General features: G+C 59.1%; 101 protein-coding genes, 1 tRNA gene and 2 pseudogenes (2 of these 104 only partly in view). 38 read left to right on the top strand and 66 right to left on the bottom strand.

Annotation, left to right across the window (positions count from 1 at the left end):
* The 9 genes from SANT_RS22945 to SANT_RS10965 form a co-directional block, all read right to left on the bottom strand.
* Positions 1-1,874, bottom strand: the start of a protein-coding gene (locus SANT_RS22945; protein WP_025422330.1) for a hypothetical protein. Its footprint begins 2,161 nt before the window's first position; only the first 1,874 of its 4,035 coding nucleotides appear in the window; its start codon is at positions 1,872-1,874; its stop codon lies beyond the left edge, outside the window.
* A gap of 1,300 nt (positions 1,875-3,174) precedes the next feature.
* The gene (yjiA, locus tag SANT_RS10930) at positions 3,175-4,140 is read right to left on the bottom strand and encodes a GTPase (protein WP_025422331.1); all 966 of its coding nucleotides are present in this window, start codon (positions 4,138-4,140) and stop codon (positions 3,175-3,177) included.
* A 16-nt stretch (positions 4,141-4,156) separates the two neighbouring features.
* Entirely contained in the window at positions 4,157-4,360 is a 204-nt protein-coding gene (locus SANT_RS10935; RefSeq protein ID WP_025422332.1) for a YbdD/YjiX family protein, read from the bottom strand.
* 96 nt (positions 4,361-4,456) lie between these two features.
* Positions 4,457-6,607 (bottom strand): carbon starvation CstA family protein, encoded by a 2,151-nt coding sequence (locus SANT_RS10940; RefSeq protein WP_025422333.1) that lies wholly within the window; start codon positions 6,605-6,607, stop codon positions 4,457-4,459.
* Between the two features lie 216 nt (positions 6,608-6,823).
* On the bottom strand, positions 6,824-7,549 hold the full coding sequence (btsR, locus tag SANT_RS10945) for a two-component system response regulator BtsR (protein WP_025422334.1): 726 nt from the start codon (positions 7,547-7,549) through the stop codon (positions 6,824-6,826).
* Entirely contained in the window at positions 7,549-9,234 is a 1,686-nt protein-coding gene (locus tag SANT_RS10950) for a sensor histidine kinase (protein ID WP_025422335.1), read from the bottom strand. Before SANT_RS10950 ends, btsR begins: the two co-directional genes overlap by 1 nt.
* A 712-nt stretch (positions 9,235-9,946) precedes the next feature.
* The gene (locus SANT_RS10955; protein WP_025422336.1) at positions 9,947-10,678 is read right to left on the bottom strand and encodes an SDR family NAD(P)-dependent oxidoreductase; all 732 of its coding nucleotides are present in this window, start codon (positions 10,676-10,678) and stop codon (positions 9,947-9,949) included.
* A gap of 591 nt (positions 10,679-11,269) precedes the next feature.
* Positions 11,270-12,730: an NAD-dependent succinate-semialdehyde dehydrogenase gene (locus tag SANT_RS10960; RefSeq protein WP_025422337.1), complete on the bottom strand. Its 1,461-nt coding sequence runs from the start codon at positions 12,728-12,730 to the stop codon at positions 11,270-11,272.
* Between the two features lie 17 nt (positions 12,731-12,747).
* On the bottom strand, positions 12,748-14,025 hold the full coding sequence (locus SANT_RS10965) for a 4-aminobutyrate--2-oxoglutarate transaminase (protein ID WP_025422338.1): 1,278 nt from the start codon (positions 14,023-14,025) through the stop codon (positions 12,748-12,750).
* Positions 14,026-14,154: 129 nt separating this feature from the next.
* Between SANT_RS10965 and SANT_RS10970 the strand changes: the two genes are divergently transcribed.
* A complete protein-coding gene (locus SANT_RS10970; RefSeq protein WP_025422339.1) occupies positions 14,155-15,678 on the top strand; it encodes a PLP-dependent aminotransferase family protein in 1,524 nt (507 codons plus the stop codon).
* A gap of 160 nt (positions 15,679-15,838) precedes the next feature.
* Here SANT_RS10970 and SANT_RS10975 read toward each other — a convergent pair whose 3' ends face one another.
* Both SANT_RS10975 and SANT_RS10980 read right to left on the bottom strand, forming a co-directional pair.
* Positions 15,839-16,087 (bottom strand): GlsB/YeaQ/YmgE family stress response membrane protein, encoded by a 249-nt coding sequence (locus SANT_RS10975; RefSeq protein WP_025422340.1) that lies wholly within the window; start codon positions 16,085-16,087, stop codon positions 15,839-15,841.
* A 3-nt stretch (positions 16,088-16,090) separates the two neighbouring features.
* Complete coding sequence (locus tag SANT_RS10980; RefSeq protein ID WP_025422341.1) at positions 16,091-16,297, bottom strand: DUF883 family protein; 207 nt, start codon at positions 16,295-16,297, stop codon at positions 16,091-16,093.
* A 303-nt stretch (positions 16,298-16,600) separates the two neighbouring features.
* On the opposite strand from SANT_RS10980, the gene SANT_RS10985 reads away from it, so the two are divergent.
* Complete coding sequence (locus SANT_RS10985) at positions 16,601-17,419, top strand: deaminated glutathione amidase (protein WP_025422342.1); 819 nt, start codon at positions 16,601-16,603, stop codon at positions 17,417-17,419.
* On the opposite strand, the gene SANT_RS10990 is transcribed toward SANT_RS10985, so the two are convergent.
* A complete protein-coding gene (locus tag SANT_RS10990) occupies positions 17,405-18,085 on the bottom strand; it encodes a metallophosphoesterase (protein WP_025422343.1) in 681 nt (226 codons plus the stop codon). The genes SANT_RS10985 and SANT_RS10990 overlap by 15 nt on opposite strands.
* A 243-nt stretch (positions 18,086-18,328) precedes the next feature.
* Here SANT_RS10990 and SANT_RS10995 point away from each other — a divergent pair, with 243 nt between their 5' ends.
* Entirely contained in the window at positions 18,329-19,198 is an 870-nt protein-coding gene (locus tag SANT_RS10995; protein ID WP_025422344.1) for a DMT family transporter, read from the top strand.
* Positions 19,199-19,403: 205 nt separating this feature from the next.
* Here the strand turns inward: SANT_RS10995 and hutU are convergent, their stop codons facing one another.
* The 4 genes from hutU to SANT_RS11015 all read right to left on the bottom strand — a co-directional run bounded on the left by hutU (position 19,404) and on the right by SANT_RS11015 (position 25,127).
* A complete protein-coding gene (gene hutU, locus SANT_RS11000) occupies positions 19,404-21,089 on the bottom strand; it encodes a urocanate hydratase (protein WP_025422345.1) in 1,686 nt (561 codons plus the stop codon).
* A gap of 16 nt (positions 21,090-21,105) precedes the next feature.
* Entirely contained in the window at positions 21,106-22,662 is a 1,557-nt protein-coding gene (gene hutH / locus SANT_RS11005; protein ID WP_025422346.1) for a histidine ammonia-lyase, read from the bottom strand.
* A gap of 495 nt (positions 22,663-23,157) precedes the next feature.
* Positions 23,158-23,757 (bottom strand): HutD family protein, encoded by a 600-nt coding sequence (locus SANT_RS11010; protein ID WP_025422347.1) that lies wholly within the window; start codon positions 23,755-23,757, stop codon positions 23,158-23,160.
* A complete protein-coding gene (locus SANT_RS11015) occupies positions 23,754-25,127 on the bottom strand; it encodes a formimidoylglutamate deiminase (protein WP_025422348.1) in 1,374 nt (457 codons plus the stop codon). Before SANT_RS11015 ends, SANT_RS11010 begins: the two co-directional genes overlap by 4 nt.
* 141 nt (positions 25,128-25,268) lie before the next feature.
* Here SANT_RS11015 and hutC point away from each other — a divergent pair, with 141 nt between their 5' ends.
* From hutC to SANT_RS11070, 12 genes and pseudogenes are all read left to right on the top strand, one after another.
* The gene (gene hutC / locus SANT_RS11020; RefSeq protein WP_025422349.1) at positions 25,269-26,018 is read left to right on the top strand and encodes a histidine utilization repressor; all 750 of its coding nucleotides are present in this window, start codon (positions 25,269-25,271) and stop codon (positions 26,016-26,018) included.
* A 43-nt stretch (positions 26,019-26,061) separates the two neighbouring features.
* Positions 26,062-27,279 carry an imidazolonepropionase gene (gene hutI / locus SANT_RS11025; RefSeq protein WP_025422350.1) on the top strand — a complete coding sequence of 406 codons (1,218 nt, stop codon included), beginning with the start codon at positions 26,062-26,064 and terminating at the stop codon, positions 27,277-27,279.
* A 40-nt stretch (positions 27,280-27,319) separates the two neighbouring features.
* Entirely contained in the window at positions 27,320-28,120 is an 801-nt protein-coding gene (gene hutG / locus SANT_RS11030; RefSeq protein WP_025422351.1) for an N-formylglutamate deformylase, read from the top strand.
* A gap of 109 nt (positions 28,121-28,229) precedes the next feature.
* Positions 28,230-28,305: transfer RNA gene (locus SANT_RS11035), tRNA-Asn, on the top strand.
* Positions 28,306-28,477: 172 nt separating this feature from the next.
* Positions 28,478-28,966: pseudogene (locus SANT_RS11040) on the top strand (DinB family protein).
* 277 nt (positions 28,967-29,243) lie between these two features.
* Positions 29,244-29,990, top strand: a complete 747-nt coding sequence (locus tag SANT_RS11045) for a GntR family transcriptional regulator (protein WP_025422352.1) — start codon at positions 29,244-29,246, stop codon at positions 29,988-29,990.
* A gap of 13 nt (positions 29,991-30,003) precedes the next feature.
* Entirely contained in the window at positions 30,004-30,477 is a 474-nt protein-coding gene (locus SANT_RS11050) for a PTS sugar transporter subunit IIA (protein WP_025422353.1), read from the top strand.
* Complete coding sequence (locus SANT_RS23350) at positions 30,474-30,761, top strand: PTS sugar transporter subunit IIB (protein ID WP_071882019.1); 288 nt, start codon at positions 30,474-30,476, stop codon at positions 30,759-30,761. The genes SANT_RS11050 and SANT_RS23350 overlap by 4 nt, the downstream gene beginning before the upstream one ends.
* A gap of 76 nt (positions 30,762-30,837) precedes the next feature.
* A complete protein-coding gene (locus SANT_RS11055) occupies positions 30,838-32,196 on the top strand; it encodes a PTS galactitol transporter subunit IIC (protein WP_025422354.1) in 1,359 nt (452 codons plus the stop codon).
* A complete protein-coding gene (locus SANT_RS11060; RefSeq protein ID WP_038668491.1) occupies positions 32,189-33,664 on the top strand; it encodes an FGGY-family carbohydrate kinase in 1,476 nt (491 codons plus the stop codon). The genes SANT_RS11055 and SANT_RS11060 overlap by 8 nt, the downstream gene beginning before the upstream one ends.
* A 68-nt stretch (positions 33,665-33,732) precedes the next feature.
* Positions 33,733-34,605 carry a class II aldolase gene (locus SANT_RS11065; RefSeq protein WP_025422355.1) on the top strand — a complete coding sequence of 291 codons (873 nt, stop codon included), beginning with the start codon at positions 33,733-33,735 and terminating at the stop codon, positions 34,603-34,605.
* On the top strand, positions 34,602-34,871 hold the full coding sequence (locus SANT_RS11070; RefSeq protein ID WP_025422356.1) for an HPr family phosphocarrier protein: 270 nt from the start codon (positions 34,602-34,604) through the stop codon (positions 34,869-34,871). The genes SANT_RS11065 and SANT_RS11070 overlap by 4 nt, the downstream gene beginning before the upstream one ends.
* A gap of 299 nt (positions 34,872-35,170) precedes the next feature.
* On the opposite strand, the gene SANT_RS11075 is transcribed toward SANT_RS11070, so the two are convergent.
* Positions 35,171-35,815 carry a DUF2268 domain-containing putative Zn-dependent protease gene (locus tag SANT_RS11075; RefSeq protein WP_025422357.1) on the bottom strand — a complete coding sequence of 215 codons (645 nt, stop codon included), beginning with the start codon at positions 35,813-35,815 and terminating at the stop codon, positions 35,171-35,173.
* Positions 35,816-35,962: 147 nt separating this feature from the next.
* The gene (locus SANT_RS11080) at positions 35,963-36,580 is read right to left on the bottom strand and encodes a TetR/AcrR family transcriptional regulator (protein WP_025422358.1); all 618 of its coding nucleotides are present in this window, start codon (positions 36,578-36,580) and stop codon (positions 35,963-35,965) included.
* 222 nt (positions 36,581-36,802) lie between these two features.
* On the opposite strand from SANT_RS11080, the gene SANT_RS11085 reads away from it, so the two are divergent.
* A complete protein-coding gene (locus SANT_RS11085; RefSeq protein WP_025422359.1) occupies positions 36,803-38,041 on the top strand; it encodes a Tm-1-like ATP-binding domain-containing protein in 1,239 nt (412 codons plus the stop codon).
* A complete protein-coding gene (locus SANT_RS11090; protein WP_025422360.1) occupies positions 38,031-38,861 on the top strand; it encodes a phosphoenolpyruvate hydrolase family protein in 831 nt (276 codons plus the stop codon). The genes SANT_RS11085 and SANT_RS11090 overlap by 11 nt, the downstream gene beginning before the upstream one ends.
* Positions 38,862-39,048: 187 nt before the next feature.
* Here SANT_RS11090 and SANT_RS11095 read toward each other — a convergent pair whose 3' ends face one another.
* Positions 39,049-39,342, bottom strand: coding sequence for a hypothetical protein (locus SANT_RS11095; RefSeq protein ID WP_025422361.1), 294 nt, complete (start codon positions 39,340-39,342; stop codon positions 39,049-39,051).
* 164 nt (positions 39,343-39,506) lie between these two features.
* Between SANT_RS11095 and SANT_RS11100 the strand changes: the two genes are divergently transcribed.
* Together SANT_RS11100 and SANT_RS11105 are read left to right on the top strand one after the other, a co-directional pair.
* Positions 39,507-40,229 carry a response regulator transcription factor gene (locus SANT_RS11100; RefSeq protein ID WP_025422362.1) on the top strand — a complete coding sequence of 241 codons (723 nt, stop codon included), beginning with the start codon at positions 39,507-39,509 and terminating at the stop codon, positions 40,227-40,229.
* A gap of 10 nt (positions 40,230-40,239) precedes the next feature.
* Entirely contained in the window at positions 40,240-41,745 is a 1,506-nt protein-coding gene (locus SANT_RS11105) for a sensor histidine kinase (RefSeq protein ID WP_025422363.1), read from the top strand.
* Positions 41,746-41,768: 23 nt separating this feature from the next.
* Here the strand turns inward: SANT_RS11105 and msrA are convergent, their stop codons facing one another.
* The 15 genes from msrA to SANT_RS11180 form a co-directional block, all read right to left on the bottom strand.
* Positions 41,769-42,488 (bottom strand): peptide-methionine (S)-S-oxide reductase MsrA, encoded by a 720-nt coding sequence (msrA, locus tag SANT_RS11110; protein WP_025422364.1) that lies wholly within the window; start codon positions 42,486-42,488, stop codon positions 41,769-41,771.
* Between the two features lie 13 nt (positions 42,489-42,501).
* Positions 42,502-44,250, bottom strand: a complete 1,749-nt coding sequence (locus SANT_RS11115) for a cytochrome c biogenesis protein DipZ (RefSeq protein ID WP_025422365.1) — start codon at positions 44,248-44,250, stop codon at positions 42,502-42,504.
* 33 nt (positions 44,251-44,283) lie between these two features.
* Positions 44,284-44,805 carry a peptide-methionine (R)-S-oxide reductase MsrB gene (gene msrB / locus SANT_RS11120; protein WP_237234608.1) on the bottom strand — a complete coding sequence of 174 codons (522 nt, stop codon included), beginning with the start codon at positions 44,803-44,805 and terminating at the stop codon, positions 44,284-44,286.
* A gap of 128 nt (positions 44,806-44,933) precedes the next feature.
* Positions 44,934-45,680, bottom strand: a complete 747-nt coding sequence (locus tag SANT_RS11125) for a GntR family transcriptional regulator (protein WP_025422367.1) — start codon at positions 45,678-45,680, stop codon at positions 44,934-44,936.
* Positions 45,681-45,693: 13 nt separating this feature from the next.
* Entirely contained in the window at positions 45,694-46,434 is a 741-nt protein-coding gene (locus SANT_RS11130) for a sugar isomerase domain-containing protein (protein WP_025422368.1), read from the bottom strand.
* Between the two features lie 17 nt (positions 46,435-46,451).
* A complete protein-coding gene (locus SANT_RS11135) occupies positions 46,452-47,762 on the bottom strand; it encodes a PTS ascorbate transporter subunit IIC (RefSeq protein WP_025422369.1) in 1,311 nt (436 codons plus the stop codon).
* Complete coding sequence (locus SANT_RS11140) at positions 47,759-48,043, bottom strand: PTS sugar transporter subunit IIB (protein WP_025422370.1); 285 nt, start codon at positions 48,041-48,043, stop codon at positions 47,759-47,761. Before SANT_RS11140 ends, SANT_RS11135 begins: the two co-directional genes overlap by 4 nt.
* A gap of 50 nt (positions 48,044-48,093) precedes the next feature.
* Positions 48,094-48,525, bottom strand: coding sequence for a PTS sugar transporter subunit IIA (locus SANT_RS11145; RefSeq protein WP_025422371.1), 432 nt, complete (start codon positions 48,523-48,525; stop codon positions 48,094-48,096).
* The gene (locus SANT_RS11150; RefSeq protein ID WP_025422372.1) at positions 48,512-49,255 is read right to left on the bottom strand and encodes a creatininase family protein; all 744 of its coding nucleotides are present in this window, start codon (positions 49,253-49,255) and stop codon (positions 48,512-48,514) included. The genes SANT_RS11145 and SANT_RS11150 overlap by 14 nt, the downstream gene beginning before the upstream one ends.
* 10 nt (positions 49,256-49,265) lie before the next feature.
* Positions 49,266-50,303, bottom strand: coding sequence for a phosphotriesterase family protein (locus SANT_RS11155; protein WP_237234609.1), 1,038 nt, complete (start codon positions 50,301-50,303; stop codon positions 49,266-49,268).
* Positions 50,304-50,796: 493 nt separating this feature from the next.
* The gene (locus tag SANT_RS11160; protein ID WP_025422374.1) at positions 50,797-51,966 is read right to left on the bottom strand and encodes an alpha-hydroxy acid oxidase; all 1,170 of its coding nucleotides are present in this window, start codon (positions 51,964-51,966) and stop codon (positions 50,797-50,799) included.
* An 84-nt stretch (positions 51,967-52,050) separates the two neighbouring features.
* Entirely contained in the window at positions 52,051-53,301 is a 1,251-nt protein-coding gene (locus tag SANT_RS11165; protein WP_025422375.1) for a flavin-containing monooxygenase, read from the bottom strand.
* 126 nt (positions 53,302-53,427) lie between these two features.
* Entirely contained in the window at positions 53,428-54,246 is an 819-nt protein-coding gene (locus SANT_RS11170; protein WP_025422376.1) for an ABC transporter permease, read from the bottom strand.
* 1 nt (position 54,247) lies between these two features.
* The gene (locus tag SANT_RS11175) at positions 54,248-55,102 is read right to left on the bottom strand and encodes an ABC transporter permease (RefSeq protein WP_025422377.1); all 855 of its coding nucleotides are present in this window, start codon (positions 55,100-55,102) and stop codon (positions 54,248-54,250) included.
* Positions 55,103-55,173: 71 nt separating this feature from the next.
* Positions 55,174-56,205, bottom strand: coding sequence for an ABC transporter substrate-binding protein (locus tag SANT_RS11180; RefSeq protein ID WP_025422378.1), 1,032 nt, complete (start codon positions 56,203-56,205; stop codon positions 55,174-55,176).
* A gap of 365 nt (positions 56,206-56,570) precedes the next feature.
* On the opposite strand from SANT_RS11180, the gene SANT_RS11185 reads away from it, so the two are divergent.
* Positions 56,571-57,533 carry a LysR family transcriptional regulator gene (locus SANT_RS11185; protein ID WP_025422379.1) on the top strand — a complete coding sequence of 321 codons (963 nt, stop codon included), beginning with the start codon at positions 56,571-56,573 and terminating at the stop codon, positions 57,531-57,533.
* A 36-nt stretch (positions 57,534-57,569) separates the two neighbouring features.
* On the opposite strand, the gene SANT_RS11190 is transcribed toward SANT_RS11185, so the two are convergent.
* The 8 genes from SANT_RS11190 to SANT_RS11225 all read right to left on the bottom strand — a co-directional run bounded on the left by SANT_RS11190 (position 57,570) and on the right by SANT_RS11225 (position 64,158).
* Positions 57,570-58,499: a 2-hydroxyacid dehydrogenase gene (locus tag SANT_RS11190; RefSeq protein ID WP_071882020.1), complete on the bottom strand. Its 930-nt coding sequence runs from the start codon at positions 58,497-58,499 to the stop codon at positions 57,570-57,572.
* Entirely contained in the window at positions 58,496-58,945 is a 450-nt protein-coding gene (locus SANT_RS11195) for a type II 3-dehydroquinate dehydratase (protein ID WP_025422381.1), read from the bottom strand. The genes SANT_RS11190 and SANT_RS11195 overlap by 4 nt, the downstream gene beginning before the upstream one ends.
* Before the next feature lie 12 nt (positions 58,946-58,957).
* Positions 58,958-59,572 (bottom strand): glutathione S-transferase, encoded by a 615-nt coding sequence (locus SANT_RS11200; RefSeq protein ID WP_025422382.1) that lies wholly within the window; start codon positions 59,570-59,572, stop codon positions 58,958-58,960.
* On the bottom strand, positions 59,569-60,579 hold the full coding sequence (locus tag SANT_RS11205) for an NAD(P)H-quinone oxidoreductase (RefSeq protein WP_025422383.1): 1,011 nt from the start codon (positions 60,577-60,579) through the stop codon (positions 59,569-59,571). The genes SANT_RS11200 and SANT_RS11205 overlap by 4 nt, the downstream gene beginning before the upstream one ends.
* A gap of 6 nt (positions 60,580-60,585) precedes the next feature.
* The gene (locus SANT_RS11210; RefSeq protein ID WP_025422384.1) at positions 60,586-61,734 is read right to left on the bottom strand and encodes an ABC transporter ATP-binding protein; all 1,149 of its coding nucleotides are present in this window, start codon (positions 61,732-61,734) and stop codon (positions 60,586-60,588) included.
* A gap of 142 nt (positions 61,735-61,876) precedes the next feature.
* Entirely contained in the window at positions 61,877-63,028 is a 1,152-nt protein-coding gene (gene argE, locus SANT_RS11215) for an acetylornithine deacetylase (protein WP_025422385.1), read from the bottom strand.
* A 16-nt stretch (positions 63,029-63,044) separates the two neighbouring features.
* Positions 63,045-63,719, bottom strand: a complete 675-nt coding sequence (locus SANT_RS11220) for a DUF1028 domain-containing protein (RefSeq protein ID WP_025422386.1) — start codon at positions 63,717-63,719, stop codon at positions 63,045-63,047.
* 13 nt (positions 63,720-63,732) lie between these two features.
* Positions 63,733-64,158, bottom strand: coding sequence for a RidA family protein (locus tag SANT_RS11225; protein ID WP_025422387.1), 426 nt, complete (start codon positions 64,156-64,158; stop codon positions 63,733-63,735).
* 645 nt (positions 64,159-64,803) lie between these two features.
* Here SANT_RS11225 and SANT_RS11230 point away from each other — a divergent pair.
* From SANT_RS11230 to SANT_RS11250, 5 genes are all read left to right on the top strand, one after another.
* Positions 64,804-65,610 carry a transporter substrate-binding domain-containing protein gene (locus SANT_RS11230; RefSeq protein WP_025422388.1) on the top strand — a complete coding sequence of 269 codons (807 nt, stop codon included), beginning with the start codon at positions 64,804-64,806 and terminating at the stop codon, positions 65,608-65,610.
* A gap of 17 nt (positions 65,611-65,627) precedes the next feature.
* Entirely contained in the window at positions 65,628-66,335 is a 708-nt protein-coding gene (locus SANT_RS11235; RefSeq protein WP_025422389.1) for an ABC transporter permease, read from the top strand.
* Between the two features lie 156 nt (positions 66,336-66,491).
* A complete protein-coding gene (locus SANT_RS11240; protein ID WP_025422390.1) occupies positions 66,492-67,253 on the top strand; it encodes an aspartate/glutamate racemase family protein in 762 nt (253 codons plus the stop codon).
* 4 nt (positions 67,254-67,257) lie between these two features.
* Positions 67,258-67,953 carry an ABC transporter permease subunit gene (locus tag SANT_RS11245; RefSeq protein ID WP_025422391.1) on the top strand — a complete coding sequence of 232 codons (696 nt, stop codon included), beginning with the start codon at positions 67,258-67,260 and terminating at the stop codon, positions 67,951-67,953.
* Positions 67,950-68,720 (top strand): amino acid ABC transporter ATP-binding protein, encoded by a 771-nt coding sequence (locus tag SANT_RS11250; protein ID WP_025422392.1) that lies wholly within the window; start codon positions 67,950-67,952, stop codon positions 68,718-68,720. The genes SANT_RS11245 and SANT_RS11250 overlap by 4 nt, the downstream gene beginning before the upstream one ends.
* A 76-nt stretch (positions 68,721-68,796) precedes the next feature.
* Here the strand turns inward: SANT_RS11250 and SANT_RS11255 are convergent, their stop codons facing one another.
* Genes SANT_RS11255 through SANT_RS11290 form a run of 8 tightly spaced genes read right to left on the bottom strand, consistent with a single transcriptional unit; the run spans position 68,797 to position 77,870 of the window.
* Complete coding sequence (locus SANT_RS11255) at positions 68,797-69,906, bottom strand: ABC transporter ATP-binding protein (protein ID WP_025422393.1); 1,110 nt, start codon at positions 69,904-69,906, stop codon at positions 68,797-68,799.
* Positions 69,907-69,919: 13 nt separating this feature from the next.
* Positions 69,920-71,059, bottom strand: coding sequence for an N-methyl-L-tryptophan oxidase (gene solA / locus SANT_RS11260; RefSeq protein ID WP_038668496.1), 1,140 nt, complete (start codon positions 71,057-71,059; stop codon positions 69,920-69,922).
* 12 nt (positions 71,060-71,071) lie between these two features.
* Positions 71,072-72,154: an aldo/keto reductase gene (locus tag SANT_RS11265; protein WP_025422395.1), complete on the bottom strand. Its 1,083-nt coding sequence runs from the start codon at positions 72,152-72,154 to the stop codon at positions 71,072-71,074.
* A gap of 25 nt (positions 72,155-72,179) precedes the next feature.
* Complete coding sequence (locus SANT_RS11270; protein ID WP_081730451.1) at positions 72,180-73,070, bottom strand: carbohydrate ABC transporter permease; 891 nt, start codon at positions 73,068-73,070, stop codon at positions 72,180-72,182.
* Positions 73,025-73,936 (bottom strand): carbohydrate ABC transporter permease, encoded by a 912-nt coding sequence (locus SANT_RS11275; RefSeq protein ID WP_025422397.1) that lies wholly within the window; start codon positions 73,934-73,936, stop codon positions 73,025-73,027. The genes SANT_RS11270 and SANT_RS11275 overlap by 46 nt, the downstream gene beginning before the upstream one ends.
* On the bottom strand, positions 73,933-75,237 hold the full coding sequence (locus SANT_RS11280; RefSeq protein ID WP_025422398.1) for an extracellular solute-binding protein: 1,305 nt from the start codon (positions 75,235-75,237) through the stop codon (positions 73,933-73,935). The genes SANT_RS11275 and SANT_RS11280 overlap by 4 nt, the downstream gene beginning before the upstream one ends.
* A 33-nt stretch (positions 75,238-75,270) precedes the next feature.
* Entirely contained in the window at positions 75,271-76,656 is a 1,386-nt protein-coding gene (locus tag SANT_RS11285) for an NtaA/DmoA family FMN-dependent monooxygenase (RefSeq protein WP_025422399.1), read from the bottom strand.
* Positions 76,653-77,870 carry an acyl-CoA dehydrogenase family protein gene (locus SANT_RS11290; RefSeq protein WP_081730452.1) on the bottom strand — a complete coding sequence of 406 codons (1,218 nt, stop codon included), beginning with the start codon at positions 77,868-77,870 and terminating at the stop codon, positions 76,653-76,655. The genes SANT_RS11285 and SANT_RS11290 overlap by 4 nt, the downstream gene beginning before the upstream one ends.
* 1,218 nt (positions 77,871-79,088) lie before the next feature.
* Here SANT_RS11290 and SANT_RS11295 point away from each other — a divergent pair.
* Together SANT_RS11295 and SANT_RS11300 are read left to right on the top strand one after the other, a co-directional pair.
* Positions 79,089-80,420 (top strand): MFS transporter, encoded by a 1,332-nt coding sequence (locus SANT_RS11295; RefSeq protein ID WP_025422401.1) that lies wholly within the window; start codon positions 79,089-79,091, stop codon positions 80,418-80,420.
* Positions 80,421-80,447: 27 nt separating this feature from the next.
* On the top strand, positions 80,448-81,968 hold the full coding sequence (locus SANT_RS11300; RefSeq protein ID WP_025422402.1) for a sulfatase: 1,521 nt from the start codon (positions 80,448-80,450) through the stop codon (positions 81,966-81,968).
* A 211-nt stretch (positions 81,969-82,179) separates the two neighbouring features.
* Here SANT_RS11300 and SANT_RS11305 read toward each other — a convergent pair whose 3' ends face one another.
* From SANT_RS11305 to SANT_RS11325, 5 genes are all read right to left on the bottom strand, one after another.
* Complete coding sequence (locus SANT_RS11305; protein ID WP_025422403.1) at positions 82,180-82,947, bottom strand: ElyC/SanA/YdcF family protein; 768 nt, start codon at positions 82,945-82,947, stop codon at positions 82,180-82,182.
* Positions 82,948-83,140: 193 nt separating this feature from the next.
* Positions 83,141-84,034 (bottom strand): oxidoreductase, encoded by an 894-nt coding sequence (locus tag SANT_RS11310; RefSeq protein ID WP_200867244.1) that lies wholly within the window; start codon positions 84,032-84,034, stop codon positions 83,141-83,143.
* A 241-nt stretch (positions 84,035-84,275) separates the two neighbouring features.
* Positions 84,276-85,103: an EamA family transporter gene (locus SANT_RS11315; protein WP_025422405.1), complete on the bottom strand. Its 828-nt coding sequence runs from the start codon at positions 85,101-85,103 to the stop codon at positions 84,276-84,278.
* A gap of 75 nt (positions 85,104-85,178) precedes the next feature.
* Entirely contained in the window at positions 85,179-86,084 is a 906-nt protein-coding gene (gcvA, locus tag SANT_RS11320) for a transcriptional regulator GcvA (protein ID WP_025422406.1), read from the bottom strand.
* A 224-nt stretch (positions 86,085-86,308) separates the two neighbouring features.
* Complete coding sequence (locus SANT_RS11325) at positions 86,309-87,376, bottom strand: LacI family DNA-binding transcriptional regulator (RefSeq protein WP_025422407.1); 1,068 nt, start codon at positions 87,374-87,376, stop codon at positions 86,309-86,311.
* Between the two features lie 214 nt (positions 87,377-87,590).
* Between SANT_RS11325 and SANT_RS11330 the strand changes: the two genes are divergently transcribed.
* From SANT_RS11330 to SANT_RS22950, 4 genes are read left to right on the top strand one after another with little or no spacing between them, the layout of a single operon-like run.
* Entirely contained in the window at positions 87,591-88,490 is a 900-nt protein-coding gene (locus tag SANT_RS11330) for a CoA transferase subunit A (protein WP_025422408.1), read from the top strand.
* Positions 88,487-89,314, top strand: a complete 828-nt coding sequence (locus tag SANT_RS11335) for a hypothetical protein (RefSeq protein WP_025422409.1) — start codon at positions 88,487-88,489, stop codon at positions 89,312-89,314. Before SANT_RS11330 ends, SANT_RS11335 begins: the two co-directional genes overlap by 4 nt.
* Positions 89,315-89,318: 4 nt before the next feature.
* Positions 89,319-90,218, top strand: a complete 900-nt coding sequence (locus SANT_RS11340) for a CoA transferase subunit A (protein WP_025422410.1) — start codon at positions 89,319-89,321, stop codon at positions 90,216-90,218.
* Complete coding sequence (locus SANT_RS22950; RefSeq protein ID WP_025422411.1) at positions 90,215-91,033, top strand: CoA-transferase subunit beta; 819 nt, start codon at positions 90,215-90,217, stop codon at positions 91,031-91,033. Before SANT_RS11340 ends, SANT_RS22950 begins: the two co-directional genes overlap by 4 nt.
* Positions 91,034-91,045: 12 nt before the next feature.
* Here SANT_RS22950 and SANT_RS11350 read toward each other — a convergent pair whose 3' ends face one another.
* The 7 genes from SANT_RS11350 to SANT_RS11380 all read right to left on the bottom strand — a co-directional run bounded on the left by SANT_RS11350 (position 91,046) and on the right by SANT_RS11380 (position 99,217).
* Positions 91,046-92,098 (bottom strand): LacI family DNA-binding transcriptional regulator, encoded by a 1,053-nt coding sequence (locus tag SANT_RS11350; RefSeq protein ID WP_025422412.1) that lies wholly within the window; start codon positions 92,096-92,098, stop codon positions 91,046-91,048.
* A gap of 136 nt (positions 92,099-92,234) precedes the next feature.
* Positions 92,235-93,605, bottom strand: coding sequence for an MFS transporter (locus SANT_RS11355; RefSeq protein ID WP_025422413.1), 1,371 nt, complete (start codon positions 93,603-93,605; stop codon positions 92,235-92,237).
* Between the two features lie 124 nt (positions 93,606-93,729).
* On the bottom strand, positions 93,730-94,659 hold the full coding sequence (locus SANT_RS11360; protein WP_025422414.1) for a MaoC family dehydratase: 930 nt from the start codon (positions 94,657-94,659) through the stop codon (positions 93,730-93,732).
* Between the two features lie 12 nt (positions 94,660-94,671).
* Positions 94,672-95,838, bottom strand: coding sequence for a CaiB/BaiF CoA transferase family protein (locus tag SANT_RS11365; protein WP_025422415.1), 1,167 nt, complete (start codon positions 95,836-95,838; stop codon positions 94,672-94,674).
* Positions 95,838-96,467: a DAK2 domain-containing protein gene (locus SANT_RS11370; protein ID WP_025422416.1), complete on the bottom strand. Its 630-nt coding sequence runs from the start codon at positions 96,465-96,467 to the stop codon at positions 95,838-95,840. The genes SANT_RS11365 and SANT_RS11370 overlap by 1 nt, the downstream gene beginning before the upstream one ends.
* Positions 96,464-97,468: a dihydroxyacetone kinase subunit DhaK gene (locus SANT_RS11375; protein WP_025422417.1), complete on the bottom strand. Its 1,005-nt coding sequence runs from the start codon at positions 97,466-97,468 to the stop codon at positions 96,464-96,466. The genes SANT_RS11370 and SANT_RS11375 overlap by 4 nt, the downstream gene beginning before the upstream one ends.
* A 21-nt stretch (positions 97,469-97,489) precedes the next feature.
* Positions 97,490-99,217 (bottom strand): acetolactate synthase catalytic subunit, encoded by a 1,728-nt coding sequence (locus tag SANT_RS11380; protein WP_025422418.1) that lies wholly within the window; start codon positions 99,215-99,217, stop codon positions 97,490-97,492.
* A 704-nt stretch (positions 99,218-99,921) separates the two neighbouring features.
* Here SANT_RS11380 and SANT_RS11385 point away from each other — a divergent pair.
* Together SANT_RS11385 and SANT_RS11390 are read left to right on the top strand one after the other, a co-directional pair.
* The gene (locus SANT_RS11385; protein WP_025422419.1) at positions 99,922-103,383 is read left to right on the top strand and encodes a hypothetical protein; all 3,462 of its coding nucleotides are present in this window, start codon (positions 99,922-99,924) and stop codon (positions 103,381-103,383) included.
* A gap of 467 nt (positions 103,384-103,850) precedes the next feature.
* Positions 103,851-104,162, top strand: a complete 312-nt coding sequence (locus tag SANT_RS11390; protein WP_025422420.1) for a PTS sugar transporter subunit IIB — start codon at positions 103,851-103,853, stop codon at positions 104,160-104,162.
* Here the strand turns inward: SANT_RS11390 and SANT_RS24120 are convergent.
* The 3 genes from SANT_RS24120 to SANT_RS11400 are packed head-to-tail and all read right to left on the bottom strand — an operon-like array spanning position 104,046 to position 105,584.
* The gene (locus SANT_RS24120) at positions 104,046-104,453 is read right to left on the bottom strand and encodes a DUF488 family protein (RefSeq protein ID WP_148296276.1); all 408 of its coding nucleotides are present in this window, start codon (positions 104,451-104,453) and stop codon (positions 104,046-104,048) included. The genes SANT_RS11390 and SANT_RS24120 overlap by 117 nt on opposite strands.
* 28 nt (positions 104,454-104,481) lie before the next feature.
* Positions 104,482-105,243, bottom strand: coding sequence for an SAM-dependent methyltransferase (locus SANT_RS11395; RefSeq protein ID WP_025422421.1), 762 nt, complete (start codon positions 105,241-105,243; stop codon positions 104,482-104,484).
* Positions 105,240-105,584: a cupin domain-containing protein gene (locus SANT_RS11400; protein ID WP_025422422.1), complete on the bottom strand. Its 345-nt coding sequence runs from the start codon at positions 105,582-105,584 to the stop codon at positions 105,240-105,242. Before SANT_RS11400 ends, SANT_RS11395 begins: the two co-directional genes overlap by 4 nt.
* Positions 105,585-105,722: 138 nt before the next feature.
* Between SANT_RS11400 and SANT_RS11405 the strand changes: the two genes are divergently transcribed.
* Complete coding sequence (locus SANT_RS11405) at positions 105,723-106,424, top strand: Crp/Fnr family transcriptional regulator (RefSeq protein WP_025422423.1); 702 nt, start codon at positions 105,723-105,725, stop codon at positions 106,422-106,424.
* Positions 106,425-106,470: 46 nt separating this feature from the next.
* On the opposite strand, the gene SANT_RS11410 is transcribed toward SANT_RS11405, so the two are convergent.
* Positions 106,471-111,372: an ATP-dependent helicase gene (locus SANT_RS11410; RefSeq protein ID WP_025422424.1), complete on the bottom strand. Its 4,902-nt coding sequence runs from the start codon at positions 111,370-111,372 to the stop codon at positions 106,471-106,473.
* Between the two features lie 326 nt (positions 111,373-111,698).
* On the opposite strand from SANT_RS11410, the gene SANT_RS11415 reads away from it, so the two are divergent.
* The 4 genes and pseudogenes from SANT_RS11415 to SANT_RS11430 all read left to right on the top strand — a co-directional run.
* Entirely contained in the window at positions 111,699-112,571 is an 873-nt protein-coding gene (locus SANT_RS11415; protein WP_025422425.1) for a carbohydrate ABC transporter permease, read from the top strand.
* Positions 112,561-113,448: a carbohydrate ABC transporter permease gene (locus SANT_RS11420; protein ID WP_025422426.1), complete on the top strand. Its 888-nt coding sequence runs from the start codon at positions 112,561-112,563 to the stop codon at positions 113,446-113,448. Before SANT_RS11415 ends, SANT_RS11420 begins: the two co-directional genes overlap by 11 nt.
* 9 nt (positions 113,449-113,457) lie before the next feature.
* On the top strand, positions 113,458-114,285 hold the full coding sequence (locus SANT_RS11425) for a phosphodiesterase (RefSeq protein WP_025422427.1): 828 nt from the start codon (positions 113,458-113,460) through the stop codon (positions 114,283-114,285).
* 2 nt (positions 114,286-114,287) lie between these two features.
* Positions 114,288-115,343: pseudogene (locus SANT_RS11430) on the top strand (ABC transporter ATP-binding protein); its annotated part runs 18 nt beyond the window's last position; the annotation flags it as partial.

Raw genomic sequence — 115,343 nt, forward strand, 5'->3', positions numbered from 1 at the left:
TGCTTGAGCGTCTCACGGTCTAACGCGCCGTAGGCGGTATCGGCGGCATACAGAGAAGCGAAAATTTCATTTCGGTGTTTTTTTTGTAAAAAATCTATCAACCCCGGCACCGTTGGATCACCGGCCGGTTTTATGAGTCGACTGCGATCGCCGGGCGTGTTGATATTTAGCACTAATTGCTCTCGGCGCCGCATCTCGTCAAAGAATACGTAGTCGGTGTGAAAATCAAAAAGATCGTAATCCAAGTAGGACGCAATATCGTAATCGAGACGAATGATGTCGTAGTGATCCTGTTGGAATTTAAGCGCATAGATATGCTTGAAGTGATCCATTTTCTGCGCGCAGGCGCTGTCACAGACCGCTAACAGCTCAACGGATTTTTTCAACGTGGCAAAAGGGAGCCCCCCGCTAACGGCCTTGGCGGGTAAAGTAATAGGAGGATAGGCGTGGCGGCTCTGATAGTCGCCTAATTCACTGACAAAGGGCTCCAATACATGAATTTCCGCCTGGTCGGAACAAAGCTGCTGGGCATCATAACCGGTTAGCCGCGACAGAGTATCGAAAAGTAACAGGCTGTCGATAGCACTAAAATGTTCAGCCACCTCCGCGGCGCGTTTCATTTTATTATCGTTAGCGCTCTCATCAGCGAGGTTAAGCGGCCTTTGTTCGTCGACGCGTGGCCTAACGTCAGCGAATGAGGCGCCCCATTGCCCCCCCGGCCGCGCCACAACGTTACCCTCCTGCTCCCACTGCCGCATAGCGCGCGCGTTCCGCGGCGCCTGCCTGGGCACCCTCGCCGCTGTAGGCGCCGTACGCGGCAGGCAGTCGACCACCGATTGTGCATAGCGGCGTAACAGCGCGCTGGCGCTGTACAATTCTGCCGCGCGCGTTCGCCAGAATGCCTTAAACAGGACCACCGCCTCCAGTTTATAGTCGATATTCTGGGCTTGCTGCGCGTTTAACGGCGCCGGTTTGGTGTGCTTCGCGGCAAAAAACAGCGCCGGCAGGCCGAGATACCCCAGCAATTGCGGCTCAAGGGTTTCATTCACCAGGACATTTAATAACGCTTCGCCGGTCTGCGAAAGCGCCTGGCGCGTCGGCGGCAGGTCCGCGTTTTTCTGCTGATAAACGTACAGCGAGCCCGCAAACAGCGTAGCGAACTCTTCATGCCCCACGGGCACATCGCCGAACCCCAGCATGGCGGCATAATACACGATCGGCAGCTCATCTTTGATACATTGCCGCCAAAGCATATCGACCGCGCTTTTCTCCGCCGGCGGTAAACCATGCCATGCGCCCCCGTCGACTTTCGCCAGCGCATCGAGAGATAATAGAGAATCCAGGCTGTTGATGGTGAAAGTCTCATGATTCATCGCGGTCAGAAACGCATCGAGCAGATAGATATCAAGCGCGACCCCCAGCAAGTGAGTAAAAAGACGCTGCCTATGGAGGGGATCCGCGTAGTACTCAAACAGGTCGGCGAGGCGCGCTCTTGGCGTGAATTCTTCCTTATCCCGACCGGGTTGGCCACCCGGGTCAATATCAGGATCGCGCGAAGGCCGCGCGTCGCCCTCCAGGAGGAAAAGCGCCATCAGCCGGTTATGTGGCGTCATCACTTCTTCCCCCCCTGGCGGTTCGGCACCGCCCGCGATGCCGGCGACGTCGCCGCGCCGCGGCGTTAATTCAATGCTTGTTGCCGCCGCCATCGGGATCGGCGCGCTATCGTCCTGACGCCGCGTCATGGCTAAGACCGCGGGGTTGACGCTGGAAAGCTGCGCGACAAGCGACGGGGTTAAGGGCCCTATGGCGGTCTCCGCCGCCAGCGCGACGTGCCCGTGACTCTCTCCATTGGCTGTACAGCGGGCCGTATCCATGGTGAAATTCCTTTTCGTTGTCGCGCCTGGCCGGTGCGGTTTCACTAAATGGCATTCCCAATTGGTGCGTTCTTTGGCTACTGCAACGTCGGTTAAGCTTATTATTGCCCTCTGCGAAACACGCCATGCCTAAACCTATCGTGGTGCCCACGCCTGCGGTGTAATGGGTGCAGCAAAGCCCAGCCCGCGGCGTGATGAAGCGATTATCGTGCCGTTCACGGAGTGATGGAATATTACCGCGCCGATCATGCCCGCATAATGATGAAAATAGTATCGCGCCATTCACACCCGCGGGACGATGAACATAATATCGCCCCGTTCATGCCCGCATGATGATGAAGCTATTATCGTGCCGTTCACCCCCGCGGGACGATGAAGATAATATCGCCCCGTTCATGCCCGCATAATGATGGAAATAATATCGCGCCGTTCACCCCCGCGGGACGATGAAGATAATATCGCCCCGTTCATGCCCGCATAATGATGAAAATCGTATCGCGCCGTTCACCCCCGCGGGACGATGAAGATAATATCGCCCCGTTCATGCCCGCATAATGATGAAAATCGTATCGCGCCGTTCACCCCCGCGGGACGATGAGTTTATTAGCACGCCGTTCATGCCCGCGGGGTGATGAAGCTATTATCGCGCCGGTCATGCTCATATAAAGATGAAAATAGTATCGCGGCGTTCACCCCCGCGGAACGATGAGTATATTATCTCGCCGTTCACTTTGCCGCATGAGGAATTATTATCATCCCACCTAATCCCACGGCGTAAAATAACCCCGCACGCCTTAACTTATGCAAGAAATAATGAGGCAGCACGAATAATCAATACGCATTAACAGCATCAGTGAATTATATTATCTCCATCCTCTACGGCGATACATTAAAAAGTCATTACGGTCGCAAACCTCAGACGAATTAACATTATTATAGGGCTATCGACATTCATAATAATAGCACGACCCTGCTAGCGGCTTGCCGTAGTCAAACAAATCAAAAAGCCTTTGTCAAGAATAGCCCCCCTTTGTCATGATTAAACACTTTCGTCCTGGATCCCAATTGAATGTGATGGTGCAGCCGGGAAGTATAATGAGATAATAAATCGCCAGATGTCTGTCACCGTCAGCCATACCGCAGGGCAGTTGTCGCAGGCGGAAATGTGGCATACCGCGCTCCGGCCTATGGGTCGTGATGGGGGCATAGACCAGCGGCACGCGGGGCCGCCGGTTAGCAACCCGGAGGCGAGCGGTCTGGCTCACGCTGCCCGCGGCCGGGTAAGCGCGAACGCAGCGGTTCAGGCGGGCTGTAACGTACTAAACGCGGCGCGAATCTCCCCTTCCGGCAAGCCTTCGCCGATAAAGACCATGACGCCGGTCCGAGGCTCCTCTTCCCGCCAACAGCGGTCCCAATCGGCGCTATACAGTCGCTGCACCCCTTGAAACAGCAGCCGTCGCGCCTCGCCCTCCACGGCCAAAATACCTTTATAGCGCAGTAGCCGGTCGGCATATTGCTCCAGCAGCCGCTCCATGACGGCGGATAATGCGTCGAACGCCGGCGGCGCGGTCAGGGTAATGACCACGGAGCTAACGCCGGGCGCCGGTAACGGCCGGGGCCAAAAGCGGGGCCGGGCGACCGGCAGGCGATCGTTGAGCATGAACCCCTCAAGGGTGAACAGCTCGCGCACGTCAGTTTGCCCCTGTATGACCACCGACACCGGCGCACGGGCATTTATCCGCTGCAGCCGCGCGATCAGGTGTTCGCTGTTGCCGGCCACATCGGTCTTGGTCAGCAGCAGCCGATCGGCGAACCCGACCTGCGTCTGCGCCAGCAAATAGGTGTCCAACTGCTGCTCGGCGTGTACCGCGTCCACCAGGGTAATAACGCCATCCAGCCTGAAACGCTCCGCCTGTAGCGGGTCGGCGAAGAAGGTCTGAATTATCGGTCCCGGATCCGCCATGCCGGTACATTCGATAATTACCCGGTCGAAGGCCAATGTGCCGGCATCCAGGCCTTGCAGCAACGCGCGTAACGCCTCGGCCAGTTCGTTAGCGCTGGTGCAGCAAATACAGCCATTGCTAAGCGTGGTCACCCGCGTGGCGCTCTCTTCCAGCAAACGGTCATCGATAGCCACCGCGCCGAACTCGTTTTCAATCACGGCAATCTGTTCGCCGTGCGGGGCGGTGAGGATGTGACGTAGCAGCGTGGTTTTCCCCGCGCCGAGGAAGCCCGTCAAGATGGTGGCGGGAATAGGATGATTCATGGAACGCTCCTGTCGTTTAGCAGCAGCGGAAGCCGCCCTTGCCGTTTCCGCCATAACGGGCTTCTTGACGTTCCCGGAAGAACTCTTCATAGGTCATTGCCGGCGTATCGGGATGCTGCGTGCGCATGTGTTCGACATAATGATCATAGTCCGGGACGCCGACCAGCATTCTGGCGGCCTGCCCCAGGTATTTCCCCGCCTGGCCTAACTGTCCAAACATCGGCTGCCTCCTGATAATACCCGCCGGCATCGTGGCAGCACGACGCCGGCGGGGAGTGGGTTCGCTCGGGCGCGCGCGGCGCCGGGCAACGCGAGGTTAATGTCCGCCGGAGAGCTTCACGCCGCCCTCGGGCACCGGGATGAAGGTGGTTTCTTTGTCGCTGCGCTGCGGGCTTTGGCGCGCCCGTAGCGTCGTTTTAATGCCGTAAATGATGATACTGTAAACCACCACCAAGAACAGGATGCTGAGACCGGCATTGGTATAATTATTCACCACGATATGGTGCATATTGTCTATCTGCGCCGCGCTGAGGGTGGCGCCCTGCTCGCTGATACGACGGTTATATTCGCGCGCCAGGTACAAAAACCCTTCCAACTGCGGATTTTGGCTGAACAGCTTCAAGCCAAGCGCCCAGGTAGTGCAGATAAGCAGCCAGACCGCCGGCAGCAGCGTCACCCAAATATAGCGGGTGCGTTTCATCTTGATAAGCACCACCGTACCCAGCACCAGCGCCACCGCGGCCAACATTTGGTTGGAGATGCCGAACAGCGGCCAAAGGCTTTTCACCCCGCCGAGCGGATCCACCACGCCCTGGTAGAGCAGATAGCCCCAAAGCCCCACGCAGCCGGCGGTGCCAACGATCCCCGCCGGCAGCGAGTCAGTCTTTTTCAAAAACGGCACGAAATTGCCCAGTAAATCCTGCAGCATAAAGCGCCCCGAGCGGGTACCGGCATCCAACGCGGTGAGGATAAACAGCGCCTCAAACAGGATGCCGAAATGGTACCAGAAGCCCATATCCGCCCCCGGTACGATTTGATGGAACACATGCGCAATCCCTACCGCCAGGGTTGGTGCGCCGCCGGCACGATTAAGCACGGAAGGTTCGCCGATATCTTTCGCGGTTTGCAGGATCTGTTCCGGCGAAATCACAAAACCCCAGCCGCTAACCGTCGCCGCCGCCTGGGCGGTCACCTGCTGGAGCGAGGCCATGATCATCGGCGCGTCGGCGGTGCCGAGACGGTGCAGATCGGGCATCGTAATGCCGAGGGCCACCGGCGGGGTATTCATGGCGAAATACAGCCCCGGTTCAATAATCGACGCCGCCACCAGCGCCATGATGGCGACAAACGACTCCATCAACATGGCGCCGTAGCCGATGAAGCGCGCGTCATTTTCATTGGCTAACAGCTTGGGCGTCGTGCCGGAGGCGATGAGCGCATGGAAACCGGACACCGCGCCGCAGGCGATGGTAATGAACAAGAAGGGAAACAGCGTGCCTTTCCATACCGGCCCAGTGCCGTCGATAAACGGCGTGGTGGCCGGCATTTTCAGATCCGGGTTCAGCACCACAATCCCCAGCGCCAGACCAACAATGACGCCGATTTTCAAAAAGGTGGCCAGGTAATCCCGCGGCGCCAGTATCAGCCACACCGGCAACAGCGCCGAGATAAACGCGTAGCCGATAAGGGCATAAGTGATAGTGGTATCTTTAAAGGTCAGCGCCGGTCCCCAATAGGGGTCCTGGGCAATCACGCCGCCAAACCAGATGGACAGCAGCAGCAGCACAATACCAATGACCGACACTTCCCCCACCCGCCCGGGGCGGATGAAGCGCATATAAATCCCCATCAGCAAGGCAATGGGCACGGTGGAACAGACGGTGAACACTCCCCATGGGCTTTCCGCCAGGGCTTTCACCACAATCAGCGCCAGCACCGCCAGTATAATTATCATGATAAGGAAACAGCCGAACAGCGCGATAGTTCCCGGCACGCGGCCCATTTCCTCCTTGACGATTTCCCCGAGCGAAACGCCGTTGCGGCGGGTTGACAGGAACAGCACGATGAAGTCCTGCACCGCGCCGGCCAGCACTACCCCCGCCAGCAGCCACAGCGTACCGGGCAGATAGCCCATCTGCGCCGCAAGTACCGGCCCGACCAGCGGCCCCGCGCCGGCTATCGCGGCGAAGTGATGGCCGAACAGCACATTGCGGTGGGTGGGCACGTAATTTAGGCCGTCATTGTTGACCACCGCCGGCGTGGCGCGGGCGGGATCGAGACGCATGACGTTTTTGGCGATATACAGACTGTAGTAGCGATAGGCAACCAGATAGACCGCCACCGACGACACCACAATCCACAGCGCGCTGACGTGTTCTCCCCGGCGCAGCGCAATAACACCCAGGCAGCAGGCACCGATAAAGCCGATGATGAGCCAGGGCAGATGTTTCAAAACAGAGTGCTTCATAGCGTAAGGTACTCGTTATAAGTATGGCAGTGACGTTACTTTATTTGGCAATCGGGTGACAGAAGCAGGGAAATTAAATGAACGGTCATATAGCGAAATAAGCGGTCATATTTTCAGGTGAAAGGATCCAGATGCGGGGTTGACAAGTAGGAACTACGGGAACATGTAAAGGGTACCAAACGGCACTCGCCGGCGCGCGCGACGCCGGCCAAGGCGTTAGACTTTCAGACCCAACTGCTGCTTGAGGGTTTTCAAATAGCGCCGGCTGACCGGCAGCGCATGGCCATTGCTGAGCTGCAGCTCAGCCTGTCCGCACTCCTCCAGGCGAATCTCGCGCAGGTGCGCCATATTTACCAGAAACTGGCGATGGCAGCGCACCAGCGGCGTACGGCGCTCCAGCGTTTTCAACGTCAATTCGGTAAAACATTCGGCGCCCTGCTCGCCGGTAACGTACACGCCGCTTTGCCGGGAGCTGGCAAACATCACCTCGGTGGTTTTCAAAAGATAGATGCGGCTGTGGCCGGTGCAGGGAATATAGGCCAGCTCCTGACAGGCCTCGGTCAGCGACGCGAGATTCTGCCCGGGGCGCGGGCGACTGAGGTTGCGCAGCGTCTTCGCCAGCCGCTGGGCGTCAATCGGCTTAAGCAGATAGTCGAACGCCTGCTCCTCAAAGGCCCGCACCGCATATTCATCGTACGCCGTGACAAAGACGATGTACGGCATACTGTCCGGGTCGATCATCGCGACCATTTCCAAACCGCTGATGCGCGGCATTTGAATATCCAAAAACACCACATCGGGGCGCAGGCGATGGATGGCGCCGATGGCTTCCACCGCGTTGGCGCACTCTCCCACCACCTCGAGGCGCTCATCCTGCGCCAATAAACAGCGTAGATTCTCCCGCGCCAGCGGTTCGTCGTCGACAATGAGCACAGTTAACATCAAACGGAGTCCTCTCTAGCCAAAGAAAGCGTAATCCGGGTATAGCGGTCCGGTTGACACTCGACGCTGACGCCGCTGCCCACGCCGTAGCGGCCCTGTAGCCGCTTGTCGACCAATTGCATCCCCAGACCATGGCTGACACAATTTGCCGGGAACAGCCCGGCATTGTCCTCAATGCAAATAAGCAGCCGCGGCCCCTCACAGCGGGCGCTTAGGGTAATCACGCCGGGTCCCAGCAGCTGCGACGTGCCGTGTTTGATCGCGTTTTCCACAATCGGCTGTAGCGAGAACGCCGGCAGCGACAGCGATAATAGCGGTTCCGGTACCGCAATGTGTACCTGCAGGCGCTGCTGAAAACGGGCTTTCTCGATTTGCAGATAAGCGTCAATATGCTCGATTTCATCCGCCAATGTGACGATTTCCGCCGAGCGTTTCAGATTTTTGCGAAAAAAGGTGGACAGGTACTGCACCAGCCGGGCGGCCTGATCGCTGTCGTGGCGGATTACCGCCACCAAGGTATTGAGGGCGTTAAACAGAAAATGGGGATTGACCTGCGCATGTAGCAGCTTGATTTCGGACTGCGTCAACAGCAATTTATGCCGCTCGTACTGGCCGGCCAGAATCTGCGCCGAAAGCAGGCTGGCGATCCCCTCCCCCAGCGTACGGTTGATCGAGCTGAACAGGCGGTTTTTTGCCTCATACAGCTTGATGGTGCCGATCACTTCCTGGTTTTCACCGCGCAGCGGGATGACCAGCGTGGAGCCGAGCTTGCAGCCGCGGTGTAGCGAACATTGATACGGCACCGCGTTGCCGTCGGCGTACACCACTTCATTATGATCAATGGCCCAGCGCGAGTGACGCGAGGCGATGGGCGTTCCCGGCAAATGATGATCGTCACCGATGCCGATAAACGCCAGCAGGCGCTGCCTGTCGGTAATCGCCACCGCGCCGATATCCAGCGTTTGGTAGATGACCTGCGCCACCCGCCGGCTGTTTTCCTGGTTGAACCCCTGGCGCAGGATCCCCTCGGTACAGGCGGCAATCTTCAGCGCGCGGGCGGAAAACGCCGAGGTGTATTTCTCGAACATTGCGCGCCGGTCGAGCAGAATGCGCATAAACATCGCCGCGCCGATGGCATTGGTGACAATCATGGGCGCGGCGATACTTTTCACTAGCTGTAGCGCTTCAGCTAACGGACGCGCCAGCAGCAGAATAATCGCCATTTGCAACACCTCGGCCAGCAGCGTCACGCCGGCGACGGTAAGCGGATGAAACAACCGGTCCAGCCGGCCGCGGCGAACCAGCAGCCGATGGGCCAGCCCGCCGAGAAGACCTTCGACAATGGTGGACACCATGCAGCTAAACGCCGTCATGCCTCCCATGGAATAGCGGTGCAAACCGCCGGTGAAGCCCACCAGCCCGCCGACCACCGGCCCGCCCAACAGGCCACCCAATACGGCGCCAATCGCGCGGGTATTGGCGATAGAGTCCTGGATATGCAAACCAAAATAGGTGCCCATAATGCAGAACATGGAGAACATGACATAGCACAAAAGCTTGTGTGGCAAGCGCACCGTGACGTGCATCAAAGGGATGAACAGCGGCGTTTTGCTTAACAGATAGGCGATAACCAGATAAACGCACATCTGTTGCAGCAGCAGTAAAACCAACTTAAATTCGTACATGATTCCAACCCGGGCAGGACGACACAGCGCGCGGCGTGACAGGCGCGTTAGCTTACGCAATATTTGCGGGTAATAGTTTGACCTATTTCACTGATTTGCCCCTTCGGCTGACACGGAGACGATGGCGCGTACCGATAACGGCGCCTGGCCTCATTGAGGCTCGGCTGTGCAGGCGCCAGGCCTGGCGGCGCGTGAACCTTAAGCTGGAAAGTGACAATGAAATTTCTTTTTTCTTACACATCATAGCGGCAATCACTGATTAAACGCCGGGTAAACATTAGCGGCCCGGCGCCGGCCGGTTTCAGCGCCGGCGACCGGAGGGGAAAAAGCGCCGGCGACCGGGACCGAGAAAGCGCCGCCGAACGGCGTGGAAATCGCGCTCGGTGGCATCCCGGGACAGGCGTGCGAACACCGGCAGAGGGTGAGCCACATCCGGGCAAAGGATGACCAGCAACGCCGGCCGCGCGGGAAAATCGATTGCGTAAGGGCTGCCGGGCGCGCGCAGCCTCAGCGATAGCGCTGGATCGCTTCGGCCAATCGCAGTGAGTTCGAGCGGATGCCGTGGGGCAAAGCGATAGACAAAACAGCCCGGCGCACCAACGCCGATCGAAAAAAAACCGACCCAGCGGGAGGCTCACCGCGCGAGAAAAGTGTTAGCGCACGCGACCCATACCGTCAAGGAATCTAGCGCGAACGCTATCTGAGCGGGGGCTCAGACATGCTGTCCGCCGTTGACCTGGATTTCGGCGCCGTTAACGTAAGACGCGCCCTGCGTGCTCAGGAAGTAGATCAACGAAGCCACCTCTTCCGGTCGGCCCAGCCGCTGCAAGGGCACCTGCCGCTCGATGATTTCCTGCGTACCGGGGGACAAAATGGCGGTATCAATCTCCCCCGGCGCGATAGCGTTAACCCGGATCCCGTGATGGCCAAAATCGAACGCCATCTCGCGCGTTAGCGCCGACAGGGCCGCTTTTGAGGTGGCGTAGGCGACGCCGGCGAACGGGTGCACCCGAGATCCGGCGATGGAGGTGACGTTGATAATGCTCCCCGCCGCCGCTCGCAGCTCGTCGAACAGCCCCTGGGCCAGCAGCGCGGTGGCAAACAGATTAACATTAAACACCCGCACCCAGGTGGCATAGTCGGTATTCAACACGCCGAGACGGCCGCCGTCCGCCGTTTTCGGCGAAATACCGGCATTGTTGACCAGCGCATCCAACCGGCCGCCCAGCTTTTCTTTAATCCCCGGCAGCGCCGCGGCAACGCCGTCGATATCCTCCAAATCGAGATGAATATGGTTAAGCATCTTTTCCGCCCAGGGGCACTCTTCCACCCAACTCTGGCGCGAAGCGGTAAAAATGCGCCAGCCGGCCGCGTGAAAATGCTTGACCGTCGCATGGCCAATCCCGCGGCTCGCCCCGGTCAATAACAGCGTTTTCCTCTCCATCTTGTTCTCCTTCACTGATAGGGTAGCTCCAAAAGGTGCGACAAAAATGGCGGGTAGACAACCCTTTTGCGGTTTTATTTCCCGCGCTGCGCGGTACTGCCCCTGAGGGGCAACGCGTGTTTGACCGGCCCGGGCGCATATTGCCCCCGTCGACTCAGCGCTAAGCGCAGGCGCGTCGCGATAGTAACGGGCGAAGAGCAATACGCGATAGCCGGGCAACCCGCAGCGGAAAAAGAGAGTGAGGGGAAAACCCAGCGGCAGGAGGAGCGTCAGGGGCGGCAGCGCCACCGTCTATACCCAACGATTTAGGGCGTAGTTCGGTCAAGAAAGGAGAGAACGCCGGGCCAATGCGCCGGCTAAGCCAGGGCCTCTGCGGCCCAATACACCGACCGAACCGGAGGCGTCACCGGCACAAGGAACCCGCTAAGCCAAAAGCGTCTCTGGCCGTCGACCAAGCGAAGCAAAAGCGCCACCGTTCCAATACACCCACCGAACCGGAGGCGTCACCAACTCGATCGGCTGACCTAGCCTGGGGATCGCCAAGCCGGTCGGCCGAACTCGGGCAGGGCCGTCTTTATGGCGTCGCCGGCGTTAACACGCTGGATCCACGGCCACGCATAAGTATTTCATTTCCAGGTACTCCTCGATACCAAAGCGCGATCCCTCCCGCCCGAGGCCCGATTGTTTCACGCCGCCGAACGGCGCGACCTCATTGGAAATCAAGCCGGTATTCACACCCACCATACCGTATTCCAGCGCCTCGGGCACCCGCCACTGCCGGCCGGCGTCGCGGGTAAAGACGTACGCCGCCAGACCGAACTCGGTATCGTTAGCCATTCGGATAGCCTCCGCTTCATCGCTGAACGGAAACAGCGGCGCCACGGGACCAAAGGTTTCTTCGCGCGCGAAACGCATCGTTGCGCTAACATCGCCGATAAGGGTCGGCTCAAAGAAGCTTCCGCCCAAGGCATGGGATTTGCCGCCGGCGAGCAACGTGGCCCCTTGAGCAAGCGCATCGGCGATATGCTCGCGCACTTTGGCCACCGCCGAGGCATCAATAAGCGGTCCCTGGGTCACATCAGGCGCGGTCCCCGGCCCTACGTTGAGTTCCTGCACGCGGGCCTGCAGTTTTTCCACCAACGCCGGATAAATTCCCCGCTGTACATAAATACGGTTCGCGCACACGCAGGTCTGCCCGCTATTGCGGAACTTGGCGGCCATGATCCCCGCCACCGCCTGATCCACATCGGCGTCGTCGAAGACCAGCACCGGCGCATTGCCGCCCAGCTCCAGCGACAGTTTTTTCACCGTCGGCGCGCATTGCGCCATTAGTAGCCGCCCCACTTCCGTCGAGCCGGTAAAGCTGAGTTTACGCACCACCGGGCTGTCGCACAGCACTTTCCCCACCTGCACCGCCGGGCCGGCCACCACCTGCAATACGCCGCGGGGAATACCGGCGCGTGTCGCCAGCACCGCCAGCGCCAGCGCGGTGAGCGGCGTCTGTTCGGCCGGTTTGACTATCATGGTGCAGCCGGCGGCCAGCGCCGGCGCTACTTTGCGGGTAATCATCGCCGCCGGGAAATTCCACGGCGTGATAGCGGCGGTGACCCCAATGGCCTGTTTAAGCACTAACATCCGCTGTCCCGGCTGCGGCGAGGCCAGCACGCTCCCTTCCACCCGTTTGGCCTCTTCGGCGAACCAACGGATAAAACTGTTGGCATAGCCTATCTCACCGCGCGCTTCCGCCAGCGGTTTGCCCTGCTCGGCGGTCAGCAGCTGCGCCAGATCCTCACGCGCGGCGTCAATCAAATCTGCCCAGGCCTGCAAGCGCGCGGCGCGCTGCTGGCCGGTCAGCGCGCGCCAGCCGGGCAGCGCTCGCTCGGCGGCGTCAATAGCGGTCTGGGTCTGAGCGGCGCTCATTTGCGCTACCGCGGCCAGCGGTTCGCCGGTAGCCGGATTCACTACCGTTTCTCGCCCCCCCTGGTCGCCATCGCACCAGGTACCGTCGATAAGACATTGTTCACGAAATAATTGCGGGTCATTGAGTGGTATCACGTCGGGATCCTTGCTTAAAGTGAAGGCGATTTCAGCAGCGTACACAACAGCGCCAGCGCCGCATTGAATTGCGTCTCGGGAATGGTCAGCGGATACAAAAAGCGGATCACGTTGCCGTCCACGCCGCAGGTCAGCAGCAGCAGCCGCTGCGCCAGCGCCTGCTGCTGGATACGCTGCGCGAAGGCGGCATCAGGCTCGCCGCTGACGGGATCGCGAAACTCCACCGCCACCATCGAGCCGAGCCCGCGCACGTCGGCGATGGCCGGACAGTCGCGCTTCATCTCCCGCAGCGTGTCCTGCAATTGGTCACCCAACCGCGCCGCGCGCGCGCAAAGCTGCTCTTCGTCAATCACGTCCAGCACCGCCAGCGCCGCCGCCACCGCCAAGGGATTGCCGGCATAGGTGCCGCCCAATCCGCCGGGCGCCGGCGCGTCCATCACCTCGGCGCGCCCGGCCACGCCGGAGATCGGCAGGCCGCCGCCCAGGCTTTTCGCCATCGTCACGATATCCGCTTTCACCGACGGGCAATGGTCCATGGCGAACAGTTTGCCGGTGCGGCCAAAGCCGGACTGCACTTCGTCGGCAATCATCAGAATACCGTGCCGATCGCACAACGCACGCAGCCCGAGCAGAAATTCCGGCGGCGCGATGTTGAATCCGCCCTCACCCTGTACCGGCTCAAACAAAATCGCCGCCACCTGATCCGCGGCGATATCGGTACGAAACAGACGCTCGATGCTGGCGAGGGACTGCGCCACCGAAACATCGTGCAGCGCGTTGGGATATTGGGCGTGAAAAATTTGCCCCGGCAGCGGCCCAAAACCCAGCTTGTAGGGCGCGACTTTGCCGGTCAGCGCCAGCGTCAGCAGCGTGCGGCCGTGAAAGCCGCCGCCAAAGGTAATCACCCCCGGCCGGCCGGTAAAGGCGCGGGCGATCTTCACCGCATTTTCCAGCGCCTCCGCCCCGGTGCTGAAGAAGGTACTTTTGACCGGCCCCGCCACCGGCGCGACGGCATTGATTTTTTCCGCCAGGGTGACAAAACTGGCGTAAGGGACCACCTGATACGAGGTATGGGTAAAGCGCGCCAATTGTTGTTCTACGGCGGCGATGACCTTGGGATGGCGATGGCCGGTATTCAGTACCGCAATACCGGCGGCGAAATCGGTAAATTCTCGCCCTTCGCTGTCCCATAGCGTGGCGTTTTCCGCCCGCTCGGCAAAGAAATCACACATGACGCCCACGCCGCGTGGGGTGGCCGCCAAACGACGCTGATTCAATTCACTATTGCTCATAGGTACCTCATAACCATAGATTGGGAGCGCGGACGCCGCGATAGCCCCGCAGGAGGACTTTGTTCTTGCTATTAATGCCTTTTGTGGCCCTATAATCCAGTGCCAGTTTTAAAAACTTAAAGGTGCCAATTGCGATCATTATTAACCGACATGCTGCAAGGGCAACTTGCGGCCATTAGCGACGGTACGCTGAATCGCCGGCTGTATCGCGCCATTCGTCAGGGGATACTGGAGGGGGTACTGCGCGCGGGCAGCCGACTACCGGCCACCCGCGATCTGGCGCAGCAATTGGCGATATCGCGCAATACCGTCAGCACCGCCTATGATCAGCTCCAGGCGGAGGGCTATATCTCTACCCGCGCGGGCAGCGGAACGTTCGTCACGGCGCATCTGCCCGACGGCGCGATGACCACCGTGAAGCCGCCACCCCCCACCGCCGCGCAGCAGCGCGCGCTGGCGTTGTCGGCGCGCGGTACGGCGCTGCTGCACAGCGCGGGCGCCTCACCCCATCAGTGGGGCGCATTTATGCCCGGTGTACCGGACGTCGCCGGGTTTCCCCACGCCGTGTGGCGACGAATTCAAGCGCGGGTGATAAAACGTATCGCGCCGCATGCATTGACCTATTCTCCTCTCGGCGGCAGCCCGGCGCTGCGCCAGGCGCTGGTAGATTATCTGCGCATTGCCCGTTCGGTTATCTGCGATCCCGAGCAAATTGTGATTACGGAAGGCACGCACCAGGCAATTGATTTATTGGCGAAAATGCTGTGCAATCCCGGCGATCGCGTGTGGGTGGAAGAGCCGAGCTATTGGGGGATCCGCAATGTGCTGGCGGTGAACGGCGTAATCCTAACGCCGGTCACGGTGGACGATGCCGGCCTGAATCCGCCGCCGTTGAGAAAGACGATGCGCGCACCAAAATTGATTTTCGTGACACCGTCACATCAATACCCCACCGGAGCGGTGATGAGTTTGGCCAGGCGCCAGCGGCTGCTGGCGTTGGCGCAGGAGCAAGGCAGTTGGGTGGTAGAGGATGATTACGATTCCGAATTCCGCTTTTCCGGCAATCCCATCCCGGCGCTGCAAAGCCTGACGCCGCAGGCGCCGGTGATTTATATCGGCACCTTTAGCAAGACGCTTTATCCCGGCCTGCGCATCAGTTATATGGTGCTACCGCAGTCGCTGGCGGCGTCGGTGAGCCGCGCCCATGCGGAACTTTACCGCGGCGGCCATTGGCAGACCCAGCAAACGCTGGCGGCATTTATCCGCGAGGGGCATTATGCTTCGCATATCCGCCGCATGCGGCTGCTGTATGGCAAGCGACGCACGCTGCTGACCCAATTGGTGCTGCACTGGCTCGGCCCCGAGGCGCTGGCGCCGGACAGCAACGCCGGCCTGCATTTGATCCTTGCGCTAACGGCCAACACCGATGATGTACGGCTGGCGGAAGAGGCCGCCAGACAAGGAATACACGTGCGGCCCTTGTCGAGTTACTATCTGCGTGCGCGCCGGCGGCGCGGTCTGCTGCTGGGTTACGCCTGCGTCGATGAAGACGGGATTCAACCGGCGTTTTTGACCCTGCTGCGCTGTATCGCCCGGCATTATCCGGCGCTGTTGCGCCAGCCGTTGCCCCCGCCGTTGGTAGATTTAGAATAACGGCCCCAGGCCGTGGACGGATAAGAGAGACCGGCCCCGACGCGCCGGGAGCGCGCATCAAAAAGAGGCATTTTCGCCGGCGGTGGCGCGTTGAGAGCGCGGGCCAAGGTTTTTTTCTCGCCGGCGGTGGCGTACCCCGCCAGCACCGCCGGGGACACCGTTAGCGTCGTACCAAGCGGTAAATCCACAGCACGACGATGGCGCCAATCACCGCCACCACGAAGCTGCCGAAGTTAAACCCGTCCACCCGGCCGTAGCCGAAGAAGGTACTGATCCAGCCGCCGACCACCGCACCGATGATCCCCAGCACAATGGTGATGATAAAACCGCCGCCGTCGCGACCGGGCATGATCCATTTCGCAATAATCCCCGCAATCAGCCCAAAAATAATCCAGGATAGAATACCCATCGTTTACTCTCCTTTGTTACCGGTTAACAAAACACCCGCCAGCAATCCCACCAGGGCCGCAGCTCCGACCGCGGCCCACGGATTGGCTTTTATCCAGCCGCACGATCGCCCCGCGACCTCATGCAGGCCGCTACAGGTATCGTCGGCTAACTGTTGGGCCGTTTCGCGGACTTTTTCCGCCTGTGACGTGGCTTTTTTTCTGGAAAACATACGGCATCCTTCTCTTCGCACTAGGTCGAACGGCATCACGCACCGTGCTCATGAAACATGAAAGCATGTTAAGTATAGACAAACACAAGGAATGTGCCGGCCGTAGGTTGAGCACGGCGATGCACAGTGGCGCACGTGAGGGGCTCTTGACAGCACATCGGCGATGGTCGATAAACTAACGGCGCAAGCCCAACGTCGCCATTTTTGCAGCGGGCGTGCGCGTCGTTGACGTCAACGGCGTTGTTCAGGCAATGCCAACCTTTGTGGCGGACGCATAACCGCCGCGTCGGCAGGAGGGGTAAGATGAAAGTTGCTTTAGGCCAGTTTAGCGTGGCCCGTGAATGGCAGGCCAATCTGCGCACCTGCATTGACTTGATGCAACAGGCGCAGGCCGGCGGCGCGGATTTATTGGTGTTGCCGGAAGCGGTGATGGCGCAGGACAGTGCCGATCCCACGTTATCGGTAAAAGTCGCCCAGCCGCTGGACGGTCCGTTTGTCAGCGCCCTGTTGACCGCCAGCCGCGCCTTTGCGATGACAACCATACTGGGTCTCCACGTTCCCGCGCCGGCGGGGAAAGCCAGCAATGTCGTGATCGCGCTGCGCGACGGCGCCATCGTCGCGCGCTATCACAAACTGCATCTGTATGACGCCTTCGCCATGCAGGAGTCACGCAACATTCAGGCGGGCGACACGGTGCCCCCGCTTTTCGCGGTGGCGGGTATGACGGTGGGTCTGATGACCTGCTACGATATCCGCTTTCCAGAACTGGCAGGCCGCCTGGCGCTGGACGGCGCCGACGTTCTGGTCCTGCCTTCCGCCTGGGTGAGAGGGCCGCTGAAGGAGCGGCACTGGGAGGTGCTGGTGACCGCCCGCGCGCTGGACAACACCTGCTATCTGGTGGCGGTGGGGGAATGCGGACCGCGCAACATCGGTCAGAGCTTGGTGGTGGATCCGCTCGGGGTCGCGATCGCCAAAGCGGCGGAAACACCGGCGCTGATTTTCGCCCATCTCGATCCCGCCCGCGTGCAGCAGGCCCGGCAGGCGCTGCCCGTATTGGCCAATCGCCGGTTTGCGCGGCCGGAGCTGGCGCCGCCCGCAGCTCGGGACCTAAAACGGCAGTGAGGTGAGTTCAATCAGCGTCAACGTTCCGCCGAAGACAGCGCCGGTATCAATATAATACTGATTATAATAATGCCGCACCCGGCTTACCGGCGTATGGCCAAAAAAGAAATGGCTGGCGCCGGTAATGGCTTTGCCTCGTCCCTGCTGGTGACGGCCGATACGCTTGCGGCTCCACAGCACCGCCTCGCCGTCAATGTCTTGCCCAAAGACATAGTGGTCCAGCGGATAATCCGCATGGGCTATCACCATACGGCGCTGACCGCAGGTCAGGTCAATAACCAGCGGCAGGCGCGCGCAGGTGTCGATCCCCTGCCGTGCCCGCTGCCTGTCGGCGCCCGTCAGTTGATAAAACCACCGCCCGCCGTTAGCCAGCCACAGCCGATCGTCACCGGTGCGCAGGGCATCGATCGCCATTTGCTCGTGATTCCCGCGTACGGAACGAAACCAGGGGTTTTCCAGCAGGGGCAAACACGCTTCACTCTGCGGGCCGCGGTCGATAAGATCCCCTAGCGCAATCAATAAGTCTCGCTTCTGGTCAAAACGCTGGCGCTCAAGCTTCGTCATCAGCATGTCATAACAGCCGTGCAGATCGCCCACCAAGAACACGCGCGCCCAGTGGGCGGCATCGATTTTCTGATAAGGTGACGCGGCATCGATAGCGTTCATCGCGGCTCCTGGTCCGGGGAAAAACTCAGCGCATCGGCCGGCACGGCCGGCGTGTCAAAATGTCGTCTAGTTAGCATAGCAGCGTGGGCGGCGCCATTGGGTGAAAATTATCGCCGTGCGGCGAATTGCCGGCAGAAATCGTTTACCTGTCCCCCTTGACGCTGGCACACTGATTATTTGACCGGTTCCCCCTATCGCCGCCCGCGCGCCGGAGGGATCATGACAAACAAGGGGAGCGGCGTAATGGAATGGACGCAACGCACAGCGCTGTGGGCGCTAAACGTGGCGGCGGTATTTTTCGGCATGTCGGCGATATTGGGTAAGTTGATTTCCCTTGCGCCGGTCACCCTGGTTTTCGGCCGCGGTCTGTTTGCGCTGTTGGCCCTCGGCTTGCTGATGTGCACCGTTAACAACGCCCGCTGGCAGCCCCTGACCTGGCGCCAGCTGTGGCTGTTGATCTTGGGCGGCGGGCTGTTGACCGCGCACTGGGTGACCTTTTTTATGGCGGTCAAGCAGGCGGGTGTCGCTCTGGCGACGCTCGGCTTCGCCAGCTTTCCCGCCTTTACCGCTCTGTTTGAAAGCCTGGCGTTTCGCGAGCGGATCCGCTGGCCGGAGGGCGCGTTGATCCTGCTGATTTGCTTGGGATTAATACTGGTCTGCCCCGCTTTTGCTCTTCGCCAGGCCGCGACCGTCGGGTTCGTTTGGGGTATTGTTTCCGGCGCGCTGTTGGCGCTGCTGCTGCTGTGCAACCGATTATCGGTCCGCCATGTGCCGCCGCTACAGGCGGCGCTGTGCCAGAATGGGGTCATCGCCCTTTTGACGCTACCCGCCGCCTGGCGCGCGCTACCGGCGGCCAGCCCGACCGACTGGGGTTATCTGTTGCTGTTGGGCGTGGTGTGCACCGGTGTCGCCCACGGTTTACTGGTCAACAGCCTGCGTTACGTCAGAGGCCGGACGGCGGCGATGATTTTCGCCCTCGAGCCGGTGTATGCCATTATTTTTGCCTGGCTGTTGTTTAACGAAGAGCCCACGCCGCGCATCTTTGCCGGCGCGGCGTTGATTGTGTGTTCCGTGGCGGGCGTCGCGCGCCTGAACGATCGCCCAACGCCTTGAACCGCACGCCGGTTTGTCGCCCGACGCCGGCCGCGCCTGCCAATCGGCGCGGCCGGGTTATGGATGCCGCCGTCGCCCTAAGGCGCTAGCCGGTCGGTTTATCCATGCCATTGGCGCCAAACGGCGCTCGCGGGCCGGGTACACCCTGCCATTGGCGCCAAGCGCCAAGCCTGACACCTAAGGGCCGAGCGTCAGGCAGCGAGCGTCACGGCAGCATCGGCAGTTTCAGCCCATGACGCTTGGCCACCGCGATGGCATCGGGATAGCCGGCATCGGCGTGACGCATGACGCCGGTTGCCGGATCGTTCCACAGCACGCGCGCCAGCCGTTCGTCGGCGCTGTGGCTACCGTCGCAAACGATCACCATACCCGCGTGCTGCGAGAAACCCATGCCCACGCCGCCGCCGTGATGCAGACTGACCCAGGTCGCGCCGCCGGCGGTGCTTAATAAGGCATTGAGCAGCGGCCAGTCGGATACGGCGTCGGTACCGTCGCGCATGGCTTCGGTTTCGCGGTTGGGCGAGGCGACCGAGCCGCAGTCAAGGTGATCGCGGCCGATGACGACCGGCGCCTTGAGTTCGCCATTGCGCACCATTTCATTGAACGCCAGACCTGCCAGGTGCCTTTCGCCCAGCCCCAGCCAGCAAATCCGGGCCGGCAGCCCCTGGAAAGCGATACGCTCGCGGGCCATGTCCAACCAGTTATGCAACAGCGCGTTGTTGGGGAACAGCTCTTTTAGCTTGGCATCGGTTTTATAAATATCTTCCGGATCACCGGACAACGCCACCCAGCGGAACGGCCCTTTCCCCTCGCAGAACAGCGGACGAATGTAGGCGGGTACAAAGCCCGGGAAATCGAAGGCGTTGCTCACCCCTTCTTCCAGCGCCACCTGACGGATATTGTTGCCGTAATCTACGGTGGGCACGCCCAGGGCATGAAACGCCAGCATTGCTTTCACATGCTGCGCCATCGAACCACGGGCCGCGCGAATTACCGCCTCGGGATCGGACTGGCGCGTCGCCTGCCATTGTTCCAGACTCCAGCCGGCGGGCAGATAACCATTTAGCGGATCGTGCGCCGATGTCTGGTCGGTAACGATGTGCGGCCGCGGTCCGCCCTCGGCGGCGCGGCGCGCCAGTTCCGGCATGATCTCGGCGGCATTGCCCAGCAGCCCTACGGAGATCGGCTGTTTATCGCGGCAGGCCTGTTCAATCAGCGCCAGCGCCTCGTCTATGCTGTACGCCTTGCGGTCGAGGTAGCGGGTGCGCAGGCGAAAATCGATGCGCGACTCTTGGCACTCAATCGCCAGAACGCTGGCGCCGGCCAGTACCCCGGCCAGCGGCTGCGCGCCGCCCATGCCGCCCAGACCGGCGGTGAGGATCCATTTACCGCTTAAGTCGCTGTTATAATGCTGGCGGCCGGCTTCGGCGAAGGTTTCATAGGTTCCCTGCACGATGCCCTGCGCGCCGATATAAATCCACGATCCGGCGGTCATCTGGCCGTACATCATCAGTCCGGCGCGATCCAGTTCATGGAATTTCTCCCAGTTGGCCCAATGGGGCACCAGATTAGAGTTGGCTATCAGCACGCGCGGCGCATCGGTATGCGTACGGAATACCCCAACCGGTTTGCCGGACTGCACCAACAGCGTTTCGTCTTCGTTCAAGTCGCGCAGGCTGGCCAAAATCGCTTCAAAGCACGGCCAGTTGCGCGCCGCTTTGCCGATGCCGCCATAAACGACCAAATCTTCCGGCCGCTCGGCCACATCGGGATCGAGGTTGTTTTGAATCATGCGGTACGGCGCTTCAATCAGCCAGTTTTTGCAATGCAGCGTGCTGCCCTGCGGCGCTTTGACGGGACGCGAAGTCGCGCGGCTAAAATCGTTGTTCATCGGGAGTCCTTATAAGTTAGAGGGGCGCATAACTGGGCAGAATTGCCAACACCGCCTGCGGCCAGGGCTGTTCAGCCACCCAGTCCCGCATTGCCGCGATATCCGGCGCCATGAGGCGGTCGCGTTCAAGAAACGCCACCCGCTGACGAATGGCCGCAAGCTGTGACTCCATCAGCGCGGAGCTTTGCAGCGGCCGGTTAAAATCGATCCCCTGGGCGGCCGCCATGGCTTCGATGCCCACCACCACGGCGGTATTAAAGCACATGTCGCCTAAACGGCGGGCGGCATAGGTGGCCATGGAGACGTGGTCTTCCTGATTGGCCGAGGTGGGCAAACTGTCCACGCTGCCCGGATGCGCCAGGGATTTATTTTCCGAGGCCAGCGCCGCGGCGGTGACCTGCGCTATCATGAAACCGGAGTTCACGCCGCCGTCGCGCACCAGAAACGGCGGCAGGCCCGAAAGTCCGGTATCGAGCAGCAGCGCCAGCCGACGTTCAGAAATAGCGCCTATTTCCGCCACCGCCAGGGCAATGATGTCGGCGGCAAACGCCACCGGCTCGGCGTGGAAGTTGCCGCCGGAGATAACATCGCCGGTGTCGGTAAACACCAGCGGATTATCGGAGGCCGCATTGGCTTCGATCGTTAATGTGCGTGCGGCATAATGCAGATTGTCGAGGCATGCCCCCATCACCTGCGGCACGCAGCGGATAGAATAGGGATCTTGCACCCGGCCGCAATTGGCGTGGGACACCACGATCTCGCTGCCGTCGAGCAGTGCGCTGACCGCCGCCGCCACGGCTATTTGCCCCTGCTGTCCGCGGGCCTGATGAATGCGCGCATCGAAAGGTTTCACCGAGCCTTTGATCGCTTCCAGCGACAGCGCGCCGGACACCAGCCCGGCGGCGAAAGCCCGCTCCGCCTCAAACAGGCCGGCCAGCGCCAGCGCGGTGGAAACCTGGGTACCGTTGAGCAGCGCCAGCCCCTCTTTCGGCGCCAGCTCGACAGGCGCCAGGCCCGCCAGCGTCAGCCCGTCGGTCGCCGCCATCAGTTTGCCGTCCACCCGCACCTGCCCCTCGCCGAGAAGCATCAGCGACAGATGGGCCAGCGGCGCCAAATCGCCGGAGGCGCCGACCGAACCTTTCTCCGGTATACAGGGCATTACCCCGGCGTTATACAACGCCAATAGCGCCTGCACTACCTCTGGGCGAATACCGGAATGACCGCGCGCCAGGCTAATGATTTTACCGGCCATCACCAGGCGCACGACGGCGTCCGCCAGCCAGTCGCCGATACCGACACTGTGGGACAGCACCAGGTTGCGCTGCAATTCGGCCAGACGATCGGCGGGGATACGGGTCTGCGCCAACTTGCCAAAGCCGGTATTGATTCCGTAGACCACCGCGCCGCTGTCAAGAATACGGCCGACGGTATGCTGGGCGTTTCTGATGGCGTCCCACGCGCGCTCATCCAGGGATAGTTCAACTTCACCTTGGTAAATTGCGCGCAGCGCCGGCAGATCCACCTCCCCCGGCACCAGGCAGTAAGGGCGTAAAGCAGACGTTGCAGATGGCATAATCTATTCCTGTCTATACAAGTAAAGGTCAACAAAAGCGCGTGCCTAAGCCGCGCTGACATAATGGGTGACGCCGACCGGCGGGCGACGCGCCTGCACCGGTTAGCCCGCGGCGTTTTGCCGCGGATCGCAACGTTACTATCGCCTAGGTCAGCGAGCGCGCATCGTTTTCGCGAATGTGCGCCCAGCGAGACCTGCGCCGGACCGCGCGGGCGAGCGGTGGCCATAGGCGCCGGCGAACCACGCCTGTCTCGCAATGACGTGTCTATACAAGATTAACCAAGCAAAGCTTGTGCCAAACCGCTTCTGGTCTTAACAGGTACCCCATCACGCTCCGCGCCAGCAAGGCCGCGCGTGTAACGATTCCGCCAGTAGCCCCTGTTCAGGCGCCCTGCGGCCGCGCAGCGGCATTTACCGCCGCAGAAAAAATGGCCGCCACCGGGGCAAGCCTTGCGCCATCATGGCGCGTCTCGCCCCCGGATTGTGCAGTTAACCTCAAGGACGGCCAAAGGGTCCAATATGCGCCCAGAGCGCCAGCCCTTGTGGCGTCGCAAGCGTAAGCCGCCAAGCGCTGGCGCAAAGGTGCCACCAGACTCCCTGTGACGGCCCGAGCCTCAGCGGCGGCGCGTCCGACGCGCCATCCGTCAATTGCCAATCGCCGGACAGGATATACAGCACGCCGCTTTGCCCGGCCGGCAACGTCTGAGCGGCGGAAATCGCTTGCACCTGCGCCTGCCATTCGCCGCGGCGGGTCATGATATTAAAATCCTGGCTCGCCCCGCCGGCGAGCGTTGCCTGGATGGCGTCATCACCGGAAAACGCGTAGGGCTCGGCCTGTTGCACCAGCGCATGCCGCACCCCCTGGCCGTTGTCCAAAATCACGCCGTCGCCGCTGATAAGCGTAATGCTTCTGTCAACGCCGGGAAACGGCGAAAAACCGCCATCCCTATCGATGGTCGCGATGCTGGCGCGCCAGGCGAAGTCGCCGCCGTCCGCCACCCGCGGCACGCTGGCGATCTCGCGGGTCACGCCGCCGCCGTTACGCCACGGCGTTACCGGCAGCGCCGCCAGGCTGAACGGCCGAGCGCCGCTCATCGCGCCACCTGTTGCAGATCCTGTAGTACCGCGGCGAAGGCGGCGGCGCTGGCGTGCTCCAGCGCATGATGCCCATCTTGAATGACGTGGCGTCCGGCGACGAAAACATCGCGGATCTGCTGGCGTCCGCCGGCAAACAGCCAGCGGTTGATCACCGTCTCGTCCGGGGCCGATTGCAGATAGGGATCCCGCGCATCCAGCACCAGCCAATCGGCGCGGTAGCCCGCGGTCAATTGCCCGGCGGCGATCCCGCACGCCGCCGCACCGCCCGCCAGCGCACCGGCATACAGCGCGTCGCCGACCGCCGCGTCCTGGGCAGTCGCCAGCCGGTTACGGCGGCGATCCCGCAGCCGCTGGCCATACTCCAGCCAGCGTAGCTCCTCAACCACGTCTAGCGAAACATGGCTATCGGAGCCGATACCCCAACGTCCGCCGAGCGGCAAATAGTCGGTCGCCGGGAAGATACCGTCGCCCAGGTTGGCCTCGGTCGTGGGACACAGACCGGCCACCGCCCCGCTGCGCGCCAGCGCCGTGATCTCGTCGTCATCCAGATGGGTGGCGTGGATAAGGCACCAGCGCGCGTCCACCGGGGCATGATCCAACAGCCAGCGCACGGGCCGTTGTCCCGACCAGGCCAGACAGTCATTAACTTCCTTTAACTGCTCCGCTACATGGATATGAACCGGCAACGTAGGGTCGGTCTGCGCCAGCACCGTGCTCATCTGCGCTTCGTCCACCGCGCGCAGCGAATGGAAACAGACGCCGAGACGCTGGTGGCGCTGGCCGGCGAGATGCTGTGCCAACAGCTGGTGCTGATGCAGGTAAGCCTCGGTCTGTTGAATAAACCGGCGCTGTCCGGGCTGCGCCGGTTGAGCGCCGAACCCGCTATAGCTGTAGAGCACCGGCAACAGCGTTAACCCGATACCGCTCTCGGCCGCGGCCTGGCTTATCCGTAGCGCCATTTCACCCGGATGTTGATATGCCCGACCCTGGGGATCTTGATGCAGATAATGGAACTCCGCCACCTGACTGTAGCCGCCCTTGAGCATTTCGATATACAGCTGGCGAGCGATAATGTGGACCTGATCGGGGCTAAGCGTCGCCACCATACGGTACATAACGTCGCGCCAGGTCCAGAAGCTGTCCTGGGGATCCCCCACCACTTCCGTCAGCCCCGCCATGGCGCGTTGGAACGCATGGGAGTGCAGGTTGGGCATCGCAGGTACCACGGGACCGGCCAGCACAGCAGCCTCGCCGGGCGACGCATCCGGCGTTACGGCAAGCAGATTGCCCTCATCGTTAACCTGCAACAGGACATTATGGCGCCAGCCCTGCGGCAGCAGGGCGCGGGGAGCGAAATAATCGGGCATGGTAGATTCCGGTTAAACAAAAAAAATGCGGGGAGCCGCGGCCCATCCACACGAAATACTTATCGACTTGTCTATACATATACATACGCAGAATTGATCAGTAAACTGTTTTCGTCAAAAAGTCTAACGTCGAGGTTAAACGTGGCTGAACCCCAGTTCGCAGCACAGCTCTCCGCCGTGATGAGTGATACGCCGGCGCCTATCTATCAGCGCGTCAAACAGGCCATCGTGCGGCAAATCCGCACCGGCGCCTGGGCGCCCCATCAGCGTATCCCGTCCGAAAGCGAAATGGTGGCGGAGCTCGGCGTCAGCCGCATGACCATCAACCGCGCGTTGCGTGAACTGACCAGCGAAGGGTATCTGCTGCGTATGCAGGGGGTGGGCACCTTTGTCGCCGAAATGAAACCGCAAACCGAGATGCTGGAGGTGCGCAACATCGCCGACGAAATCGCCGCCCGCGGCCATCGCCACAGCAGCCGGCTGGTGAACTTGCAGGCGCGCCCCGCCACCGCCGACGAAGCGCAGGCGCTAGGCATCCCCCCCGGTCAGCGGCTGTTCCACTCGCTCATTGTCCATTACGAAAACGACGTGGCGGTGCAGTTGGAAGATCGCTGCGTGAACCCCATCGCCGCGCCCGATTACCTGCAGCAGGATTTCACGCGCATCACCCCCTACATCTACCTGACGCAGGTCGCACCGCTCACCGCCGGGGAGCACCGGGTTGAAGCGGTGGCGCCGAACGCCGCGCAGCGTAGCCTGCTGGGCCTGACCGATAACGAGCCGTGTCTGCTCATCCACCGCCGCACCTGGTCTGGACGGCAGGTGGTAACCTCGGCGCACCTGCTCTACCCCGGCTCTCGCTACCAACTGTTCGGCAGTTTTACCGTTTAAACCGTTACGTTTCACCGCTAACCTCACCGGGAGATTTCGCGCAATGCCAGTATCAGTGCAGTATGACAGTGTTTGGACGGGCGCCACCCTGGTGACCCTGCAAGAGGGGCGCTACAGCGCAATACCCGACGGTGCCATCGCGGTGCGCGACGGACGCATCGCCTGGTTAGGCCCCCGCCAAGCGTTAGGACCGCACGACGCGCGGGAATATCAGGATGTCGGCGGCGGTATCATTACGCCCGGCCTGATAGATTGTCATACCCATCTCGTCTTCGGCGGCGACCGCAGCCGGGAGTTTGAACAGCGGCTGTCGGGCGTCAGCTATAGCGAGATTGCCGCCGCCGGCGGGGGGATTCTCTCTACGGTGCGCGCAACGCGTGACGCCGATGAAGATCACTTGCTGGCCGCGGCCGAACAGCGCCTGGCGCTGCTGATGGCCGAAGGAGTCACCTGTATTGAAATTAAATCCGGCTATGGGCTAACGCTGGACAGCGAGATGAAAATGCTGCGCGTTGCGCGCCGTCTGGCCGAGCGCCATCCCATTGACATCAAAACCAGCTTCTTGGCCGCCCACGCCCTGCCGCCGGAATATCACGGTCGCGCCGATGATTACATCACGCTGATTTGCGAGGAGTGGCTACCGGCGGTGGCCGCCGCCGGCCTGGCGGACGCGGTGGACGGGTTTTGCGAGCATCTGGCGTTCTCGCCGGCGCAAATCACGCGGGTCTTCGAGGCGGCCACCCGCCTCGGTTTGCCGCTAAAACTGCATGCCGAGCAGCTCTCATCGCTGGGCGGCAGCACCCTCGCGGCGCGCTTTGGCGCCCTGTCGGCGGATCATCTGGAGTATGCCACCGCCGATGACGCGCGGGCGATGGCGGCGGCGGGTACCGTTGCGGTCCTGTTGCCCGGCGCCTGCTACCTGCTGCGCGAGAGCCAAATGCCGCCGGTAGCGCATTTCCGGCAACAGGGGGTTAAAATGGCGCTCGCCAGCGACAGCAATCCCGGCACCTCGCCGGCCTGCTCGCTGCGTTTGATGCTGAATATGGGCTGCACGCTGTTTCATCTGACCCCCGAAGAGGCGCTGGCCGGCGTCACGCTGCACGCCGCCCACGCCCTGGGCGTCGCGCCTGAGCAGGGGTCGCTGGCGGTGGGCAAATGGGCGAACTTCGTACATTGGCCGGTGGCCGCTCCCGCCGAACTGGCCTACTGGCTGGGAGGACAACTTCCCTGTACGGTAATTTACCGCGGCCGGCGTCGTTGACGCCGGGCGATTTATCCGTCATTTTCCGGAGACGTGCGTTATGACCATAACAGAACCTTATGACTACCATCCCGGCTCGCTACCGCTGCTGGTGAGCATTCCCCATGCCGGCACCCGCCTGACGCCGGCGGTGGAGGACGGATTGAGCGATGCCGCCCGCCCCCTGCCCGATACCGACTGGCACATCCCGCTGCTGTATGATTTCGCCCGCCAGATGGGCGCGCACATCCTTCAGGGCACCTATTCGCGTATGGTCATCGATTTGAACCGGCCGCCCGATGACACACCGCTGTACACCACCGCCACTACCGGGCTGTATCCCGACACGCTGTTCGACGGCACCCCCACCTTCGCGCCGGGGAAGACGCCGTCGGCGCAAGAGCGGCAGCGCTATCTAACGGACATTTGGCACCCCTATCATCAGCGGCTGCAGGAGGTGTTGAGCGACATCAAGGCGCGCCACGGTTACGCCCTATTGTTCGACGCCCATTCCATTGCTTCGCGCATTCCGCGCCTGTTTGAGGGCACGCTGCCAAGCCTGAATATCGGTACCAATCAGGGCGCCAGCTGCGCGCCCTCGCTGGAGGAAGCGGTGCGCAATTGCTGCGTCGCGCAACCGTTCAGCTACGTCTTCAACGGGCGCTTCAAGGGCGGTTACATCACCCGCGCTTACGGGCAGCCGCATGCGCAACAACACGCGGTACAGCTCGAACTGGCGCAATGCAACTATATGGAGGAAACCGCGCCCTTTGATTATGCCCCGACGCGCGCGGCACAGCTGCAACAGACGCTGCGCGCGATGCTCTCGGGCATCGTCGCGTGGGGAGAACAGCAGGGCTAAGCGTGTTTTTTCAGCGACTTGCGCAACATTTCGGCAATCGTCCGGTCTGCGGGAAAAAGGGTTTTGACATCCCAGGCCCGGGCGATTAGTATGCTGCGCACTGCATAATTCCTCTGTAGTTCAGTCGGTAGAACGGCGGACTGTTAATCCGTATGTCACTGGTTCGAGTCCAGTCAGAGGAGCCAAATTCGAGAAAGCCCGCCTTCCTTACCGAGGCGGGCTTTTTGCTGTTTAGTGTGGCTAGCAATGGGTGAAAAGCGCATGCGGCCGATGTCGACAAAAGCTTTCAAAGCGCCACGCCGCGAATAAAACGGCGTTATTGCTAAGTTATCGGTACGGGCCAATCTGGAGCACCTGATGGACAAGGACACACTCGTTACACTGCTGAAGTACAAGCGTTGGATTGATTCTGAGACCCTTAAAACGATCAACCTGATCGATGGTTCCGCGTAGGCGGAAAAACGTCACCTGATGCTGAGGTTGATGAATCATATTTATGTCGTAGACATGATTTTTAAGGCAAACATGACGGGCCGGCAGCATGGTTACACCGCTTTAAATACCCCAGAAACACCCTCTGTCGCGGAGCTTGCCGTTAAAATTGCCGAGGCTACGAATGGGTATATCCAGCAGCTGAAAGCCATGACTTCGGCCGATCTGGGCGAAACCATCACGTTCAATTTCGTCGACGGCGGCAATGGCGCAATGACAGCCATGGAGATGCTAAACCCTATGCTTTTTCATGGAATCTACCATCGCGGCGCCGTGGGCTGGCTGATATCTGAATGTGGTGCGGTGCCCCCGAAGGAGGTGCTGACCGTCTTCCTAAGAGACCATAACCACTGACAGGGGCTATCTGCAGTGGCTCATATGACCCGCGTCTTTGACGGCCGCTTTGAGCGAATTGCAGACGTAGTCCGCAATTGATGTTGTCTCTGAAAGGCAATAGCCAAAACTGACCGCCTTTCCCCACATTTTGTGACATGCATCATGTAAAAGTGATCCTGTTTTAAACACCAAAATTGTGACCCCCTGCCACACCTCCAGTCTCAAAATTCCCTATCATAAACTCTAAGTTGTACATGATTGTCCATAGACAACTCTAAATGTTCAGGTGCGCACCATGAAAGCATTGATTAAAAGTTCTCAAATCCCTCTTTACCAACAGGTTGTGGAATGGATAAGGGAAAGCATTTATAGCGGCGAATTGGTTGAGGATGACCGCATACCTTCAGAATTTCAAATCATGGATATGCTCGAAGTAAGTCGCGGTACCGTTAAGAAAGCGGTAGATCAGCTAGTTAGGGAAGGCGTCCTTGTGCAAGTTCAAGGCAAAGGAACCTTCGTGAAGAAGGAAAATGTTGCTTATCCGTTGGGTGAAGGCTTGCTTTCTTTTGCTGAAGCCCTGGCAAGCCAGAAAATAAATTTCACAACCAGCGTGATTACTTCCAGGCTGGAACCTGCCAACCGCTTTGTGGCTGAAAAACTGGGAATTAACCCGGGGCAGGATATTTTATTTCTTGAACGCCTTCGTTCTATTGGCGATGAAAAAGTGATGTTGATTGAAAATCGTATTAATGTTGAACTCTGCCCCGGCATTGCTGATGTCGATTTTACCAAAGAAAATCTCTTTCCAACAATAGAGAAGCTATCTGAAAAGAAAATAAGTTTCTCTGAAAGTCGTTACGCAGCCAGATTAATTGGCAATGAGCGAGGGCATTATCTTGATATTGGTGAAGATGCTCCTGTTCTGCATTTAGAACAGCTGGTTTTTTTCTCCAGAGGATTGCCCGTTGAGTTTGGTAACGTCTGGTTAAAAGGCAATAAATATTATCTTGGCACCATTTTGCAGCGCCGGGATGCAAACTAGCAAAGAGGGTATTATGCAGGATATTAACTTTCGTCGCCATTATGTGCGGCACCTCCCTAAGGAGGTCAGCCAGAAGGACATTATTAAGTCTCTTGCCAGTCCACTAATTAACGATGGTATGGTCGTGTCTGATTTTGCTGAACACGTTATTGAGCGAGAACAAAATTTTCCAACAGGTCTGCCGGTGGACCCTGTCGGTGTCGCTATCCCACATACTGATCACAAACATGTTCGTCAGAATGCAATCAGTGTTGGAATACTGGCTCAGCCCGTCAATTTTGAAGATATGGGCGGAGAGACTGAACCGGTGCCTGTCAGGGTGGTGTTCATGCTTGCTTTAGGTGAAAGCAACAAGCAGCTCAACGTGTTGGGCTGGATAATGGATGTGATCCAGGATGCGGATTTTATGCAGCAGTTATTGGTCATGAATGATGATGAAATTTATCAGTCGATTTACACACGTATATCTGAAAGAGGTGAATTATGAGTCAAATGATACTCTTTGTTTGTGCAACAGGGGTTGCTACTTCTACGGCAGTGGCAGAAAAGGTAATGGAATATTGTAAAGATAATGGACTTAACGTTCATTACTCACAAACTAATGTAGCTTCACTCCCCAATAATACCGATGGTGCAGCTTTAGTTGTATCCACAACTAAAGTTCCTTATGAACTGGATATCCCGGTAGTGAGTGGCTTGCCAATCATTACCGGAATCGGTGAGGATAAAGTTTTAGAAAAAATAGTTTCTATTCTCAAGGGTCAGGCCTGAATTAAAGACTAATAACTCAGATAAATATCCCAGACGCTAACGCGAGGTCTGGTCACATCTGAATAAGAGGTAGGATATGAATGATATAGCACACGCCCTCTATACCGTTGTGCAATATGTGTTAGGGTTTGGCCCAACGGTTTTATTGCCACTGGTTCTGTTCTTCCTGGCATTGTTCTTTAAAGTAAAACCAGCAAAAGCACTTCGCTCTTCGTTAATTGTCGGAATTGGCTTCGTCGGAATTTATGCCATCTTTGACATTCTCACCAGCAATGTCGGTCCGGCAGCACAGGCAATGGTTGAACGAACCGGCATCAGTCTTCCTGTCGTCGATTTAGGTTGGCCGCCATTGGCTGCGATTACCTGGGGCTCGCCGATTGCTCCCTTTGTTATTCCGCTGACAATGCTGATTAACGTCGCTATGCTGGCTCTGAACAAGACACGAACTGTCGATGTAGACATGTGGAACTACTGGCACTTTGCCCTGGCAGGAACGCTGGTTTACTACAGCACGGGGAGTTTTGTGCTGGGACTGTCTGCCGCCTCTGTCGCCGCGATCGTGGTACTCAAACTGGCGGACTGGTCAGCACCATTAGTGGCTAAGTACTTTGGTCTGGAAAGCATCTCACTTCCGACTTTATCATCCGTGGTTTTCTTTCCGGTTGGGCTGCTGTTCGACAAGATAATAGATAAGATCCCTGGACTGAACCGCATTCATATTGATCCGGAAAACGTGCAGAAAAAGCTAGGCATCTTTGGTGAACCCATGATGGTTGGGACCATTCTTGGCGTACTGCTGGGGATTATTGCCGGTTATGACTTTAAGCATATCCTGCTGTTGGGGATCAGCATCGGTGGTGTCATGTTCATTCTGCCGCGTATGGTGCGAATTCTGATGGAAGGCTTGCTGCCTCTGTCTGAAGCTATCAAGAAATACCTGAATGCTAGATATCCAGGTCGTGATGATCTCTTTATCGGGCTGGATATTGCGGTAGCAGTCGGTAACCCTGCCATTATTTCCACAGCGCTGATCCTGACGCCAATCTCTGTTTTTATTGCATTTCTTCTGCCAGGCAATAAAGTTCTGCCGCTCGGTGACCTTGCGAATCTGGCTGTTATGGCCTCAATGATTGTACTAGCCTGTCGTGGCAATATTTTCCGGGCTGTGATAACCGCTATTCCAGTTATCATCGCAGACCTGTGGATCGCGACTAAAATTGCGCCATTCATTACCGGCATGGCTAATGATGTCAATTTCAAAATGGCTGAGGGATCAAGCGGTCAGGTATCAAGCTTCCTTGATGGTGGCAATCCTTTCCGCTTCTGGATTCTTGAAATATTCAACGGAAATATCATCGCTATCGGTCTGGTCCCGGTGGTTGCACTAATTATTTACGGTGTTTTCCGTCTGACAAAAGGAACTGTCTATGCCTGATTACCGCGCAGCGCTTGTCATCGATATTGGCACAACTAACTGCAAAGTCAGCTGTTATTCCTGTCATGGCGCGTCAGTTCTGGAAGTTCGTAAATTTCCAACGCCCATAAAGGCGTCGGAAAAAGGCGGAATTGATTTCGATATCGAAGCGCTGTGGCAGGCACTACGGCAGGTAATGGCAGAACTGGTGACGTATTCACCGTATCCGGTCAAAGATATCAGTATTGCGAGTTTCGGTGAGTCTGGTGCCTTCGTGGACGAGGAAGGGGTCATTCTTACCCCTATGCTGGCCTGGTATGATCGTCGTGGTGAAGCTTATCTCTCGTCGTTAAGCGAGTCTGAGGCAAGGGAGTTGTACGCTATTACGGGGCTTCCACCTCACAGCAATTATTCAGCATTCAAAATGAGATGGTTGCTTGATAACTACGCATTGCATGATCGAAGAGATATCTGCTGGTTGCACGCGCCAGAAGTCCTGCTGTGGCGTATGACGGGTGAGAAAAAGACTGAGGTATCGATGGCCAGTAGAACGTTGTGTCTGGACGTTACTCGCCGAAAGTGGTCTCGTCAAGCTGCCAGGATCCTCGGTATACCCTTCGAGGTGTTGGCTCCATTAATAAAGCCTGGCGAAGTAGGCGGGTGGATGACCGAAACGCTCAAACAAGAGTTGGGATTCTCTCATAACGTAAAAGTCACGCTTGCAGGCCACGATCATATGGTTGGCGCCCGTGCATTACAGATGCAACCAGGCGAAGTGCTAAATTCTACCGGGACGACTGAGGGTATTTTGCTGCTCAATACTCAGCCAACGCTATGTGAACAGTCGCGGAAGGACAATCTGGCAAATGGTTGTTATTCCGATGCTGAACTTTTCACGCTTTTTGCATCACTTCCTGTGGGCGGTTATGCGCTTGAATGGGTGAAAAAAACGTTCCGTTTGACAGATGACGAAATAAACACAGGCCTGGAAAACGCAATGGAGCATTATCTCCAGCCTTCCTGGTCTGCAGAACATGTTCCTGTGTTCATTCCTCATCTGCGGGGATCTGGTTCGCCAAATAAAAATCGGCACACGCGAGGCCTGCTTTTTGGTCTGATGGATTCACTCCCGCCAGAGTCTCTCCTTGAGAGTGTTTTTATCGGTCTGGCGATGGAGTTTGCCCACTGCTACGAGTGCTTTAACATTCCGGCAGGCAGCACTGTAAAAGTAATAGGTCCTGCGGTGAAAAATCCATACTGGCTCCAGTTGAAGGCTGACATCCTTCAATGCCCCGTCGAGGCGATAGCTTTTGATGAAACTGTCTCCGTAGGGGCATTGTTGATAGCCTGCCCGAATATTGTTCCTCCGACAGTGTCTATTGCCAGACGTTATATTCCTGACGCAATACGGTCGGCAAAATTGAAAACATTCAAGCAGCAATGGCTGACATTTTATCAATTTAAATTACTGCAGGAAGGAGTTTTTTAACGAATAACCTTAGCAACTCAGCATTACGATAATTTATTTAACTTTTCACTAAGATATCTGGAGTTAATATGCCTTTAGTCAATGGTAGGGTTCTGCTCAATTGCATCAAGGAAAAGCATGTACTTGCAGGTGCATTTAACACAACAAACCTTGAGACAACAATTTCCATACTCAATGCAATAGAACGCTCGGGATTACCTAATTTTATTCAGATTGCGCCAACGAATGCGCAGCTTTCTGGTTACGATTATATTTATGAAATTGTTAAGCGGCATGCCGATAAAATGGATGTCCCTGTAAGCCTGCATCTGGATCACGGAAAAACACTGGAGGACGTTAAGCAGGCAGTAAGAGCCGGATTTACCTCAGTAATGATTGATGGCGCGGCGCTCCCGTTCGAAGAAAATATTGCGTTTACCCGAGAAGCTGTCGATTTTTGTAAACTATTTGGCGTGCCTGTCGAAGCCGAACTGGGCGCAATTCTGGGTAAAGAAGATGATCATGTCAGTGAAGCAGACTGTAAAACTGAACCGGAGAAAGTCCAGCGCTTTGTTGAAGAAACAGGGTGTGACATGCTGGCTGTATCAATTGGCAATGTCCACGGTCTTGAAGATATCCCACGCATAGATATCCCGCTACTACAACGCATTGCATCTGTCAGTCCGGTGCCCTTGGTTATTCACGGCGGTTCTGGTATTGAAGCGGATATTCTTCGCAGCTTTATTAATTACAAAGTTGCAAAGGTTAATATTGCTAGTGATTTGCGCAAAGCCTTTATCACTACCGTCGGTAAGGCCTGGGTCAATAATAACAACGAGGCTAATCTGGCTCGCGTCATGGCAAATGCAAAACAGGCTGTTGAAGATGATGTTTATTCTAAGATCCAAATGATGAATAAACTTCACCCGGCCTTTGCAATGTTTCTTAAGGAGAAGGTATGATTAGACAAAAAGTACGCGTTATGAACAGTACAGGCTTACATGCCCGACCAGCCGCGACACTGGCTAAGATTGTCAAAAAATACCAGTCGTCATTAACACTGGTTAATAATAACAAAGAGATTCCCATCAAAGGAATGATGAGCATCTTGGGGGCTGGTGTAAAGGGAAACACGATGATTGATTTAATTTGTGATGGACAGGATGAACTGGCCTTTATGAATGAATTAAAATCCGCCTTTGCTGATGGTTTTGGTGAGTCCGTATAGTGCAACGCCCCTCAAGCGGTGCATGAGCAGTAACAACCTATTGCACCGCTTATTGCCATATTGAAACCAGATGCGCTTTGGCTTCTAAGTGTGGATCTTTTTGCGCATGATACGATTCTGCCTTTTTACCGTACTGACGTCTCCCGACAGAGGGCTGCTTTCAGGTTTTTTAACTTCTGCTTTTGGCACAAAGCAGCCCAAAGGTAAGGCTTAAAAGGCAGCTATGAGCAAAAACCAGACCGCCTTACTTTTCGCTTATCGTCGCAATCCAGATTGAGCTTAGGTCTACCTCGCTGGCTTTATTCGATTTGGACAAAAGCTCTGAACGCCTCAGCGTTGGCATTCGCAAGCGTTGAGGCGCGTAATTTCGGCGCCGTCAGCAGGTAACGGGAAACCAGATTAAAGCCTGCAGTGTATCCCAACCACCTTGGCAAATGACGGGTGCCGTAAAACCAAGCATGGTGGTCGTAATCCGTGCGATCCCAGTCTTCATGGAGTTGTTTAAGGTAGGGTTGTACTGCGTCCGCGCTGAGGCTTTCCCAGAGCTCAGGCTTTCCCCCTAAAAGCTCAAGAGAGAAATGCCCGGCAAGCCCCTCTGAAACAATGACCTCACCCAGCGTCACGCCGTATCCGGGACCGGCCCATCTCGCGGCATGGTGGAGTTCATGGGCAAACATTCGTTCAAGTGATTGCCCGTCGTTTTTGCAGAATGCCGGGTTTTCAAGATCAACCGTAATATACACAACGCCGGACTCGGGACAAAAGCCATGGTGCCCTTTTTCTGGGATGACAAAGGTTCCCGATTTCACCACAACATCCAGAGAAGGCAGCGGCATGACGCTGTTGGCCTGGGCGTAGGTGTCCGTTAGGCAGGTAGTGATCCATTGATAATGCGCGGTAAGTTTCTGCTGCGCATTCAACAGATGGAGGGTCATCTCTGGCATGATGTTGTCAGCCTAAAAAGAGTCATTAAGTCACCACATGTCAGCAGACATCCGGCCTGTATTCGGTCAATGGCGTTACTTAGTCAACCAACGACTATCGCGCCGCCTGTCGAGGACGGTTGCCGCGTCCACCCCGCGTTGACGGCGTCAATCGTCAACCTGGCTGTCCCGCAGCGCTTTCTCCAGCATCGCCATGGCCATCCACTCGGTGATCGCCATGACGTCCTCATCGGCGCAGTGACCGATATCTTTCAACACCACGAGCGATTCGGTACCGTATATCACGGCCAGCGCGTTTAACAACAGCTGCATTTTTTCCGGCGCCAACCGGGCTGCCAAGGGTTGTAGCGCTTTGGTTAATAAACGCAGCCGGTTGCCGCGGGTGAACATTTGCTCCGCACCGCCCGCTTTGCGGGATTCGGCCCACTGCTCCAGCGAAACTTTTAATGCGGCACGCAACACGCCTTCATGCATAAAAATCCGTGGCCAGGCGAACGCCAGCAGCGCGCGAACCCGTTCATCGGCGCTGTTCTGCGTCGGTTGCCACTTCATCACCGGCCCCAGGCTCTCTTCAACCATCGCCATGACCAGCGCGTTCTGGGTGGGAAAATAACGATAGGCTGTCGAACGGGACACCCCGGCCTTTTCCGCTACTTCAGCGACGCCCGGCTCTAGCCCCTGGGCAAATAGCGCCATCGCCTGCTCCACCATCAATGCCCGGGTTTTCATTTGCTTACGCGAAACAAAAATGACTTTATCGCTCATACCGCCCTCAGCCCCTCGCAGAAGGGAGAGAATACCCGCTACGACAGGCAAAAAATAGCCGACAACAAAAAATAAGACATAAGTACCAAAATTTTGGGACTTATGTACCAAAATTGCCTTAGACGGCTTGCCGCTTGTAGCAAAAAGCCGAATGATAAAACGGCACAAGACAGCAGCATGACAAGATGCCGCCCCATAATACTACCCTACAGGAGTGCTCACATGACGCTGAGACCTTCAACGAAAGCGGCTTGGATCGCCACGACGGCGGATACTAAAGGTCGCGAATTACAGTTTGTCAGCGAGATTATCCGCAACGCCGGCGTGCCCACCCAGACCGTAGATCTGTCCACCCGTCCCTACACGGCACCCGGCGATATTGACTTCACGCCACAGGATATAGCCCGTTATCATCCCCAGGGGCCGGAAGCGGTGTTTTGCGGCGATCGCGGTCAAGCGATAGCAGCGATGTCCCTGGCTTTTCGCCATTTTCTGGCGACCCGTAACGATGTCGGCGCCCTGCTCGGTTTAGGCGGCTCCGGCGGAACAGCGCTTATTACCCCGGCCATGCAAGACCTGGCGATCGGCATCCCTAAATTGATGGTGTCTACCATGGCCTCCGGCGATATCGCCGGCTATATCGGCGCCAGCGATATTGCCATGCTCTACTCGGTAACCGATGTCGCGGGCATTAACCGTATTTCACGCAAGGTACTGACCAATGCCGCGGCGCAAATAGCCGGCGCGATGACATTTATGCCGCAAGAGAGCGTGGAAGATAAACCGGCCCTGGCGCTCAGCATGTTTGGCGTCACGACCCCCGCCGTTTCGCAAATTAGCGCGCTGCTGGGCGAGAACTATGACAGCCTGGTGTTCCATGCTACCGGTAGCGGCGGCAACGCCATGGAAAACCTTGCCCGCCAGGGATTACTGGACGGGATTATGGATATCACCCTGACAGAGATTGGCGATCTGTTATTTGGCGGCGTTCTGGCCTGTTCGCCCGAGCGTCTGGATGTGATAGCACACCATGCCATTCCCTGGGTGGGTTCGTGCGGCGCGCTGGATATGGTCAACTTTGGCGCCCGCGACAAAGTGCCGGAAAAGTACCGCCGGCGTCAGTTAGTCACCCACAACGCGCAGGTCACGCTGATGCGCACCCTGCCGGAAGAGAACGCCATTATGGGACGCTGGATAGCGGAAAAACTCAACCGCTGCCGGGGCGACGTCCGCTTTTTGATTCCTTTACGCGGCTTCTCCGCGCTGGATGATGAAGGTCAGGCGTTCTGGTCTCCCGCCGCCGACCAGGCATTTATTGCCAGTTTTGAGCAACATTTCCAACCCTCGGCGACCCGCCGAGCGATAAAACTTGACTGCCATATTAACAGCGCGCCGTTTGCCGCTGCCGCCGTCCGCGAAATGAATAGCCTTCTAAACACAGGAACAGCCCATGACAACTAACCGTAGAACAGAATTACTTGCCCGTTTCCGACAAATGATGAGCCGCCAGGAACCGATCATTGGCGGCGGCGCCGGGACCGGATTGTCGGCCAAATGTGAAGAAGCCGGGGGTATCGATCTTATTGTGATTTATAACTCGGGACGTTATCGCATGGCGGGACGGGGTTCGCTGGCCGGTTTACTGGCTTACGGCAATGCCAACGAGATAGTTCTCGAGATGGCAAAAGAGGTGATCCCGGTGGTCAAATCCACGCCGGTACTGGCCGGCGTCAACGGCACCGATCCGTTCTGTCAGTTCGATAGCTTCTTGGATGAGCTGGCCCGCAAGGGCTTTGCCGGTGTGCAGAATTTTCCAACGGTGGGGCTGATTGACGGTAAATTTCGCCAAAACCTGGAGGAGACAGGGATGGGGTATGCTCTGGAGGTGGATATGATCCGGCTGGCGCACCAGAAAGGATTACTCACCACGCCTTATGTCTTCAGTAAAGAGGATGCTATCGCCATGACCGAGGCCGGAGCGGATATCCTGGTGCCGCACATGGGCCTGACCACCGGCGGCAATATCGGCGCCGAAACGGCGACCACCCTGAACGATTGTGTCGCCATGATCACCGAATGGGCCGCCGCCGCCAGAGCCGTTCGTGACGATATCATTATCCTGTGCCACGGCGGTCCTATCGCTACGCCGGAAGATGCTGCCTATATCCTGCGCCACTGCCCGCTGGTGAATGGTTTTTACGGCGCCAGCTCCATGGAGCGCCTGCCGACGGAAATTGCCCTGACCGAGACAACGCGGCAGTTTAAAGCCCTCCGCCGTTAAGGGCGGCAGGACCAACACCTGGGATAAAGGGGTTTCGTGCTCCGACCCGCGCCGGGTCTGGCCGCGCTTTATTAATGCGCGGGTAGCGCCCGGCGAGTCACGGGCGCTACGCTTCCCGTGAGCGACATCTTGGCGACATCGCGCACGGCGGTCTGTGTTGCCAGCGAGCATCAACATAAGCGAACCGTTACTGACCCGCGTTCTCATGGTTCATGTCATTCTTTTTCATCATCATTGATCCCTGCTGAGCTTGGTTCGGTTTCATCATCATCGTGCCGTCATGCTTATCAGATTTCATCATGGACTGCGGGGCGTCCCCGTTTTTCATGCAGTTCGGATCCTTGCCATTACCCTGGTGTTGCACACAGGTCTGGGTCTGAGCCGCGGCTGCGTTCTGGGTCGTCGCGTCTGCCGCAAAGACCGACCCCGTAGTGACCAGTGAACAGGCGGCGGACAGGGCCAGCATGATTAATTTTTTCATCGCGTTCTCCTTGAGGGGGTGAATACACTGACTGTAACCCTGTCATTGTCCGGCATACGTGTTCCCCAAAGCCTCGCGTAAACTTAAACAATATGTGATATCTCAACGACGGTAGATGGGGTTGTGTAAACTGCAACAGACAGAAGGCAAAACAGAGGGGCATCATGGCCGGGGACACGTTAAAAAAAATCCTGATTGTGGAAGATGATGGCGATATCGCTCATCTTCTTACGCTGCATCTGCATGATGAAGGATTTGACATTACGCATGCGCCTGATGGTCATCAGGGCGTCGCCCTGCTGGAACAAGGCGGCTGGGACGCGCTGATTCTCGACCTGATGCTGCCCGGGGTGGACGGGCTGGAAATATGCCGCCGGGCGCGCAATATGGCGCGCTATACGCCAATCATTATTATCAGCGCCCGCGCCAGCGAAGTGCACCGCGTACTCGGGCTGGAGCTGGGGGCCGATGATTATCTGGCCAAGCCTTTTTCCATGTTGGAATTGGTGGCGCGCGTTAAGGCGCTGTTTCGCCGTCAAGAAGCCATGATCCGCAATATGAAAATAGATGCGGGTACCCTGAGTTTTTCCGGTCTGGTTATCGACCCCCTCGCCCGCGAAGTCCATCTGGATAAACGGCCCGTGGAGCTGACGCCGCGCGAATTCGATCTCCTCTATTTTTTCGCCAAACATCCCGGCAAAGTGTTTTCACGCCTGAGCCTGCTCAATCACGTTTGGGGCTATCAGCATGAGGGTTATGAGCATACCGTCAACACGCACATTAATCGGCTGCGGCTCAAAATAGAACGCAATCCGGCGGAGCCGGAACGCCTGCTGACCGTCTGGGGCATGGGGTATAAATTCGCTCCCGCAATTGACAATACATAAGAAGCCCGCCATGAACAATATGACTCTCTCCCGGCGTCTGGTGCTGGCCTTTACCGCGCTGCTGTTGGCCAGCTGCTTTATTTCCGGTTTTTTGCAGGTGCGCTCCGCCAATGAATACAGCCAGGGCGTTATACAGCGCCTATCGGCCAATCTGGCCGCACAGATTGCCAGCAATAACCCGCTGCTGAGCGAGGACGGGCTGAATCAAGCCTCGGTCCATTCCCTGTTTGGCCAGTTGATGTCGGTGAATCCGAGCGTGGAAGTTTATCTGTTGGATCAACAGGGCAACATCATCAGCAGCGCCGCGCCAGCAGGGAAAATTCAGCAAAAAACCGTTGACCTACGGCCGATTCAGGCGCTGCTCGCCGGCGCGCAGATGCCGGTATATGGCGATAACCCGCGCGATCCCAAGACCCGCCAGGTCTTTAGCGTGGCGCCGCTGAAAATGGGCGATAGGGTCAAAGGCTACGTCTACATCGTGCTGCTCGGCGAGCATTACACAATGCTCTCAAGCCAGGCGCAATATCTGTCGGCGATAGGGATAACCCTGCGCTCGATGGTGCTGGTCATCATCTTCGGCACGCTGGCGGGGATCCTTGCCTTTCGTTGGGTCACCAAACCGATGCGCCAGCTGGCGGCGCAAATCGCCACCTTAGATAAAGGGGGAATGGGGGCTATTCAGGCGCTGGCGCAAAGCACCCCGTCCGCCGATGCGCCGCGCGATGAGATAGCCCTGATCCAGCAGGCGTTTGTCAGCCTCGCTCAGCGTATTGATCAACAGTGGCAAAGCCTGAAGACCCAAGATCGGCTGCGTCGGGAATTTATCGCAAATGTCTCGCACGATCTGCGCACGCCGCTGACGTCGTTGCAGGGTTATCTGGAAACGCTGTCGGTAAAATCCTTAAGCCTCAGCGAAGCGGAGCGCCAGCGCTTTTTGGATATCGCCGTGCATCAGAGCCGAAAAGTGAGCCGGCTGGCGCAAGAGCTGTTCGAGCTGGCGCGGTTGGAATACGGGGTGGTCGAACCCAAAAAAGAGGCATTCTCCCTGGGTGAACTGGTTCAGGATGTGTTAGAGAAATTTGCCCTGACCGCCGAGGCACGCCAGCAGCGGCTGGTGGCCGCCATGCAGCCGGGTCTGCCGCTGGTCTATGCCGATTTGGGCATGATCGAGCGGGTCCTGACCAATTTATTGGATAACGCCGTCCGCCATACGCCAAAAAATGGCCAGATTGATATCCGCCTTTCGACGCGGCAGGATGAGGTAATAGTGCGCCTCCAGGACAGCGGGCCGGGGATTGCTGATGAGCTCAAAGAGAGTTTATTCGTTCGTCCGTCGGTTCTCAGTCAGCAACGCTACCGTCCCGGTGGGCTCGGGCTGATGATTGTGCAACGTATGTTGCTGCTGCATAACAGCGTTGTCTCGCTGGTGGATGCCCCGCAAGGGGGCGCCTGTTTCGAGTTTGCTCTTACCGCACTGAGTCAGAAAAACAGCGGGCCGACCCGTCTTGAAAGGTGAAAAAGCGCCAGCGCAAGTGACGCTTAACCTTTCACCAAGACCGGCGCGGTGCTCCACAGCGCCGGGAACGACTTTTTCAATTGCTGAAGCTTTGGCAGATCGTTGATGACGATGTAGGGATAGTCCGGGTGGTTATTCAGGAAGTCCTGATGGTCGTTTTCCGCGGGATAGAACGTCGCATTTTCCTCTATCGTTGTCACCAGCGGTGCGCTAAAACGGTGGCTCTGGTTGAGCTCGGCAAGATACGCCTTTGCAACTTTCCCCTGCGCAGCACTCAGCGGAAATAACGCCGAGCGGTATTGCGTGCCGTAATCCGGGCCCTGACGGTTGAGCTCCGTCGGGTTGTGCGCCACGGAGAAGAATATATGCAGCAGTTGGCCGTAGGTGACCCGTTGCGGGTCAAAGGTAACTTGAACCGATTCTGCGTGTCCGGTCAGCCCGGTACTTACGCTGTCGTAGTACGCGGTGCGGGCCTTACCGCCGGTATAGCCGGACGTGGCGCTGATCACCCCTTTGACGTGCTGGAAGACGCCCTGCACGCCCCAGAAACAGCCGCCGGCAAACACGGCGGTTTCCCTTTGCGCCGTCCCCGGCGCTTCGTCCTGCAATGGCGCCGGAATGGCAACGGCGGGTTCGGCTTCAGACCAGGCGACGGGGTGGAACCCCAGTGCGGCGATAACCAGAACCGACGCGCCGATGCTGAGGATCCGGCGGGAAAAACCAGAGCCGGTCGCTATTTTCATCATCATCTCCTCGCTAACCAAAGGTGAAGGCGTAGGCGTTCACCCCCGCCTCGTCAAACTCAATACTAAAGGTGTGTTCACCGCTGCCGTCGGGCTGACGAATCAGCTGATACAAGCGCTGTTCCGTCACCGTGCCGCCGCCATCGGCAGCCACATCGGCGCCGTGCATCTCACCCGGCGCACGGCCGTCAATCAGCACTTTAAAGCGGACGGGATTGCCCGCTTGACTCGGCCCGAGGACCAAATGCAGGTCACGGGCGTGGAATCGATAGATAATCTTGCCGCGCTCGCTATTGAGCGTGATACGCTCATCGTTGATGGTCCAGCGCCCCGCCAGTCCCCATGCATTGAGCGGTAGCGTAGCCGGTTTGACATAATCCGCCGCCCTGTCCGCCCTCACCTCGCCGGAGGCGAAATTTTCCGCCCGGCTATAGCCGAGATAGGTTTCCGGCGAAATGTCGTACTGGCCGCTGGCCGCCTGCTCTACCCCCGTAGCCGAGACCTGGCTGATGCTATCAGTGACGTTTTTCGCCCCCGCCTGACGCAACAGCGCCTGGATCACCCGCTCCGATTGGTCATCATCACCTTCGCCAAAATGCGTGTAGCGGATATGGCCAAAGGCATCAATAAAATAGTGCGCCGGCCAATATTGGTTGTTGAACGCCCGCCAGATGCGGTAGTCGTTATCGATCGCTACCGGGTAGGTGACGCCCAGTTTTTTCGCCTCTTTGGCCACGTTATCACTATCTCTTTCAAAGGCGAATTCTGGGGCGTGCACGCCTATCACCACCAGCCCTTGATCGCGATATTTCTCCGCCCAGGCTTTGACATAAGGCAGCGAACGTAAACAGTTAATGCACGAGTAGGTCCAGAAGTCGACCAGCACCACTTTGCCGCGCAGCGACGCCGTCGTCAGCGGCGGCGAATTCAGCCAGCGCACGGCGCCGTCCAGCGACGGCATCAAGCCCTCATCCGTCAGCGCCGGCGCCTCACCGGCAACGGTTTGGGCGCTGGCGGGCGCCGGCACGGTTTCCGTCGCGCCGGGCGAGAGTTTTTGCACCAGCGTCTGTTCAATCCCGCCGGTTGAGCTGGTGGAAAGCCGCGCCAGCACGCCGGTATCCAGCCCAAAGGCGATGGCGACGACGCCCAGCAGCATACCCGCGCCAAGGACACGGCGGATCCACTCCCCGACGCCCAGAGAACGCTTCATGGCCTTGAAAACCTTGCCGCCTATCAGCAACGCCAACGCAAGCGAGGTCGCGGCGCCTGCCGCATAGGCCAGCAGCAGCAGCGTCGAATTGAGGTTTGCGCCCTGTAGCGCGGCGCCGGTCAATACCAGCCCCAGGATCGGCCCGGCGCACGGCGCCCATAACAGCCCGGTGGCAATCCCCAGTAAAAACGCGCTGCCCGCCCCGGCCGATTGACCCGCGGTTATCCGGTTTGACAACGCGTTACCCGCGGACACCAGCGGATGCATTACCCGCTCCGCCAGCCGCGGCAACAGCAGGGTCACGCCAAACAGCGCCATCAGAATAAGCGCCGCACCGCGTCCGTACTGGTTCGCCGCCACAACCCATCCCCCGCCGACGGCAGCAAGGGTGGCAAATAGCGTAAACGTCAGCGCCATACCCGCCAGCAGCGGCAGGCCGCTGCGGATAAAGGGCCTGTCGGCGCGGGCAAAAACAAACGGCAGCACCGGTAAAATACAGGGGCTGGCAATGGTCAGCAGACCGCCCAGATACGCAAGAAAGACAACCAGCATTGACAAGTTCCTTGTTCTGGCTAGGAAAAAATTTTAGGCGTTATCCGCCGTAAACAGCATTGCCTGGCCATTCATACAATAGCGCAGCCCGGTCGGCGGCGGGCCGTCGGCAAAGACGTGGCCCAGATGTCCCCCGCACCGGCGACAATGCACCTCATCCCGCACCACGCCAAACGACGTGTCGCGGCGCGTAGCGACGGCATTTTCCAGCGGCTGCCAAAAGCTGGGCCAGCCGGTATGGCTGTCGAATTTCGCGGCGGAGGAGAAAACAGGAAGATGACAGCCCGCGCAGGCAAACACGCCCCGGCGATGTTCATCATTCAACGGGCTCGAGTAGGGGGTTTCCGTGCCCTGTTTACGCAATATGAGGTATTGCGCGGATGTCAGCTGCCGCCGCCACTGCGCATCGGTATGGGTAATGGCAAATTTTTCATCCACCGGCGCCGCGCCTGTTCCCACGTCAGCGGCAAACAGCGAGGGCAAGCGCCCCGCCGCCGCCAGCCCGAGGGCGAAAACGCCGCCGCCCACCAAAAAATGTCGTCGATTTAACATCATCGCCTCACCCATAAAATAAGCAATGATGTCAACTTACAGAGAAAATGCTTACCAAATCCTCCGCAAATGTTCACTTTTTCGTGATAACTTCTCGGCGGTTTACCGGTGCGTTGCAGGACGCGGCGGCGTCAGGGGGCGACCGTACACTGCCAGCGACCGTCGCTGGTGATTTGGCGGGCGTCGATCGTAAGGGAAAGCTCTGCGTCGGCGAGGTGAAATTGGCTGTATTCCAGTATCGCACCCTCGGCGTTGGCGGCGCGGCGTTCGAGGCGCAGCAGCGGACTGCCCTCCGGCAGCGACAGGATCCGGGCCAGCCGGGCGCTGCACAATGCCGGCACCACGCTGTCGCAGGCCTTGACCGGTGAGAAACCGTAGCTTTCGCACAGCTGGGCATAAAGCGAGCGTCCCTCTTCAATATGGCTCAGGCCGCTATAGGCGCTACCGTCCAGCCAGGTGACGCCATGACCCACCACCCGCCCGTCCTGCTTTACATACCGCTCAAGGCGCTGCAGCTGGCTGCCGATGGCCAGACCCATTTTCACGCCGATATCGCCATCGGCCATGGTTGGCATCAGCGACTCGATTTCAAGGGCGACCGGCGCGCTGCCGGTAAAGCGCAGCAAGAGATCGGGTAAGTTGCTGTAGTAATGTTGCAGAATATCGCGATTGATAAAGGTGCCCCGGCCCTGTTCGCGAAACAGAATGCCGGTCTGCACCAGCGCATCGATGGCCTGTTTGACCGTGCCGCGCGCCACGTTGAACTCCCCGGCCAGTACCAGCTCGCCGGGCAGTTTTTCAACATAAGAAAAAGCAATAATCCGTTCCAGAATGATGTTTTTTATCCGCAAGTAAAGCGGTAGGCCCAGAGGCTCCATGCTGTCGCCTTCATCAAAGATAGTGGATCTGGCTGTGATAGCGGTTAAATATATCCTGATTGATCTTCTGATTGCCGTCAATGTTGGCGCTGGCCAATACCGGCGGCGGTTGCCGGTGGGCCAGCATGATTTCACTGATGCGGATCACCAAGAGATTGCCGATAGTCGCCCCCATAACTGTAGAGAGCGGCGCCACTTTTTGGTCAAGGGACGGCAGGCTTACGGCCGCGTCGCCATAGTCGCACAGGTTATCGATAACCACCTCCGCCACCTCGCATAATAGCTTGCCCGACGCGTGGCGCGGGCTGACCCGTTCGGCGGTCGCCAGGCTGGTAATGGCAATGACATGGGCCCCGCGCGCGCGCGCGCTTAGCGCCACATCGAGCGGCACCGCATTGCGGCCGGATACCGAATGGATAAGCACCACGTCCCCCGCCGCTATCGGCGACGCCTGCACCAGCTCGCGTCCGAGCCCTTCCACGTTCTCCAGCGCGCTGGTCAAGGGTAGCGGCCTGACGTTTAACATTAGCGCGGGGCAAAACAGCGGATTGACGATCGCCAGTCCGCCGGCGCGATAACACAGCTCTTCGGTTAGGATACCCGCATGGCTGGCGCCAAAAACAAACAGCTTGCGGCCGTTGAGGGCGGCATCGGCCATCAACGCGGCGGCCGCGTCTAAAGAGGGGGCGCTACTCTCGAGCCGATCCAGCCTGGTGCGGATGGCCTGCACATAAGCGTCGGTTGCTTTACTCATCCTGTTTCCCCTGCGGCTTAAAAGGTGAGAAATTTACCGATGAAGGCAATCAACGGCGCCAGCACGAACATGTCGCTGTCGCCGGCCCATAGCGCGGTATCGGGGATAGTGTTATTGATAAGATAGCTCACGCAGAAATACTGCCCCCATGCCACCAGCGTGGAGGTAAAAAACCCCGCCAGCAGCGCGCCTTTATAGCCCCCTGTCACGTTACCGAACACCCCGGCGGTGCCGGCATGGAAAAAAATCACGATCATACTGGGGATAAAGACATATCCGGTGGTGGTACCGATAACCATCAGCCACAGCAGGGAGCCGGCGAACGCGCCGATAAACCCCAAGACTACGGCGTTGGGGGCAAAATTGAAAATAATCGGACAGTCCAGCGCCGGTCGCGCGCCCGGCACCAGCCGCGTTCCGATGCCGTTAAACGCGGGCACCATTTCGCCGATAAACATGCGCACCCCGAGCAACACCACCGCGATCCCGCCGGTAAACAGCAGCGACTGCTTGAGCGCGAAGATATAAAAGCTCAGATCGCCGGACTCGCCCAGGATTTCCTGCGCTTTAGGCGAACCTTTAATTTGCAGCAGCAAGGTGCCAATAAAAAACAGCAGCGTCATGGTCAGGGCGGTCACCACGTTCGAGTCGCGCAAAAAGCCCAGGTTTTTCGGCACCTTAATATCTTCGGCGCTCACCTTGTGGCGGGCGAAAAGATTGCCCGCCAGCGCGCCGAGCAGCGCCACCGAGGCGGATGAGTGGCCGAGCGCCACGTTATCGTTGCCGGTAATGCGCCGTACCCAGGGCTGTACCAGCGCCGGCTGGAAGGTCCAGTAAACGCCCAGGATCAGCGACAGCGCAAGCGTAAGCGTCACCGGCGATACGTCCGGCCGCTTGTTGACAATGACCCCGGCGAAGATCATGGCAGTCCAGAACATCATATGTCCGGTCAGGTAAATGTATTTAAAGCGCGTCAGCCGCGCCAGCAGCAGGTTAATGGCAAAACCCGCGGCAATGGCGATGGTCACACTGCTGCCGTAACGCTCGCTGAAATGCGTCTGTCCCATGATATGGGTCAGGCTCATTTGCTGCAGGCCAAACACCTCCGTCCAGATGGGCTGGAATATCAGCAGCGCAGCAACGATAATGCTGGCGCCCGCGCCGATTATCAAAAATCCCAGGATGCCTTTTAACGTGCCGGAGACGATATCCGCCAGCGGCTTATGTTGCAGCACCAGGCCCAACAGCACGATAAGCCCTATCAGTATTGAGGCCTCGCCGAAAATATTGACCGTTATCCAGTGCAGAACATGAATGAAATCGCTCATGACGCGTCTCCCTTGAACAGCCCGGAAGCGACCAGCGCGCGCTCGATTTCTTGTTGATCAATGAAGTTATTGACCACGACCACCGGGCAGGCGAGATGGCGCAGACCGGCGACAAACTCGCTATGGGTCACCACCAGGTCGGCGCTGGCCGACGCCGCGGAGGAAACGTCCATATGCTCGACGGAGGCACCGTGCCCCAGCTTGCGCAATACCGTTTCCACGTTCATTTTCAGGATTAGGCTGGAGCCCATCCCTAAACCACAGACGGTTAAAATTTTCATACGCTGCTTTCCTCAGTAACGGCAAACTCGCCGGCAATAGCGCCTAGGCATCAAGATGTTTGAAACAGGTGTAACAGGTCGTCGCGCTCACGGCTGGTCATCAAAATAGTTCGTTTTGACGTTTCGCCCAGCACGGTAACAACGCGCTGTATCAGCGCAATATGACTGTCGCCGTCGGTCGCCGACAATCCGATAAGCACCGACACCGGGTCGTTTTCGTCGTGGCCGAACGTGAGCGGGGTGGCCAGACGCACCAGGCTTATCTGCGCCCGCCGTGCGCCCTGCTGCGGGCGCGCATGCGGCATGGCCAACCCCGGCGCGATGACAAAGTAGGGACCGAACTGATGGTAATTTTCCACCATCGCCCGCACGTAGGCGTCATTGCAGGCCCCTACGTCCTTTAAGGCGTCCCCCGCCGCGGCGATCGCCTGCTCAGGCGTGGCGGCGTCGCAATGGGTGACGACAGCGTTAGGATCTATCATGGGCCGTTTCCTCCAGGTGCCGCGTGAGTGACGCCAAGGTGGCATGGAAAGCGGCATCCACCAGCGCCCGGCCTTTTTCCGCGCTGGCGGCGGTAGGGTCGCCCAGCACCGCGTAATCTGAAAACTCGGTCCAATGTATCGGCCGGGCGTTGAAATTGTCAGGGAAGTCAGGATAGTGCGCGCGGGCTTGACGCATATCGACGTGTTCCTCGGCTAACGCCAGCATCAGCGAGGTTTCTATCTCTTCGGCATGCATGTAGCCGGCACGGGCGGTTTTACTCTCTTGCAAGCGGGCCACGGCCTCCGCCATGCCCGCCCAGCTGTAGCTCAGCAGATGCATATCGTGCTCCTTCAGGTGGCGCGCGGCGCTTTTGATGGCGTCGAAGTTGCCGTAGTGCGCATTGATAACGGCCATGCTGGTAATGCCGTAACCCTGCATATTGCGCGCCAGCGCTATCAGCAACGCCGTGAGCAGATCGTTACCGAGATCGATCGCGCCCGCATGACCGCGTAACGACCAGACCTGGCCATAGGGCACCGCCGGCAACGTGAGCGCAACCTCCCCTAGCGCGGCATCCAGCCTGGCGCAAAAGCGTTCCGCCAGTAGATTATCGGTCGCCAGCGGCAGATGATCGCCATGGGGTTCGGTCGCGCCGAGGGGCAGCAGAGCAATACGCGCCCGCGTCAGCGCCTGCTTTGCCTGGCTTTCGTTAAGGAGATCGAGTCGCATGGTGTTATCCTTAACCAAAAGAGAAATAGCGGGCCGGATTATCCACGAAGAACGCCTGCAACAGCGCTTCCCCGTCCATGCCCGCCGCGTGGGCTTCCTCAATGAAGCGCGGCCGCCAATCGGTTAAGATAAACTTCAGCCCCAGCCCGCCCAGCCCGTAGTGCGCGCTCATCGATTTACGGGCAAAATCACCGCCGATCACGATGCGATCTTGATAGCCTTTGCGGCACAACGAGAGAATCGCCTCGGTGCGCACGTTCTCCGGGTGATACTTAATACGCGTCATGCCGTCGAACAGGATAAAAGCACCGGTTTTTGCCACCTGATGATGCAGCCAAGGGTCGGGATTGCGATCCAGATGGGCAAAGCACAGACGCGACAAATCCAGGCCGAGATGCTTGAAAATAGCGGCCTGCTCCAGCGCCATGGTGCCCATTTCGGTATGGGTATGCATCGGCGCGCCGGTGTGTTGCTGGGCGCGGACGATAACCTCCATGGTTTTCCGCTCCAGCCGGGAGATGGTGTTGTAGCCGGTGCCGCATTTCACCACGCCGGCGCGCTGTGAGGTGCCGTCAATGCCGTGAAGCACCTCGTTGCACACCTGCTCGACCAGCGCGTCCACCGGCGTCGCGTCTATCCACTCGGCGAAGGTGTGATCCTGTCCCGGTCGCGGGCTACTCCACAGAAAACCCTTATTGAAGCCGGCGGTGGCAATCACCTGCACCTGTTGCCGTTCGGCCATCGCCGCCACCTCAGCGGCCCGGCGGCCGTAATCGGGCGCGGTGGCATCGTAAAACGAGCGCCCGCCCGCCTGGGCAAAATCGGCCAGCTCCCGCTCTGACGCGGCCAAATCATCAAGCAGTAAATCGTCATCCTGGCGCTGCTGCCAGTAGGGGGGGATGCAGTAGACATGGTCGTGACTGTAGGTGACACCCAGCGCACGGCTGTCGATATCACCGTGAAGCGTACGGATAACTCCCATCGTTTCCTCCTCAGGTCGGCGGGAAATGGCGAGATTGATAATGGCATTGACCAGATGACCAGACAAGTGATCAAGTTCATATTTTAATCTTATGACGGCGCGGAGAATTCCTTTTTGCGAGGCGCGTCAATAAGCGTCGCGGGGGATGAAGAAGGCAAGCGGAAAACAAGGTGAGCGTGACGCGATACCGGGCAAGACCGACGACGACGGCCTGAGAGCAGCGTCACGACAAAATTGACATCATCACCCTGCCCGCCTGACGCCTTATGCCAGACGAGATACGCACGACGAAATGCCCGCCCGACGCCCCTGGCAGGCAAAATGAGCCCGACGAAATGTTCGCCCGACGCCCCATGGCAGGCAACATGGGCCCGACTGCATGCTGCCCGACGCCGCTGGCAGGCAAAACGGGGCCGACTACATGCCCGCCCGACGCTCCATGGCAGGCAATATGGGGCCGACTACATGCCCGCTCGACGCCCCATGGCAGCTAAAACGCGGTCGGGTAGCGGTTTATGCGTGGCGCTATCCTTATTGACCTACCCCTCCGCCGCACGACCTAAGCCTGTGCCCGGGGGGAGTGCGCCCAAGGAATGTCGCGCACGATGTCGGCCGTCACAGCCGCCACATCGGTTCTGCCGCAAAAAGCCATCGACAGATCCAACTCATTACGCAGAATAGTCAGCGCGGTAGTAACGCCGCGCTCACCCATCGCGCCAAGGCCGTACAACATGCTGCGCCCGATATAGGTGCCCTTTGCGCCTAATGCTAGCGCTTTCAGCACATCTTGCCCGGAGCGAATCCCGCCATCGAAATGCACTTCGGCCTGGCGGTTTACCGCCTCGACGATCGACGGTAGCATGGAAATCGACGAGGAGACGCCATCGAGCTGGCGACCGCCGTGGTTGGACACAATCACCGCATCCGCCCCCGCGGCCACCGCCAGCCGCGCGTCGTCAGGATCCATGATCCCTTTGACGATCACCTTGCCGCCCCACCGCTGTTTAATCCACTCAATATCGTGCCATGACAAGCCGGGATCGAACTGCTGCCGGGTCCATTCCACCATTGCATCAATATTATCCACGCCGCGGGCATGGCCGATAATATTGCCAAAATGACGATGCGGCGTGGCCAGCATTTGGCGGCACCACCGCGGTTTGCCGGCCATATTGAGCAAGTTGTGCAGCGTCAGTTTGGGGGGCGCCGTCAGCCCATTTTTTATGTCCTTATGCCGCTGGCCAAACACCTGCAAATCCAGGGTCACCACCAGCGCCCCGCAGTTGGCCGCTTTGGCGCGTTCAATTAAGTTGGCGACAAAGTGACGATCGCGCATCACATACAGCTGGAACCAAAAAGGATGAAACTGCGTGGCGCGCGCTACCGCTTCGATTGAGCAAATACTCATGGTCGAGAGTGTGAAAGGGATGCCGACGCTTTTCGCCGCGCGCGCGGCCAGGATCTCGCCATCAGCGTGTACCATGCCGGTCAGGCCGGTGGGCGCAATCGCTATCGGCATGGAAACGGCGTGCCCCACCATTGTGCTGGCGGTACTGCGCCGCGAAATATCTACCGCCACCCGCTGGCGAAATTCGAGACGCCGTAAATCGGCTTCGTTGGCCCGATAGCTATATTCCGTCCACGACCCGGCGTCGACATAATCATAAAACATTTTTGGCACTCTTTTGCGCGCCAGCAAACGTAGCTCTTCAATACAGGTAATCGTCACTGATGCTACTCCGGCCCTTTACGCGACAGGCGGAAAATATAACCTTTTCCCGTTGGCACTTTCATCAAAGTAAATAGAGAAAATTCACGGCTTACTGTAGTCGTTATAGGCCTGCTGCAACGCTATATGGTCCGCAATATATTTTGCATCATGCCATACACCATAAATAAACGACGACGCTCGGTTCACCAGATTCGGCAGTCCCAGGAAATAAATACCGCGTTCAGCGGAAATGCCGCGTTTGTGGAAGGGCAAGCCTTTTTCATCGAAAGCGTCAACCTTGAGCCAGCTGAAATCAAATTGAAAGCCCGTCGCCCAAATAATCGTGGTAATTCCCGCAGCAGTCAGATTCAGCTCAGACAGGGGGTTAATCAAACATGCCGGATCCGGCAGTAAATCCCACGCTTCTGGCTCTGGCGGTAAATCCAGGCCGTTACGTTCAATATACGCATCCGCATCGCGCAACACATCAAAATAGGCTTTGTCGCCGTCCTCGATATTGTCCCGGAGACCTTCAGCAAAGCGTATCACGCCATCGTTCCAGCTTTGCGTGATCCCCACCAAGGTGATGCCCATGTGCGCCAGACGGCGAAAATCAACGGTTTTACCGCCTTCATAGCCGCTTACCGCAAAAGCGACATGCGCCTTCTTCGGTTTGATTTTGACTTCATCCCACAACCCTAACGCCCCGAGCCACCAGCAATAATCGCGATCGCGATAAGAGCGCGGGGGGCGGTAATGTTCTCCCACCGACAGAAAGACTTCGCGGCCAGACTTTCTCAACTCTTCAGCGATTTGCGTACCGGATGCCCCGGCGCCGACCACTAACACGCCCCCCGCCGCCAGCTGCTGCGGGTTCTTATAGACGCTAGAGTGAATCTGATGCACCCCGCTCGCCGCCGGTACGATGTGCGGGAAAGCGGCCTTTTGGAATGGCCCGGTCGCCGCCACCACGTTATCGGCTTCAAACTCGCCCGCTGAGGTGGTGATCTTGAAACCACGGCGGCCGGCCAGACGCTCCACCCGCTGCACGTCCACGCCGGTACGAATGGGCGCCGCGAGCATCCTGGCGTAATCCTCAAAATATTGCGCCATCCGTTCTTTCGCAGGAAAGGTTTCTTGGGGAATGTTATCGAACTTGAGCGACGGAAAGCGATCGTGCCACGCGGGTCCGTTGGCCACCAAGGAATCCCAGCGTTCCGAACGCCAGCGTTCAGCTATGCGGCTGCGCTCCAAGACAATATGGTCCACGCCCATTAATGCCAAGTGTTCGCTCATCGCAATACCCGCCTGACCGGCACCCACTATTACGGTATTCATTTTTTCTAATGACATGTGACATCCCTAAAGTTTATCGACATTGATCTTTTTCACTGCTGAGGATCATCAGGTTGCGTGTTAAAGATAATTCGGTTTCGCTGATGGCATTGATCGGGTCAATGGCCAATATGTGGCAAACCCCTAGTGCCCGCGATCGCTGTGCATTATTTTCCCCAAGCCTAAATATCTATTGGCAATAATTAGAATCACGGCGGTCACGACGATATAAATTACCGAAAGCGCAGCCAGGGTAGGATCGGCAAATTCACGCACGTAGTTGTACATCGCCACGGGTAAAGTCTGTGTCGCTTGCGTGGTAATAAACAGCGAGGCGGTGAATTCGTTAAAGGAGAGAATGGCCGCAAACAGCCACCCGCCCAACAGCCCGGGTAAAATCAGCGGCACGGTGATAGTCCACACGACGCGCAAGGGCGAAGCGCCGAGGCTGGCGGCCGCCAATTCAATGCGCTGCTCCAGGTTTTGTAACGATACATAGACGCTTTGCAGCACAAACGGCAGCATCAGCACGATGTGGCAAAAGATAACCAAGGGATACCCACGGCCGAGATGTAACTGCGACACCAGCATCAGCAGGCCCAGCCCAATGGTAAAATGGGGAATAAACAGCGGCGACAGCAGCACCCCTTCCAGCACCCGTTTGCAGGGGAAGGCATAACGCTCAATGGCAATCGCCAGCGTGGTGCCGATGATTGCCGCCAGCGTTGATGCCCAGGCGGTAACGGTCAGCCCGGAGAAAAGGCCGTGGCGGAAATCAGCGTAATTCACCGCGCGCGTAAACCAGCGCAGCGACCAGCTCTTGGGCGGGAAAAACAGCACCGACGTGCCGCTAAAAGCGGAAATAAACACCACCACGGTGGGCAGCAGCACGAAAATCAGAATGGCCGCCACCAGCAGGCGCCCGGCCAGGGTAATCAATCTATCGTTTAATGAACGGGTCATCTTACTGCTCCCCCAACGCGCGCAAGACACGGGTCATGCGTTTGATGGCCATCAGCAGCACCACCGTCAGGATTAGGCCGGCGATGCTCAGCGCGGCGGCAAACGGGAAGTTCATGGACGAAAATCCCAGTTGATAAACAAGCGTTGCCACCGTACTGACGCGACCGCCGCCAATAAGCTGGGGCGTGGCGAAGGCGCTAAACGTCCAGGCAAAAGCGGTAGCCAAGCTTGAGACAATGCCTGGAATCGACAGCGGGATCGTGACCGTCAAAAGCGTGCGTATCGGGCCTGCGCCCAGACTGGTCGCGGCTTTTTCATAGTCCGGGTCGATATGGGACAGCGCGGCGGCCAGCATCAGGACCATGATAGGCATGGTGACATGGACCAGCGCGACCACGACACCTATCTGCGTGAACATAAACTGGAACGGGGTGTGAATAATGCCGAGCCCCAACAGCAGGCTATTCAGAAAGCCGCTGTTGCCCAGCACGATAATCCACGAATAGGTGCGCACCACTTCCCCAAGAAAAAGCGGCGAGATGGCGATAATCATGATGGTGGATTTCATCAGGGTGGTGCGGGCGCGAATGAAACCATACGCCAGCGGATAGCTCATCAGAAGGCCAAATACCGCCGTTTTTGCGCTCAGCGCCACCGTGGTCATAAAGGCCTCGGCATAAAGGGATTTAAACAGGCCAGTGAAGTTAGCCAAGGTCAATCCGCCCACGTCCAGCGAACCCGGGATATAGGCCCGCACGCTGAATTGCATCACGGCGAACATGGCCACAATCAGCCCAAGCGCGGTCAGCGCGGCGGGAATAATGAACCAGGGTAGAAATGCCGGATTTCTTGTCATCAACGAAGCTACCTCAATTAATCTGTCGCGGCCCGCCATCGCGCGCGGGCGGCTAAGGCCGACCATGCCTCTTAATGGGACATGATGTTTTCCGAAAACCATTGGCGCCATTCCGCCGTTTTTTCAGCACGCAGTTGCGGGTCGGTATTGATAGTGGCATCCCATTGGGCGGCGGTGGTCAACATGCCCGGCAGTTTCGCCAGTTCCGGGTCGATATGCGCGTTGTTCACCGTGGGACTACCGCGGTAGATTTTCGCCACCTGTTCTTGGATCTCCGGCTTGAGGGCGATATTGATAAACCGGTAGGCCAGCTCGGCACGGGGGCTGCCTTTATTGATAGCGACAGTGTCCACGCCGAGGATGGCTCCCTCTTTCGGCACGGCAAGCTTAATGTCAACGCCTTCCGCCATCATGCTATAGGCGTTCATCGACAACATCACTTGTACCGGCGTTTCCCCGGTCGAGATCAGCTGCTGACTATTGGCGTCATTGGTATAAAAGGATTTAATGTTGGGAATCAACGCTTTCAATTTTTCTTGGCCTTGTTGCCAATGCGCGGCATCGGCGCCAGAGAGTTTCGCCGCCACGGCGATAATATGGCTCGGATCCCAATCCGGTAGCGCCAGCGTGCCCTTGAGTTCGGGTTTCCACAGATCATTCCAACTGCCGAAGGTTTCGCCCTTTGGCACCAAATCGGGACGATAGCCGATGGTGTAAACGTAGCCCCACACGCCAAGGTGATACGGACTGACTTTGGCCTGCTGCACCAAATTGGCCCCGTTGGGGATTTTAGTCATATCCAGTTTTTCAAACAGGCCGCTATTGGCATACAAGTAGCCGACATGTGCAGTGGTAAAGGTAACGTCGCTTTCCGGTGATGGGCCCGCCAGTTTGGCTTTATTCAACCGGTCTATGGTGCCCCCGGTGACAAACTGCACCTCCGCGCCGGTTTCTTTGGTGAATTCCTTGGCAATGGTTTCATCAATCAGATCTTTAAAACTGCCGCCCCAGGTGCTGACGATCAATTTATCCGCGGCCTGGGTATTGCCTGCACTAGCAACACTTGCCGTCAACAAGGTTAACGCCCAAATCTTACGCAACATATTCTCATCTCCCATAAATGAAACGGCTGACGCAAATGCATCCCTCCCCCGCCGGCTTGCGCCGCGCCAAAGCACGGCGTAAGCGGAAGCTTTGCATGGAGGGGATTCTGCCGTTGCGGCGCCAGGGGGTAAAACAGTATTTCCCTCGCTCTTGCGTCGGAATTTCTGATGCTAAAAACACGCCGCGACATCAAGGTTTTTTCAGCGTTGGGTTAAACGCGATATCTTGGCGGCGGTGAATCCCTCTGCGGCGAATGATGCGAGAATGTTATTGTGCGGTTTTCGGCATGATAAATGCATGTTAATCGACACTTGCAAAATGACTGGCGCGACACGAGCGCGTCAGCGCTATCGGGAGAACCTGCATGCTCAGTCGCATCACTCAGCGTCAGCTGGAATATTTTGTCGCTTCCGGGGAAGCGGGCAGCATCATCGGCGCATCGGAACGCATTCACGTATCATCGCCGTCGATTTCCGCCGCCATTACCCATATCGAATCCGAACTCGGCGTCCAGCTGTTTGTACGCCACCATGCGCAAGGCGTGTCGCTCACCGCTATCGGCCATCAGGTACTCAAAGAGGCCAAGCTGATTTTGGAGCAAATGTCGAACCTGTACACCATTGCGTCGGAATCGCTGAATAACGTGCGCGGTCCGCTGCGCGTTGGCTGTCTTGATACCTTGGCGCCAATGTTGACGCCGGAGCTGGTCTTCGGCTTTGGCCGCTCCTTTCCCGGCGTGCGTATCACGTTGGTCGAGGGCAATCATGAACAATTGCTAAAACAGTTGCGCTCGGCCGATATCGACATCGCGCTGACCTATGATCTGGTCCCCGCCAGCGATATTGCTTTTGCCTCTTTGGCGCAGTTGCCGCCGTATTTGATGGTCGGCGAGCATCATCCCCTCGCCACGCAATCGGCGGTGACGCTCCAGGATTTGGCCGATTTGCCGATGGTGCTGCTGGATATCCCGTGGAGCCGCGAATACTTTCTCGGCCTGTTTAGCGAAGCGGGCGTGGCGCCCAATATCGTGATGCGTTCAAGCAATTTGGAGGTGGTACGCGCCATGGTGGCGAACGGCGTCGGTTTTGGCATCGCCAACGTGCGGCCGAAAGCCAATTTGTCCCAGGATGGTAAACGCGTGATACGTGTCCGCCTGGCCGGGGTCAATAAGCCCATGCAGTTGGGTTATGCCACCGTGGCGCACGTCCAGCATTCGATGGTGGTAAATGCCTTCGCGGAACGCTGCCGCATGTTTATCTCGAACCAGTATATTCCCGGTATGGCGGCGCCAAGCTATTTTGATCCGCAAGTGGTGAAGGTGGCGTAATCCGCGGATTGCTCCTCTGATTATCGCGGCGCTGGGTTAATACCCGCGCTGCGGCAACACCTGATTGACCACCGCCTCACCGCGCGCAACGCGCTGGATATTGTCAGCCACCTGACGCGCGGCGGAAGCGGGATTCGCCACCGAGGCCAAATGCGGCGTAATAAGCACATTTTCCATTCCCCAGAGGGGATCGTCCGGCGGCAGAGGCTCGCTGTCGAACACGTCCAAGGTGGCTTCGGCGATCCGGCCGTGGCTTAAGGCCTGCGTCAGCGCCGTTTGGTCGACAATCGCCCCGCGCGAGACATTGATAAACGCACAACCTTGGGGCAATTGCGCCAGCCTGTCGGCGCTCAGCAACCCTTGCGTTTGCGGGGTCAAGGGCAACATCACCACCAAAATGTCGCTGTTTGCAAGGAAATCCCCCAGCGCCGGCAAGCCACTGTGGCATAAAATACCCGTCAGGTGTTTTTGCGAACGCGACCAACCGCGCACATCAAAGCCCTGGCGCGCCAATTCCAATGCCGCATGGGCCCCGAGCTCCCCTAACCCCAGCACGCCCACGCGAACGCTATGCGGCGGGCGCGGATGCAAATAATGCCAGCGACGGGCACGCTGCGCGCGTTCAAACGCGGGGATATCGCGCGCATAACGGAGTACCGCGAACAGCACGTAACCCGCCATCATGCGCGCCATATCCGGATCGGAGAGACGGATAATGGGGATATCGGGAAGATCGTCACGCCCCAGGAGCGAATCGACGCCGGCGCCGAGATTGACCAGCAGTTTTAAGTTGCGATAAGGGGCGAAAAAGCCGTGGGGCGGTCTCCACACCAACGCATAATGCACCGTGTCGACATGTTGCACGTCTTGCGCGCGACAAAGCGCGACCCCCGGTAGATGCGGTTGCAGCAGCGCCGACCACGCCTCGAAACTGTCGTACTCGCTATAGAACACTAATGTGCTCATGACGCTTTCGCCTGGATCAGCGCGACGATCGCCTCAATGGCCAATTCGTACCCCAGTACGCCAAGCCCGGCGATCACCCCGGTGGCGGCTTTTGACACCATCGAATGGTGCCGGAACGGTTCGCGCTGCCAGATGTTGCTCATATGCGCTTCGATTATCGGCCCGTCATACATCAGCAAACCATCCAGAATGGGGACGGAGCTGTAGGTTAACCCGGCGGCATTGATTATCAGCCCATCGGCCTGCTGGCGCGCCTCTTGGATCCAGTCAACGATGACGCCTTCATGATTACTTTGGCGAAATTGCAGTTCGACGCCCAAGGCCTGCGCGCGACGCTGGCAGCGCTCGCCAATGCTGGCAAAGCTTTCACGACCATAGGTTCCGCCCTTGTCCATGCCGTACAGGTTAGCGTTGGGACCATTGAGGAAAAAAATCTGTGATGACATAGGATCTCCCGATTACGCGTGCGGATGTGTGGCCGCCATCGCGGGATGGGCAGCGAACCTGGCGAACCAGGCGGCGGTCAAGGGATAGGCTTTGCGCCAGTTGAGATCGGCGAAACGAAAATCGAGATAGCCGAGGCCGCAACCCAGGGTGATAAGCCCGATCTCTTCGGGCTCAGTGTTAAACTGCGCAGCGTGGCGCTCTATTTCCGCAAGCGTGGCGGCCACTTTCGTTAGCTGCGCGTCAGCCCACGGTGACCACTGCCTGTCGGCCGGACGCGCGCTGTATTCGTAACGCGCAAGCAATGCGGCATCGAGCAGCCCGTCCCCCAACGCCTGACGCGTCAGGCATCGCCAGCGCGCGTCACCGGCTGGGGGAAACAGCGTGCCGTGGGCATAGGCATTGAGGTATTCACAAATCACCCGGCTGTCATACAGGCACAAACCGGCCGCGGTGCGCAGTGCCGGGACTTTCGCCAGGGGATTAAAGGCGGCAATGCGCTCATCGCGTTCAATGGGATGCGCCGCGCAATCAAGCCACTCAATGTCTTGCGCCAGCCCAAGACAATGGGCGGTGACCATGACTTTACGCACATAGGGGGACGTGCTGGCGTAATAGAGCTGCATCATGCTGCTTTCTCCAGATGATCCACCGCGAGCAGGACCTTGCCGATGTTCGCATTGGATTCCAAAATACGATGCGCCTGCGCGGCGTCTGCCAGGGGCAGAGTGCGGTGGATAACCGGCGCAAGTCTGCCCTCCGCCAGCAGCGGCAGCAAATGGGTGTGAAGACACTGCGCCAAGCGCGCTTTTTCCGCCGGGCTTTTAGGGCGCAGCGTCGAGGAGGTTAACGTCAAACCTTTGCGCATCACCTGTTGCAGGTCGAGCTCGATTGTCGCCCCCTGCATGAAAGACAGGCTGATATGCCGCCCGCCAGGCGCCAGCACGCTCAGATTGCGCGCCACCCCCTCGCCGCCGACGTTATCGAGCACCACATCGACGCCGCGTCCCTGCGTCTGCGCCAGGGTCACCGCCACGAAATCTTCCTCGTGTCGGTCTATCGCGCGCCAGACACCGAGACGCGCGAGCGCGGCGATTTTGTCCGCCCCGCCCGCCACGGCGATGACGCGTGCGCCGCAGCGTCTGGCACATTGGATCGCAAAGGTACCGACACCGCTGGCGGCCCCGTGGATCAACACCGTTTCCCCCGGCATCAACCTGCCACGTTCAAAAAGGTTGTGCCAGACGGTGAAGGCCGCTTCCGGCACGCCGGCGGCATGGGCGAGGGGTAAACATGCCGGCACCGGTAAGCACAGCTCGGCGCGGGCCAGGCAATACTGCGCGTAGCCGCCGCCGTTGACCAGCGCCATGACCGCTGCGCCCATCGCCGGCGGGTCAACGCCTGCGCCCTGCGCCACGACGGTGCCGGACACTTCCAGCCCCAGCACCGCCGTCACCCCCGGCGGCGGCGGCATGCCGGCACGCTGCATAATATCCGGGCGATTGACGCCGGCGCTGGCGACGCGGATCAGCACCTCCCCGGGTGCCGGCCGCGGTACGCCCAGCTCGACCAGTTGTAGTACCTCGGGACCGCCGGGTTCGCGGGCAATGACCGCCTTCATCATGTTGGGTATCATCTCAATTCATCCTTGTGTCGCGGCGCTAAAGGCGCACACGCCTTCATCAGTAAAAGTGATACCGACCACGCTACCCACCGGCCAGCATCGCAAGGCATCCAGTCCGGACTGACGCGCGAACAGCGTAGCGCTGCCGAGCGCGGGTACATCCAGATGCACATCAACGTGATCCCCCTGAAACACGTGGTGGACAACGGTGGCGCTGAGAAACGCCTGCGGGCCCAGCGCGGTGAGCTGAATATTTTCTGGACGTACATACACCGCCACCCGCTCGCCCACCGTCCCCTTGACCCGCGCGGCAGGCAAACGCAACGCATTGCCGCCCAACTCCAGTACCGCGGTGTTATCCTGGCGGGCATACATTGCGGGCAAGATGTTGACGTCACCGACAAAGCCCGCGACAAACGGATCTTGCGGCCTGCGATAGATTTCGTCGGGTGTGCCAATTTGGTGCACCCGCCCCGCCGACATCACCACCACCCGATCGCTCATGCTCAGCGCCTCGCCCTGATCGTGGGTGACGAACACCGCGGTCACGCCGAGCTTGCGCACTATCGCTTTTAGCTCGACCTGCATCGATAAGCGCAAATTCTTGTCCAGCGCGGAGAACGGTTCATCGAGCAGCAACACCTTCGGGCGGATGACCAACGCGCGGGCCAACGCCACGCGCTGCTGTTGGCCGCCGGATAACTCACGCGGTTTGCGCTTGCCATAGCCGGCCAACTTGACCAGCGCCAGCGCCTGCTCGACGCGTTCAGTGATTTCCGCCTTCGGCACGCCGCGCATGCGCAGCCCATAGCCGACGTTTTTTTCCACCGTCATATGCGGAAACAGCGCGTAATTTTGCAAGACGATGCCGATTTCGCGCTTATACGGCGGAATGTCGGTGACCAAATCGCCATCGATAAAGATTTCGCCCACGTCCGACTCGGTGAATCCGGCGATCAAATTCAATAAGGTGGTTTTACCGCAGCCGGAAGGACCGAGCAGCGTCATAAATTCCCCTTCCGCGATCATCAAGGACACCTGATGTAACGCGACGGTAGCGCCAAAGCGTTTGAGTACCCCATCTAACCGAACAGCGATAGGGGGTTTATGCGGCACGGCACGGTCCTCGCCGGACGGCCGCAAGGTAATAACCTCTTGACTTACCATGAATTCTCCCAAAATTGAGGCGATGACGGCGGGTCATAAGCATAAGGCTTCGGGACGCCGCACGAATGAGTACTTCGCGAAGCCCTGGTTTGGAAAACAGAAAGCAGACGTGATAGCCGGCATGATGGCGCGCGATAAACGATCATTGACACAGCCATCGGGCCAGGCGGCGCAACATGGCGTCACAGGCCGTTAATTGTTCGAGACGAATGAATTCGTCAGGTCTATGGCCCTGCGCCATACTGCCCGGCCCACATATCACGCTGGGAATCCCCGCCTGTTGGTATAAACCGCCTTCGGTGCCAAAAGCCACGGTAGCAAAGGGGAGTGAATCGGTGAGAAAGGCCAACAAGCGCGCGGCCGGGCTATCCGCGGCGGTATCGAGCCCGGGATAGCCACTAATCGGGTAAATGTGGATTGCCGTGTCTTGATTGACCGCGCGCATTTGCGGCAACAGCTCGTTTTGCGCGTAGTGTCGCAGTTCTTCCGCTACCCGTTGCGCATCGTCTCGCGGCAGCGTACGGATTTCAAAATCGAAAGAGCATTCGGCGGCGACAATATTGAGCGCGCGACCGCCCTGGATAACGCCGGTCTGCACGGTGGTAAACGGCGGGCTAAAGCGCGCATCCTGGTGCTCCGGCGCGGCCAGGCGCTCCCCTATCCGGGTCAAATAATGAATCAACTTTGCCGCGTATTCGATAGCGTTCACCCCTTGGGGCGCGTAGGCCGAATGGCAGGGAGATCCTTTAACATCGCAGCGCAGACCCAGTTTACCTTTGTGCCCTAACACCGGTTGTAATTCCGTCGGCTCACCGATGAGGCAAATATGCGGTTTTTCCGGGCACTGCGCCAGCGCATCCAATAAGGTCCGCACGCCCAGGCACCCGACTTCTTCATCATAGGAAATGGCCAAATGCAGAGGCTGCACCAGGGGTTGCGCCAAAAAATGCGGCACCGCCGCCAATATGCAGGCAATAAAGCCCTTCATATCCGCCGTGCCGCGTCCATACAGCTTGCCGTCGCGCTCGGTCAGGGCAAACGGGGGGACGCTCCAGGCTTGTCCATCCACCGGCACCACATCGCCATGCCCCGCCAGCATGACGCCGCCATCCCCCGCCGGGCCGATCCGGGCATAAAGATTGGCCTTGCTACCTTCACCGTTATGAATCAATTCACAACCGACGCCCAACGCCGTTAAGTAGCGCTGGATAAACGCGATCAGCAATAAATTGGATTCGCGACTGGTGGTATCAAACGCCACCAGCTGTTCTAGGAGTTCTCGACTGCTCAGCATTGCGCGTCCTCGCCGTTTACACGTCGCCCGGCACGCCGTAGCTCGGGGCCTGGGTGGGATCGAGCGCACGGGTAACGTAATCCTGCATCTGCGGCTGGTACGCTCGCCACAGTTTGCCGAGTTCGGCGATAGGGTCGCCGTCGCTCCAATCCACGCGCAGATCGATTAGCGGCCACGCCTGCTCATCCACGATCGCGAGCGCAGCGGAATGTACCGGCCCCGCTTCGCCGCCCGCGGCCGCGCCACACGCCAGTGCCACCCACAGCCGGTCCGCCAGGTGCCCCTGCCGTCCCGCGAACGCGGCCACCATGGCCGAGATAACCTCCTGATTCGCTAACAAATTACCTGCTGCAACGCAATCCACACCCGTGAGGGCGTGATGGATACCCAGGGTGTGCTCGCCGCTAAAGCAGGCGCTTTGCCCATCGACAGACAGCACCGTCACCTGGCGATAGTGACTGTAGGTGTCGCTGGCTAACCCGGCTTTGAGCGCGGCGTCTACCGTATCCCCTTCCTGCAACCGGTCGAGAATACGTGGCCCGAGCGCCGGCAGGGTGATATTTTGCGTGGCAACCGCGCCGACCCCGGCGCGTACCCACGGGCAACGCGCCCCGACGGCAATACTCGAAGAACTGATGGCAATGCCCAGTTGCCGGGTTTGCGCACAGCGCCCTACGATGGATAACGTCATCGCTATGCTCTCCTTATTGCGGTTGCCCGTCTTCGGGGATGACGGCGATGACATCAATTTCCATCAGCCATTCCGGCTGGCCTAATCCGGAAATGACCAAACCGGTGGAAATCGGAAACACCCCCTGCAACCATTTGCCAATCACCTGATACACCGGTTCGCGATAGCGTGGGTCAATAATGTAGGTCGTGGTTTTGACGATATGAGACAAGTCACTCCCCGCTTCTTCCAGCAACTGTTTCACGTTTTTCATCGCCTGCTCGGCCTGTGCCGCCGGGTCACCCAACCCGACCAGATTCCCATCAAAGTCGGTGCCGATCTGGCCGCGGACATAGACGGTATTGCCGGCGCGTACCGCCTGACAAAGATCGTTGGAGAGCGTTTGATTCGGGTAAGTGTCTTTCGTATTGAATTTGCGAATGCGTGTATGCGTACTCATGGTGTCCTGCCAAGAAAGGGGGAATGTTACTGGCAAGGTATAGCGTTATTCGCCCGGCGGGCAAAATAGCATTTACCCGCGGCAGTGCTTTGAAAAAACCGAAGATACGCGGTATTGATGGCAAAGCGGCACCGCGGCGTTCGACTCTGTCGTTTTCCGGGAACCTGTCGGCACCCTGACCCTTGAATGTAGGGCGGAACAGCGCATGCGCCGGCAGTGACGCGGAAAGAACCGGTGAAGGCATCGCCGTCAGCGGGTGGCCGGCCGGTATCGCTTTAGCATTTCGTCAGCGGCGCTATGCCTGCGCAACGCGGCCAAGATGGACAGCCGCCAATTAACAACGGGCAAACGCGCTGGTTCTCAATTTTCTAACCACTGCTTCGTCAAGATAAAACCACCTGACAGCTAAATTCACTTATAGTAGGCCCTGTTGAATACGGTCATTGATTCACTTTTTCCGCCACAGCACAGTAATTAAAAGTCGGTTTTTGGGTAAGGGGTCATGAGGGCGATTAGCGCTGACAATCCACCCGGTATAATGAATTAAATAAGTACACTCCATTTGGATATCGGGTAATTTCTCGAATTTGACGAAATAACACCAGCACAGATGGCGGTCAACCCCAACCCGTAACGAGGTGAATTTTGAAATCTATTGCGATTCGTTTTGTCATGCTCGCCACTTTGGTGTTTTCAGAAACAGCGGTCTCTGCTGAGAAACTTATTTTCGGCAATGAAGGCAGCTACCCGCCCTTCAGCATTGTGGACACCGCGGGCAAGCTTACCGGCGTGGAACCTGAGCTGGCGCGGGAGATGTGCAAACGTATGAATGTCGAGTGCGACATCGTGGTGATGGATTTCAAAGCCCTGATCCCCGCGTTGCTTGCCAAGAAACTTGACGGTGTCACCACCCAAATCAAACCCTCCCCGGAGCGTAAAGCGAAAGTGCTCTTCGGCATGCCTATCGTCTATAACCCAGACGCCTATGTCGTTCGTGCGAACACCCATTACGCCTTTACCAAAACCGGGCTGCACAACGTTCGTTTCGGCGTCATGCGCGGATCGGTCCAATCTCGTTATCTGACGGAGCATTTCGGCGATGGGATACCCATGAGCTATTACGATAATCTCGAGCAAATCCGCCTTGACCTGCTGGCGGGCAGAATTGATGCTACGCTTGGGCCAAAACTGAACTGGAATATGGAATTGATCAGTAAACCCGAGGGGAAAGAGTGGAAATTGGATGGCGGCGAAATTTGGACCGGCGATGCCTCTCTTCCCGAGTCGGAAAGAGGATCCAGCTGGATTGTCCGTAAAGACAGCGCGGCGCTATCGCAGAGAATGAACGCGGCCCTGACCTCCATGCTTGCGGATTGCACCTTCACGCACATCCGTCAACGGTTTGTACCGATAGCGATCATTCCGGCGGAAAACCACTGCGTTAAACCCTGATAGCGACGGAGAGTGTCATGTGGGGATTACTGAACTGGGGCGATACCGGCTACGGCGACGAGCTCTTCTTTGGCGCATTACTGACGATAAAGGTCGCGGTACTCGGTTATCTCATTGCCTTAGGGCTCGGTATTGCCATTGCGCTGGCAACGCTTAATCCTCACGGCTGGCGCTGGCGCTGCTGGCGCGTGTATGCCTCTGTTTTTATGGGGGTGCCGGCATTGCTGGTCGCGTTCCTGCTGTATTATGGCGGCAGTGAAATCGTCGAATCCGTCTTTAGCGTCATAGGGTGGCAGATCCGTCTCAATGTCACCCCCACCGCTGCGGGGATCAGTGCGCTGGGGATTGTCTACAGCGCATATCTGGCGGAAGTCATCAGAAGCGCTATTCGTTCGCTGCCGCAAGGGCAGTTCGAGGCCTGCGCCATGTTATTAATCCCGCGCAGGAAAATGTGGACGCATATCGTCTTTCCGCAATCTATACGGTTAGCGTTACCGAGCTTAAGTAATATGTGGATTGTGGTATTAAAGGATACGGCGTTGATTTCTCTCGTCGGGATTAAAGAAGTTATTTCACAAGCGAAACTCGCCGCCGGTAATACCAAAGAGCCGTTTATGTTTTATTGTGCGGTGTCGCTATTCTTTCTGGTGTTCAGTGTGCTTACAGTCTGGTTTATTAACCGGATTGATCCGAGCAAAAGACGCCGCGCCGTGGGCCTGAAATAAGCCATCTACGCGCACCACGCCGCTGGTCGCCGGCCATGACGGTCCGCGCGGTCAATAATCGCCTATAACGCGAGACAAAATCGAGCTGAAAACCGGGCCGCTTACCTGCCTACCTCAGCGTAAGCCGGCCCTTTGGTGGGTAATAAGGAGTCAATAATGAAAGATTACATCGGCTGGAGAGCCAAAATTGGCCTGATCTATATGGCTTCGAGTACGGTCATGGAACCCGAGTTTCACGCCATGGCGCCTGAGGGCGTCTCCATCCACACGACGCGCATACCCTTTCTTAATGCGTCCAGTGCGGGCATCCGCTCTATGATGAATGAGGGGCCGCTTGAGGACGCGGCGCGCTTATTGGCCACGGCGCCGTTAAGCGCGGCGGTATTCGGCGGCACCAGCGCCAGTTTCCTGGAAGGCAAAGGCTTTAATGATGTCGTGGCGCAGAGGATGCGCTCCGTTATGGGGGAGATCCCCGTGACCACGGCCTCCAGCGCCGCGCTGGCCGCGCTGCGCAGTTTCGGGGTGAAACGCATTTCCTTTGTCGGCCCGTATATCGAAGAAGTGACCCAGCGTGGACAGGCCTTTTTCGCCGCCAATGGCTTCGAGATTTTAGCGGCTGACGGACTTGGCATCACCGGGGATATTGAGCTGGGTGAAATTCCCCTGGAGCGCGTTTACGATTTCGCCCGCCGCACCACCCATCCCGAATCGGAAGCGGTATTGATTAGCTGCACCAATATGCGCAGCGTGGGGGCGATTGAGGCCCTGGAGCAGGACTTGGGTATCCCGGTGATTAGCGCGATACAGGCCTCCTTCTGGCATGCCTTGAGGTTGTCGAAAGTCTCTGCGCCGGTGAAAGGGTTTGGCGCGCTGTTTGACAACCCGTTGACGGATCCTCGGGCTGAGGGGCAGAGGTAATTCGATGCATTACGATATCCTGTTGGCGTGGAGCACGCTGCCGCAATTACTCCGTGGCGCGGCGATAAGTCTGGCGGTGCTGTTCCCGGTGGTGATAATAGGCATCTTGATAGCCGTACCGGTGGCGCTGCGGCGTCTGTCATCCCGTCAACGCTGGCTGGCAATCGGCTATATCGGTTTCTTTCGCGGCGTGCCCAGCCTGATTTTGTTGTATGCCATCTATAACGGATTACCGCAACTCGCGGGTATCCGTAACGGCCCGCTATGGCCGCTTTTTTCCAACGCCTATTTTTGTGCTGTCGCGGGCTTGTCCCTCACCCACTCGGCTTACGTGGCAGAAATTCTGCGGGGAGGTTTTCAGGCCGTGCCGCACGGGGTGCTGGAAGCGGGGAAAGCCTTGGGCTTACGCCCTCATGTTATTTTTTGGCAGATCCGTTGGCCGCTTGCCGTACGCTATTCGCTGCGCGCCTATCAAAATGAAATTTTAATTATGGTCAAAAGCACCACCGCCGTGGGCGCCATCACCTTGGTCGAACTCAATGCCGCCGCCAACGCGGTGTTCGAGTTTACCTACGATCCGTTTACCCCCCTCCTCACCGCCGCAGCGATTTACTGGATTATCATCAACCTTATCCGTTTGGGTTTTGATACGCTTGATCGTTATCTGAATGCGGGCCAGCCGCGAGTATTAATTAAATGACCAGACTGCACAGCGCCACGACCGCGGCCACCACGCCGCTTCCTTTCATTTTACTGGCGGGCGTAGACAAATTTTATGGCGACCACCAGGTGCTAAACGGTATTGACCTCTGTATTCATAAAGGGGAAACGGTGGTGATTTGCGGCCCGTCGGGATCAGGTAAATCCACGCTTATTCGTACCCTCGCCCATCTTGAACCCCACGATAACGGCCAAATCACGGTGGCCGGTATCCGTCTGACCCACGAGCAACAAAGCATTCATGATGTCAGACGGGAACTGGGTATGGTATTCCAGCAGTTCAACCTGTTTCCCCATATGACCGTCTTGGATAACTGCACCTATGCGCCCCGCGTTGCCCTTGGCCTGTCCGCGCACAACGCCAACGCAACGGCAATGCGCCTGCTTGAGCGCGTAAAGATGCACGATCACGCCCATAAATACCCGGCCGCGCTCTCGGGTGGGCAGCAGCAACGGGTCGCCATCGCCCGCGCGTTGTGTATGCAACCGCGCATCATGCTGTTTGATGAACCGACCTCGGCACTGGATCCGGAGATGGTCAATGAAGTGCTCCAGGTGATGGAGGAACTGTCCCGCGACGGCATGACCATGCTCTGCGTCACCCATGAAATGAATTTCGCCCGGCGGGTGGCCCACCGCTGTCTTTTTCTCGATCGGGGCGTTATCAATGTGGACGCGCCGACAGCCACCTTCTTTGAACGCCCCGGGACGGCGCGCCTGGCGGCGTTTCTCAACAGTCGGCTTTGACGGAGATGGCGCGCCCCCAAACGGCCCGGACGCGGTTGTTGCAGACGCAAACCCTGAAGGAAACAACCGGCCTGGGTTATCCTGCTTGCGGGCCGTGACGGCGCGGATAGGCATTGCCGTTGGCCGCGAACAGATGGCAGCGTTGGCCGCTGAGCCCCAACATAACGCGGCCTGCGGGCGTCAGCGCCGCGTCGCCGGGAATACGCTGCGTGAGCGTCTCATCAAGCCCGTCTATCTGATAATAGGCCAGGGTCTCGTGGCCGAGGTTTTCGCGCAGCACCCGCGTAGCCGGCAGCACCGCATCCGCATCCGCGTCGGGCAGGATATCCTCTGGACGCACACCCAGCAGCGCTGTCTCCCCCGCCGCCGCATGACGGCCGTCAACCGCCACGTTTAACACCGCCCCGCCCGGCAGCCGTACCCGGGTAGCGTCCGCGTCTGCCGCTTCAATCACCACAGGCAGGATATTCATACGCGGCGATCCGATAAACGTGGCCACCGCCAGCGTGGCAGGCGCGTGATACAATGCCAGCGGCGTGCCCACCTGGGCAATTTCGCCGGCCGACATCATGACAATTCTGTCCGCCAAGGTCATGGCTTCAACTTGATCGTGAGTGACGTAAATCATGGTGGCGCGCAGTTTCTGATGCAACCGGGCGATTTGTACGCGCATGTCCACGCGCAGGGCTGCATCGAGATTGGACAGCGGTTCATCGAATAAAAATAACGCGGGCTCTTTGATAAGCGCACGGCCGATGGCCACTCTCTGCCGCTGGCCGCCGGAAAGCGCGGCGGGTTTGCGCGCCAGGAAAGGGGTCAGCTGTAACATCTGCGCCGCGTCGTTAACCCGACGTTCAATTTCTAATTTGTCTCGGCCGGCCAGCTTCAGTCCGTAAGCCATATTCTCCGCCACCGTCATATGCGGGTAAAGGGCGTAAGATTGGAAAACCATACCGATACTACGCGCCTGGGGCAGCACATCATTCATTAGCTTACCGTCAAGCACCATTTCGCCGGTGCTGATATCTTCCAAGCCGGCGATCATGCGCAATAAAGTCGATTTGCCGCTGCCGGACGGGCCGACAATCACCACAAATTCGCCATCGTCAATGGTAAGATCAATATCCCGTACTACGTTCAGGGCGTGAAATGCTTTTCCCACGCCCTGTAATACTAAACGACCCATAGTCTTCTCTTACTCAATTAAAACGCTGCGGTGCGATAAATGCCGTTTCGAGCTCAATCGCTTTGCCCAATGCCTGTCGTGCGATCACCTCGCCCAGGGCTGGCGCATGTTTAAAAGCGTGGCCACTGTCGCCGCCGGCCACCAGTATTCGCCCTCGATACTGCCCGACAATGAATTGCGCATCCGGCGTCCGGGTTATCATACAAGGGTGCGCGCTCACCGGCTCAGCGCTGATCCCGCCGAGCCAGGTGCCGACCGCTCGCCGTACGCCCTGCGTATCCCGGCGGGTGATGCGGCGATCGCTCTGGTCAGGGTCGAGCGCGGTACGCGGCACGCCAATGTCGCCCAGTCCGATTTTTACCGCCCCTCCGGGCAACGCGCCATGCCCCCATAACGTCAGATCCGGTTTGATTTCACGCACGAAAACCGGAAAAGCCGCCAGCGCATAATTCGGCCCGGGGTCAAACCATGTCATAACGGTACGGATCGGATCCAGCGGCAGGTCGGGTACAAAGCGTCGTAACCAGGCGCCGCCCGCCACGACCACCTGCGATGCTCGAACCTCGCCGGCTGACGTTGTTAGACGTACCCCCTGCCCGGTGTCGTCTAGCGCATCGACCCGGACATCCGTGAGTATCGATGCCGATAACCGTCGGGCACGTTGCAGCGCCGCGCGGATAAACCCTTCCGGGTTGGCGACCCCAGCCTCCGGGTCACACACCGCAATATCCTTGGCGCGTAGTCGTAGATGCTGCGGCTGCCGGGCGGCCAACTCCCGCGCATCCCACACCGCCAGCGCCGACCCCAGATGCTTGGCGGCCCGCAGCGTGCCGCTGACCGCAAGGGAATCAGCCGACCCAATTATGGTGCCGCCCGTGACGGAGAGTAAGGGGATCCCCGTCACCTGCTCAAGCTGCGCAAACAAGGTGCGCGCTAGCCGCGCATAATCCCCCAACGCCGGATGTTCAAGACAAAAGGTCCGAAACAGCCGGGTTTTTCCGTGGGTCGCGCCCAGGTCGTGCGGCACTGAAAACTGATCAATACCGATGACGTTTACCCCATGTTCCGCCAGCCGCCAGAGCGCCGCGGCCCCCATGGCGCCCAGGCCTATCACCGCAACATCATAGCGTTTCCCTGTCACCTCAGAAGTCATTTACCCGTACCCTTACAATTCAGAGGAGATTTTCCACGGATTGACTCCGCCGTCATGCACCGCGAAGCGATCAATACGCTGCAATTCTTCCTCGGTGAAGGTCAGGTTCTCCAACGCCTTTAGGTTCTCGGCCAACTGCTCTTTATTGGACACGCCGACCAACGTCGAGGCGACCCGCGGGTCGCGCAATGTCCAGGCGATGGCCAGTTGCGATAACGTTTGGCCGCGCTCTGCCGCGATGGCGGCCAGTCCGCGCAGGCGGTTGAGATTATCGGCCGATTGCGCCTCTGACGAGATATAGGGGCGGTGCTGGGACCGTTTCACATTGTCAAACCCTTGCAGATAGCGCTCCGCCAGCAGCCCCTGTGCCAGCGGTGTAAAGGCCACCGCCGCGCCGCCGAAACCGGCCAGATCGTCGAGCAGGTGATCTTCAATCCAGCGATTGAGCAGCGAGTAGGATGATTGATTAACCAACAGTGGCGTGCCCAACTCTTGGGCAATCGTGAAGGCTTCATGGGAGCGCTGGGCGGAGTAGGATGAGATACCGACATACAGCGCCTTACCCTGACGCACGATGGTATCCAGCGCTTCAATGGTCTCACGCAGCGGCGTATCCGGGTCGTAGCGGTGAGAATAGAAAATATCGACATGGTCAAGCCCCAACCGCGTCAACGATTCGTCGATGCTGCCCAGCAAGTGTTTTTTCCCCCCCAAGCGACCATTGGGGCCCAGCCACTGCGGCCAACCCGCCTTGGTGGTGATCACCAATTCGTGGCGGTATGCCCCAAAGTCTTTGCGCAGCACGCGCCCCACATTCTCTTCCGCAGCGCCCAGCGGCGGACCGTACTGGTTCGCGAGATCGAAATGGTTGATGCCATGTTCAAAGGCGAAGCGAATGATGTCGCGCTGCTGCTGAAAGGGCGTGTCATCGCCGAAGTTGTACCACGTTCCCAGCCCGATGGGCGACACCACCAGCCCGCTATTACCGACGCGGTGATAGGCGTAGCGTTTGAAACGGTCAAGGGGGGCGACCCAGCGGGTATTTAGATCGGGTCGCTCATCCATAAATGCAATACGTTGTGCAGAGTACGTCATGACGCTGTCCTGTTAACTAAGGCGGCTATTTGCCGCCGGTGTGGCTAAGGGATCGGGTAAACGTGCGCTGGCCGAAAAATATCAGCAGCGCGGGGATAAGGGCCAATATGAAGACTTCGGCAAACGCCAGACCATAATTCTGCGTGTAGGCGGAATCCTGTAGGCCGATCGCGACCGCGCCCGTCTGCTTACCGTTATCGGTAATGATGAGCGACGGCCACAACCAGGCGTTCCATTGAGCCATCGCCAGAATCATCGCCGTACCGATGACCGCCGGGCGTACCAGCGGTAGATAGATCTGGAACAGAATGCGCCACCAGCCGGCGCCATCTAGCCAGGCCGCCTCCCGTTGCTCGCGGGGAATACTCAAAAAGAATTGGCGCAGGTTAAAAATGGCCAGTCCATGCACCAGGCCGGGTACAATCAGCGCGGTCAACGTGTTCGCCAGCCCCAATTGGCTGAAAACCGTTGTCAGCGGCAGCGCAACCATTTCAAACGGGATCATGAACGCAAATACCACCACGACAAACAGGGCGTTCCTCCCCGGGAAGCGCATCACCGCCAGCGGAAAAGCTGCCAAAATGGCCAGTAACGTGCCCACCGCCGCCGACACGCCGGTGACCCACAACGAGTTGAACACGTTGACGGCAAAGCCCCGGCTGAACGCCGCCTGAAAATTTTCCAGCGTCAGCGTTCGGGGGACGAAGGTCCAGAGATCCACGCTAGCCTGAAACGTTTGCGAAACCGGGCGAAAAGCCGACGCCACCAGCCAGATGAACGGGATAGCGAACAGCAGCGATATGATCAGCGCTGCCGCCGTCGCCAGCCACCGGCGCCCACGGCGACGGTATAGCGCGAGCGGTCGGCGGCTCACTCCGCGCGTCTCATCCGGTTCAATAGCCTGAATTGCAGCCATACCGTTGCTCCCATCAAGATAAACAGTACCGACATTTCCGCCAGCGCGGAGCCGGGCGAACTGAGCGCGTAATAGCGGGTAATGATGTCGTACATCAGAAAGTTGGTGGAGCCCTGTGGTCCGCCTTTGGTCAGGGCGCCGATCGGCGCATAAAGAATGAAATTCCATACCGTGCTGGCCGTCAGCACGAACAACAACTGGCGCTGGATCAAAGGCAGCGTCACGGAGAAAAATTGCTGTAGCTCCCCGGCACCATCAAGCATCGCCGCATCGTAGTAATCGCGCGGTACATCGCGGATGGCGGCAATGAGAAAAATCATCCAGTATCCCACTGCCGTCCAGGTAGAGAGGATGACCAGCGCCGCCATCGCGCCGGAAACATCGGTAAACCAGCCGCTCGTGGGCAGGTACGCCCGCGACAAGAGGCTGTTGACCACCCCTTCCGGACGCAGCAATACCCCAAACACCACGGTGGTGCCCATCAGCGGCAACGCCGTGGGCAGAAAGGCCAGCGTGCGCCACAGGCCGGTCAACGCTACGTTGCGCGTCAGTAACCAGGCCAAAAACAACGCGCACAACATCGTCAGGGGATTGACCAGCACCGCAAACAGTAGGGTTTGCGCCACTGAAGCCCAGAAACTGGGATCGTCAAACAGGTCGAGATAATTTTGCCACCCCACCCAGCGAGGTGGAATGACGCTGCCCGGCACCGAGGTATAGAACGACTGACCGATGGCGAGCCCCGCCGGGATAATGCGCAGCAGCAGCAGGAGCAACAACGCCGGCGATAACAACAGCAGCGCGGTGCGCGCTTCCTGACGCGCCGCCCTACTCGGGCGCTGCCGCCTCAATACCCCCGTTATCACTGATACTTTCTCCAGGCGGTTTTCAGCCGGGCGTTGGTGCTGTCCAGCGTCTTCTTCGCGTCGGCGCCGTTAATAATGTCGGCGATAGCGGCGCCCACCAGTTGGGTAAATTCAGCGCCGCCTACGGTCTGCGGGCGAATACGGGCGGCGTGTTGCGCCTGCCAGGTCAGAATAGCTTGCAGGCCGGCCAGACGGGGATCGGCGTAAGCGGGATTTTTCCAGAACACGGCGCGCGTCGCTTCCGTGGTCGGCACGTTTTCCGTTTCTGGATCGGCCGAGACAAAACCGCCGTTTTCGCCGAACAGATACCAATTGAGGAACAACGCCGCCGCCTGCTGTTTCTCTTCGCTTGCCAGTGCGCTAATGCCTAACGCCCAGCCGCCGCTGGTGGTTGCCGCTTTGCCTTCTTTAAAGCGCGGGGCCGAGGTAATACCGAAATCCAGGTTGGCGTTTTTGATGATGGTGGGTGAATTCCAAATACCGCCATAGAAGAAGGCGCTATCGCCATTAGCAAAGGCCAGCGCGGTCTCACGCACGCCGCGCGGCGCCAGACCTTCGGCATACAGTTTGCCATACCAGCTCAGCGCTTGGATCCAGCCTGGATTATTGATATCCGGGGTCAGCTGTTTCTCACCGATGACCCCGCTGCCTGCGCCAAGGGATTCCGCCAACGGCTGCAGGTAGTAGTACATATCCGGCGTGGAGAAAGTCACACCGTAGGCGGTCGCTTTGGAGGCCACCGCTTTGTGCGCTGTCGCTTCCACCCATTCCCACGTCGGGATTTCTCCCGCCTTGTTGGAGGGGAACGCCACGCCAATCTGTTGTAGTACCTTTTTGTTGTAATAGAGGAAGGTGGTGCCGATTTGGTATGGCAAGTTGAGCAACTTACCGTTGATGGTGGACTCCTGCAGCGCGGGGGGATCGATTAAGGCGCGCTGGTTGGCAAATGCGGCCGTCAGGTCCGCTTCCCAACCGCGTACCGCATAGCTGGCGCTTTGTGGTTGATCGATGTCGAAAATATCCACATCGCCTTGGGCAAAACGCGCCCCCAACGTTTCGTTATAGCTATTGAACGGCACCGCGTGATAGCTGATTTTGATCGTCGGATACCGTTTTTCAAATTCAGCGATAATTTTGTTCGCCCGCGCCGCCGGAATAGCGCCACCGTAATAGTTGAGCGTGATAGTTTTCTCCGGCGCATGCAGTGTTTCTACCGCCGGAATAGACGCCGCGGACGCGCCGCCCAGCGTGATTAATAGCCCCGCCAGAACGCCGGCGAATGTTTTAGCAGATGAATTCATGTGGTAACCCTTAGGTGCGATGGGAATGTGTTGTTATTTTTGGTGCTTAAAACGCCCACGGTACGCCGTCGCCGGGTGCGCGGCGCCGAGTCTATCGCCTACGCCGAAAAGACGATTACGCAACGTCGTGTCGGGCCGCGCCGGTGTAAACAGACCGCGTTGCGACAACACCGGTAGCACCCAGTCGGCAAATTCGCTGAAATCCCGGGGGCTTATGAACTCATGCAGGTTGAATCCGTCCACGTCGGTAACGCGGACAATCTCCTCAATATCATCAGCGATACTGTCCGGCGTGCCGACCAACGTCGGCGCATAGGGACTAAGATTCACCAGGCGTTTTTTAATCGCCCCCACGCTGTCCGGACGGATTTTCTCGCTGGTGAAGCGCGCCGATTCGGAACGGGAAAAGTTATGCGGCTCAGCACTGAGCGTGTCGTCGTCATGATAACGGGCAAGATCAAAACCGCTGGCGCCGCCGAAAGCGGCATATTGAGCTTCCGGCGACTGCGCCGCACGAATTTGGTTGGCCTTGTTTTCCGCTTCCTCCCGGGTGCGGCCAATCACCGTTGAGAGATCGGTCACCACTTTAATGGCCTCTGGCGCGCGCCCGGCCTCAATCGCCGCCGCGCGCAGTTTATCCACATTGGCGCGCAGGGCCAGCGGGTTCATCCCATTGACGAACACCACCTCGGCATGGCGCGCGGCAAAAGCCAGTCCGCGGCTGGAGGCGCCCGCCTGGAAGATAACCGGCGTGCGCTGCGGGCTGGGTTCCGTCAGCGACGGTCCCTGTACCGAGAAATAGGCCCCCTGATGATCGATACGATGAACTTTGTGCGCATCGGCGTAACGCTTACCGGCTTTGTCGTACAACACCGCGTCATCTTCCCAGCTCCCTTCCAGCAGCTTGTAGAACACGGCGAGAAACTCTTCCGCACGGGCGTAACGCGCCTCGTGAGGCAACTGATCGGGTAAACCATAATTACGCGCCGCATTAGGCAAATACGAGGTCACCACGTTCCAGCCTATCCGACCCTTGGACAGGTGATCCAGCGTGGCGAACCGCCGCGCGAAAGTGAACGGATGTTCATAGGTGGTGGATGCGGTGACGACGAAGGACAGTTTCTGGCTGGCGGCCAGCATAGCCGGGATCACCATAAAGGGATCGTTGAGCGGAAAGTCCACCGCGCCCTCTATGGCGGGGGCCGGCGACTGGCGGTAAACGTCATAAACACCCAGCACATCGGCGAAAAATAAGGAGGTAAAGCCGGCTTCATCCAGAAAACGGGCGCGTTCCACCCAGTAATCGAGATCTTTATAGCGATGACGCTCAGACGCGGGATGACTCCAGCTGCCCTGCGCATAATAACCGACGCCGTTCATTTCAAAGGCGTTAAAAATCAACGACCGCGGCGCGCTCATGGTTGAGGATCCTGATGGGTAGATGAAAAGGTCGGGGCCGCGTCGGCAATCAGGCTGCGGCCGAGTTCCTGATAACGCAATCGCACCGGGTCGTGCAGCGTATGGGTACGGGCATTGCGCCAATAGCGATCGATACGTAATGCCCGGTCGGCGGCCCTGGCGCCGCTCCAGGAAAACACCTCACTGCTCACGCTGAGACTGACGTCGGCCGCCAGTGCTTTGGTTGCCTCTAAGGCTGCCTGGAGCGCAGACAGCGACGCGGCGTCCTGTTGCTGCACAGCATCGAGTAATCGGGACGTTTCCGTTAACAGTGCCGCCACCGCCCGTACGCGGGCACTGACGATACCCATTTGGTATTGCAGCACCGGGTCTTCGGCCAGTAAGCGGTACGGGGACTCAAACGGAATGCGCTGATCCGTCGCCACCGCGTGCGCACCCCAATCAAGGGCGCCTTCGGCAATGCCTAAATCGATAGCGGCATGGATAAGACGCCCGCTCTCATGCCAGGCGCGAGCGCGATGCGCCGCGTCCCATAGCGGAATAATGTAATCCTTTGGGACCTTTACCGCGTCCAGGATCAACGACCCGCTTGAGCTGCCGCGCTGACCGAGGCCGTTCCAGTCATCCTGCAACGTCACGCCGGCGGCATCGGTAGGCACATAGGCCAGCGTCTGCCCGCCATGAGGTCCTTTGCCAATCACGGTTATCCAGCGCGCGCCAATCGATCCCGTCGCATAGTATTTGCGCCCGTTAAGGCGATAGCCCTCACCTTCCGGCACCAAGGTCGTGGTGAAATCCGCCGAGTGCTTACCCCCGCGCTCACTGGCCGCGTTGGCAATACGCTCGCCGTTAAGCACATCTTGATATAGCCTGTGCCGCGCCTGGGCTGAGGGCAGAAGCGCGATAGTGTCGGTAAAGCCATAATGGGGCTGGAGCAACTGTGCAATGCCGGCATCAGCGCGCGCTAAAATCCGCGTCACGGCGATGACATGCTCCTGCGTGCCGCCGGCACCGCCCATTTCACGCGGCACCCGCAGGCCCAGCAGGCCGGAGTCACGCAATTTTGCGCGGGCTGCCTGGTAGCTGCTTTTCTGATCGGACGTGACCGCCAACGCATCCAGCTCCCGTTTCAAACGCTGGCTGGTTGCAGTCACTTCTGCAAGGGGGGAAATAACCACGGCTGCATTAGCAGACGTTCCGAATGGATTACTCATGATTAACCTGGCGATAAACAATAAAATTAACCGGATAAAAAACCGCTCTCCGGATAGAGTATTAACCTTATTTAATTTCGACTTACGCTATAGTGGAACCCATGAGAAAGCAATACAGGCCGTTAGACATAATTTAGAAATAAAAATGCAATTTTGTTGAGTAGACCAGCAGGGTTCCCGGCTTACGCCTTTCCCATCCTTATTAGGGTTATTATCCCTTTCCCTTGTCGCCTGCGTATTATCGCCGTCCTTAGCACAGGCACCACGTTAAACGCGTAAAGCCACACCCATATGATTTCAATGGAGTTTACGGCGAAACGTGCCCATAAGACGAGAGAAATTGCGCCCCGCTGGGCATTGCAACCTCATTCTTAACGCTCAGTGAGAAATAACGCCATTTTCGTTGACCAACCAACGTCGCGCAGGATACCCCCCTGGTGGCGTCTAATGGACACATCGGTATGACGCCGACCGGGAAATAATGAAAGACAGAGATTAACGCTATTTATACGGGGCGAATAATTCTTAATAGGAATAAGACCCGCAGACTTCTATTGCTGATTTCAGATTTAGAGGCCCACGGTGGAATATTGACGCTAGCGGTTTATTGGCCCGTTAGCGCGTACTTGTCTATTTTAGTATCCCTTCGCCGCTATGACCCCGTTTATTGCCGCAGGCGGCAGCGATACTTTCGCTTACCCCACGCTTTGCTCCACCGTTTGTTATCGGTAAAGCCGCCATCGCGGGATCTGCATCGGTTGTGTCATTGCCATCTGGGCGGCGAGCGACTGCCACTTGCCGGCGAAACCCCGCGCAACCCCGTCAGAGGGTGATGCGTTATTGTCAGAGGCCTGTTTGTACACCTTGCCCCCAGCTCTTTGTCGAACTGGCGTGCTACCGCAAGGATAAACCCGCCGTCGTTCGGTGCCACCGTGTTATCCGTTAACCGTCAGTCGAACGCGGTCCTGCATCAAACAACGTTCATCAGCGCTTTCAGCACATTGGACCTGCGCCACGGCCGGTCACCGGTCTCAGTCGCGATAAATGTTAATGAAAGTCGGTTTTGTGATCCAAATAGCAGTACAATTTATAACAATGGTACTACAATAATTGCACTCAAGACAATCGCCGACATTTTCACAGTGGCTTAGTCCCCCCTGCGACTGACCTCGACTTCGCGGCCAGCCGTCGATTACTTTTTGATAACCGGAGAGTGAGATGAACACACGCGCAACGCGGGTAAGAGTCACTGTCGCCTTATTATTATTTTTCACGGTGGTGATTAATTATCTCGACCGCAGTTCTATGTCTATTGCGGCCCCCTATATCGTTCGTGATCTTGGTCTGAATAATATGCAATTGGGTCTGCTTTTTTCCGCCTTCGCGTGGGCTTATGCGCCGCTGCAAATTCCCGGTGGCTTATTAATCGATCGCCTGCCATCACGTCAGTTGTACGCACTAGCGATTATATTGTGGTCCTCCGCCGCAGCATTGCACAGTATTGCGATGACCATCACCGGGCTTTTCTTTTTGCGTTTACTGCTAGGGGCGTGTGAAGTTCCCGCCTTTCCGCTCAATAATCGGATTATCACGCGCTGGTTTCCGGAAAAGGAGCGGGCCTCGGTCGTAGGATTTTATACGTCAGGGCAATATGTCGGCCTGGCGTTTCTGATGCCATTGTTGATTATGACGCAAGAAATTGCCGGCTGGCGCGGGATGTTTTTAATGATAGGGCTGGCCGGGGTGATATGGGGCATTGTGTTCTTCCTGTTATATCGCGATCCGGGCGACTCGCGACGCGTTAATCAGGCGGAGCTGGCGCTCATTAAACAGGGCGGCGGCGAAATTGAAAAAAAACAGCAGGCCCTCCCCCCCCTTTCCTTAAGAAATGCGTTGCGCTTGCTGGCAAATCGTAAACTTATCGGTCTGTTTATTGGTCAAGCCTGCGTGACGGCCACCTCTTGGTTCTTTTTAACCTGGTTCCCAACCTACTTGGTAAAATATCGTCATATTGATTTCATCAAAGTCGGTTTTCTGGCGACCGTTCCCTTTCTTGCCGCCTGGATTGGCGTCCTGTTGTCCGGTTTTTTCTCCGATTACCTGGTGCGGCGCGGCTGGTCACTCGGTTCAGCGCGCAAGCTGCCTATCGTCGTGGGGCTGCTGCTGGCCTCTACCATCATTGGCGCAAATTATGTCGACAGCCCGGCGTTCATCGTGACCTTTCTGACCATCGCTTTTTTCGGCAACGGCATGGCGGCGATTACCTGGTCGCTGGTCGCCAGCATTGCGCCACTGCAACGCATTGGATTGGTTGGCGGTGTTTTCAATTTATGCGGCACGGCGACCGGCATAGTGATCCCCTTCGGCATCGGGGCGGTGATATCGGATAACAACTTCACGCCAGGCTTAATTCTGGTTGGCATGATGGGCATTATTGGCGCATTTTCCTTTTTGTTCATTGTCGGTAAAGTTGAAAGAATAACCTTGCACGATAACGCCACTTCCGCGCTGGCTGACGACATCGCTGACTCTTATCCACCGCAGCGATAACGACCCAAATTAAAAAGGCTGAAAAATATGAAACTCGTTTTTGTCCTATTTGATTCCCTCAACCGCCATGCGCTATCGGCTTATGGTAATCCCGCCATTGAAACCCCGGCGTTTGACCGGTTAGCGCAAAAAGCGGTGACCTTCGACAATCATTATGTGGGCAGTATGCCATGCATGCCGGCACGACGAGATATTATGACCGGCAGACTTAATTTCCTGCATCGCGCCTGGGGGCCGCTGGAGCCGTTTGACAACGCTTTTCCGGAAATTTTACGCCAACAGGGGGTTTACTCGCATTTAATCACTGACCATTACCATTATTTTGAAGATGGCGGTGCGGGGTTTCATGGACGTTATTCCTCGTGGGAATTTATTCGCGGGCAAGAAAAAGATAAATGGCGTGGCGTGGTGTCGCCGGATATTGCAGGGCTGAAAAACCAATATCACCCGCTGGTGTTTGACGGCAGGACCGATATGAACGCCAATTTACCTTATGTCCTATCGCGGGAGGTCATCAAGCAGGAGGCCGACTTTCCCATGGTGCAATGTTTCGAGTCAGCCATGCATTTTCTCGATACCAACGCTCAGGCGGACAACTGGCTGTTACAGCTGGAGTGCTTCGATCCTCATGAACCCTTCTTTTCCGCCGCCCGCTTCAGAGACGGGATGGAAACCGACTACCTAGGCCCCACGCTGGATTGGCTGCCCTATGGCCGATGCGATCTCTCTGCGCCTGAAGCCAGTGAACTGCGGGCAAATTACCATGCATTGGTGAAAATGTGCGATGAGTATATCGGCAAGCTGCTGGATTATTTCGATGAGCATAATTTATGGCAAGACACCGCGCTGATTGTCTCCACCGATCACGGGCTGTTACTGGGTGAACACGAATTCTGGGGAAAAAACCGCCCGCCTTTCTTTAATGAGGTCACCCATATTCCATTATTCGTTTATGATCCCCGGAAGCCGCAAGCGGGAGGTGAACGTCGCAGCTCGCTGACGCAAACCATCGATATCATGCCTTCCATCCTCGATTTGTTTGCTGCGCCGGTGCCGCAGGAGGTCACAGGCCGTTCCTTTATCCCGTTGCTGGATAGCGATGTCCCCATTCGCCAATCGTGTATTTATGGTCAGTTCGGCGGCTCCGTCAATGTCACCGACGGTCAGTACACCTATTTTCGTTATCCCGAGGGAAGTCAGGAACAGCTTTATCATTACACGCTGATGCCGATGCACATGCGCACGTTTTTCGAGCCGATTGAACTGCAAAATGCCACCTTATTCGGTCCACTCGATTTCACAAAGGACATTCCGGTCTTAAAGTTACCGGTGCTGGCAGAGGCGAAAGCCAATATGCTGTCGCGCTATCCGCTGTTGGAAGCACAGACGGTGCTTTATGATCTGGCCGCTGATCCCGGTCAAAAGCACGCAGTGGTGATAAAAGAGCAGGAGAAAAAAATGATTACGCTATTGCGCGAGGAGATGCTGGCCCATGATGCGCCGGCGGAAGCCTTTCGGCGTCTGAATCTGGCGGGGAAAGAGACTTAGCCAGACCGGCATTGCGCCAGGGGCATTCGACGCCGGCCAACCCGCCGAATGCCTATGCGTCCATTCGGGGCAGGCGGTACGGGCTGCATATGAGGGGCATAAAGGCATTGGTTAACGGTCACGGGCAATCACGCTGGCTCGACTTACCTGCCGCACGCTCAGATGGCGCGTGCGGCTTGCAACTGACCGTCCTGTGTTATCCCAGCTTCATTTAGAGACGCGACAGGCCCAAACCCCGCTGGCGCAGCCGTTGCCAGCTCTCTTCTACCTCGTCCGGGACCGTTACCTCACCGATAAAGCCTTGCCCTCGCGGACCATAGCCGCCACCGTCATTTCGCAGCCGCGGGATTTCACCCATCATCAAAGCAAAAAAACGCTCGGCTTCCCAAGGGGGCGGCAAGCCAACGGTAGTGAAACCCCGTGCGGCCGGTGCAATGTGCAACGACCAGCCTGGCCAGTTGATAAAACGGGGCGGTTGGTCAAGCTGCTGCCAGACGTGGCGGAAGGTGGCGCCCGTGCGCCGCTGTAGCAACGGATCCTGCATCAAAAGGAGACTACGCGGTGTAAAAGACTGCTCGGCCATTAACTGCAACGTGAATAACGCATTCTCCCCGGTATTGCGCGAACGCCGCTCGGTGAAGCGGCGCCGCGCGGGGATATCCCAGCAGGCCGCCATGGCGCTCATGATTTCCGCTTCGCTACGGTCGATGACGTCAAGGTGCGCATAGCGGGGATGCGCTTTCACCGCCTCGACAAGAAAATGGGTCGCGTGGCCGATGCCGCCCACCAGCCACAAAGGCTTGCCGCTGCGGCTCGCGATGGCGAAGCCCGCTTCCAGCGTCGGGATGGCGGCGTTACCGGCAATGATGATGGCATCAAACCGGCAGTCCAGGTGCCACTCCTCATCCCCCAGCCAACGGCAGAGCGTATTGACCGTCGCCAGTTCATGCTTCTCCAAACGCAATGTCTGCCAGTCCATACTCGGCGCCTCTTCTTCGTCAGGTTGGCGCCCTAGCCGAGGCGCATGGGCAAGCGGGCCAGCCCGCCGCCGGCAGCCCTGGCCAGGGGGGGAATAACGCGCGGATCTTAGCCCGCACCACGGCTTAGCGCAATATCAGGCCGGCGTAAACCTCGCGACTTCGCTCACCAGCGCCGCCGCGGGGGGGGTGCGATCAACCCGGACCATCGCTGGCCGCCGCCAGCAGCGGCACAACCAAATCGCTTATCGGCGTCGCAATACCGTGTAGGCGGCCGCAACGCTGCACTACGCCGTTGCGGCTGTCCCATTCCAGGGGCTGGCCCGCTTGCCTGTCGGCGAGGATGGAGGTGCCTAAATCGGGCGGTGAACGATGAAAACCCGCCATGATGGCCTGCGGGACATCGTCTTTAAGCGTCGCGCCCTCCGCGCGCGCCACGTCAAGGCACTCCCGCAGATAGGCCAGGGCCAGCGCGGTGATATCGGTTCTGGCAAACATGCCGGCGCGGCGGCCGGCTAGTACCATCAAACCCGCCACCGCGTTCTGTAGCAATTTGCGCCACGCCACAGAAGTAAAATCTTCCGCGACGTCAACCGTACATCGCGTGTCGCTGAGCGCCGCCAGCACCACCGAGGTCGCAGACGTCTTCGGCAAGGTCAGGCGCGGTTGGCCGCGTAGCCACACCGAGGCATCCGGTTCACGCTGCGCAGGAAACCACACCACCGAAGGCAGCACCGTACCCTGGGACAGGTAGGGCGCGAACAGCGCGTGCTGCTCAACGCCGTTCTGTAGCGCACAGACAACCGTCTTCGCACCACACAACGCGGCGAGCCAAGGAGCCGCCGCCGCCACCTGGGTGGTTTTGACCGCGACGAAAACCAAGTCGAACGGCGTCGTCAGCGTGGCTGGATCGGTAAGCACCGGCCCAGGTACGTTGATATGAGTGCCGTCGACGCGCAAGGTCAGATGATCGTGCGCCGAACGGCCGCATAGTGTCGGCGTGCGCCCGACCTCATGCAGCGCCGCCGCCACGGTGGTACCGATGGCCCCCGGTCCCACGAGGGCAATGGTTGGATTGTCAGACACCATGATCTCTCCTCTCCTCTTTTGATTATCATTACCCCCCCCCCGGCAACCGTGCGGCGCGGGACAGTCTTTCTCGCCAAACGCCGCCGTTCACCCACGGTGGTGCCGAGCGGGTGGGCGCTCAGCCCCCCTCGCTTCTACCCTGCTCTTGGCAACCGCTTATCTGGCGCCCAAATCTGCGCATGACGTTGCAGCAGGTTATGGCCGGGCTGCGGCCGGCGACGCGGCACGCCTCCCCGGGCCTTCAGCCGAGGACGATCGCGCCGATGGCGATGACCGCGCAGGCCAGCAGTTTGCGCACGGTCAGCGTTTCCCCGAGGAAAACATAACCGATCAGCGCCGCGAACACGACGCTGGTTTCACGTAATGCGGATACCGCCCCCATCGGCGCGCCGGCCATGGCATAGATAACGATGCCATAAGCCAACAGCGAGACCAGCCCGCCGATAAAGGCGGTAAGCAAACCGGGGCGGTAGCGCCATAGCGACCCCGTGCCGCGCAGCCCCATGTAAACCGCGGGCATCAGGACGCCCCACAACAGGCTCATCCACACCGTGTAGGCCAACGGGTCGCCGGACAGGCGCACGCCAATGCCATCCGTCACGCTATAAGCGGCGATGAAACAGCCGGTTCCCAGGGCATAAGGCAGGCTCGGGACCGCCAGCCGGCGCCCTTTGCAGGCCAGCGAGATAATCCCCCCCGAGATCAGCGCGATGCCGATAGCCGCGCTGGCGCCGACCCTCTCGCCGGCGAAGATCGAGGCCGCGAGGGTGATTAACAAAGGAGAGGATCCGCGGGCAATCGGATAGGTTTGCCCGAGATCGCCCGCCTGATAGCTCCTGACCAGAAACAGGTTATAACCAATGTGCAGTCCGGCGGAAAGCAGCGCATAGGGCCAGCTTGATCTGGCCGGCGGCGCCAGAAACGGCGTCATCGTGGCGCTGGCGATCCCGACCGCCAGACACATGATGGTCATCGACCAAAGTCGGTCGCTACCGCCGCGCAACAGCGCATTCCAACCGGCATGCAGCAGCGCGGCAAATAGGGTAATTAAAATAATATTAATGGGCATACATTATAGTAAGCAGACTATAAGTCCGGACGAAAGCGAAGTGTTTTCATTCCGTCATGAATAAATCCTCATAGGTTATCCATAACGTTGCTGGGCCATATTGGCCTGCGTCATGAGCCAGTGGCGAAAGCTTTGAATAGCGGATTGCGTTTCAATGCCTTTGGGACAGACGAAATAGTAGGCGACAGGCGAAGGGAACGGCACATCGAACAGCCTGATCAAGCTGCCTTCGCCGATTTCAGCTTCCACATGCCCGCTGCGCACCAATGCTATCCCCTGGCCCTGTAGCGCCGCCGCGATAGTCATGTTGGTGTCGGCGAATCGGACGCTTTCCTTCAACGCTACCAGGCCTACGCCCACCCGTTGAAACCAGTTCTCCCATTTTGGTACCAAATCCGCGCCATCGCGCGTAAGTAACGGGTATCGCAGTAATTCACCCGGGTCGCGCGGCGCCCCAAAGCGATGCAGAAACTCGGGACTGGCAACCGGGAAAATCTGTTCCCGGAACAGAAACTCGGAGTACAGGGCAGGATAACGCCCGGTGCCGAAGCGGATGGCGACGTCCGATTCGGCGTTGGAAAAATTGATGGCCTGATCCGTGGTTTCCAGCGTGAGCAGAATTTCCGGATGCTGGCGGGACAGGCTGGGCAATCGGGGAAGCAGCCATTTCAGCGCAAAGGAGTAAGTGGTACTGACCTTGAGGCGGATCCGGCCCTTTTGCTCGCGCAAATCGGCAAGCGTGACCTCAAGATTGGTGAAGAATTCACGTACGATCGGCGCAAGCGCGGCGCCGGCCGGCGTCAGGCGCAATGTTTTGCCCCGTTGGAATAACGACACGCCCCAGATCTCTTCGAGGTGCTTGAGTTGATGGCTGACGGCGCTTTGGGTGATATGCAACTCTTCAGCCGCGGCGGTAAAGGTGGCATGCCGGGTGGCCACCTCGAAAGCGCGCAATGCGGCGCTGGGGGGGACGTTTTTTATGATCAGGTCCTCGTCGAGCCGGTAAACCGGCAAACATCGCCAATGATGAACAAGCTTGCATGATAGAACATTCTCTTGTCTTTGCCGACAGAACGGTTCACGCGTGCCGCCACGTTGGCAGACATCATCCCACGGCGGCGTGAATGACGCGGCCACCCCAGGGATCAGGGTAGCGGGACCATCTTATAGCCGGCGACGGTAACGATGCGCCGGAGAGGGTGCGGTTAACCGGACGTGGCCATCTCTGCCGGCTCGCCGCTGGTATCCCTTATCTGTAATCCGACCGGCAAAAGGGTTTGGCACACCGCCGTCTGCGGCTGGTCGAGACGCATCAGCATCGCCCGGGCGGCGGCCTGTCCCAGCTCGCGTTTCGGTTGCGTGACGGTGGTTAGCCCCTTCGCCTGTAGGCTGGCCAGCGCGGTGAAATGCACGCCGAAGGCATCATCAAAGCCGCAAACCGAGATATCCCCCGGCACCGACAGCCCGTGCGCGTTGAGAGCGTTAATGACCTCAAGCGCGACAAAGTCGTTTGCCGCCAGCACCGCGCTGGGCCGCGGCACGCAGTTGAGCAGGCGCTCGGCGGCCCGGCGGCCGCTGCTGGCCTGATAATCCCCTTCAATCAAATAGCCTTTCGGCACCGCGCACCCCAAGCGCGACATCTGGGCCAGGTACGCGTCTTTGCGTTCGCGCGCCGTGGAGGAGTGCGACGGGCCGGCGATGAAAGCAATGCGCCGATGTCCCAGCCCGTGCAAATGCCCGAGCAGCAGCGCAATGGCCTGTAGGTTATCCGGGCCGATATAGTCGGCGCTGAGGCGGGCGGGCCGGCGGTTAACAAAGACGCAGGGCGGCCCCGGGAACAGTAGCTTGCGCGATTCCGCGCTCAGGGTCTGCGACACCATAATCAGGCCGTCAACCTGGCGGTCAAGCAACGAGCGGATAAGCGTCTGCTGTCGCCGGCTCTTTTCATCGGTATTACACAAAAATAGCGTGTAGCCCGCCGCGCTGACCACCTCATCAATGCCCTTGACGATGGCGGGAAACAGCGGGTTGGTGATATCCGCCACCAGCACCCCCAGCGTCATGGACCGTTGCGTGCGCAGCGCGCGGGCCAAGGTCGACACGCGATAGCCCAGCCGTTCCGCCGTCGCGAGAATGAGCTGTTTTTTCACCGGGCTGACATAGCCGTTGCCGGCCAGCGCCCGGCTCACCGTCGAACGCGACATGCCGGATTCACGGGCGATATCGGCAAGGGTCGCGCGCCCGGTCGGCGGCGCTGCGTGTACGGGCTTCATAAGCTCTCCCTGGGTTGACGAGTTTCGGTTATACCCGAAACAGTGGGAAAAATAAACTGGGATCGATCTCACATACAGCGCGGCCAAAGCCAGGTAAGTTAACGATGGTTATGCTGCGCTGCGGGCGTTTCCATGCCGTTACCCGTTGCGCTTATTTTTTTAGCGCCATATGGGAACGATCCCATATTAAACTCGTTGATTAACAACAGATATTATGAAACGAAAAAGCAAACTGACCTCTCTCAGCGAGGCGGTGTTGAGCGTGCACGACGAGCAACGCATCGCGCTGGGCGGTTTCGCGATTTATCAACGCCCGATGGCGCTGGCCGCCGAGCTGGTACGTCAGCACAAGCGTCGGTTGACGCTGGTCGGTATTGTCAGCGCAATCGAAGCCGACCTGCTCATTGGCGCCGGGGTCGTGACGCGCGTCGAAACCTCTTACGTCGGTCTGGAGCGCTTCGGCCTGGCGCGGAATTTCCGCCGCGCCGCCGAACAGGGGACGCTCGAGACGGTGGATTATCCCGAGCTTATCGCTTGGGATCGTTTTCGCGCCTCGCAAGAGGGGCTCCCCTTCTGGCCTTGTACCTTTCTGGGCGGCAGCGGTGTCGCGGCCCACAATTCCGCTATCGTGCCCTTCCTGTGCCCCGTCACCGGCCGCCAGATGTGGGCGGTCCCTCCGGCAAATCCCGATGTGGTTCTGGTCCATGCGCCGCTGGGGGATGAGTACGGGAATGTGGCTTTTCACGCCCGAAAAATGCTGCCGCAAAGCGCGGATATCACGCTGACCCGCAGCTGCGATCGAGTGATTGTCAGCGTCGAGAAAATCGTCAGCACCCGCGAGCTCAGCCGACAGCCCCATTGGGTGGAAATCCCGGCGTTCCGCACCACCCACATCGTCGAGGCGCCTTTCGGCGCGCATCCTACCTCTGTCCCGGGGCTTTACGACTGCGATGAGCAGGCTTTTGACGGTTATGTCCGCGCCAGCGTGACGCCGGAGGGCTTCGCACACTGGCTGGACGCGCACATTTACCACCGGCCTGACCATCAGGCCTATCTGGCGCAGGTGGGCACCCAACGTCTGCTGGCGCTGCGCGCGACGGAGGTGCCGCAATGAAACGCCCTGTCTGCAGCCGTGAAGAACTGATTACCCTTTTGCTGGCGAAAGAGTTGCGTAACGGCGAAGTGGGCTTTACCGGTCTCGCTACCGGCGGCGCGGCCGCCCTTTACATCACCGGCATCCCCCTGGCGGCCATGGCTTTTGCCCAGCAGACCCATGCACCGGATCTCACCATCCTCCTGGCCGGCTGGTGCATCAATCCCGACCTCAGCCAGCTGCGCGCCCTGCCCAGCGCCGAGTTTGACAACGCCCTGCAATCGCTGCCCTGCGAAGCGCAGATGCAGCACTACCCCGGCCACTATGCGGTTCGCCGCGGCGACGTAGATTTCGGCTTTGGTTCCGGCGTGCAGGTGGATCAACAGGGGAATATCAACAGTACCTGCATTGGCGACGTCCGCCGGCCCCAGGTGCGCCTGGTGGGCTCGATTCTGTTACCCGAACATATGACCTGCTTCGGCCGCGAATACCTGATGATGCCGAGGCATGAGCCGCGCACGCTGGTGCCGCAGGTGGATTATGTGTCCGGCGTCGGCTGGCCCGGCGGCGAAGCCGGACGCGCCGCGCTCGGGCTGACGCGCGGCGGGCCGCGTTGGATAGTCACGCCGAAAGCGATATTTGACTTTGACCGGCAGCAGGGCCGCGCGCGCCTGCTGTCGATTCACCCCGGCGTCAGCGCCGAAGAGGTCCGCCAGAGCACCGGTTTCGCCGTACAGCCCGATGAGGTACCGGTAACGCCGTGGCCGACCGCGGAAGAACTCGACATCCTGCGCCGGGTGGTGAACCCGCACGGCGCGCTGATCCCCCCTCCCGATGAGGTCTGAACTGATGAAAAGCAAACTGACCACGCTCTCGGACGCCGTGGCGCGTATTCCCGCCGGCGCCAGCATCGCGCTCGGCGGCTCGCTGCTGCGCCGTCAGCCCATGGCGTTGGTGCATGAACTGATACGCCAGCAAAAGCGCGATCTGACGCTGCTTACCTGGGCGACCACCCTGGCCACCGACATGCTGGCGGCCAATGGCGCCATTCGCCGCTGGGAAGGGATTTACGCCGGCTTCTTTCGCCACGGTCTGGCGCCCAATTTCCGTCGCGCGGTGCAAAGCGGGCAGATTGAAACCCACGATTACTCCGAATCCGCCTTTGTTGCCCGCTTTCGTGCGGCGGCAATGGGACTGCCCTATTTGCCGTCCAAAGCGCTACTCGGCACCGGCATGCAGGGGAAAAGCCCGGAAGAGATCACACCCATAACCTGTCCCTTTACCGGTCAGCCTCTGCTGGCGCTGAAGGCCGCCGATACTGATTTTACCCTGCTGCACGGCTACGTGGCGGATGAGTACGGCAACGTGCAATGGCCGGTGGTGCGCGACAGCGACGATATCGATCAGATGATGGCGTCGGCGTCCAAGCGGCTAATCGTCACCGTGGAGAAGATCATTCCCCACCAGCAGGTGCAAGAGCGTCCGGCGCTGACCTATATTCCGCATACGCTGGTGGAAGCGCTGATTGAGGTGCCTTATGCCGCCCATCCCACCGCCACCGACGGGTTTTATAACGAAGATGAAGCCGCGCTGAAGGGCTGGCTGACGGCCTCCGCGACCGCCGAGGGGGCGGCGGCCTGGCTGCGGGAGTTTGTCCACGGCTGTCCCGCGCGCCAAGACTATGTGGAAAAAGTGGGGTCGCTGGCGGCCCTGAGCGCTTTAGACGTCGCACGGGAGTTTACCGTATGAGCCAACCCCATTACACCACCGAAGAGCTGATGATTTGCGCCATTGCCCGCGAACTGCGCGATGACGAGCTGGGCTTTGTCGGCCTCGGCACCGCCGCCCGCGCGTTTACTCTGGCGGTAGGCATCCCCATCGCCGCCGCGCGCCTGGCCCAGCTGCGCCAGGCGCCGGGTTTTTCCATCTACTGGGGAAATTTGCTGACGCCGTCGCTCGACAGCATTCCGAACGCGCTGTTGCAGGACGCCTACACCCACTGGCCCGCCGCCGCCTCGCCTGCCGATGTCGGCTACAAAATAGACATGGTCACGCGCGGCCGCTTCGATGTCTCCTTTGAATCGGCGCCGCAGGTGGATCAGTACGGCAACTTGAATATCACCGAAATAGGCGGCGCCCAGCCGCCAAAAACCCGACTGGTGGGCTGTCTGGCGCAGACCGAGCATTTGGCGTTCATTAAACGGCCGATGATCGTCACCGATCTGACGCCGCGCGCTTTCGTGCCAAAGGTCGATTTTATCACCAGCGTCGGCTATCTCGACGGCGGCGACTCGCGGGCCAAACTGGGTCTGCCCGGGCCGGGGCCCGCATTGTGTATTACTGATAAGGCGATCTTTGACTTTGAGCCGCAATCGAAACGCATGCGGCTGCGTTCATTACACCCGGGTGAAACGGTGGACAGCGTGCTGCAGGCGATGAGTTTCGTCCCGGTTATCGCTGACCAGACGCCGCCGACCGCGGCGCCTACCCAGGAAGAGGTGCGTTTGATTCGTGAGGTTATCGATCCCCACGGCACGCTTTATCAATTAAAGGCCAGCGCCTGAGGGCCCGGCGCGTCAGTTCTCGCTGACGCGCCCGGTAGAGCCGCGGACGATAAGCTTCATCGGGAAGATTTTTTGCTTGGGTTTCGACGGGCTTTTCTGGAAGACCATCTTCAATACCATCGCCGTCGCGGCGGCGCCCATTTCGCGACGCTGTAGGGCAATCGTGGTGAGATTGATAGGCGAGAAAGACGCCATTTCAATATCATCCAGGCCAATCAGCGAGAAATCCTGCGGAATGCGCAGGCCCGCACCGTGGGCGGCGTTCATTACGCCGATAGCGCTCATATCATTGGCGGCCAGAATGGCGGTGGGACGCGGGCGCATGGCGAAAAAGCGTGTCGCCGCTTCATAGCCGCCCGTCACTTGGTAATCCCCCTGCACCACATAGTCCGGATTAAACGGCAGCCGATGCGCGCGCAGCGCGGAGAGATAGGCTTCATAGCGCTCATCAGCGGTGGAGGAGTCGCGCGGACCGCGAATTAGCCCGATACGTTGATGCCCCAGCCCGACCAGATGTTTCACCGCCGCGCCAATGCCCTCTTCGTTATTGGCGCCCACATAGTTATCCTCATGGTACAACGAGCGGCGTTGCAGCATGACATAAGGGGTTCCTCCCGCCAGCAACGCCCGCACTTCCGGGGATTCGCAGTGCTGCGACAGCATCACCAGCCCGTCCACGCGGCGGTCCAGCAGCACGCGCATTTGCGCGAGCTGTTTCTCCAGTTGACCGTCGGTGTTGCACACCAGCAGGCTGCACTGCTCCCGGTCGGCGATATCTTCGATTCCGCGCAGAAAATCGGGCGATGACGGGTTCGCCACATCGGCCAGCAGCACGCCGAGCGTGAAGGTGCGTTGCATACGCAGTGAGCGCGCCACCACCGAAACGCGATAGCCGAGGCTGTCCGCCGCCGCCTGTACCCGGGCGCGAGTGGACTCCTTGACGATCGTTTTGCCGGTCAGGGCGTTGGACACCGTTGATACCGCGACGCCCGCCTCGCGCGCGACGTCAAAAATGGACACTTTCCCGTCAGCGCGGGGTTTGCTTGGCGGTGCTTTTCTGGACATCCGGCGGGTACCTGCTGCATCGGGTTAGAGGAAGAAGAAAATGATTATTACACAGGCGTCAAAATCGGAAAAAACGTTTTTACCGGGAGTGTGCGCGACACCAGGCCGGAGAGGCGCCAGGCCTCTCCGGTGGGGGTTAGCGGGTTTTCGCCAGCATAGCGTCACCGCTGGCTTGCTTTACCGGTTTGCTGTCCATCGCGTCGTTCAGATCGCGGTGCATGGTTTCGCCGGTGCCCAAAGCACAGAAACCGGTGATGACCCCTGAGACGATGATCATCCAGGCTATCGGCCAGAATTCGCCGCCGGCCCACGCCACCAGCGCGGTACCCACCATCGGGGTAAAGCCGCCGAAGACCCCCGCCAGTTGCGATCCCACCGACACCCCGGTGTAGCGGACTTCGGTGCTGAACATTTCCGACAGATAACAGGGCTCAATGCTGTACATGGAACCGATAACGAAGCTGTAACCGAGAATCAGCGCCAGGTAGACCCCCCACATCGTGCCGCTGTCCACCAGCCAGTAGAAGGGATAGGCCAGCAGGCACGAGCCAAAAGCGCCAATCAGGAACACCGCGCGACGGCCAATTTTATCGGAAAGAATACCCCATAGCGGGAAGGCGATAAGCCCGGTCGCGGCGGCCACCATCACGCCGGTCAGCACCGTACTGCTCGGCATATGGAATTTCGAGGTGGTGTATTGCAACACATAACTGATAATCAAATAACCCACGACGCTTTCGCTGATGCGCAGCCCGGCGGCCAGGAAGATCTGGCGCGGGAATTTTTTGAAGACCTGCACAATCGGCAGACTGGTTTTTTCACGCTCCGACAGCATCTTTTTAAACATCGGCGGCTCTTCGATTTTCATGCGAATAAAGATACCGATGCCCATCAAGATAATGCTGGCGAGAAAAGGAATACGCCAGCCCCAGGCGAGAAACGTATCATCCGGTAATGCCGACGCCAGCGCGAATGAACCGGTGGCGCACAGCACGCCGAGCACATTGCCCAACTGGACAAAGGTGCCGTAAAAGCCGCGCTTTTTCTTGGGCGCGTACTCAATCATCATGGTGGTGGCGCCGCCCCATTCTCCCCCCACCGCCAGTCCCTGAATCAGGCGGATAATCACCAATAATACCGGCGCCGCCAGCCCGATCGTTTCGTAGGTGGGCAAAAGGCCAATCACCACCGTGGCGACCCCCATAATGGTGACGGAGGCGATAAGCATCGCTTTCCTGCCGACGGTGTCGCCGTAGTGGCCGAAAATCACCGCGCCGATCGGGCGGGTCACGAAGGCGACGCCCAGCGTGGCGAAGGAGACAATGGTCGCCACCGTCGGCGGCAGCTCGGTGAAAAACAGATGTGGAAACACCAGCGCGGCGGCCGCGCCGTAAATGAAATAATCGTAAAACTCGATAAAAGTCCCGATCAAACTGGCGAACGCCACTCGGCTTAGCTGTTTTTTATCGACTTTATCGCTGGCGGCCTCGGTTGCAATGTTATTCATATAACCTCCCTCGGGAGTGGGCTTGTAGGGACCGTCGGGGAACATCACGCGCTCCCCGTGTGTGGTGTATTCAGAGATAATCAAAAGCCTGCGCCAGCTCGGGCAGGCGGTCGCGTCCAGCGTATTAGCGTTGTAGTCTGCCGCTGGCCCAGCCGACGGCGGTCTGTTCGCCATGCTGGTTCTCCGCCCAGACATGGAAGTTAACGAGGTCGTCCTCCACGGTATCGACGACCGCTTTGCAGGTGATGCGGTCATCGCGGTAAACAGGCCGGATATAGGCCATTTTGATCCAGCCTGAGGTGTGCCAGCCGTCGCCGATAAAGCGCGCCAGCATTTCGGCTATCCAGCAAGTTTCCATCATGCCCTGTGCCAGGGTGTCGCGGAATCCGGCTTTGAGCGCCACCTCAATATCGGTATGGATGTTGTACCACTGGGTATTGCCGCCGGAGAACACCGTCATTTGCCCTTGCTCCGGCCGTTTTTGCAGCGGCTGTACCGGGGTCCCCGGCGCCATATTCGGCCGCGCGTGGGCAAGCGGCGTGACCTCTGTCGGCCATACGGGACGGATATGATCCGCCCGCGGCGTTTTTGCCGACGCGCCGGTGCCAAGCTGAATGTCATCGGGGATGCGCATAATCTCGGTACTGACCTGGCGCACATAGTGAACGCCGCTATCGGCATCGTGCGCGTCGGTATCGAACACCGTATAGCCCTTGCCGCGTTTCATGTATTTGTCGGTGTATTTGCCGGTGTAGTGAATGCGCGCGTTAAGCGGCACCGGATTGATAAACCAGATTTCCTCTTTCTGATGCAGACCGACGGTGCGGCTCGGGTCATAGACGCTGCAAAACAGCGCCACCAAATCGCGTCCCAGCATCGGCGCGGGCACCCAGGGCGCGTTCTCCCCCAGGTAGCGCGGGCTGTAGTCGTCCAGGGCGAAACAGGCGCGCCGGCGATACGCTTCGTCCGCCGTGACGGTGACCGGGCCAATCGGCTCGTCCACCACCACGTTGTCGTAGGTGGGTTCACGCAGTTCGTGATTGATACGGGCCATGCTGTTGCTCCTTTATTCAGAGGGCGGAGGGGTTGCGATGCCCCATTCGGCCAGCACTTCATCGGTATGGGCGCCCAGTACCGGCGGCGCGCGGCGGATCGACCCGGGCGTATCCGAAAGACTGACGGTAATACCGTGCGTGGTGTAGGTCCCCGCGGTGGGGTGATCGATGTTCACTAGCTGATGGCGCGCTTTCAACTGCGGGTTTTCCAGCACGTCGCCAATGTCGGCCACCGCCGAACAGGGCACGCCCGCTTTATCCATCCGCGCCACCACCTCGTCCGCCGCCAGACCGCGCACCCACGCCGCCACCACCGCATCGATCGCCGCGTTATTCTCCAGGCGGGCGTGATAGTGGTTGAATCGCGCGTCCTCCAGCAGATCCTGGCGCCCCATTGCCTCCACCAGGCGTGCGAACAGCGCATCAGTCCCGGCGGAGAGGTAGACCCAGCGGGCGTCGGCGGCCTGGTAACAATTCACCGGCGCCGAGAAGCGGTCGAGATTCCCCACGCGACTCATCGTGCGCCCCAACTGCGCCTGCTCGGGGATGGCGGAGATAAGCATGCTGATGGCGCTTTCCAGCAGCGAGGCTTCCACCAGTTGACCGCGTCCGCTGGCGTGGCGGACGTTGAGCGCGGCCAGGGTACCGATGGTGGCGTACAGCGCCGAGGCGTAATCCACCATAAAGGTGCCCGCCATCATCGGCGGCCCCTCCGGCTGACCGGTGATACTCATAATGCCGCTCATCGCCTGGGCGATGGCATCGAAACAGGGGCGCTGCGCCAGCGGGCCGCTTTGGCCAAAGCCCGAGATGCGCACCATGATAAGCCGTGGGTTAAGCTGATGCAGCGTTTCCCACCCGCAGCCCATTTTTTCCAGGGTGCCGGGACGGAAGTTTTCAATCAGTACATCGGCCTTGGCGACCAGCGCCCGCAGCTGCGCCTGCCCCTCCTCCGAGCGGAAATCCAGCTCCAGGCTGCGCTTATTGCGGTTAAACGACAGAAAATAGAGGCTCTGATCGTTGAGCTGCGGCTTGTTCTGCCGGGTATCTTCGCCTTTGCCCTTGCGCTCCACTTTCACCACATCGGCCCCCATGTCCGCGAGCTGCATGGCGCAAAGCGGACCGGCGATAAAACGGGATAAATCGAGCACCTTCAGTCCTTCCAGCGATCCTGACATCAGCGTGTCTCCTGTGTTTGCGGCGTTCGCCCACAAGCGGCGTCCACCAGATGGGCGAACGCCACCATACCGGGATCATCCAGACCGACGGAGCGGTCGGCGAACATCCGCGCCCGCCCTATTTTGTTCGGTTTCTGGCGATAGCTTTCCAGCGCGGCGGCCACCGCCTGCGGCGCCGCCTGGGGCCAGCGCGGCGCGGGCTCGCTTTCCAGCGCGTGTCGCACCGCATCGATGGCATCCAGCACCGTCTTATCGCCGAGGCTGGCGCCGCCTCGCGCCGTCAGCGCCGCCAGTACCGCCGCAAGCAGCGGCGGGAGCGCGTTCGCTTCCAGCGTTTGTTGCCCGGCGCTCTGTTTCGCCGCCGTCAACAGCGCCACGCCCAACAGCGTGCCGAAGCTGGAACCGGAGGCGCGCACGCAGGCCAGGGATGCCGCCTGGAATACCACGGGGATATCCTGCGGCGGCGTCGCCAGCGCCTGCTCGGTCAGCCGGGCGCACTTCTCAAGCGTCGCGCCGAGATCGCCATCGCCCAGTTGACCGTCCAGCGCGTTGAGTTCCGCCGCCGACGCTTTCATTCGGTCGCAGCAGCGCAGCAGCACCGCGGCCAATTGTTCTGCATTCAGGTTCATTGCGCGTTACTCCAATAAGGATGGGACACGGGCGTTAGCAGCAGCGACGCCAGCTCCTCGTCCAGTTTCATTAGGGTCAACGACGCCCCCGTCATCTCCATGGAGGTCGCGTAGCGGCCAATTTGCGGCGCACGGGCCACAATGCCGTGGCGCTTTAACCCGGCCTGCACCTGGCGCCAGAGAATGAACAACTCCTCCAGCGGCGTGGCGCCCAGGGAGTTGAGCATCACCGCGACGCGGTCTCCGCGCGTGATGCCGCTGTCGTTCAACAACGTCGTCAGCATCTCATCGGCGAGCGTGTCGGCAGGCAGCAACGGACCGCGGCGGATCCCCGGCTCGCCGTGGATCCCCATGCCCATCTCCATTTCATCGTCTGCCAGGGTAAACGTCGGTTTACCCGCCTCCGGCACGGTACAGGGGGAGAGCGCCACGCCAAGGGTCCAGGTATTGTCCAGCGCGCGCTGCGCCACCGCCGCGACCGCGTCCAGCGTAGCGTCCGGCTGTTCCGCCCGGGCGCCCGCCACCTTATAAGCATAAATCAAGCCGGCAACGCCGCGCCGCTTGTGCCGTTCGTCTCGGCTGGCGCTGCCCACATCGTCACAGGCCAGTACGGTGCGGGTTTCGATCCCTTCCGCTTCCAGCATTTCCGCCGCCATGGCAAAATTCATTTTGTCGCCGCCGTAGTTGCCAAACAGCAGCAGGACGCCTTTGCCGCTATCGGCGGCGCGGATCGCATCCATACAATCCATGACCGCCGGCCCGGCGAATACATTGCCCACCGCGCAGGCATCCAGCAGCCCCTCGCCGACATAGCCGGCAAAAGTGGGCAGATGACCGCTGCCGCCGCCGGAGACGACCCCCGGCTTGTTGTCGGCAGGGATGGCGCGGGTGATCACCCGGCCCGCTTCGCCGGACTGCGCATACAGATGAGGAAATGCCAGACACATGCCGTGCAGGGCTTCGTCGGCGTAATTTTCCGGGTGATTGAGGATCTTTTTCATAGTCTGTGGTCTCCCGGCGGCTTAGTAGTTCAGTCCGTCTTTGTCATCAAACAGCGTGACCGGCGGATAAGCGCGTTCATCGGTCACCACATCAATCAGCGTGGTGGTATTGGCGGCAATGGCCGTTTTCAGGGCCGGTAGGAAATCGGCCGCGGTGTCGATGCGTACCCCCTGGCAGCCGCAGGCGCGCGCCACCGCGGCATGATCAACCGCCTGGAAATCGCAGGCATCGGTGTAGCCGCCGAACAACGCTTTTTCAGCGTGTTTTTCATAGCCGAGAATCTGGTTGTTCAGCACCACCAGCACCACGTTAATGCCCATGCGGCGGGCGGTTTCCAGCTCTGACCAGACATGGGCGAAGCCGCCGTCGCCCACCAGCGCGATAACCGGCGCTTCGGGACGGGCGATTTTCGCCCCCAGCGCATAAGGAAACCCCCACCCCAGACCGGCCAGGCCGCGCGGCGTGACGAACCGAGTGCCGGCGGCGCGGGCGGTCAGGAAATTGGCGACCCAGATCGAGGAGTAGCTGGCATCGGCCACCACCACGGTCTCAGGCGTCAGAATGCTGTCCAGATCGCGCATCAGGCGTTCTGGACGCAGCGGCGATGCCTCCAGATCAAGGGTGTTGTTCACGTCCGCCTGCCAGCGCTCATGGCCGGCGGCAATGCGTTTGCAGACGGCCGCACGCTGCTCATGCCGTTTCGCGAGATCCTGCTGTTGCAGCGCGCTACCCAGCGCTTCCAGCGTCAGGCGGGCATCCCCTACCAGGCGCAGCGCATCGTAGTTGCGCCCCACTTCCTGACCATCGATGTCGAGGTGGATATAACGCGCGTCAGGGGGATAAAGCGTCCAGCTGTCGGTACCGTTCTGGTTGGTACGATTGCCGATCATCAAGATAACGTCGGCCTCCGTCACCAGCTCGCGCAAATGCCGGGTACGCCCGCGCTCGCCCATGAAATAGCCGACCACGCCAACGGACAGCGGGTGGGTTTCATCGACGCTGCCTTTGCCCATCGCGGTGGTAGCGATAGGGAGACTGGCGCGCTCTTGCAGCTCCGCCAGCGCGGCGGAGGCGTCGGAGAGGTGTACCCCGCCGCCGGCAATGACCAGCGGCGCGCGGGCGTTTGCCAGCAGCCGCGCGGCTTCGGCAATCGCCTGCGGCGCCGCCACGCTACGATCGAGGGGAAAATGGCCTAGAGAACTGGCATGATGGCGAGGGATCTCCACCGCCTGTTCATTGAACAGATCGATGGGGATCACAAGCACCGCGGGACCGGCGCGGCCCGACGCGGCGGCGGTAAAGGCCATATCGACATAATCCTCAAGCCGGTCTATCTCACTGACCCGCTTGGTCCATTTGGCCACCCCTTTAAACAGCTCCAGATGGTCCAGCTCTTGGAAGGCGTTCTTGTCCACCATTTTGCGGTGAACATCCTGCACAATCGCCACCACCGGCACCGACGCTTTATAGCATTCGGCCAGTCCCGCCACCAGCAAAGTAGCCGCCGGTCCGTTTTGGGCGGTGACCACACCGACCTTGAACGCCAGCCGCGCATAGGCATCGGCCATGTAGCTCCCGGCATTTTCGGCGCGATAACCTACCTGGCGAATGCCGTACTGCGGCGTCACCAGAAACAGGGCTGCCGGAATGCTTTGCCCGAAAATAACCTCAACTCCATGACGTTTCAGCGCAGAGGCGACGATATGCGCCCCGGTCTTGCCCTGCTGTTCGCGTTGTTCAGCGCTCATGATGACTCCCGTAGTGATAGTTGGCGGTCTTCCCCACCGGTTGTGGCGGCCGACATCAACAAGTGGTTAACCGAGTGTTAACTTATCGTCAGCCTCACATAAAAACGTTTTTAATAAAAACGTTTTTATTGGGTTTTGCAGAGCATGATCACGGAATAGAAAACGTGCTATTCACGGTAACGAAACTAACCCAATGAAATTGATGACTAATTCGTCAGGGAGTTAAATGACGTTTTTTTTGAGCGACTTGTGAGACCGATCACAGGCGCGGGCGCGAGTCAACGTCAGGGGCAAAGCAGGGTCAACTCGGCTACAGGTCGGAGAAGAGCTTTAACGGCCAAGGACACCGCGGACCAAGACCCTTCGCAACCATAGACTTTCGCCGCTAATAGCAATCGGCGCTATTCACTAAATTAACGCGGTCTTCCCGGCATTTGCGCTAAACAGACGACGATTTTAGGATCTCTTCTGTGCGAAAAACCGTATACCCACGCCGCTCATCACGATTAATCGTCGCCGCTTCAGCCAGTTAACTTAATTTCCTCTCACCGGACACGCGGCGAGCGCATGACGCGATCCCGAGAAGTCGTGAGTCTTTTTCGCTTATATAAAGGGGTTTTTTCCATAACTGACCCGTTAACGCCCGCTGCGCTATGACCTCCTCAGGCGCGTTATGCGGCCGTCTGATGAACAAGGAAACCGTTATGTTGGCTAATCCCCCGCATCCTCTCGCCCCTTATCTCGGCGCGGAATCGGCCCATTGGTGGCAAGGTGATGTTTATTATGATTGTCAGGAGTACGAGGACTTTCCGCTGCGTAACGACGCGCCGGGCACGGCCCTCTCGCTGCCGGTATTTCAGGCAAGCAAAGTCCCCCTAAGTGAAGACGGCCGACGATGCCTGATACGGCTGTTTTCCGCTCTGGCCGAATATCAGCAATCCCATGTATTACAAGCCTTAGCGTCCAGCCAATATCTCGGTTTGCCGATTCAGATTGCAACGCTGGCGCAAAGCCTTTATACCGCCCTCATCGGCGGCCAAAATCGCCCCGCGCTGCTCATGGCATCCCTGACGCTGACCTGTCGATACCTTTTGGACGAGTGTCACCCGTTGGTGTTGCTTGCCGGCCATGTAAGGCAATGCCTGCGGGAATGGATAGGCGATCCCCTTATCGCCACCCTTTTTGGTCAGGATCTGGCGCAAGAAAACGCCAGCGCCAGCCTTTTGGCCTTCGGCTGTTGCGCCGTGGCGATTTTCCTTTGTCGGGACACACCCGACCCGCAGCGGTATACGCTGCGGCTACCGCTTTGCCTGGTGACGCTATTATGCAAAGCTCAGCTTTATTGGAGCATGCTCGACGACATCGCCAGCCAGGCATCATCGCGACGGCCCGCGCCGCTGATGATTACCGCCCGCGCGCAGAAAAGAGAGCCTGGCGCGCGGCTGTGCCGGTCTCGCTCCGCGCGATTATCCTGGGAAAAAGCGGTGGAAAAACGTCTCGACATCGGCGCGACGCCCTCGCCGCCACGGCCAAAAACGACGGCAATGTCGACGCTGGCCCGCAGCGGCGCGCAGTTAGCGGTCGCGTCTCTTCACCCTAGCGCCTTGCTGCCCGCCGCGATGGCCAGCGGCGCCGGCGCGTCGCCTTGGCCAAAGAAACTGCTCTGGGCGACGGCGAGCGCGGCCGGTTTGTCGGGTGCTTATCATCTCTGGCCGTCGTGGCTCACGGGCGCAACGGCCGCCGTCCCTCCAACCACGTCGGCCCCGCAAACCCTGGCACTGCGGCAATCGCGTCCTCAGGTCGGACGAAACGCCAGCAAATTCCCCTTCACGTTCGACCAATATGATCCTGACGTCCTCACTCACGCGCGCTATGGCACCCTGCTGCGCCCGTTTATTGAAAAGCATGTTCCCACCGACTTCTACCGCCTTTATTTCAATTCGCTATTAAATCGCGCTATTGCGCGTCCGGCCATCGCGGCGTGTAAAACCTGCCCCTACGCGCTATTTGTCAGTGAGATTTATCGGCAAACGGTCGATGAACTACACTTTATTCAGACGCTCAGCTATACCATCAATATTTCCCTTCCCGATTTCCCGTCGACGCTGCATACCCTTTATCTGGCCATGAGAGAGGAGTGGCGCGATATCATCGACACCGCTTATGTCGTCGAGACGGTGCTCCCGCCGTTGGCGAGTGGCTATGAACAAGGGTCGAAAGCTTTCACCGCCCTGCGGCAGCGGCTTGAAACCCGCTTACCCTTGCTAGATTTACCGTTACTCAAAAACCAGCTGTTAACGCTTTTGTTCTATCGAGGTAAAGAACAGGGCGGCAACCTCATTATCCCGCTGGAGTTTTGCCGGCAAATCTATCCTGAGCTGAAAATGGGATTGATGATTCACGGTGACATCACGCGAAGCGTGATTAATTACCTGACCGAAATACTTTATCGCGAGCTGTACGATTTTCAAATCGGCGCACTGGAGACGGAAAAAAACATTATTGAATATCACTATACCAACCCTAAAGAGATATTTTTGACGCTCAATAATAATGAAGGCCACAGCCCAATATCCCGCTCACTGGTGGCAATGCTGGTTTACAAGCGCCTCCTGCCGGCGCTGGAATATCTTCAAAGCAACGGTAAGCAAGGGAGGCCCAGCCTGCCCTTACCGGCGTTGGAGCATCTTATCACCGCGCTCATCCAGGGCGCTGGCCCCTGGCCAACCAAAGTCAGATTTCCCAAGATCACGGTAGGGATGGCGCAGGAAACGGCGACTGCCCCCTGGCCGTCAAGCGCCAACACCACGTCGGCGCCGGACCACGCGGCCGCCGCCGAGCAACTGAATGCCGGTCCTGGCGCAGCGCAGACGGCCGATCCGGCCCCTACGCCTCAGGACTATACGCTCGCGGGATTGACGCTGGCCGGTTTGGCGGCGGTGGCGACGATTTATGGCTATAAAGCCACCGTCGGCGGGCCTACCCCCTCCGTTGCCATACTCGGCGGCAGCGCCGGCGGTGTGACATTCGGCGCTATTACGGCCGTTTGTACCCACGATATGGGCGTTGCCGGTATTGCCGCCTTTAACGCCGGTCTTATGTCGGGAATGGCCATGGGCGGCATTCTGGAAAACCCGGTAGGCGAAAACAGGCACAGGAAAAGATCGTCCCACGGGGATCGTCGTGGCGGCACGCTGAGCGCACGCACGCTGTTCCGGGGCGAGGCATCGGCTGACGGCGTCAACCGTTGCCCCATCCTGGCGCCACAAGACCAGGATAGGATAGCGGGTCGCCACCCCTTCTACTATGCCCAGCAATGGCTGGAGCCCGCCGTCGATAAGGTGCTGTACTTTGGTCATCAAGAAGCGATCGACGATCCCCACTATGATTATATGAATGAAGCCGTCGAGCTCGCGCATCATTATCTGCGCCAGATCACCGTCATGATTGAAGCCTTGACGGAAAAGTTTATTACCCGCCGCCCGCTGTTCATGCGGCGCGTCAGAGACTATTTGCAATGTACGCTCGACAATGGTGAAAATGAGATCCTTGCCCACGCCGAGCAGCAATTAATGGATTATTGTCAACGCGCCCGTCAGTTTCTCAATGAGGCCAAGGCGGTCAATTTTACCAATATTGTCATTATTGCCACCCGCCATAGCAATCTCGGGGAGGCTTGCTTATTAAGGCACACGCGAAGCAACCTTAAGCAACTGCCCCTTGTTTACGGCGCGCAGCAATACAGCTTGCAGGGCCTGGTGTTTATCGCCGACGCGCTATTGTGTCATCCTGACAGGTGGCGAGGTCCGTCCGCAACGATATCGCTAACCCGTATTGACGAAGATGTGCTGCGCGCGACGCTACAAATTAGCTCGGTGTTAAACGATTATATTCCGCTCACGCAAGACAGCTTAACCCCATTACCGAACCAAAAGACCGTTAATACCGTCATGGCGCATAGTCTAAATACATTGGATAAAAGAAGTGGGCTGTATCAGTTTCTCGGTGACTATGCCGCCGTTAATAATGTGCGCTTACCGTCAAACCTGACCACCGCCTTGACGCAGCATAAGACCTTAAAGGCCAATGTCATTATGAAAAACGTGGATCACGTTGCCATGATACTGAAAACGTTATATCTACAGGAGAGTCAGTCCCCGCCATAACCCTGGAAAAACGAGCAGATATCTTCAACCCCGCTCCCCGCCCAACGTGGTGAATGCCCCTGTTCCATCCACGCGTCGGTGGATCGCGCTGATGCGCCGGGGGGCCGGTCTTGCCTCACTTCATCGGAATAACCGCATCCGCGACTGCGGCCTCCGTCGGCCGGCCTGACCCACCGCCATGCCGCGGCGATAGCGGCCCGTCGCACAACGTTATCGGCTCGTTTTTCTGCGGACATAGCGCCCCCCTCAGCGGCAATCAAGGGAAGCAAAAACCGATAGTGGTCTTCGCCGCGGGCAAAAATGTGCGTTTGTGAGAAATATCACAAAGACGGGAGAATAACGGTGCAATAGTATTTGGACTTAAGCCTTTTCGTGTCCTTACCGCGAATTAAGCAGACAGCAGCGCTGATAATATTAACAGACATTGCCGCCAATATGACGTCTGGCGCGGTGTTAAGGGGCGCATCATGACAAAAATATTAATATGCTGTATTTCAGGCACCACCGCGACGATGCTGGCGAAAAAAATAAATAAGCTCGCGCGCGATCAAAATAGGGATATTATTACCAGTGCGACCGGTCAAGATAATTTCGCCATCGCCGCGCCGCTCTATGATGCCTTTCTCATCGGCCCGCACATCACTTATAAGTTGAATTATTTTTCATCGCTCATTCCCGACCATAAACCGATAAAAGTGATCAACGGCAGTGATTATATCACCATGAACGCCGAGAAAATCCTTAATGACTTTATCGCGGGGCAGACACCGGTCAGTTAATCGCATCGTGCCACCGGACTCGTCTGGGTTTGACGGGCCCCTTGCCGGCGAAAGCACGGGGGGTTGCCGGGGAGGGTCGCACGGGCCGAGCGCTGCGGCGCGCGTTTGACCGGCCGGCGTTCGTCTACCCGCGCGTTGCCGTGTTAGGTCGCGGTTAGCCGCGGTCGTAAAACGCCGCCAGCCCCTGGGCAGGGTGTTGTTGCTGGTCGCGCGCGGCCAAAGCCGGTCTACCAATATACGATAGCCGTCAGCGGCCCGCGCCGGACTATAGACTCGTCTGCAATAGAGCATGCCCTCCTCCGTGACCTCGCCCGATAGCCTATTTTATGCTGCACAGCGCGAGGGAGTGCAGCCGATGGCGATGGCGGCGGAAGGTCAGGAACATGCGCCAAAAGTAGCGTCGATTGTCTTTGCCTAACGCCCGCCATAGGATCTTCAGCGCGCCGCCGATGCCCTCGTCATAGCAAAGCCCCGCCGGCGACAGTAGCGTCATGGCGCCGGGCCGGCTCTGTACCGCGCTGAACCCACCCTCGATCATCAGCGCGCGCCACTCCGACAGCGTCATCGGCTGAACGTTAACGTTGATGGCCTGGCGCAGTTGCGCCAGTACCGCGTTGGCGCCGTTCTGGCGTCGTAGCATGATGTCGTGCGTCAAGAGCCGACCGCCGGGTTTAAGTACCCGATAATACTCCGCCACCAACCGCGCTTTGGCCTTATGGGCGTACATGGTCAGCATCGCCTCGTTTATCACCACATCAAAATGACCGTCCGGATAAGGCAGATGCAGCGCATCCGCCTCCACAACCGTTACCCGCGCCGCTAAGCCGCACGCCGCCACGTCATGGCGCGCTTGCGCCAGCGCGGCGAGATCTTTGTCCACCGCAATGACGCGGCAGCCATACCGCGCCGCTACCGCGATGGCGGTCGTTCCCCGGTTGCAGGCCACCTCCAGCACCAGACTGTCGGCGCTTAACGCGGCGTGGCTCAGCAGCCATTCGGTCGCCCGCCGGCCCCCCGGGCGCAATCGCGTTTTGCCTAAACGGGCCAGGAATTTATGGCCAGCCTCAGGGTGCTCGTTCATCCTTGCACCGCCGGCTCACGCAGCATTATCAGCAGCATGCGCGAGGCCTCCAGGGCCTGTAGCGCATGGGGTACATTCGCCGGCAGACGTACCAACATCTCCGGCTGCGCGTCCAACGCTTCGCCGCCGACGGTGAAACCGATCCGTCCCGCCACGACCAGCGCCAAAGCGTCGAAGGGCGCCGAATGCTCGCTCAGCGCTTGCCCGCGGTCGAAAGCAAACAGCGTCACGTTGCCGCCCTGGGTCTTTGCCAGCACGCGGCTGGCGATCCCCTGTTCGGTGGGGGTGATAAGGTCGTTAAGGCGTAAGGCAGTGGCTGCCTGAAGCGAGGATGTGGCCATATAAATGCTCTCCATCAATCAATCATGCGCCTTGCGGCTGCGGCGCGGAATAAAGACCTGTTCATCTCGTCAGCTGTAGATCACAATGATTCTCATTTCCTGACAACCGCACCTTAGCCCCTTACAGGACACAGACCAATGACAAATGTCAATTCGGCGATCCTTGACAGCCTTCGTCGGCAACGCTGGCTGGGCCAGCTGGACGCGGCCGCGCTGCGCCACCTGGCGTCACGCTGCCAGCGGCTCACGTTTACCCAGGGCGAGAAAATTTTTAATGAGGGAGACGATCAGCGCTTCAGCCTGTTGCTGGAGCAGGGCAGCCTAGAGATTTATCGCGATACCCGCCAGGGCGAGGAAAAGGTGTTCCAGATCCTCGGCCCCGGCCAGTGGGTGGCGCTGGCGGCGGTGTTTATGGATCACGGCCGTTTCCCGATGAATGCCCGCGCGCGCGCCGACGGCTACGGGGTGCGCATCCCGCACGCGCTGCTGCACGATCTGTGTTTACGCTACCCTGCGCTTACGCTCAGTTTCCTGCACCATTTCTGCAATCAACTCTATGCAACGCTCAATCACGTGGACTGGCTCACTTCCAGTTCAGCGGCAGAGCGCCTGGCGGCGTGGCTGGTGGATTTCAGCCATAACGGCCAGCAGTTGGCACTTGACCTGCCGCTCAGCCGCGCCCAGCTTGCCGCCCGGTTGGGGATGCGCAGTGAGACTTTGTGCCGGCTGCTGTCCCAATGGCGCAAAGAGCATATTGTTTCCGGCATGGGCAACCGCATGCAGCTTGAGAACATCGCGTTTTTGCAAACGCTGTCCCAAGGGGCGCGGCGTCAATTTTGATCCGGGTCGGCGCGGGCCCGCATTAGGCTGGCACGAGCCGGCCGGTTTAGCCGTACCAGGCATACCCTTTTGGTACGCGTGAAAAGCCGGCGTTAGACAACGCCTCGCCCCAGGGTCCTGCTCCGGCAGGCCGGCCATCAACCGTCTCCAGGGTAAACCCCCGCCCTTTTTCGCGCCGCAGGCCGGTCGCCAGCGCGCGCAGACTGGCGGCGAGCCAGCCGGCGATGTTGGCCTCATCGAACGCCAGGAAGGTAAGCAGTTGACGGCCGCTCGGAGCCAGATACAGCGCCAACTGACCGCCACAGATAACCACCATCGCCCCCCCGCGGCGCGACGGCCGAATGCCGGAGGGATGCGCTGGCCAAGAGAGCAGCCAGCCGAACGGATTGGCCGGATCGTAGGCCGATAGCGCCACCGCCGCCGGAAGGGTGGACGCGGGCGCCGCCAATTCCCGTAATCGCTCGATGCTATCCTGCTCGGCGAATTGGGCGGCGCCCATGCCGTTAACGAAGCGTCCCCGCAAAATACGGCCGGCATCCTCCATGCGTCGCAGCAGCGGCAGCAGCGCCGGAAAACCGTTCGGCACCCGCTCCGCCACCGCTACGCCACGGCTGACCACGCCATAGCGATCGAACAGGCTCTCGACCCAGGTCAACAGGCGCAGCGTCGAGTTGACCGGCTCGGCGGCCAGCAACGACCAGCGTCCGGTCAGCGCGGCCGCCCCCCAGGGAGAACGTGCCGCCTGGGCGCTGGCCGGCGTCCAAACCGGTACCCAGCCCGGCACCTGGCGCCGAGGGTGGCGCGACGCACGCGTCGGACGGGCGCGCGACGGCGTATGGGCGCCGGTCAGCGCGCGCAGCGGCAGCCAGCTGTCGCTGCTTACCCGACCCTGCCAGGCGAGGGTCCACAATGCCTGCGCCACATCCTCAGGGCCTACGTCCGCGGCGTGCTCCCCGACCGCGTCAGCCGTCAGCCGCGCCTGCACCAGCGGCGTCAGTTGCCGCACAAAATAGGCGCCGCCGTCCGCCAAAATGTCCAACAAGGCCAGATGCAGCGACGCGCTGACCGACGCGTTTACAGCCCTGCCCGCCGCCGGCGTCACGGCAACCGACGCCTCCAACGTCTTTCCCGCCGCCGGCGTTGCGGCAACCGACGCGTCCGAAACCTTCCCCGCCGACGCCGACGCACTGACCGACGCGTCCGAAACCTTTCCCGCCGGCGACGTCACGGCAACCGACGCCGCCAACGCCGCCAACGGCAACGTGGCGCCGGCCAGTTCGCGCCAGTGGAGGGATACCAACCCGTCGCCGTCGCCCAACGCGCCGTGGCCGGCCCACAGCACTTCGCCGGCGGCCAATAATTCATCCAGCATGGCCGGCTGGTAATCCCGCACCCGCGCCGGCAAAATTTGGCTTTCCCACAGCGAGGCCGGCAAAGCCAGCCCCGAAAGCTGCTCAACCACCCGCGCCAGCCCGTCGACGCCGTCATACGCCCCCACCGTCACGCCGTCCGTCGGCAGCGATGTCGCCGGCGCGGCGTCCGTCACCACGCCCTGGCGCTCGAGCATCAGCCGCACGAACGCCGCGCGCGGCACCGCGCGGGTCGCCTCGCGCGCCGCCTGTAAAGATCGCGCCCGCAGGCGGCGGAACACCTCATCCCAGACCCACTCCCGGCGGCTACCGGTGTCCCCTTCCCCCGCGCCGGCGACATTGCAGGGCAGCAGCCGGCCCCGATCGCGCAATTGCCCTAGCTGCTCATTGACGATAGCGACGCCCAGGCCAAAATGGGCCGCCGCCTGGGCGGAAGTAAAAGGCCCGTGGGTGCGGGCATAGCGGCTGAGCAGATCGCGCACCGGCGCGTCGACGGCCTGTAAAAAGGCCGCGGGAACGCCCGGCGGCAGCGCGACACCCAGCCCGTCACGCAGGCGGGCGGCATCTTCCACGCTCGCCCAGCGGCGATGGGCGCCCAGGGTCACGGGAATGATCCGCCCGGCCGCCGCTAACTGCGCCAGCGCGACGTCCACCTCGTCGGCCCTCTCCTGCACCAGGCGCGCCGCGATTTCCGCATGCGTCAGCGGCCCCAGCTCGCGCAACACATCGGCCAGGCCCTCTACCCCCTTCACCCGGCGCTCGGGGGCGGTGTGCTGCAACTCCTCGCCGACCTGCGCCACCACCTGCGGGTCGAGCAGTTCGCCGAGTTCCCCCTGCTCCAGCAGCTCGCTGAGCAACCCGCTATCCAGCGACAGGACCGACGCCCGACGCTCGGCCAGCGGCGCATCGCCCTGATACATAAACTCCGCCACATAGCCGAACAGCAGGTTGGCGGCAAACGGCGACGGGACGTCGGTCGTGGCTTCCACCAGCCGCACCGCGCCGTCATGCAGCCGCTGCATCAGCCCCTGTAGCGCGCCCAAATCATACACATCCTGTAAACACTCCCTGGCGGTCTCGATAATCAGCGGGAAATCGTCATGGCTACGGGCGATTTCCAGCAGTTGTCCGGCGCGCAGGCGCTGCTGCCACAGCGGCGAACGTTTGCCGGGGCGGCGGCGCGGCAATAACAGCGCGCGCGCCGCGCATTCGCGAAAACGCGCGGCGAACAACGCCGACTGCCCCACCGCATCGGTGACGATAGTGCGCAGCGCAAGCGGATCGAAGACGTACAGCTCCGCGCCGGGCACCCGCCCTACGCTGTCGGGAATGCGCACCGTGATACCATCGTCGCTGGCCACCACCGCCGGATCCACATGCAACCGCTGGCGGATACGTGCCGCGATCGCTAGCGCCCAGGGCGCATGTACGCGCTGACCGTATGGCGAGTGCAGCATCACCCGCCAGTCGCCACTCTCATCGCGGCAACGTTCCACCACCAGCGTCCGGTCGGTGGGAAGCGTAGACGTGGCCTCCCGCTGCGCCGCCACCAGCGTCAGCAGATTGTTCAGCGCGTTGTCGTCCAACCCGGCGGCCCGCAGCCGCACCGCCAGCGGATCCGCTGGCGTCAGGTGCGACGAACCCGCCGCCGCCTCCACTTCCCGTAGAAAAGCGCCGATGGCTTCCCCCAACTCCGCCGGGCGCCCTGGATTGTCCCCGTGCCAAAACGGCAGACGGGCAGAGCGACCGGGCGCCGGGATGACCACGACCTGATCGTGGGTAATTTGCTGAATACGCCACGAGGTGGCGCCGAGGGTAATCACATCGTTTACCCGTGATTCGTAAACCATCTCCTCGTCCAGCTCGCCCACCCGTCGCGCGCCGCGCTGTTCCTCCCCTTCGGGCAACACGACGCTGAACATGCCGCGATCCGGGATGGTGCCGCCGCTGGTGACCGCCAATTGCTGCGCCCCGGGCCTCGCGGTCAGTAGGCCGCTGCGGCGATCCCACACCAGGCGCGGGCGGAATTCGCCGAACTCCTCCGAGGGATAACGGCCGGCCAGCATATCCAGCGTGGCGTCGAAGGCGCTGCGCGGCAGAGCGCGAAACGGATCCGCACGCCGCACCAGCGCATACCATTGATCGATTTGCACCGGCGCCATCGCCACCGCGGCCACCGTCTGCTGCGCCAGCACGTCGAGGGGATTGCGCGGCGGCGCCACCGCCTCAAGACGCCCCGCCAGCATCCGCTCCACCGTGACGGCGGCATCAACAAGATCGCGCCGGGTGCGCGGGTAAATCACCCCCGCCGACACGCCGCCGACATGATGGCCGGCCCGGCCCACGCGTTGGAGCGCGCTGGCCACCGACGGCGGCGCCCCGACTTGAATCACCTGGTCGACCAATCCCATATCAATACCCAGTTCAAGGCTCGACGTCGCCACCACGCAGCGCAACTCCCCGGCTTTGAGCGCGCTCTCGATGGCCGCGCGTTGCTCTTTGGACACCGAACCGTGATGGGAGCGGGCCAGCGTCGGCGTCTCGCCGTCGGCGCGTTTGCCGGTCCCGCCCGCGGAGGAGTGATACTGAAGGGGCGGCTCGGGGGTTGGGGGGGCGGCAGCGATGCGTTCGGCATAGCGTTCATTGAGGCGGGCCGTCAGCTTTTCCGCCAGCCCGCGGGAGTTGGCGAACACAATCGTGGCGCGGCAGGCCAGGATGCGTTCAAGAATAGCGGCTTCCACATGCGGCCAGATCGATCCGGCGCGGCCGCCGGCTTGCGATCCCGGCCCCGGCGCGTCGCGCGCCGGAATGTCGGTCATATCCTCCACCGGCACCGCAATCGTGACCTCCAGCGTCCGGCTTGACGTCGGATTGACCACCGTCACCGGCCGCACGCCGCCCAAAAAGTCCGCCACGCGCTCGACCGGCCTGACCGTCGCCGACAGGCCGATACGCTGCGCGGGGGCGGGCAGCAGCGCATCAAGCCGCTCCAGACTGAGCGCCAGATGCGCGCCGCGTTTCGTGCCGGCCACCGCATGGATCTCGTCGATAATCACCGTGGTCACACCGCGCAGCGTCTCGCGCGCTTTGGCGGTCAACATCAGGTACAACGATTCGGGCGTGGTAATCAGAATGTCCGGCGGCCGGCGCTGCAGGACGGCGCGTTCGGCGGCGGGGGTGTCGCCGGTGCGCATCCCCACCGTCAAGGTGACGGCGGCATCGCCCCGCCGGCGACGTATATCGCTGACCCCGTCCAGCGGCAGGCGCAAGTTGCGCCGCACGTCGGCCCCCAGCGCTTTTATCGGCGAGATGTACAGGACGCGGGTCGTGGTGTGGCGCGCGTCGGCCGGTTCGTTCTCACGCTCGCGAAATAAGCGGTCGATGGCGTGCAAAAACGCCGCCAGCGTTTTGCCGGAGCCGGTGGGGGCTATCACCAGCGTGCAATCGCCGGCGCCGATGGCCGACCAGGCGGCCTGCTGCGCCGGCGTCGCCTGCGTGAAGGCGCTGGCGAACCACGCTTGGGTCGCAGGCTGAAAGCGGTATTGCGGATCCTCAGGCAGCGGAGTGATGTTGGCCATCGTTTAGCCGCGTCCGCGGATGTGAGCAGCGCGCGCCGCCGGCGAGCCGGGAACCGCGCGCGACGCCAGGTTGTTAATCATGGTCTGGGCTCCTTGTCCGTTACGGAAAACCCGCCGCGCCGCTTGAGCCTTCAGAGGGACAGACCGCAAGCGGCGCGCGGGCCGTTAATAACAGCTTAGCATTATTGCCGTCTTCCTATTATCGTCACCACCCGCGATCCCGTCGTCACGGCAGCGTCATCATTTTGCCATGTTATTGCAGCATTCGCTGCGCACACTAGCGCCAGCCGATGATTATCACGCTTGCAATAGGCACCGCTTTCGCCATGAAAAAACACTGCCTCCCCTGGTTAATCCTGTCGCCCTCACTCGTGTTTTTACTGTTGTTTACCTACTTTCCGCTGCTCCGTTCGGTGTATGACAGCCTGTTTGACAGCCGCATGGCGGTGAATGACCCGCCGTTCGTGGGCATGGATAATTTTATCCGCCTGCTGCAAGACAGCGTATTTTGGCGGGCGCTGGGCAATAATATTGTCTATATCCTGCTGACGGTGGTGCCGGGGGTAGTATTGGCGCTGCTGCTGGCGGTGGCGCTGTGGGAAAACCACCGCGTCAATCGCTGGCTGCGCACGGCGTTCTTTTTTCCGATGATCGTTCCTATGGTCAGCGCCGCCGCCCTGTGGCTGTTTATTTTCATGCCCGGTCTGGGGCTGCTCGATCATGCGCTATCGATGTTCTTCGGCCCGCTCAATACCAACTACCTCGGGCGCAGCAATAGCGCGCTGCTGGCGCTATCGCTTATCGGCGTGTGGAAGTTCGCCGGTTACTACATGCTCTTTTTCCTCGCCGGGCTGCAGGGCATTCCCGCTTCGACCCGGGAGGCCGCAATTATGGAAGGCGCCTCCCCCTCCCAGGTGTTTTTCGGCGTCACGCTGCCGTTGCTGCGGCCCACGCTAAGCTTTGTCGTTACCACCGCGTTGATCTACGCCATCACGCAAATCGACCACGTCGCGGTAATGACCCGCGGCGGGCCGGATAACGCCACCACCGTACTGCTGTACTACATTCAGAATCTCGCCTGGGATACCCACGATCTTGGTAAAGCTTCCGCCGCGACTTTTATCACGCTGCTGGGGCTGTTTGCTTTTTCGCTGTTCAATCTGAAACTGCTGGAAAAAGGGGCGCATTATGAGCGTTGATCTGGCCTCCAACCCAACGGCGCCCAAGCGCCTTTCCCTCCCGGCAGGGTGGCGCTTACGCCGCTCGTTACCGGCGACGCTTACCCTGCTGCTGGTCTGTCTGGCCTTGCTGTGGGTAAGTCCGTTCCTGTGGATGCTCTCCTCCGCCTTTAGCGCCAGCACCTTCGGCGAGGGCATGGCGTCGCTGCTGCCGCGCTGGCCGTTAACGCTGGACAATTTTCGCGACGCCTGGCAGAGCGCGGACTGGCTCAGCCTGTACGGCAACACCCTGCTGTTTGCCGGCGGCACTTTCCTGGTGCAGCTATTAACCATCACCACCGCCGGCTACGTGTTCGCCTGCCACGAGTTTCGCGGTAAACGAACGCTGTTTGTCCTGTTTCTGGTGCAGTTGATGATCATGCCGGTCATGATGATGGTGCCGAATATGCTCACCCTGAACACCTTCGGCCTGTTAAATACGCTATTGGGCGTCATGATGCCCTATTTCACCTCCGCCTTCGGCGTCTTTCTGATGCGTCAGGCATTCATGTCGATTCCCAAAGAAATGGAAGACGCGGCCTTAATGGAGGGCTGTCGCTGGTGGCAGGTGCTGTTCAACGTGCTGCTGCCGATGTCCTGGCCCACCGTCCTGGCGTTCGCCACCGTCAGTATTACCTATCACTGGAACGAATACCTCTGGCCGCTGATGATGCTCAACGACCCGGATAAACAGGTTCTGACGGTCGGTCTGGTGTCCTTCGCCATGGGCGCCGAGTCGGGAGGCCAGTGGGGCATGATAAGCGCGGGCACGCTGATGGTCTGCCTGCCGCTGATGCTGGCTTTTATCGTATTTCAAAAACAGTTTCTGAAAAGCTTCGGTTTTTCAGGCATTAAATAAGGAGTGCTCATGTTTCTGGCGCAGATATCCGACACCCACTTTCGCAGTCCCGGGCAAAAACTGTACGGATTTATCGATGTTAACGCCGCCAATGCCGAGGTGGTCTCCCAGCTTAACGCGCTGCGCGAACGGCCGGATGCCGTTATCGTCAGCGGCGATATCGTCAATTGCGGCCGCCCGCAGGAATACCGCATGGCGCGGGAGATCCTGGGCACGTTGCGCTACCCACTATTCCTCATCCCCGGCAATCATGACGATAAAGCCCACTTCCTGGAGTATTTGCACCCCTTGTGCCCGCAGCTCGGCACCGATCCGCACAATATGCGCTATGCCATCGACGACTACCCCACCCGCCTGCTGTTTATCGATTCCAGCCTTGCCGGCAGCTCAAAAGGGTTTTTGACCGACGAGACGCTGGCGTGGCTGGCGGCCGAATTGGCGGCCGGCGGCAATAAACCCACCGCCCTTTTTATGCATCATCCCCCTTTGCCGTTAGGATCGGCGCAGATGGACCCCATCGCCTGTGAAAACGGCCATCTGCTGCTGGCGCTGGTAGCGCGCTTTCCGTCGCTAATGCGCATCTTCTGCGGCCATAACCACTGTCTGATTATGACCCAATACCGCCAGGCGACCATTGCCACCGTGCCCGCCACCGTACATCAGGTGCCCTATTTTCACGACGACCCCCGCCCCTACTACACCCTGTCGCCGCCGGCCTGTTTGATGCACCGCCAGGAACAGCAGCAATGGATAAGCTATTTGCACCCGCTGACGCAGACCGCCGGCCCGTGGTTGTATGACGAGGCCATCAGTTGCCCGCTGGATGAGGGGGAGTAGTCATGCTACGCCTGCAAAATGTCACCAAACGCTTCGAGGAGAAAACGGCGCTCGACGGCGTAACGCTGGAAATCGCCGCAGGGGAATTTTTGGTGCTGGTCGGCCCCTCCGGCTGCGGTAAAAGCACGCTTTTACGCCTGCTGGCCGGGCTGGAGCACCCAAGCCACGGCGAAATCTGGCTCGATGAGGTCAACATTACTGCCGCCTCCCCGCGACAGCGCAACTTCGCCATGATTTTCCAGAACTACGCCCTGTTCCCGCATTTGTCGGTCAAAGACAATATCACCTTCGGCATGCGGGTCCGACGCGAGCCGAAAGCCGGCTGGTCAGCCCGCGTGGCGCAGGTGGCGCGCATGCTGGAGCTCGACGATCTGCTGGAAAGAAAACCCGCCAAACTCTCCGGCGGTCAGCGCCAGCGGGTGGCCATGGCGCGCGCCATCGTGCGCGATCCGCGGCTGTTTTTGATGGACGAACCGCTGTCCAATCTGGACGCCAGACTGCGCGGCGACGTCCGCGACAGTATCATGGCGCTGCACCGACAATTGCGCACCGCTACCGTTTACGTCACCCATGATCAAATCGAAGCCATGTCGATGGCGGATCGCATCGTGGTCCTTGACCAGGGCCGGGTTCAGCAAATTGGTCCGCCGGAATACGTCTATGCCCGGCCGGCCAATGTTTTTGTCGCGGGGTTCATCGGCTCGCCGGGCATGAATCTCCTGACCCTACCTTGCGAGCGGGGCGCGATAGCGCTGGGCGCGCAGTCGTACTTGCTGCCCGCGCCGGCGCAACAGCGGGACAGCGTTATTGTCGGGATCCGCCCGGAACACATCACCGATGACCTACAGGGCACCCGGCAATTGCTCTGCCTGCCGGCCACCGTGACGCAGCGAGAACTGATGGGGGCGGACTATCTGCTTCACATCAGCACGCCTATCGGCGCGCTGCGCTATTGCCGTAAAAACCGCGGCGACGCCCCCCGGTTGGGCGACAGTTTATCCATCGGTTTTTCCCCCATTGATATCCATCTTTTTGATGCGCAAACGCAGCGCGCTTTA

Origin of the sequence: Sodalis praecaptivus, from assembly GCF_000517425.1 — a bacterium.
Classification (GTDB): domain Bacteria; phylum Pseudomonadota; class Gammaproteobacteria; order Enterobacterales; family Enterobacteriaceae; genus Sodalis_A; species Sodalis_A praecaptivus.

Coding starts and splice junctions, on each gene's coding strand:
- yjiA (WP_025422331.1), bottom strand. CDS start 4,140: ATGAATCATCCTATTCCCGCCACCATCTTGACGGGCTTCCTCGGCGCG.
- SANT_RS10935 (WP_025422332.1), bottom strand. CDS start 4,360: ATGTTTGGACAGTTAGGCCAGGCGGGGAAATACCTGGGGCAGGCCGCC.
- SANT_RS10940 (WP_025422333.1), bottom strand. CDS start 6,607: ATGAAGCACTCTGTTTTGAAACATCTGCCCTGGCTCATCATCGGCTTT.
- btsR (WP_025422334.1), bottom strand. CDS start 7,549: ATGTTAACTGTGCTCATTGTCGACGACGAACCGCTGGCGCGGGAGAAT.
- SANT_RS10950 (WP_025422335.1), bottom strand. CDS start 9,234: ATGTACGAATTTAAGTTGGTTTTACTGCTGCTGCAACAGATGTGCGTT.
- SANT_RS10955 (WP_025422336.1), bottom strand. CDS start 10,678: ATGGAGAGGAAAACGCTGTTATTGACCGGGGCGAGCCGCGGGATTGGC.
- SANT_RS10965 (WP_025422338.1), bottom strand. CDS start 14,025: ATGAGCAATAGTGAATTGAATCAGCGTCGTTTGGCGGCCACCCCACGC.
- SANT_RS10975 (WP_025422340.1), bottom strand. CDS start 16,087: ATGGGTATTCTATCCTGGATTATTTTTGGGCTGATTGCGGGGATTATT.
- SANT_RS10980 (WP_025422341.1), bottom strand. CDS start 16,297: ATGTTTTCCAGAAAAAAAGCCACGTCACAGGCGGAAAAAGTCCGCGAA.
- SANT_RS10985 (WP_025422342.1), top strand. CDS start 16,601: ATGAAAGTTGCTTTAGGCCAGTTTAGCGTGGCCCGTGAATGGCAGGCC.
- SANT_RS10990 (WP_025422343.1), bottom strand. CDS start 18,085: ATGAACGCTATCGATGCCGCGTCACCTTATCAGAAAATCGATGCCGCC.
- SANT_RS10995 (WP_025422344.1), top strand. CDS start 18,329: ATGGAATGGACGCAACGCACAGCGCTGTGGGCGCTAAACGTGGCGGCG.
- hutU (WP_025422345.1), bottom strand. CDS start 21,089: ATGAACAACGATTTTAGCCGCGCGACTTCGCGTCCCGTCAAAGCGCCG.
- hutH (WP_025422346.1), bottom strand. CDS start 22,662: ATGCCATCTGCAACGTCTGCTTTACGCCCTTACTGCCTGGTGCCGGGG.
- SANT_RS11010 (WP_025422347.1), bottom strand. CDS start 23,757: ATGAGCGGCGCTCGGCCGTTCAGCCTGGCGGCGCTGCCGGTAACGCCG.
- SANT_RS11015 (WP_025422348.1), bottom strand. CDS start 25,127: ATGCCCGATTATTTCGCTCCCCGCGCCCTGCTGCCGCAGGGCTGGCGC.
- hutI (WP_025422350.1), top strand. CDS start 26,062: ATGCCAGTATCAGTGCAGTATGACAGTGTTTGGACGGGCGCCACCCTG.
- hutG (WP_025422351.1), top strand. CDS start 27,320: ATGACCATAACAGAACCTTATGACTACCATCCCGGCTCGCTACCGCTG.
- SANT_RS11045 (WP_025422352.1), top strand. CDS start 29,244: ATGAAAGCATTGATTAAAAGTTCTCAAATCCCTCTTTACCAACAGGTT.
- SANT_RS11050 (WP_025422353.1), top strand. CDS start 30,004: ATGCAGGATATTAACTTTCGTCGCCATTATGTGCGGCACCTCCCTAAG.
- SANT_RS23350 (WP_071882019.1), top strand. CDS start 30,474: ATGAGTCAAATGATACTCTTTGTTTGTGCAACAGGGGTTGCTACTTCT.
- SANT_RS11055 (WP_025422354.1), top strand. CDS start 30,838: ATGAATGATATAGCACACGCCCTCTATACCGTTGTGCAATATGTGTTA.
- SANT_RS11060 (WP_038668491.1), top strand. CDS start 32,189: ATGCCTGATTACCGCGCAGCGCTTGTCATCGATATTGGCACAACTAAC.
- SANT_RS11065 (WP_025422355.1), top strand. CDS start 33,733: ATGCCTTTAGTCAATGGTAGGGTTCTGCTCAATTGCATCAAGGAAAAG.
- SANT_RS11070 (WP_025422356.1), top strand. CDS start 34,602: ATGATTAGACAAAAAGTACGCGTTATGAACAGTACAGGCTTACATGCC.
- SANT_RS11075 (WP_025422357.1), bottom strand. CDS start 35,815: ATGCCAGAGATGACCCTCCATCTGTTGAATGCGCAGCAGAAACTTACC.
- SANT_RS11080 (WP_025422358.1), bottom strand. CDS start 36,580: ATGAGCGATAAAGTCATTTTTGTTTCGCGTAAGCAAATGAAAACCCGG.
- SANT_RS11085 (WP_025422359.1), top strand. CDS start 36,803: ATGACGCTGAGACCTTCAACGAAAGCGGCTTGGATCGCCACGACGGCG.
- SANT_RS11090 (WP_025422360.1), top strand. CDS start 38,031: ATGACAACTAACCGTAGAACAGAATTACTTGCCCGTTTCCGACAAATG.
- SANT_RS11095 (WP_025422361.1), bottom strand. CDS start 39,342: ATGAAAAAATTAATCATGCTGGCCCTGTCCGCCGCCTGTTCACTGGTC.
- SANT_RS11100 (WP_025422362.1), top strand. CDS start 39,507: ATGGCCGGGGACACGTTAAAAAAAATCCTGATTGTGGAAGATGATGGC.
- SANT_RS11105 (WP_025422363.1), top strand. CDS start 40,240: ATGAACAATATGACTCTCTCCCGGCGTCTGGTGCTGGCCTTTACCGCG.
- msrA (WP_025422364.1), bottom strand. CDS start 42,488: ATGAAAATAGCGACCGGCTCTGGTTTTTCCCGCCGGATCCTCAGCATC.
- SANT_RS11115 (WP_025422365.1), bottom strand. CDS start 44,250: ATGCTGGTTGTCTTTCTTGCGTATCTGGGCGGTCTGCTGACCATTGCC.
- msrB (WP_237234608.1), bottom strand. CDS start 44,805: ATGATGTTAAATCGACGACATTTTTTGGTGGGCGGCGGCGTTTTCGCC.
- SANT_RS11125 (WP_025422367.1), bottom strand. CDS start 45,680: ATGGAGCCTCTGGGCCTACCGCTTTACTTGCGGATAAAAAACATCATT.
- SANT_RS11130 (WP_025422368.1), bottom strand. CDS start 46,434: ATGAGTAAAGCAACCGACGCTTATGTGCAGGCCATCCGCACCAGGCTG.
- SANT_RS11135 (WP_025422369.1), bottom strand. CDS start 47,762: ATGAGCGATTTCATTCATGTTCTGCACTGGATAACGGTCAATATTTTC.
- SANT_RS11140 (WP_025422370.1), bottom strand. CDS start 48,043: ATGAAAATTTTAACCGTCTGTGGTTTAGGGATGGGCTCCAGCCTAATC.
- SANT_RS11145 (WP_025422371.1), bottom strand. CDS start 48,525: ATGATAGATCCTAACGCTGTCGTCACCCATTGCGACGCCGCCACGCCT.
- SANT_RS11150 (WP_025422372.1), bottom strand. CDS start 49,255: ATGCGACTCGATCTCCTTAACGAAAGCCAGGCAAAGCAGGCGCTGACG.
- SANT_RS11165 (WP_025422375.1), bottom strand. CDS start 53,301: ATGTCATTAGAAAAAATGAATACCGTAATAGTGGGTGCCGGTCAGGCG.
- SANT_RS11170 (WP_025422376.1), bottom strand. CDS start 54,246: ATGACCCGTTCATTAAACGATAGATTGATTACCCTGGCCGGGCGCCTG.
- SANT_RS11175 (WP_025422377.1), bottom strand. CDS start 55,102: ATGACAAGAAATCCGGCATTTCTACCCTGGTTCATTATTCCCGCCGCG.
- SANT_RS11180 (WP_025422378.1), bottom strand. CDS start 56,205: ATGTTGCGTAAGATTTGGGCGTTAACCTTGTTGACGGCAAGTGTTGCT.
- SANT_RS11185 (WP_025422379.1), top strand. CDS start 56,571: ATGCTCAGTCGCATCACTCAGCGTCAGCTGGAATATTTTGTCGCTTCC.
- SANT_RS11190 (WP_071882020.1), bottom strand. CDS start 58,499: ATGAGCACATTAGTGTTCTATAGCGAGTACGACAGTTTCGAGGCGTGG.
- SANT_RS11195 (WP_025422381.1), bottom strand. CDS start 58,945: ATGTCATCACAGATTTTTTTCCTCAATGGTCCCAACGCTAACCTGTAC.
- SANT_RS11200 (WP_025422382.1), bottom strand. CDS start 59,572: ATGATGCAGCTCTATTACGCCAGCACGTCCCCCTATGTGCGTAAAGTC.
- SANT_RS11205 (WP_025422383.1), bottom strand. CDS start 60,579: ATGATACCCAACATGATGAAGGCGGTCATTGCCCGCGAACCCGGCGGT.
- SANT_RS11210 (WP_025422384.1), bottom strand. CDS start 61,734: ATGGTAAGTCAAGAGGTTATTACCTTGCGGCCGTCCGGCGAGGACCGT.
- argE (WP_025422385.1), bottom strand. CDS start 63,028: ATGCTGAGCAGTCGAGAACTCCTAGAACAGCTGGTGGCGTTTGATACC.
- SANT_RS11220 (WP_025422386.1), bottom strand. CDS start 63,719: ATGACGTTATCCATCGTAGGGCGCTGTGCGCAAACCCGGCAACTGGGC.
- SANT_RS11225 (WP_025422387.1), bottom strand. CDS start 64,158: ATGAGTACGCATACACGCATTCGCAAATTCAATACGAAAGACACTTAC.
- SANT_RS11235 (WP_025422389.1), top strand. CDS start 65,628: ATGTGGGGATTACTGAACTGGGGCGATACCGGCTACGGCGACGAGCTC.
- SANT_RS11240 (WP_025422390.1), top strand. CDS start 66,492: ATGAAAGATTACATCGGCTGGAGAGCCAAAATTGGCCTGATCTATATG.
- SANT_RS11245 (WP_025422391.1), top strand. CDS start 67,258: ATGCATTACGATATCCTGTTGGCGTGGAGCACGCTGCCGCAATTACTC.
- SANT_RS11250 (WP_025422392.1), top strand. CDS start 67,950: ATGACCAGACTGCACAGCGCCACGACCGCGGCCACCACGCCGCTTCCT.
- SANT_RS11255 (WP_025422393.1), bottom strand. CDS start 69,906: ATGGGTCGTTTAGTATTACAGGGCGTGGGAAAAGCATTTCACGCCCTG.
- solA (WP_038668496.1), bottom strand. CDS start 71,059: ATGACTTCTGAGGTGACAGGGAAACGCTATGATGTTGCGGTGATAGGC.
- SANT_RS11265 (WP_025422395.1), bottom strand. CDS start 72,154: ATGACGTACTCTGCACAACGTATTGCATTTATGGATGAGCGACCCGAT.
- SANT_RS11270 (WP_081730451.1), bottom strand. CDS start 73,070: ATGGCTGCAATTCAGGCTATTGAACCGGATGAGACGCGCGGAGTGAGC.
- SANT_RS11280 (WP_025422398.1), bottom strand. CDS start 75,237: ATGAATTCATCTGCTAAAACATTCGCCGGCGTTCTGGCGGGGCTATTA.
- SANT_RS11285 (WP_025422399.1), bottom strand. CDS start 76,656: ATGAGCGCGCCGCGGTCGTTGATTTTTAACGCCTTTGAAATGAACGGC.
- SANT_RS11290 (WP_081730452.1), bottom strand. CDS start 77,870: ATGAGTAATCCATTCGGAACGTCTGCTAATGCAGCCGTGGTTATTTCC.
- SANT_RS11295 (WP_025422401.1), top strand. CDS start 79,089: ATGAACACACGCGCAACGCGGGTAAGAGTCACTGTCGCCTTATTATTA.
- SANT_RS11300 (WP_025422402.1), top strand. CDS start 80,448: ATGAAACTCGTTTTTGTCCTATTTGATTCCCTCAACCGCCATGCGCTA.
- SANT_RS11305 (WP_025422403.1), bottom strand. CDS start 82,947: ATGGACTGGCAGACATTGCGTTTGGAGAAGCATGAACTGGCGACGGTC.
- SANT_RS11310 (WP_200867244.1), bottom strand. CDS start 84,034: ATGGTGTCTGACAATCCAACCATTGCCCTCGTGGGACCGGGGGCCATC.
- SANT_RS11315 (WP_025422405.1), bottom strand. CDS start 85,103: ATGCCCATTAATATTATTTTAATTACCCTATTTGCCGCGCTGCTGCAT.
- SANT_RS11325 (WP_025422407.1), bottom strand. CDS start 87,376: ATGAAGCCCGTACACGCAGCGCCGCCGACCGGGCGCGCGACCCTTGCC.
- SANT_RS11330 (WP_025422408.1), top strand. CDS start 87,591: ATGAAACGAAAAAGCAAACTGACCTCTCTCAGCGAGGCGGTGTTGAGC.
- SANT_RS11335 (WP_025422409.1), top strand. CDS start 88,487: ATGAAACGCCCTGTCTGCAGCCGTGAAGAACTGATTACCCTTTTGCTG.
- SANT_RS11340 (WP_025422410.1), top strand. CDS start 89,319: ATGAAAAGCAAACTGACCACGCTCTCGGACGCCGTGGCGCGTATTCCC.
- SANT_RS22950 (WP_025422411.1), top strand. CDS start 90,215: ATGAGCCAACCCCATTACACCACCGAAGAGCTGATGATTTGCGCCATT.
- SANT_RS11350 (WP_025422412.1), bottom strand. CDS start 92,098: ATGTCCAGAAAAGCACCGCCAAGCAAACCCCGCGCTGACGGGAAAGTG.
- SANT_RS11355 (WP_025422413.1), bottom strand. CDS start 93,605: ATGAATAACATTGCAACCGAGGCCGCCAGCGATAAAGTCGATAAAAAA.
- SANT_RS11360 (WP_025422414.1), bottom strand. CDS start 94,659: ATGGCCCGTATCAATCACGAACTGCGTGAACCCACCTACGACAACGTG.
- SANT_RS11365 (WP_025422415.1), bottom strand. CDS start 95,838: ATGTCAGGATCGCTGGAAGGACTGAAGGTGCTCGATTTATCCCGTTTT.
- SANT_RS11370 (WP_025422416.1), bottom strand. CDS start 96,467: ATGAACCTGAATGCAGAACAATTGGCCGCGGTGCTGCTGCGCTGCTGC.
- SANT_RS11375 (WP_025422417.1), bottom strand. CDS start 97,468: ATGAAAAAGATCCTCAATCACCCGGAAAATTACGCCGACGAAGCCCTG.
- SANT_RS11380 (WP_025422418.1), bottom strand. CDS start 99,217: ATGAGCGCTGAACAACGCGAACAGCAGGGCAAGACCGGGGCGCATATC.
- SANT_RS11385 (WP_025422419.1), top strand. CDS start 99,922: ATGTTGGCTAATCCCCCGCATCCTCTCGCCCCTTATCTCGGCGCGGAA.
- SANT_RS11390 (WP_025422420.1), top strand. CDS start 103,851: ATGACAAAAATATTAATATGCTGTATTTCAGGCACCACCGCGACGATG.
- SANT_RS24120 (WP_148296276.1), bottom strand. CDS start 104,453: ATGCTCTATTGCAGACGAGTCTATAGTCCGGCGCGGGCCGCTGACGGC.
- SANT_RS11395 (WP_025422421.1), bottom strand. CDS start 105,243: ATGAACGAGCACCCTGAGGCTGGCCATAAATTCCTGGCCCGTTTAGGC.
- SANT_RS11400 (WP_025422422.1), bottom strand. CDS start 105,584: ATGGCCACATCCTCGCTTCAGGCAGCCACTGCCTTACGCCTTAACGAC.
- SANT_RS11405 (WP_025422423.1), top strand. CDS start 105,723: ATGACAAATGTCAATTCGGCGATCCTTGACAGCCTTCGTCGGCAACGC.
- SANT_RS11410 (WP_025422424.1), bottom strand. CDS start 111,372: ATGGCCAACATCACTCCGCTGCCTGAGGATCCGCAATACCGCTTTCAG.
- SANT_RS11415 (WP_025422425.1), top strand. CDS start 111,699: ATGAAAAAACACTGCCTCCCCTGGTTAATCCTGTCGCCCTCACTCGTG.
- SANT_RS11420 (WP_025422426.1), top strand. CDS start 112,561: ATGAGCGTTGATCTGGCCTCCAACCCAACGGCGCCCAAGCGCCTTTCC.
- SANT_RS11425 (WP_025422427.1), top strand. CDS start 113,458: ATGTTTCTGGCGCAGATATCCGACACCCACTTTCGCAGTCCCGGGCAA.